107 protein-coding genes, 3 tRNA genes and 1 pseudogene (1 of these 111 only partly in view) are annotated in these 110802 nt (G+C 65.7%); 66 read left to right on the top strand and 45 right to left on the bottom strand.

Going from position 1 to position 110802, the window contains the following annotated elements; translation table 11 throughout:
* Window positions 1–97: 97 nt before the first annotated feature.
* Entirely contained in the window at window positions 98–796 is a 699-nt protein-coding gene (locus BMY30_RS10720; RefSeq protein ID WP_089713469.1) for a type 1 glutamine amidotransferase, read from the bottom strand.
* 59 nt (window positions 797–855) lie between these two features.
* Between BMY30_RS10720 and BMY30_RS10725 the strand changes: the two genes are divergently transcribed.
* Together BMY30_RS10725 and BMY30_RS10730 are read left to right on the top strand one after the other, a co-directional pair.
* Window positions 856–1149 carry an MGMT family protein gene (locus BMY30_RS10725; RefSeq protein WP_089713471.1) on the top strand — a complete coding sequence of 98 codons (294 nt, stop codon included), beginning with the start codon at window positions 856–858 and terminating at the stop codon, window positions 1147–1149.
* A 26-nt stretch (window positions 1150–1175) separates the two neighbouring features.
* The gene (locus tag BMY30_RS10730) at window positions 1176–1757 is read left to right on the top strand and encodes a YjaG family protein (RefSeq protein WP_089713473.1); all 582 of its coding nucleotides are present in this window, start codon (window positions 1176–1178) and stop codon (window positions 1755–1757) included.
* A 22-nt stretch (window positions 1758–1779) separates the two neighbouring features.
* Here BMY30_RS10730 and hisF read toward each other — a convergent pair whose 3' ends face one another.
* The 4 genes from hisF to hisB all read right to left on the bottom strand — a co-directional run bounded on the left by hisF (window position 1780) and on the right by hisB (window position 4652).
* Window positions 1780–2553, bottom strand: a complete 774-nt coding sequence (gene hisF / locus BMY30_RS10735; protein WP_089713475.1) for an imidazole glycerol phosphate synthase subunit HisF — start codon at window positions 2551–2553, stop codon at window positions 1780–1782.
* 3 nt (window positions 2554–2556) lie between these two features.
* Complete coding sequence (gene hisA / locus BMY30_RS10740; RefSeq protein ID WP_089713477.1) at window positions 2557–3303, bottom strand: 1-(5-phosphoribosyl)-5-[(5-phosphoribosylamino)methylideneamino]imidazole-4-carboxamide isomerase; 747 nt, start codon at window positions 3301–3303, stop codon at window positions 2557–2559.
* A gap of 82 nt (window positions 3304–3385) precedes the next feature.
* Entirely contained in the window at window positions 3386–4027 is a 642-nt protein-coding gene (hisH, locus tag BMY30_RS10745; protein ID WP_089713479.1) for an imidazole glycerol phosphate synthase subunit HisH, read from the bottom strand.
* 31 nt (window positions 4028–4058) lie between these two features.
* Window positions 4059–4652, bottom strand: coding sequence for an imidazoleglycerol-phosphate dehydratase HisB (gene hisB / locus BMY30_RS10750; RefSeq protein ID WP_089713481.1), 594 nt, complete (start codon window positions 4650–4652; stop codon window positions 4059–4061).
* A 194-nt stretch (window positions 4653–4846) separates the two neighbouring features.
* Between hisB and BMY30_RS10755 the strand changes: the two genes are divergently transcribed.
* From BMY30_RS10755 to BMY30_RS10790, 8 genes are all read left to right on the top strand, one after another.
* Complete coding sequence (locus BMY30_RS10755) at window positions 4847–5299, top strand: acetyl-CoA sensor PanZ family protein (RefSeq protein ID WP_089713483.1); 453 nt, start codon at window positions 4847–4849, stop codon at window positions 5297–5299.
* Window positions 5296–7644 (top strand): AsmA family protein, encoded by a 2349-nt coding sequence (locus BMY30_RS10760; RefSeq protein ID WP_089713485.1) that lies wholly within the window; start codon window positions 5296–5298, stop codon window positions 7642–7644. The genes BMY30_RS10755 and BMY30_RS10760 overlap by 4 nt, the downstream gene beginning before the upstream one ends.
* A gap of 69 nt (window positions 7645–7713) precedes the next feature.
* The gene (mutY, locus tag BMY30_RS10765; RefSeq protein WP_089713488.1) at window positions 7714–8805 is read left to right on the top strand and encodes an A/G-specific adenine glycosylase; all 1092 of its coding nucleotides are present in this window, start codon (window positions 7714–7716) and stop codon (window positions 8803–8805) included.
* Window positions 8806–8828: 23 nt separating this feature from the next.
* Window positions 8829–9101, top strand: coding sequence for an oxidative damage protection protein (locus tag BMY30_RS10770; protein ID WP_089713489.1), 273 nt, complete (start codon window positions 8829–8831; stop codon window positions 9099–9101).
* 92 nt (window positions 9102–9193) lie between these two features.
* Window positions 9194–9269: transfer RNA gene (locus BMY30_RS10775), tRNA-Phe, on the top strand.
* A gap of 6 nt (window positions 9270–9275) precedes the next feature.
* Window positions 9276–9350, top strand: a tRNA-Gln gene (locus BMY30_RS10780).
* Window positions 9351–9393: 43 nt separating this feature from the next.
* Window positions 9394–9469, top strand: a tRNA-Thr gene (locus BMY30_RS10785).
* A 246-nt stretch (window positions 9470–9715) separates the two neighbouring features.
* Entirely contained in the window at window positions 9716–10381 is a 666-nt protein-coding gene (locus tag BMY30_RS10790) for a fumarylacetoacetate hydrolase family protein (RefSeq protein ID WP_089713491.1), read from the top strand.
* Between the two features lie 77 nt (window positions 10382–10458).
* Here BMY30_RS10790 and speA read toward each other — a convergent pair whose 3' ends face one another.
* The 3 genes from speA to BMY30_RS10805 form a co-directional block, all read right to left on the bottom strand.
* Window positions 10459–12381: a biosynthetic arginine decarboxylase gene (gene speA / locus BMY30_RS10795; RefSeq protein WP_089713493.1), complete on the bottom strand. Its 1923-nt coding sequence runs from the start codon at window positions 12379–12381 to the stop codon at window positions 10459–10461.
* Entirely contained in the window at window positions 12378–13337 is a 960-nt protein-coding gene (locus BMY30_RS10800) for a homoserine kinase (RefSeq protein ID WP_089713495.1), read from the bottom strand. The genes speA and BMY30_RS10800 overlap by 4 nt, the downstream gene beginning before the upstream one ends.
* A gap of 120 nt (window positions 13338–13457) precedes the next feature.
* Entirely contained in the window at window positions 13458–13757 is a 300-nt protein-coding gene (locus tag BMY30_RS10805; RefSeq protein WP_089713497.1) for a DUF2782 domain-containing protein, read from the bottom strand.
* A gap of 155 nt (window positions 13758–13912) precedes the next feature.
* Between BMY30_RS10805 and polA the strand changes: the two genes are divergently transcribed.
* Complete coding sequence (gene polA / locus BMY30_RS10810; protein ID WP_089713679.1) at window positions 13913–16681, top strand: DNA polymerase I; 2769 nt, start codon at window positions 13913–13915, stop codon at window positions 16679–16681.
* An 87-nt stretch (window positions 16682–16768) separates the two neighbouring features.
* On the opposite strand, the gene BMY30_RS10815 is transcribed toward polA, so the two are convergent.
* The gene (locus BMY30_RS10815; RefSeq protein ID WP_089713500.1) at window positions 16769–17797 is read right to left on the bottom strand and encodes a Fe(3+) ABC transporter substrate-binding protein; all 1029 of its coding nucleotides are present in this window, start codon (window positions 17795–17797) and stop codon (window positions 16769–16771) included.
* 315 nt (window positions 17798–18112) lie between these two features.
* On the opposite strand from BMY30_RS10815, the gene BMY30_RS10820 reads away from it, so the two are divergent.
* A complete protein-coding gene (locus BMY30_RS10820) occupies window positions 18113–19240 on the top strand; it encodes an ABC transporter ATP-binding protein (RefSeq protein WP_089713502.1) in 1128 nt (375 codons plus the stop codon).
* Here BMY30_RS10820 and BMY30_RS10825 read toward each other — a convergent pair.
* The 4 genes from BMY30_RS10825 to dctP all read right to left on the bottom strand — a co-directional run bounded on the left by BMY30_RS10825 (window position 19151) and on the right by dctP (window position 24032).
* The gene (locus tag BMY30_RS10825; RefSeq protein WP_089713504.1) at window positions 19151–20827 is read right to left on the bottom strand and encodes an ABC transporter permease; all 1677 of its coding nucleotides are present in this window, start codon (window positions 20825–20827) and stop codon (window positions 19151–19153) included. The two genes, BMY30_RS10820 and BMY30_RS10825, sit on opposite strands and share 90 nt — an antisense overlap.
* Before the next feature lie 184 nt (window positions 20828–21011).
* Window positions 21012–22337: a TRAP transporter large permease gene (locus BMY30_RS10830; protein ID WP_089713506.1), complete on the bottom strand. Its 1326-nt coding sequence runs from the start codon at window positions 22335–22337 to the stop codon at window positions 21012–21014.
* The gene (locus BMY30_RS10835; protein ID WP_089713508.1) at window positions 22334–22837 is read right to left on the bottom strand and encodes a TRAP transporter small permease subunit; all 504 of its coding nucleotides are present in this window, start codon (window positions 22835–22837) and stop codon (window positions 22334–22336) included. The genes BMY30_RS10830 and BMY30_RS10835 overlap by 4 nt, the downstream gene beginning before the upstream one ends.
* A gap of 91 nt (window positions 22838–22928) precedes the next feature.
* Window positions 22929–24032 carry a TRAP transporter substrate-binding protein DctP gene (gene dctP, locus BMY30_RS10840; protein WP_089713511.1) on the bottom strand — a complete coding sequence of 368 codons (1104 nt, stop codon included), beginning with the start codon at window positions 24030–24032 and terminating at the stop codon, window positions 22929–22931.
* Window positions 24033–24373: 341 nt separating this feature from the next.
* Between dctP and BMY30_RS10845 the strand changes: the two genes are divergently transcribed.
* Genes BMY30_RS10845 through BMY30_RS10855 form a run of 3 tightly spaced genes read left to right on the top strand, consistent with a single transcriptional unit; the run spans window position 24374 to window position 29527 of the window.
* A complete protein-coding gene (locus tag BMY30_RS10845) occupies window positions 24374–26557 on the top strand; it encodes a tRNA(Met) cytidine acetyltransferase TmcA (protein ID WP_089713514.1) in 2184 nt (727 codons plus the stop codon).
* A 32-nt stretch (window positions 26558–26589) separates the two neighbouring features.
* Complete coding sequence (locus BMY30_RS10850) at window positions 26590–28053, top strand: aminoacyl-histidine dipeptidase (RefSeq protein WP_089713516.1); 1464 nt, start codon at window positions 26590–26592, stop codon at window positions 28051–28053.
* 58 nt (window positions 28054–28111) lie between these two features.
* The gene (locus BMY30_RS10855; protein ID WP_089713518.1) at window positions 28112–29527 is read left to right on the top strand and encodes a DNA recombination protein RmuC; all 1416 of its coding nucleotides are present in this window, start codon (window positions 28112–28114) and stop codon (window positions 29525–29527) included.
* An 87-nt stretch (window positions 29528–29614) separates the two neighbouring features.
* Here the strand turns inward: BMY30_RS10855 and BMY30_RS10860 are convergent, their stop codons facing one another.
* Both BMY30_RS10860 and BMY30_RS10865 read right to left on the bottom strand, forming a co-directional pair.
* Entirely contained in the window at window positions 29615–30088 is a 474-nt protein-coding gene (locus tag BMY30_RS10860) for a Dps family protein (protein WP_089713521.1), read from the bottom strand.
* A 119-nt stretch (window positions 30089–30207) separates the two neighbouring features.
* A complete protein-coding gene (locus BMY30_RS10865) occupies window positions 30208–31353 on the bottom strand; it encodes a glycerate kinase (RefSeq protein ID WP_089713523.1) in 1146 nt (381 codons plus the stop codon).
* A 127-nt stretch (window positions 31354–31480) separates the two neighbouring features.
* Here BMY30_RS10865 and BMY30_RS10870 point away from each other — a divergent pair, with 127 nt between their 5' ends.
* Genes BMY30_RS10870 through BMY30_RS10885 form a run of 4 tightly spaced genes read left to right on the top strand, consistent with a single transcriptional unit; the run spans window position 31481 to window position 34107 of the window.
* Window positions 31481–32032 (top strand): hypothetical protein, encoded by a 552-nt coding sequence (locus tag BMY30_RS10870; RefSeq protein WP_139195514.1) that lies wholly within the window; start codon window positions 31481–31483, stop codon window positions 32030–32032.
* Window positions 32029–32385: a ferredoxin reductase domain-containing protein gene (locus tag BMY30_RS10875; protein WP_244516187.1), complete on the top strand. Its 357-nt coding sequence runs from the start codon at window positions 32029–32031 to the stop codon at window positions 32383–32385. The genes BMY30_RS10870 and BMY30_RS10875 overlap by 4 nt, the downstream gene beginning before the upstream one ends.
* A gap of 49 nt (window positions 32386–32434) precedes the next feature.
* Window positions 32435–33103 carry a DUF1007 family protein gene (locus BMY30_RS10880; RefSeq protein WP_170840121.1) on the top strand — a complete coding sequence of 223 codons (669 nt, stop codon included), beginning with the start codon at window positions 32435–32437 and terminating at the stop codon, window positions 33101–33103.
* Entirely contained in the window at window positions 33094–34107 is a 1014-nt protein-coding gene (locus tag BMY30_RS10885) for a nickel/cobalt transporter (protein ID WP_089713529.1), read from the top strand. The genes BMY30_RS10880 and BMY30_RS10885 overlap by 10 nt, the downstream gene beginning before the upstream one ends.
* On the opposite strand, the gene BMY30_RS10890 is transcribed toward BMY30_RS10885, so the two are convergent.
* Window positions 34104–34538: an HIT domain-containing protein gene (locus BMY30_RS10890; RefSeq protein ID WP_089713531.1), complete on the bottom strand. Its 435-nt coding sequence runs from the start codon at window positions 34536–34538 to the stop codon at window positions 34104–34106. The genes BMY30_RS10885 and BMY30_RS10890 overlap by 4 nt on opposite strands.
* A 139-nt stretch (window positions 34539–34677) precedes the next feature.
* Here BMY30_RS10890 and BMY30_RS10895 point away from each other — a divergent pair, with 139 nt between their 5' ends.
* From BMY30_RS10895 to BMY30_RS10905, 3 genes are all read left to right on the top strand, one after another.
* Entirely contained in the window at window positions 34678–35424 is a 747-nt protein-coding gene (locus tag BMY30_RS10895) for a sulfite exporter TauE/SafE family protein (protein ID WP_089713533.1), read from the top strand.
* 84 nt (window positions 35425–35508) lie between these two features.
* Window positions 35509–35640 (top strand): entericidin A/B family lipoprotein, encoded by a 132-nt coding sequence (locus BMY30_RS10900; protein WP_089713684.1) that lies wholly within the window; start codon window positions 35509–35511, stop codon window positions 35638–35640.
* 102 nt (window positions 35641–35742) lie between these two features.
* Window positions 35743–36075, top strand: a complete 333-nt coding sequence (locus BMY30_RS10905) for an I78 family peptidase inhibitor (protein ID WP_244516188.1) — start codon at window positions 35743–35745, stop codon at window positions 36073–36075.
* Window positions 36076–36088: 13 nt separating this feature from the next.
* Here BMY30_RS10905 and BMY30_RS10910 read toward each other — a convergent pair whose 3' ends face one another.
* The 4 genes and pseudogenes from BMY30_RS10910 to BMY30_RS10925 form a co-directional block, all read right to left on the bottom strand.
* Window positions 36089–36592, bottom strand: a complete 504-nt coding sequence (locus BMY30_RS10910; RefSeq protein ID WP_089713536.1) for an acyl-CoA thioesterase — start codon at window positions 36590–36592, stop codon at window positions 36089–36091.
* 89 nt (window positions 36593–36681) lie between these two features.
* Window positions 36682–37992 (bottom strand): short-chain fatty acid transporter, encoded by a 1311-nt coding sequence (locus BMY30_RS10915; RefSeq protein WP_089713538.1) that lies wholly within the window; start codon window positions 37990–37992, stop codon window positions 36682–36684.
* A 72-nt stretch (window positions 37993–38064) separates the two neighbouring features.
* A pseudogene (locus tag BMY30_RS10920) lies at window positions 38065–39437 on the bottom strand (MATE family efflux transporter).
* 102 nt (window positions 39438–39539) lie between these two features.
* Window positions 39540–40151, bottom strand: coding sequence for an outer membrane beta-barrel protein (locus BMY30_RS10925; RefSeq protein WP_170840122.1), 612 nt, complete (start codon window positions 40149–40151; stop codon window positions 39540–39542).
* 211 nt (window positions 40152–40362) lie between these two features.
* Between BMY30_RS10925 and BMY30_RS10930 the strand changes: the two genes are divergently transcribed.
* On the top strand, window positions 40363–40677 hold the full coding sequence (locus BMY30_RS10930) for a hypothetical protein (RefSeq protein WP_089713543.1): 315 nt from the start codon (window positions 40363–40365) through the stop codon (window positions 40675–40677).
* 126 nt (window positions 40678–40803) lie between these two features.
* Here BMY30_RS10930 and BMY30_RS10935 read toward each other — a convergent pair whose 3' ends face one another.
* The 3 genes from BMY30_RS10935 to BMY30_RS10945 all read right to left on the bottom strand — a co-directional run bounded on the left by BMY30_RS10935 (window position 40804) and on the right by BMY30_RS10945 (window position 43487).
* Window positions 40804–41052 carry a YfhL family 4Fe-4S dicluster ferredoxin gene (locus BMY30_RS10935; protein WP_089713546.1) on the bottom strand — a complete coding sequence of 83 codons (249 nt, stop codon included), beginning with the start codon at window positions 41050–41052 and terminating at the stop codon, window positions 40804–40806.
* Between the two features lie 66 nt (window positions 41053–41118).
* Window positions 41119–41598, bottom strand: coding sequence for a pantetheine-phosphate adenylyltransferase (gene coaD, locus BMY30_RS10940; RefSeq protein WP_089713548.1), 480 nt, complete (start codon window positions 41596–41598; stop codon window positions 41119–41121).
* Window positions 41598–43487 (bottom strand): beta-ketoacyl synthase, encoded by a 1890-nt coding sequence (locus tag BMY30_RS10945; protein ID WP_089713550.1) that lies wholly within the window; start codon window positions 43485–43487, stop codon window positions 41598–41600. Before BMY30_RS10945 ends, coaD begins: the two co-directional genes overlap by 1 nt.
* Before the next feature lie 193 nt (window positions 43488–43680).
* On the opposite strand from BMY30_RS10945, the gene trmB reads away from it, so the two are divergent.
* The 13 genes from trmB to BMY30_RS11010 all read left to right on the top strand — a co-directional run bounded on the left by trmB (window position 43681) and on the right by BMY30_RS11010 (window position 56003).
* A complete protein-coding gene (trmB, locus tag BMY30_RS10950) occupies window positions 43681–44397 on the top strand; it encodes a tRNA (guanine(46)-N(7))-methyltransferase TrmB (RefSeq protein WP_089713689.1) in 717 nt (238 codons plus the stop codon).
* Window positions 44394–44726, top strand: a complete 333-nt coding sequence (locus BMY30_RS10955) for a DMT family transporter (RefSeq protein ID WP_170840123.1) — start codon at window positions 44394–44396, stop codon at window positions 44724–44726. Before trmB ends, BMY30_RS10955 begins: the two co-directional genes overlap by 4 nt.
* Window positions 44727–44758: 32 nt before the next feature.
* On the top strand, window positions 44759–46192 hold the full coding sequence (gene dacB / locus BMY30_RS10960; protein WP_089713554.1) for a D-alanyl-D-alanine carboxypeptidase/D-alanyl-D-alanine endopeptidase: 1434 nt from the start codon (window positions 44759–44761) through the stop codon (window positions 46190–46192).
* Window positions 46193–46210: 18 nt separating this feature from the next.
* Complete coding sequence (locus tag BMY30_RS10965) at window positions 46211–46582, top strand: diacylglycerol kinase (protein ID WP_089713556.1); 372 nt, start codon at window positions 46211–46213, stop codon at window positions 46580–46582.
* Window positions 46583–46648: 66 nt separating this feature from the next.
* Window positions 46649–49636, top strand: a complete 2988-nt coding sequence (gene glnE / locus BMY30_RS10970; protein WP_089713691.1) for a bifunctional [glutamate--ammonia ligase]-adenylyl-L-tyrosine phosphorylase/[glutamate--ammonia-ligase] adenylyltransferase — start codon at window positions 46649–46651, stop codon at window positions 49634–49636.
* 62 nt (window positions 49637–49698) lie between these two features.
* Window positions 49699–50622 (top strand): branched-chain amino acid transaminase, encoded by a 924-nt coding sequence (locus tag BMY30_RS10975; RefSeq protein WP_089713559.1) that lies wholly within the window; start codon window positions 49699–49701, stop codon window positions 50620–50622.
* 119 nt (window positions 50623–50741) lie between these two features.
* The gene (gene aroQ / locus BMY30_RS10980; RefSeq protein ID WP_089713561.1) at window positions 50742–51188 is read left to right on the top strand and encodes a type II 3-dehydroquinate dehydratase; all 447 of its coding nucleotides are present in this window, start codon (window positions 50742–50744) and stop codon (window positions 51186–51188) included.
* A 197-nt stretch (window positions 51189–51385) separates the two neighbouring features.
* The gene (locus tag BMY30_RS10985; protein ID WP_089713564.1) at window positions 51386–51559 is read left to right on the top strand and encodes a periplasmic nitrate reductase, NapE protein; all 174 of its coding nucleotides are present in this window, start codon (window positions 51386–51388) and stop codon (window positions 51557–51559) included.
* Between the two features lie 11 nt (window positions 51560–51570).
* Window positions 51571–52077: a ferredoxin-type protein NapF gene (napF, locus tag BMY30_RS10990; RefSeq protein WP_089713566.1), complete on the top strand. Its 507-nt coding sequence runs from the start codon at window positions 51571–51573 to the stop codon at window positions 52075–52077.
* Window positions 52067–52351, top strand: a complete 285-nt coding sequence (locus BMY30_RS10995; RefSeq protein ID WP_089713568.1) for a chaperone NapD — start codon at window positions 52067–52069, stop codon at window positions 52349–52351. The genes napF and BMY30_RS10995 overlap by 11 nt, the downstream gene beginning before the upstream one ends.
* Window positions 52348–54852 (top strand): nitrate reductase catalytic subunit NapA, encoded by a 2505-nt coding sequence (napA, locus tag BMY30_RS11000; RefSeq protein WP_089713571.1) that lies wholly within the window; start codon window positions 52348–52350, stop codon window positions 54850–54852. The genes BMY30_RS10995 and napA overlap by 4 nt, the downstream gene beginning before the upstream one ends.
* Window positions 54853–54879: 27 nt before the next feature.
* Complete coding sequence (locus tag BMY30_RS11005) at window positions 54880–55365, top strand: nitrate reductase cytochrome c-type subunit (protein ID WP_089713572.1); 486 nt, start codon at window positions 54880–54882, stop codon at window positions 55363–55365.
* Window positions 55362–56003 carry a NapC/NirT family cytochrome c gene (locus BMY30_RS11010; RefSeq protein ID WP_089713575.1) on the top strand — a complete coding sequence of 214 codons (642 nt, stop codon included), beginning with the start codon at window positions 55362–55364 and terminating at the stop codon, window positions 56001–56003. Before BMY30_RS11005 ends, BMY30_RS11010 begins: the two co-directional genes overlap by 4 nt.
* Window positions 56004–56069: 66 nt before the next feature.
* On the opposite strand, the gene BMY30_RS11015 is transcribed toward BMY30_RS11010, so the two are convergent.
* The 4 genes from BMY30_RS11015 to BMY30_RS11030 form a co-directional block, all read right to left on the bottom strand.
* On the bottom strand, window positions 56070–56474 hold the full coding sequence (locus BMY30_RS11015) for a hypothetical protein (RefSeq protein ID WP_089713577.1): 405 nt from the start codon (window positions 56472–56474) through the stop codon (window positions 56070–56072).
* A gap of 98 nt (window positions 56475–56572) precedes the next feature.
* Entirely contained in the window at window positions 56573–56887 is a 315-nt protein-coding gene (locus BMY30_RS11020) for an AzlD family protein (RefSeq protein ID WP_089713581.1), read from the bottom strand.
* Window positions 56884–57597: an AzlC family ABC transporter permease gene (locus BMY30_RS11025; protein WP_089713583.1), complete on the bottom strand. Its 714-nt coding sequence runs from the start codon at window positions 57595–57597 to the stop codon at window positions 56884–56886. The genes BMY30_RS11020 and BMY30_RS11025 overlap by 4 nt, the downstream gene beginning before the upstream one ends.
* Entirely contained in the window at window positions 57594–58589 is a 996-nt protein-coding gene (locus BMY30_RS11030; RefSeq protein WP_089713585.1) for an LLM class flavin-dependent oxidoreductase, read from the bottom strand. Before BMY30_RS11030 ends, BMY30_RS11025 begins: the two co-directional genes overlap by 4 nt.
* A gap of 164 nt (window positions 58590–58753) precedes the next feature.
* Here BMY30_RS11030 and BMY30_RS17860 point away from each other — a divergent pair, with 164 nt between their 5' ends.
* The 11 genes from BMY30_RS17860 (at window position 58754) to BMY30_RS11080 (ending at window position 72894) form a co-directional block, all read left to right on the top strand.
* Window positions 58754–58930, top strand: coding sequence for a hypothetical protein (locus BMY30_RS17860; protein ID WP_170840124.1), 177 nt, complete (start codon window positions 58754–58756; stop codon window positions 58928–58930).
* Between the two features lie 43 nt (window positions 58931–58973).
* Window positions 58974–59918 (top strand): cobyrinic acid a,c-diamide synthase, encoded by a 945-nt coding sequence (locus BMY30_RS11035; RefSeq protein ID WP_089713587.1) that lies wholly within the window; start codon window positions 58974–58976, stop codon window positions 59916–59918.
* Window positions 59919–59963: 45 nt separating this feature from the next.
* On the top strand, window positions 59964–61148 hold the full coding sequence (locus BMY30_RS11040; RefSeq protein WP_089713589.1) for a toxic anion resistance protein: 1185 nt from the start codon (window positions 59964–59966) through the stop codon (window positions 61146–61148).
* A gap of 70 nt (window positions 61149–61218) precedes the next feature.
* On the top strand, window positions 61219–62523 hold the full coding sequence (locus BMY30_RS11045) for an ATP-grasp domain-containing protein (RefSeq protein WP_089713591.1): 1305 nt from the start codon (window positions 61219–61221) through the stop codon (window positions 62521–62523).
* A 42-nt stretch (window positions 62524–62565) separates the two neighbouring features.
* Window positions 62566–64593, top strand: coding sequence for a CocE/NonD family hydrolase (locus BMY30_RS11050; RefSeq protein WP_089713593.1), 2028 nt, complete (start codon window positions 62566–62568; stop codon window positions 64591–64593).
* Window positions 64594–64798: 205 nt separating this feature from the next.
* Complete coding sequence (locus BMY30_RS11055) at window positions 64799–66151, top strand: MFS transporter (RefSeq protein WP_089713596.1); 1353 nt, start codon at window positions 64799–64801, stop codon at window positions 66149–66151.
* Between the two features lie 73 nt (window positions 66152–66224).
* Window positions 66225–66749, top strand: a complete 525-nt coding sequence (locus tag BMY30_RS11060) for a retropepsin-like aspartic protease family protein (RefSeq protein ID WP_089713597.1) — start codon at window positions 66225–66227, stop codon at window positions 66747–66749.
* A gap of 7 nt (window positions 66750–66756) precedes the next feature.
* A complete protein-coding gene (locus BMY30_RS11065) occupies window positions 66757–67776 on the top strand; it encodes a YihY/virulence factor BrkB family protein (RefSeq protein WP_089713599.1) in 1020 nt (339 codons plus the stop codon).
* The gene (locus tag BMY30_RS11070) at window positions 67773–68816 is read left to right on the top strand and encodes an NAD(P)H-dependent flavin oxidoreductase (RefSeq protein WP_211607307.1); all 1044 of its coding nucleotides are present in this window, start codon (window positions 67773–67775) and stop codon (window positions 68814–68816) included. Before BMY30_RS11065 ends, BMY30_RS11070 begins: the two co-directional genes overlap by 4 nt.
* A gap of 32 nt (window positions 68817–68848) precedes the next feature.
* A complete protein-coding gene (locus BMY30_RS11075; protein WP_089713601.1) occupies window positions 68849–70579 on the top strand; it encodes a VRR-NUC domain-containing protein in 1731 nt (576 codons plus the stop codon).
* Window positions 70576–72894: an ATP-dependent DNA helicase gene (locus BMY30_RS11080; protein WP_089713604.1), complete on the top strand. Its 2319-nt coding sequence runs from the start codon at window positions 70576–70578 to the stop codon at window positions 72892–72894. The genes BMY30_RS11075 and BMY30_RS11080 overlap by 4 nt, the downstream gene beginning before the upstream one ends.
* Window positions 72895–72901: 7 nt before the next feature.
* On the opposite strand, the gene BMY30_RS11085 is transcribed toward BMY30_RS11080, so the two are convergent.
* A complete protein-coding gene (locus BMY30_RS11085) occupies window positions 72902–74719 on the bottom strand; it encodes a monovalent cation:proton antiporter-2 (CPA2) family protein (RefSeq protein ID WP_089713606.1) in 1818 nt (605 codons plus the stop codon).
* A 235-nt stretch (window positions 74720–74954) separates the two neighbouring features.
* Between BMY30_RS11085 and BMY30_RS11090 the strand changes: the two genes are divergently transcribed.
* Window positions 74955–75134 (top strand): PLDc N-terminal domain-containing protein, encoded by a 180-nt coding sequence (locus tag BMY30_RS11090; RefSeq protein WP_089713609.1) that lies wholly within the window; start codon window positions 74955–74957, stop codon window positions 75132–75134.
* Window positions 75135–75245: 111 nt separating this feature from the next.
* On the opposite strand, the gene BMY30_RS11095 is transcribed toward BMY30_RS11090, so the two are convergent.
* From BMY30_RS11095 to BMY30_RS11110, 5 genes are all read right to left on the bottom strand, one after another.
* Window positions 75246–75452, bottom strand: coding sequence for a DUF3565 domain-containing protein (locus tag BMY30_RS11095; RefSeq protein WP_089713612.1), 207 nt, complete (start codon window positions 75450–75452; stop codon window positions 75246–75248).
* A gap of 15 nt (window positions 75453–75467) precedes the next feature.
* Entirely contained in the window at window positions 75468–75593 is a 126-nt protein-coding gene (locus BMY30_RS18295; protein ID WP_280140891.1) for a hypothetical protein, read from the bottom strand.
* A 63-nt stretch (window positions 75594–75656) separates the two neighbouring features.
* Entirely contained in the window at window positions 75657–75965 is a 309-nt protein-coding gene (locus tag BMY30_RS11100; RefSeq protein WP_089713614.1) for a hypothetical protein, read from the bottom strand.
* 117 nt (window positions 75966–76082) lie between these two features.
* On the bottom strand, window positions 76083–77330 hold the full coding sequence (locus BMY30_RS11105) for a ribonucleotide-diphosphate reductase subunit beta (protein ID WP_089713617.1): 1248 nt from the start codon (window positions 77328–77330) through the stop codon (window positions 76083–76085).
* 259 nt (window positions 77331–77589) lie between these two features.
* The gene (locus BMY30_RS11110) at window positions 77590–80496 is read right to left on the bottom strand and encodes a ribonucleoside-diphosphate reductase subunit alpha (protein ID WP_089713619.1); all 2907 of its coding nucleotides are present in this window, start codon (window positions 80494–80496) and stop codon (window positions 77590–77592) included.
* A gap of 359 nt (window positions 80497–80855) precedes the next feature.
* On the opposite strand from BMY30_RS11110, the gene BMY30_RS11115 reads away from it, so the two are divergent.
* Entirely contained in the window at window positions 80856–81569 is a 714-nt protein-coding gene (locus BMY30_RS11115) for a winged helix-turn-helix domain-containing protein (RefSeq protein ID WP_089713621.1), read from the top strand.
* 3 nt (window positions 81570–81572) lie between these two features.
* Window positions 81573–83189, top strand: coding sequence for an ATP-binding protein (locus BMY30_RS11120; protein ID WP_089713622.1), 1617 nt, complete (start codon window positions 81573–81575; stop codon window positions 83187–83189).
* Here BMY30_RS11120 and BMY30_RS11125 read toward each other — a convergent pair.
* Window positions 83176–84090, bottom strand: coding sequence for a LysR family transcriptional regulator (locus BMY30_RS11125; RefSeq protein WP_089713624.1), 915 nt, complete (start codon window positions 84088–84090; stop codon window positions 83176–83178). The genes BMY30_RS11120 and BMY30_RS11125 overlap by 14 nt on opposite strands.
* Before the next feature lie 103 nt (window positions 84091–84193).
* On the opposite strand from BMY30_RS11125, the gene metE reads away from it, so the two are divergent.
* The 3 genes from metE (at window position 84194) to BMY30_RS11140 (ending at window position 88548) form a co-directional block, all read left to right on the top strand.
* The gene (metE, locus tag BMY30_RS11130) at window positions 84194–86500 is read left to right on the top strand and encodes a 5-methyltetrahydropteroyltriglutamate--homocysteine S-methyltransferase (protein WP_089713625.1); all 2307 of its coding nucleotides are present in this window, start codon (window positions 84194–84196) and stop codon (window positions 86498–86500) included.
* An 88-nt stretch (window positions 86501–86588) separates the two neighbouring features.
* On the top strand, window positions 86589–87371 hold the full coding sequence (locus BMY30_RS11135) for a COG3650 family protein (RefSeq protein ID WP_089713628.1): 783 nt from the start codon (window positions 86589–86591) through the stop codon (window positions 87369–87371).
* A gap of 52 nt (window positions 87372–87423) precedes the next feature.
* Window positions 87424–88548, top strand: a complete 1125-nt coding sequence (locus BMY30_RS11140; RefSeq protein WP_089713630.1) for a mechanosensitive ion channel family protein — start codon at window positions 87424–87426, stop codon at window positions 88546–88548.
* Between the two features lie 30 nt (window positions 88549–88578).
* Here the strand turns inward: BMY30_RS11140 and BMY30_RS11145 are convergent, their stop codons facing one another.
* Window positions 88579–89646 (bottom strand): metal-dependent hydrolase, encoded by a 1068-nt coding sequence (locus BMY30_RS11145; protein WP_089713632.1) that lies wholly within the window; start codon window positions 89644–89646, stop codon window positions 88579–88581.
* A 342-nt stretch (window positions 89647–89988) separates the two neighbouring features.
* Window positions 89989–90525: a DNA-3-methyladenine glycosylase I gene (locus BMY30_RS11150; RefSeq protein ID WP_089713634.1), complete on the bottom strand. Its 537-nt coding sequence runs from the start codon at window positions 90523–90525 to the stop codon at window positions 89989–89991.
* A gap of 78 nt (window positions 90526–90603) precedes the next feature.
* Between BMY30_RS11150 and BMY30_RS11155 the strand changes: the two genes are divergently transcribed.
* On the top strand, window positions 90604–91053 hold the full coding sequence (locus BMY30_RS11155) for a DUF411 domain-containing protein (protein WP_089713636.1): 450 nt from the start codon (window positions 90604–90606) through the stop codon (window positions 91051–91053).
* Between the two features lie 176 nt (window positions 91054–91229).
* Window positions 91230–91670 (top strand): VOC family protein, encoded by a 441-nt coding sequence (locus BMY30_RS11160; RefSeq protein WP_089713638.1) that lies wholly within the window; start codon window positions 91230–91232, stop codon window positions 91668–91670.
* 30 nt (window positions 91671–91700) lie between these two features.
* Here BMY30_RS11160 and BMY30_RS11165 read toward each other — a convergent pair whose 3' ends face one another.
* Window positions 91701–92105 carry a DoxX family protein gene (locus BMY30_RS11165; protein WP_089713640.1) on the bottom strand — a complete coding sequence of 135 codons (405 nt, stop codon included), beginning with the start codon at window positions 92103–92105 and terminating at the stop codon, window positions 91701–91703.
* A 112-nt stretch (window positions 92106–92217) separates the two neighbouring features.
* Here BMY30_RS11165 and BMY30_RS11170 point away from each other — a divergent pair, with 112 nt between their 5' ends.
* Window positions 92218–92667: an META domain-containing protein gene (locus BMY30_RS11170; protein ID WP_089713695.1), complete on the top strand. Its 450-nt coding sequence runs from the start codon at window positions 92218–92220 to the stop codon at window positions 92665–92667.
* Between the two features lie 283 nt (window positions 92668–92950).
* On the opposite strand, the gene BMY30_RS11175 is transcribed toward BMY30_RS11170, so the two are convergent.
* From BMY30_RS11175 to BMY30_RS11185, 3 genes are all read right to left on the bottom strand, one after another.
* Complete coding sequence (locus tag BMY30_RS11175; RefSeq protein WP_089713642.1) at window positions 92951–95797, bottom strand: valine--tRNA ligase; 2847 nt, start codon at window positions 95795–95797, stop codon at window positions 92951–92953.
* A gap of 97 nt (window positions 95798–95894) precedes the next feature.
* The gene (locus BMY30_RS11180) at window positions 95895–96341 is read right to left on the bottom strand and encodes a DNA polymerase III subunit chi (protein ID WP_089713645.1); all 447 of its coding nucleotides are present in this window, start codon (window positions 96339–96341) and stop codon (window positions 95895–95897) included.
* Window positions 96342–97868, bottom strand: a complete 1527-nt coding sequence (locus BMY30_RS11185; RefSeq protein ID WP_089713647.1) for a leucyl aminopeptidase — start codon at window positions 97866–97868, stop codon at window positions 96342–96344.
* Window positions 97869–98004: 136 nt separating this feature from the next.
* On the opposite strand from BMY30_RS11185, the gene lptF reads away from it, so the two are divergent.
* The 5 genes from lptF (at window position 98005) to bfr (ending at window position 101595) form a co-directional block, all read left to right on the top strand.
* Window positions 98005–99087: an LPS export ABC transporter permease LptF gene (gene lptF, locus BMY30_RS11190; protein ID WP_170840125.1), complete on the top strand. Its 1083-nt coding sequence runs from the start codon at window positions 98005–98007 to the stop codon at window positions 99085–99087.
* Window positions 99084–100148 (top strand): LPS export ABC transporter permease LptG, encoded by a 1065-nt coding sequence (gene lptG, locus BMY30_RS11195; RefSeq protein ID WP_089713651.1) that lies wholly within the window; start codon window positions 99084–99086, stop codon window positions 100146–100148. Before lptF ends, lptG begins: the two co-directional genes overlap by 4 nt.
* A 12-nt stretch (window positions 100149–100160) precedes the next feature.
* A complete protein-coding gene (locus tag BMY30_RS11200) occupies window positions 100161–100634 on the top strand; it encodes an RDD family protein (protein ID WP_089713652.1) in 474 nt (157 codons plus the stop codon).
* Between the two features lie 114 nt (window positions 100635–100748).
* The gene (locus BMY30_RS11205; RefSeq protein ID WP_089713654.1) at window positions 100749–100955 is read left to right on the top strand and encodes a (2Fe-2S)-binding protein; all 207 of its coding nucleotides are present in this window, start codon (window positions 100749–100751) and stop codon (window positions 100953–100955) included.
* A gap of 157 nt (window positions 100956–101112) precedes the next feature.
* On the top strand, window positions 101113–101595 hold the full coding sequence (gene bfr / locus BMY30_RS11210; RefSeq protein WP_089713657.1) for a bacterioferritin: 483 nt from the start codon (window positions 101113–101115) through the stop codon (window positions 101593–101595).
* 72 nt (window positions 101596–101667) lie between these two features.
* On the opposite strand, the gene BMY30_RS11215 is transcribed toward bfr, so the two are convergent.
* The 3 genes from BMY30_RS11215 to BMY30_RS11225 all read right to left on the bottom strand — a co-directional run bounded on the left by BMY30_RS11215 (window position 101668) and on the right by BMY30_RS11225 (window position 103555).
* The gene (locus BMY30_RS11215) at window positions 101668–101895 is read right to left on the bottom strand and encodes a DUF1653 domain-containing protein (protein WP_089713659.1); all 228 of its coding nucleotides are present in this window, start codon (window positions 101893–101895) and stop codon (window positions 101668–101670) included.
* Between the two features lie 72 nt (window positions 101896–101967).
* On the bottom strand, window positions 101968–102798 hold the full coding sequence (gene tcdA / locus BMY30_RS11220) for a tRNA cyclic N6-threonylcarbamoyladenosine(37) synthase TcdA (RefSeq protein WP_089713661.1): 831 nt from the start codon (window positions 102796–102798) through the stop codon (window positions 101968–101970).
* A gap of 4 nt (window positions 102799–102802) precedes the next feature.
* Window positions 102803–103555 (bottom strand): pseudouridine synthase, encoded by a 753-nt coding sequence (locus BMY30_RS11225; protein WP_089713663.1) that lies wholly within the window; start codon window positions 103553–103555, stop codon window positions 102803–102805.
* 128 nt (window positions 103556–103683) lie between these two features.
* Here BMY30_RS11225 and BMY30_RS11230 point away from each other — a divergent pair, with 128 nt between their 5' ends.
* The 5 genes from BMY30_RS11230 (at window position 103684) to BMY30_RS11250 (ending at window position 108906) form a co-directional block, all read left to right on the top strand.
* Window positions 103684–104829 (top strand): hypothetical protein, encoded by a 1146-nt coding sequence (locus BMY30_RS11230; protein WP_139195515.1) that lies wholly within the window; start codon window positions 103684–103686, stop codon window positions 104827–104829.
* Window positions 104830–104923: 94 nt separating this feature from the next.
* On the top strand, window positions 104924–106669 hold the full coding sequence (gene aceK, locus BMY30_RS11235; RefSeq protein WP_089713669.1) for a bifunctional isocitrate dehydrogenase kinase/phosphatase: 1746 nt from the start codon (window positions 104924–104926) through the stop codon (window positions 106667–106669).
* A gap of 153 nt (window positions 106670–106822) precedes the next feature.
* Window positions 106823–107242, top strand: a complete 420-nt coding sequence (locus BMY30_RS11240) for a SpoIIAA family protein (RefSeq protein WP_089713671.1) — start codon at window positions 106823–106825, stop codon at window positions 107240–107242.
* Window positions 107243–107310: 68 nt separating this feature from the next.
* Entirely contained in the window at window positions 107311–108048 is a 738-nt protein-coding gene (locus tag BMY30_RS11245) for an SIR2 family NAD-dependent protein deacylase (RefSeq protein WP_089713672.1), read from the top strand.
* A 54-nt stretch (window positions 108049–108102) separates the two neighbouring features.
* Window positions 108103–108906 carry a tRNA-uridine aminocarboxypropyltransferase gene (locus tag BMY30_RS11250; protein WP_089713697.1) on the top strand — a complete coding sequence of 268 codons (804 nt, stop codon included), beginning with the start codon at window positions 108103–108105 and terminating at the stop codon, window positions 108904–108906.
* A gap of 10 nt (window positions 108907–108916) precedes the next feature.
* On the opposite strand, the gene BMY30_RS11255 is transcribed toward BMY30_RS11250, so the two are convergent.
* Together BMY30_RS11255 and BMY30_RS11260 are read right to left on the bottom strand one after the other, a co-directional pair.
* Window positions 108917–110152 carry a TraB/GumN family protein gene (locus BMY30_RS11255; RefSeq protein WP_089713674.1) on the bottom strand — a complete coding sequence of 412 codons (1236 nt, stop codon included), beginning with the start codon at window positions 110150–110152 and terminating at the stop codon, window positions 108917–108919.
* Window positions 110153–110243: 91 nt separating this feature from the next.
* Window positions 110244–110802 carry the final stretch of a TrkH family potassium uptake protein gene (locus tag BMY30_RS11260; protein ID WP_089713677.1) on the bottom strand. Its footprint extends 890 nt past the window's final position, so 559 of the gene's 1449 nt are visible here — the last part of the coding sequence; its start codon lies beyond the right edge, outside the window — the gene reads right to left on this strand; the stop codon is at window positions 110244–110246.

Consider the following 110802-nt stretch of genomic DNA (forward strand, 5'->3'; position numbering starts at 1 on the left):
GTCTTTCCAGCCGCATGACCAATTACCCTGCGGAAAAACCAACGAGGGGACGCTGCATCTGCGGTTCGAGCCCCTTAACCCGACAGCCTGCTAGCCGTCACGCCGCTGCCGTGCTGCCGAGCCACTGGCTGAGCAGGCGGTCGAGCAGCGGGGCCAGCCGGTCGAAGCGCCTGGGGTCGTCGAGCATCTCTGCCCGGTTCTGGGCGTGTGGGCTCGTCTCGCTGCCAACCGGTGCCGGCTGGTGGTCGAGCAGCGCTCGGACGCTGGCGGCGGTGGCTTCCAGGTGGCAGAGCACGCCGACCACCCGGCCACCGTCCCAGGTGAAGCCCTGTAGAGGGCTGGCCTCGCTGCGGCCCAGCGCCAGGGCATAGTCGGGGAGGGAGAAGACCTCGCGGTGCCACATGAAGGCCTCAAAGGTGTCGGGCAGGTCGACAGGGCTCAGCGGGGCGAGGACCACGCGGTGCCAACCGGTCTCGGCCACTGTGCCGCGGGCCACCACCGCCCCCAGAGACTCGGCGATCAGTCTGGCGCCGAAGCCGATCCCCAGCAGCGGCTTGTTGCCGTTCAGCGCCTGAAGGATCAGCTTGCGCTCGCCCCTGAGCCAGGGGCACTGGGCGTCATCGATGTTGCCTTCGGGGCCGTCGAGCACGATCAGCGCATCGCCATCGGCCAGCCGCGGTGGCAACTCTCCCGCATCGAGGTGGAAGACGGTGTAGCTGTGGCCCATGCTGGCGAGCCAGTCGGCGATGCGAGCCGGCCCCTGGTGAGGGCTGTGCTGGAGAAGGTGAACGTGCATACAAGCCTCGCCTTGATGGAAATGCCAGGGATGACGGACGGGACGGAGCGCAAGGGTACATGAAGCCTGACCTGCGGGAACAGATATTGACCATCCTGGCCGAGATCCCGCCCGGCCGGGTGACCACCTACGGGCGCATCGCCGCGATGACTGACGGCGCCACCCCGCGCCTGGTGGCTCGGGCCCTGCGCGATTTGCCTACCGGCCATGAGCTGCCCTGGTTCCGGGTCATCACCGCCTCCCGCAAGCTGGCCGATCATCCCGGCGCCACCGAGCAGCGCGAACGTCTCATCGCCGAGGGTGTGCTGTTCGATCACCGTGGGCGTGTAGCGAAAGATAGACTCTGGCCCTGAGACACCCCCAACGCCAAGGAGACTCCATGAGCGGCTTTTTCCAGCGCCTGCAGCAGCTCGACCCACGCCGCCAGCAGGCCTTCATGGCGGCGCTGTGCGAGCGCCTGCTGCCCAACTATCGTCTCTATGCCGAGACCTCAGGGTGCGGCGACGTCCATGGGCTCAGGGTGATCCTGGACCTGGTCTGGGAGCAGCTGGCGGTAAGGGAGGCGCGGATCGACTTCGATCGCCAGGCCGAGAAGCTCGCCGACCTGGAGCCCCCCGCCGAGGACGACAGCTTCGGTGCACGTCGTGCCCTGGAGGCGGTGGTGGCGCTCTCGGCACTGCTCGACACCCTGCGCGGCGAGGCCCCCGAGGCGGTGCTGGAGGTCAGCAGGGCGTCCCGCAGCGGGGTGCGCGCCTATATCGAGCTCACTGAGGGGGAGGAAGACGCCGCGCGACTGGGCGAACTGGTTCGCGGTCACCCGCTGATGGCCGATGAGAACGACTTCCAGGACGCAGTACTCGAGGCCGTGGAGACGGGGCCGCTGGATCGCGAGGCGCTCAAGGCGCTGCGTCGATTGGGGCGCAACGAGGGCGTCAGCAACCTGGGCCTCTCCGCCGACTGAGACGGTGGTGCAGGCTCGGGGGCTAGAGCCGCATCTCGATGCCCCACTCGGCCATGTAACGCTTGGCCTCGGGAATGGTGTACTCGCCGAAGTGGAAGATGCTGGCCGCCAGCACAGCATCGGCCCCGCCCTTGATGACGCCCTCGACCAGGTGTTTGAGGTTGCCGACGCCCCCGGAGGCGATCACCGGCACGCTCACTGCTTCACTGATGGCGCGGGTCACACCCAGGTCGAAGCCGATCTTGGTGCCGTCGCGGTCCATGCTGGTGAGCAGCAGCTCACCGGCACCGTAGGCCACCATCTTCTTGGCCCACTCCACGGCATCCAGCCCGGTGGGGCGGCGTCCACCATGGGTGAAGATCTCCCAGCGGTCTGCTTTGCCTTCCTCGGAGACCTTCTTGGCGTCGATGGCTACCACGATGCATTGGCTGCCGAAGCGTTCGGAGGCCTCGTACACGAAGTCTGGGTTGGTCACCGCGGCAGTGTTGATGGACACCTTGTCGGCACCGGCGTTGAGCATGGTGCGTATGTCGTCGCAGCTGCGGATGCCGCCGCCCACGGTCAGTGGGATGAACACCTCGCCGGCAATGCGCTCGACCATTTCCACCGTGGTGTCGCGATTCTCGTGGCTCGCGGTGATGTCGAGGAAGGTGATCTCGTCGGCGCCCTGCTGGTTGTAGCGCTGGGCGATTTCCACCGGGTCACCGGCGTCGCGGATGCCGATGAAGTTAACGCCCTTGACCACGCGGCCGGCGTCGACGTCCAGGCATGGAATGATGCGCTTGGCGAGTCCCATCGATCAGTTCCCCTTCTGGCTGAGTTGGTCACAGAGCCGCTGGGCTTCGGCCACGTCGAGGCTGCCCTCGTAGATGGCTCGCCCGGTGATGGCACCCAGAATTCCGGGCTCACCGGCGGCGACCAGCGCACGCAGATCCTTGAGGTTGGTCACTCCGCCGGAGGCGATCACCGGCAGGCCGCCCTCGCGGGCCAGGGCCGCGGTGGCCTCGACATTGACGCCGGACATCATGCCGTCGCGGGAGATGTCGGTATAGACGATGCTGCAGACGCCGTCGTCGGCAAAGCGCTTGGCTAGCTCGGTGGCCCTGATCGTTGAGATCTCGGCCCAGCCATCGGTGGCCACGAAGCCATCCCGGGCGTCCAGGCCGACGATCACGTGGCCGGGGAAGGCCCGGCACATCTCGCCGACGAAGGCCGGTTCCTTGACCGCCTTGGTGCCGATGATCACGTAGGAGACTCCAGACTCGAGGTAGTGCTCGATGGTCTCGGCGCTACGGATGCCGCCGCCGATCTGGATCGGCAGGTCGGGCCAGGCGCGGGCGATGGCGGTGACCGCCTCACCGTTGACCGGTGTACCCTCGAAGGCGCCGTTGAGGTCGACCAGATGCAGGCGCCGGGCGCCGGCCTCGACCCAGCGGGCGGCCATGGCCACCGGGTCGTCGCCGTAGGTAGTGGCGTCGTCCATGCGGCCCTGCTTGAGACGGACGCACTGACCGTCCTTTAGGTCGATGGCGGGAATTACCAGCATGTCAGTATCCTTGGTTGGCGCAGCGTCGGGCGCCTGTAATCGGTTGGCGCGGCGTCGGGCGCCTGTAGAAAAATAGCGCCGCTCAAGGCATCCATTGAACGAAGTTTTCCAGCAGCCTGAGACCGGCCCGCGAGCTCTTCTCCGGGTGGAACTGCACGGCGAAGGTGGCATCGCGGCCGATGGCCACGTGGGCAGTCAATCGACCGTAGTCGGTAGTGCCGAACACCGTGGCGTCATCGGTGGCGTCGACATAGTAGCTATGCACGAAGTAGAAGTGCTCGTCCTGGTCGATGCCTGCCCACAGGGGATGGTCGTGGTGCTGGTGCACCAGATTCCAGCCCATGTGGGGCACCTTGAGGCGGTTGTCCCGGTCATCGCGCATGTCAGTCGGGAACTTCCTTACCTCGCCGCGCAGGAAACCCAGGCAGCCGATGCCGCCGTTCTCCTCGCTGTGATCGAGCAGCATCTGCTGGCCGACGCAGATGCCCAGCAGCGGCTTGGACTGGCTGGCGAGAAGCTCCTCGACCAGGCCGCGAAGCTCGGTCTTCTCGAGTTCGCCCATGCAGTCGCGGATAGCGCCCTGGCCGGGCAGCACCAGGCGGGTGGCGCCGCGGATACGACGGGGATCCCGCGTCACGATCACGTTCTCGTGGGTGACGTGTTCCAGTGCCTTGGCGACGGAATGGAGGTTGCCCATTCCGTAGTCGATGACGGCAATGGTCATGGAGCGCTCCTCTTGTGATCGTTCGGCGGCTTCAGAGGCTGCCCTTGGTGGACGGCATCTGGCCGGCCATGCGCGGGTCCTGCTCCACGGCCATGCGCAGCGCGCGGCCGAAGGCCTTGAAGATGGTTTCCGCCTGATGGTGGGCGTTGAAGCCCTTCAGGTTGTCGATGTGCAGGGTCACCCGGGCGTGGTTGACGAATCCCTGGAAGAACTCCCAGAACAGCTGGGTATCCAGGCGGCCGATGCTGGCGCGGGTGAACTCGACGTCCATGAACAGCCCCGGCCGACCGGAGAAGTCTACCACCACCCGTGACAGGGCCTCGTCCAGGGGCACGTAGGCGTGGCCGTAGCGGTGGATGCCGCGCTTGTCGCCTATTGCCTGGTGAAAGGCCTGGCCCAGGGTGATGCCGAGATCTTCGACGGTATGGTGGTCGTCGATGTGCAGGTCGCCCACCGCCTCGATGTCGAGGTCTATCAGGCCATGGCGGGCGACCTGGTCGAGCATGTGGTCGAGGAAGGGTACGCCGGTCTCGCAGGCCAGGCGTCCCTCGCCGTCGAGGTTGATGGTCACCGTGATCTGGGTTTCCCGGGTATTCCGGGTGACCGTGGCGATACGCTCGGACATGTCGAATCTCCAGCGCCGGGGGGGCGTGTCGAGAGTGGCCGGTGGCCTCCACCGGCCGGCAAGGCAAAAGGGCGCCGGGTGCTGTGCCTGACGCCGCGAGCCTGCCATTATAGTGAATCGCCTGCCCCATCCGCTACAATGCAGACCATGACAGTGGTGGCGACTCCGCTGCCCCGGCTCAAGGAGAATCACGCATGCCGGTGACCCTTCAACAGGTCGATCTGGCCGCCTGGGAAGCGGATGCCCAGGTACGCCTCGATCTCGCGCGTATCTATGCCGACGCTCCCGCCGAGCGTCTGCCCCTGCCCGTGGACAACTTCATCCGAGACCACCTCAAGAACGGCCACCTGTTCAGCTGCGCCCGCTTCAATGACAGGCTGCTGGGTGCCGTGGCAGTCATACCCGATCAGCACGCCTGGTGGCTGTCGAATCTGTGCGTGCGCAAGACGGCCCGGCGTCGCGGCGTCGGGTCACGGCTACTGATGCTGGTCAGCGAGGCCGCCCATGTCCAGGGTCGTCGCCTCTATGCCGACTCCTCCGATCTGCCGGTGGCCGACCAGATGCTGCTCTCCCGGCTCGGCTATCGGCTCACCAAGGACGGCGACTACTTCGAGCTTGACCTGTCACCAAAGGGAGGTCAGCAATGAGGCGCCTGTTGCGGACCCTGCTCGCCGCCATCGGCGTGCTCGGCCTGGTGATGGTCGGCGCCGTGGTCTACGTCACCACCTTCTTCGATCCCAATGACCTCAAGCCGCGGCTGGTCGAGGTGGTGCGCGAACACAGTGGGCTGGAACTGAGCCTGGATGGCCCCCTCTCCTGGTCCTTCTACCCTCGTCTGGGGGTCGGCGTGGAGAAGGCCGAGGCCCGCCTGCCGGATCAGGCCGACGACTCGACGCCCTTCGCGGCCTTCTCCCACGCCGAGGTCAGCCTCGCTTTCACACCGCTGCTGCGCGGCGAGATCGCCATCGACGGCCTAACCCTCCAGGGCCTCTATCTCGACCTGCAGCGCGACGCTCAGGGAGAGGGCAACTGGGAGGTGCTGCTCGAGCGGTTGGGCGAGAGCAGTGAAGAGGCTGAGGCCGCCCTGGCACCGGCCAGCGCCGGACCCGACCCGGACTTCGACACCGGCCTTTCGGTAGCGCTCAATGTCGCCAGCGTGCAGGTTCAGGACGGTGAGGTGCGTTTCCGCGATGCCTTGAGCGACCGCGAGCTGCTCTTCGAGAACGTCCAGGTCAGCGGCAGCAACGTCAATCCCCGGCGGGCCTTCCCGGTCGCATCCTCCTTCCGGCTGACGGCCCACGAAGGTCTCGACTGGCGTGAGCAGGAGCGTGAGCCGCGCCTGGTCAGCGAGAGTTCCCTGGAGGTCCGCGTGGCCCTAGGCCTGGCGGAGGGCCGGCACCAGCTCGAGGGGCTGAGCCTGGAGACGGTCAACCGCTTGGCTGGACTCGACAGCGAACAGCAGGCCAACCTGACGGGCGCCGAACTGGTCGTGAACTTCGGCGAAGGCAGCCTCCAGTTGGAGGAGGGACAGCTCGACGCCAGCCTGACGCATCCGAGCCTGGGCGAGAAGGCGTTGCCCCTTTCGCTGGCCTTCAACCTGGATGCCGACCTCGACGAGCAGAGTGCCAGCCTGCGCGACCTGTCGCTCACTGGTCCCGACGCCCTGACGCTCAGCGGCAACCTCAACCTCAGCAACCTCGCCGAGGCGCCGGCCTACACCGGCCAGCTACGCCTGGCGCCACTGTCGCTGCGGCCCTGGCTGGCGCGGCTCGACATGATGCCCTCCATGGCTAATGGCGAGGCGCTCTCCGATGTGGCTCTGACCAGCCCGGTCAGCGGCGATCTCGAGCGCTTCGAGCTCGCCGGCCTGACCCTGGTGCTGGATGGCAGCACCTTTACCGGCCGCCTGGCGGGACAGTACGATGGTGAACGGCTCGCCGCAGATCTGCAGGGTGACCGGCTCGACGTAGACAGCTACCTGCCGCCACCCGGGGCGGAGAACGACGGTGCCTCGCTGTGGCGCCTGCCGGGCATCCGCCGCGTCCATGCCGCCGAGGCGGACGACGCCCTGGTGCCCACACAGTGGTTGTCCGCGCTCACGCTCGATGCCCATCTGACCCTGAGCGAGTTGCGCCTGGCGGGGTTGGACTTCCAGGACGTCGACCTGACCCTCGAAGGCCGCGATGGGCGCCAGCGTCTGGTCGCCTTCGAGTCCCGCTTCCACGATGGACGCCTGGCCGCCAGCGGTACCCTCGACCTGCGCGAGACGCCGGCTCACTGGCAGCTGGCGCCGACGGTCGAGCGGGTGCGCCTGGAGTCATTGCTCGAGACCCTCGAGAACGCCCCCGCTCCCCTGAACGGCCGCTTCAGCGGTGAGGGCGAGCTCGCCACCCGAGGGAATACCCTGATGGAGCTCAGGCGCCATCTGGGGGGCAACCTCGACACTCGCATCGAGGAGGGCGCGATTCCCGGTATCAACATCGCTCGGGAGCTATGTACCACGGCCGCCGCCCTGGAAGGCGAGAAGCTCGACCGAGAATGGCGCGACGAGACTCGCTTCGAACGAATCCGTGCCACCCTTCGGCTGGATGAGGGCACCGCCAGGAGTGACGACCTGCTGGTCACGTTGCCGGGCATGGAGGTGGATGGCAAGGGCGAGCTGGATCTGGTCAGCGAGCAGTTCGACCTGCGTGCTTCGTTGCGCCTGGTCGATGCCCAGAACGCCCCTTGTGAGGTCAACCCCCGCCTCGAGCGGGTGCCGCTGCCGGTGCGCTGCGAGGGACAATTGGGCGGCGATAGTGCCGAATGGTGTCGCTTTGACCGTCAGGCCTTTCAGGGCACTCTGGCCGAGCTGCTACGTAACGAACTCTCGCAGCGAGCCGGTGAGGAGGTCGAGAAGCGCCTCGAGGATGCAGCCGGAAAGATCGATGAGCGCATCGGCGAGGAGGCCGGCAAGGAACTTCGCGACACCTTGAAGGGTCTATTCAATTGAGCAACACGTACGACCAGTCCCTGCGCCGACTTCCCCAGTCGGTGCTTTTTTGCGCCCAGTGAGAGCCCGATGACGGACATGCCGCCAGCCATCCTGCCGCCGGGCAGCTTCCAGCAGCGCCTGCTCGGCTGGTTCGACGAGCACGGCCGCCATGACCTGCCCTGGCAGCACGAGCGTAGCCCCTACCGGGTCTGGGTCTCGGAGGTCATGCTGCAACAGACTCAGGTGACCACGGTGATTCTCTACTTCGAGCGCTTCATGGCGCGCTTTCCCGATGTGGCGTCGCTGGCGGCGGCCGATCAGGACGAGGTGCTGCACCTGTGGACCGGGCTCGGCTACTACGCCCGGGGGCGTAATCTCCACAAGGCCGCCCGGGTAGTAATCGAGGCGCATGGTGGAGAATTTCCCGTCCACAGCCTCGACGAGATGGCGGCCCTACCCGGCATCGGCCGCTCCACGGCCGGGGCGATCATCGCCCAGAGCACCGGGTGGCGCGCGGTGATCCTCGACGGCAACGTCAAGCGGGTCCTCACGCGCCTTCACGCCGTGGAGGGCTGGCCGGGGCGACCGGCAGTGGAGCGCCGGCTGTGGACACTGGCCGAGTATTACACCCCCGACGAGCGGCTGGTCGATTTCACCCAGGCGATGATGGACTTGGGCGCGACCCTCTGCCGGCGTGGCACGCCTGACTGTGGGCGCTGCCCCTTCGAGGATGTCTGCGTGGCCCATGCACGCGGCGAGGAGAAGCGCTTTCCCGAGTCCAAGCCGAAGAAGGCCCTGCCCTCGCGTACCACCATCATGCTGCTCCTGCGGGACCGGGAGGGGCGCGTGCTGCTCGAGCAGCGCCCCTCCCATGGCCTGTGGGGCGGGCTCTGGAGCTTGCCCCAGTTCGATGATATCCAGGCGCTGCAGGCCTGGCTGGACGCCCGAGCGCCGGGCAGCGAGCTCGAGCCCGCCTGGACAGCCTTCACGCATGTCTTCAGCCACTTCCGCCTGGAGATCACTCCGCAGCCGGCACGCATCTGTCGGCTGGACTCGGTAGGCGAGGCGCGCTACTGGTACGATCCCTCTGATCCCGCCAGCATCGGCTTGGCAGCACCGGTCAAGGCACTGCTGGCGTCGCTGACGCCCTTCGCGCTGACCACCACCGCCGAGCCCTGACCCCCGCACGAGGAGAGACCCCGATGAGCCAGACCGTCTTCTGTCGCAAGTACCAGAAGGAAATGGAAGCCCTGCCGTTCCCCCCGCTGCCCGGCAAGAAGGGTCAAGAAATCCAGGCTAGCGTCTCCCGCCAGGCCTGGGAGGAGTGGCAGGCGCTGCAGACCCGCCTGATCAACGAGAAGCATCTCAACATGCTCGACGCGGCCTCGCGGGAGTACCTGATGGAGCAGATGGAGCGCTTCCTCGACAACCGTGAGACCGACCAGGCCGAGGGCTATGTGCCACCCGGTGAATAGCTCTCCTGAGTCGCCGATCCCCGGCCATCTTTCTGAAACGGAAGGGGTTGACCGAAACGGCCCGCTGGGGTTTAATACGCCCCGTTGGCAGCGGCCAGATAGCTCAGTCGGTAGAGCAGGGGATTGAAAATCCCCGTGTCGGCGGTTCGATTCCGTCTCTGGCCACCAATATGCTGGGGTATAGCCAAGTGGTAAGGCACCGGTTTTTGGTATCGGCATTCCCAGGTTCGAATCCTGGTACCCCAGCCACGCCAACCCTGTTTCCGATTCTGTGACTCGATTCGGTTCCCGAGCCGGCATAGCTCAGTTGGTAGAGCAACTGACTTGTAATCAGTAGGTCGCGGGTTCGACTCCTGCTGCCGGCACCAACGAAACATCGGGATTATCAACACGTTGCAGATATTAGAAACCGCCCATTGAGGCGGTTTTTTCGTGTGTGCGTAAAATTCGTCGTGTATTCCTCGCCTTTACTTGGCAAACGCCTGTCAGTCTTCCCAGACGTCCGGGTTGCGAATCAGCGTGAGCGACCGGCTACGACGATACGCGTCGCTGGGGTAGACTGAGATGCTTGTCGCCTGATCGCGGCGGCGACCACCAGAAGGAGAACAACCGCCATGCGCTTCGTGCCCCGTTTCACCGATGGCCAGCCGTTCCCCGAACCACTGGGCAAGATCGTCTGCGTTGGCCGCAACTATGCTGACCATGCCCGGGAGCTGGACAATCCGGTGCCCAGCGAACCCCTGCTGTTCATCAAGCCGTCAACCGCGGCCGTCCCGCTGGAGCAACCGGTCGACGCGCCCTTCTCGCGGGGCGAGGTGCACTACGAGACGGAGCTGGCGCTACTGATCGGTGAGGAGCTCTCCCATGCTACGGCCGACGAGGCCGAACGGGGCATCGTCGGCATCGGATTGGCCCTGGACCTGACCCTGCGCGACGTCCAATCACGCCTCAAGGAGAAGGGGCATCCCTGGGAGATCGCCAAGGCCTTCGACGGTGCCTGCCCGATCTCGTCCTTCCTGCCCCTCTCGCAGGCGCCCAACTGGAGCGGGCTGGCCTTCACCCTGGAAGTGGATGGCGAGCCACGCCAGCAAGGCGAAGGCGCCGACATGCTCTTCCCGGTGCCGACCCTGGTGGCCGACATGAGCCGCCACTTCACCCTTCAGCCGGGCGACGTGGTGCTTACCGGCACGCCGGCCGGGGTGGGCCCGCTGGAGCGAGGCGCCGAGCTGCGCTTCACCCTCACCGGCGGCCTGGAGGTCGCTACCCGCGTGGTTGAATAGGCGTTCTCGGGGCCAAACGAATACGCCCCGCTGCCTCTGAACGGCGGGGCGTATTCGCATTCCGGGCGCTGTGGGGTTCACTCCAGGTAGGTATAGCCGTCCAGACCATCCGAGAGGTCATCAAGGAAGGCCTGCTGTTCGCCTGGCTCAAGGCCGCTGCGTGCTAGCTGCTCGGCCAGTCGCTCGCGCAGGGCGGCGACGTCGAAGTTCACGTAGCCGAGCACGTCGGCGACCCGGTCGCCCTGCTGGATCTGACTGATGGCCCAGCGACCATTGCTGTCCAGGGCGGCGTCCGCCGAATCGGTGTCGCCAAACAGGTTATGCAGGTCGCCGAGAATCTCCTGGTAAGCACCCACCATGAAGAAGCCGAGCAGCTTCTCGTCGCCCTCCTGCCACTCCGGCAGCGGCAGGGTGGTTTCCACGCCCTGGCCATCCACGTAGCCGTCGATGCGCCCATCCGAGTCGCAGGTGATGTCCTGGATCACGCCACGGCGTACCGGCTCGTGGTCCAAACCGGTGAGCGGCAGCACCGGGAAGATCTGCTGAATGCCCCAGACGTCGGGCACTGACTGGAACAGCGAGAAGTTGACGAACAGTTTGTCGGCGAGCTTCTCGGCCAGCTCGTCGTCGATCTCACGATGGGCGCGGTTGCGGGTATCCAACCGAGCACGCAGCCGGGCGCAGGCAGCGAAGTAGACGCCCTCGCCCTCGGCCCGGGCGGTGATGTTGGTGAGGCCCATCACGAAGCGCTCGTGGAGCTCGCCCATGGCCTGCACCAGGTCGTGCCAGGCCTCCACCAGGCCGCGCGGCTCCGCCTGTTCGTTCATCAGATCGTGGACGCGCCATAGCTCATCGACCTGGGGGTCGCCTTCAACCCGGCGCGGGGGCGCCTCGTCGCCGATACGCTCCTCACCGATCACGTTGGTGATCAGCACCGCATGGTGGGCGGTGAGCGCCCGGCCCGACTCGCTGATCAGATGGGGTTGGGGCAGGCTGTGCTCGTGACAGGCGAGGCGGAAGGCATAGACCACGTTGCGCGCGTACTCCAGCATGGAGTAGTTGGCCGAGCAGAAGCTGCGTGAGCGGGTGCCCTCGTAGTCGACGCCGAGGCCGCCGCCCACGTCCACGGTATCCACCGGGGCGCCCAGCTCCACCAGGCTCTGGTAGAATCGCGCGCACTCGCGCAGGCCGCGCTGGATGTCACGGATATTGGCAATCTGCGAGCCCAGGTGGAAGTGCACCAGCTGCAGGCTGGAAAGAGCGTTTGCCTCACGAAGCTGCTCCACCACGGCCAGCACCTGGCTGGCAGTAAGGCCAAACTTGGACTTCTCGCCACCGGTGTTCTGCCAGCGGCCGCGCCCTACGGTGGCCAGGCGGGCGCGCAGGCCGATGCGTGGCGTGACGCCGATACGCTGGGCCTCTTCGAGGATCAGTGGCAGTTCGGAGAGCTTCTCCACCACCAGATAAACCCGATGACCGAGCTTTTCGCCCATCAGCGCCAGGCGCACGTATTCACGATCCTTGTAACCGTTGCAGACGATCAGCGAGGAGCCATCGCCGGAGAGCGCGAGCACGGCGAGTAGCTCCGGCTTGCTGCCGGCCTCGAGCCCCACCCGGCCATGACCGCGCTCCTGGGTGCCGAGGATTTCCTCCACCACCCGGCGCTGCTGGTTGACCTTGATCGGGTAGACCGCGGTGTAGCCGCCTCTGAACTCTTCTTCCTGCATGGCAGTATCGAAGGCGGCGCACAGTTGCTCGACCCGGTCGTGAAGAATGTCGGTGAAGCGCACCAGCACCGGCAGGCGTAGTCCGGCCTCCTTGAGCTCGGCTACCAGGTCGTCCAGCGGCAGGGCCGGACCCTCGGCCTCGCTGCCCAACGGGCGCACCAGGGCATGACCGCTGTCGTCGACGTCGAAGTAGCCACTGCCCCACTGATCGATGTTCCAGGTGCGTCGCGCACGCTGTGCCGGACCGGCGGCACTGCTCTTGGACGGGCTCATTCGTTCACCTCGGGCAGCGGAAGGGCGCCATCTGCCAGGCGCGCCTTGAGAATGGTACGGAACTGCTCTGGGTCATGGGGCGTTAGATCGTGGGCCGGAGGGTCCACGTAGACCACCAGCAGCCTCGAGAGCCAGTAGCGCAGCGCGGTCAGGCGGAGCATCATCGGCCAGGCATCGCGCTCGGCATCGGTCAGTGGCCGGCGTGCCTGGTAGGCGGCGAGGATGGCATCGTGGCGCGCGGCATCCAGGCGGCCGTCGGTATCGGTGGCCCAATCGTTGATGACGATGGCCAGGTCGAACAGCAGGTCACCGGTGCAGCCGTTGTAGAAGTCGATCAGCCCGCCCAGTCGGTCGCCGTCGAAGAGGGTGTTGTCGCGGAAAAGGTCACCGTGAAGCGCGCCCTGGGGCAGATCGGGAGCGTTGCCGAAGAACCCCTGATAGATCTCCACCTCGTCCTTCATCAGCGTCTGGTCCTGCGGCGAGAGATAGACCAGCACCTTGTGATGCATGGGCAGAAGCCAGTGCAGGTCCCGCGGGTTGGGGCGGTGGCCGGGGAAGTGCCGGGAGACCACATGCATGCGTCCCAGGGTGTCGCCGAGCTCGCGGCATTGCGTCAGATTCGGCTCTTTCGGATGCTGGCCTGGGAGTTTCGGAAACAGCAGCGCCGGCTTGCCGGCCAGGGCGTGCAAGGCGACGCCGTCGCGGTCGTGCAGTGGACCTGGCACTGGCAGGCGGTGCTCGTCCAGGTAGTCGAGCAGCTCGACAAAGAACGGCAGTTCCTCGTGTTCGCCCTGCTCGAAAAGAGTCAGTACCAGCTCGCGTCGATCGGTGGTGACGAAGAAGGTGGTGTTCTCGGTGCCGGCGGGCACCCCCTCGAGGGAGACCAGCGAGCCGGCATCGAAGCGGCTGAGGAACTCGACGACCTGAGGATCGGTAAGCGGTGTGAATACGGCCATGTGTCTCTCACCCGGAATGCCAAGCCGCCTATTGTAGCGACTTGGCACACCGATGCACGTGCCCCGACCCCGGCGGTTGCCCTGCCGAGGCCTGAAGTCGAAAGCGGGATGGCAGCAGGCTCAGAAGGTCTTCAGCACCCACTGGGGAACGGCGATGCGGTCACCCTCCTGGCGCTCGAAGTCGCCGTCGCCGTCATGATCGACGAGATAGTAGGAGGGACCGGAGGACGGACGAATCTCGATGGCATAGAGTTCGCCGTTGACGCGGTACTCACGGATGGTGCGCTCTTCCTCCTGGCGGATGGTGATGTCCGGTTCGAGGTCGGCGGAGGATTGCGCAAGGGCGCTGCCACCGGTGGCCAGCGTCAGGGCGACGCTCAGCAGCAGGACAGTGATCGAGCGTCTCGGGATCTTGTTCATGATGACCTCCATGGCCGCACGGGGCGGGGAAGCAGTGACACCCTCAGTGTAGGGGCTTGCCGCCGCGCGGCCTACCACCCGCGGCAAATGGCGGCGGCAATGCGTATCATGGATGATCAGGATCACCTCACGCCACGCTTCAATGGATGCCCTACATGGCCGATACGCCCATCGTTCTCGTCGACGGTTCCTCCTATCTGTACCGCGCCTTCCACGCTCTGCCACCGCTGACCACCGCCGACGGCCAGCCTACCGGGGCGATCAAGGGCGTGCTCAATATGCTCAAGCGGCTGATCAAGGACTACCCCGACAGCCCCATGGCGGTGGTCTTCGACGCCCCGGGCAAGACCTTTCGCGACGAGCTGTTCGAGCAGTACAAGGCCCATCGCCCGCCGATGCCCGATGACCTGCGCTCCCAGGTGCAGCCGCTGCATGACTGCGTGGAGGCGCTGGGCCTGCCGCTGCTGTGCATCGAGGGCGTGGAGGCCGATGACGTCATCGGCACCCTGGCACATCAGGCCACCGAGGCCGGCCGCGATGCAGTGATCTCCACCGGCGACAAGGACATGGCCCAACTGGTCAACGCGCATATTACCCTCGTCAACACCATGAAGGACGAGACGCTGGACGTCGAAGGCGTAAAAAAGAAGTTCGGCCTGCCGCCGGAACGGATCATCGATTTCCTGGCGCTGATGGGCGACAAGGTCGATAACATCCCCGGCGTGCCGGGGGTCGGCGAGAAAACTGCGCTGGGCCTGCTGCAGGGCATCGGCGGTGGGCTCGAGACCCTCTATGACGACCTTGATAAGGTCAAGACGCTGGACTTTCGCGGCGCCAAGACGCTGCCCAAGAAGCTCGAGGAGCACCGCGACCAGGCCTTCCTCTCGTACCAATTGGCGACCATCAAGACCGACTGTGAGCTGCCGGTGGGGCTCGACGACCTGGACATTGCCCACCCCGACCGTGAGGCGCTGCTCGAACTCTATCGTGAACTGGAGTTCAAGCAGTGGCTCGCCGAGCTGCTCGAGGGCAAGGACGAAGGGGTCGACGATGCGACCGGCGGCACACCGCTGCCGGATGAGGGCGACGTGGCGACCGGCTCGGACAGCCGCGCTGCCCGCGAGGACCATGTTATTCTCGCCCAGGCCGATTTCGACGCCTGGATCGAGCGGCTCAAAGCCAGCGATACCTTCTGCTTCGACCTGGAGACCACCAGCCTGAACTACATGGAGGCACAGGTGGTCGGCGTAGGGCTGGCGCTGGAAGCGGGCGAGGCGGCCTATATTCCGCTGGCCCATGACTATCTCGATGCACCCGAGCAGCTCGACCGCAATGCCGTACTTGAGGCCTTGCGTCCGCTATGGGAGGACGATAGTCGGACCAAGGTCGGCCAGAACCTCAAGTATGACATCTCGGTGCTGGCCAACTACGACATCGAGGTGGTCGGGCCCCTGGAGGACACCATGCTGGAGTCCTACGTGCTCGACTCCACGGCCACTCGCCACGACATGGATTCCCTGGCGCTCAAGTACTTGGGCGAGAAGACCATCTCCTTCGAGGAGATTGCCGGCAAGGGCGCCAAGCAGCTCACCTTCAACCAGGTGGCCCTGGAGCAGGCCGCACCCTATGCCTGCGAGGACGTCGATATCACCTTGCGCCTGCATCGAGAGCTGCGACCCCGCGTCATGGCCGAGGGGCAGCTGGCCGAGGTGTTGGAGGGGATCGAGTTGCCTCTGATCCCGGTGCTCTCGCGTATGGAGCGCACCGGGGTGGCGCTGGACCCCGAGCGCCTCCACGCCCAGAGCCGGGAGCTCGAGACGCGTATCCGCGAGCTGGAAGCCAGGGCGTTCGAGCTCGCCGGACGCGAGTTCAACCTCGGCTCACCCAAGCAGCTCGGCCAGATCCTCTTCGAGGAGCAGAAGATCCCGGTAATCAAGAAAACCCCCAAGGGGGCGCCCTCCACCGCCGAGGCAGTGCTCGAGGAACTGGCGCTGGACTACCCGCTGCCCAAGGTGATCATGGAGCACCGTGGCCTGGCCAAGCTGAAGTCCACCTATACCGACAAGCTGCCTCGGCTGGTCAACAAGAGCACCGGGCGGCTGCACACCAGCTATCATCAGGCGGTCACCGCCACCGGCCGGCTGTCGTCGTCGGACCCCAACCTGCAGAACATCCCCATCAGGACTGAAGAAGGAAGAAAAATCAGGCAGGCCTTTATCGCCCGGCCCGGCTACCGGATCGTCGCTGCCGACTACTCGCAGATTGAGCTGCGCATCATGGCCCACCTCTCCGAGGACAATGGATTGCTCGAGGCCTTTGCCGAGGGCCGCGACATCCATGCCGCCACTGCCGCGGAGGTGTTCGGGGTAGCACTGTCCAAGGTCTCGCCCGACCAGCGGCGCAGCGCCAAGGCGATCAACTTCGGGCTGATCTACGGGATGAGTGCCTGGGGCCTGGGACGACAGTTGCACATCGAGCGCGGCCAGGCGCAGACCTACATCGACCGCTACTTCGACCGCTATCCCGGCGTGGCCCGCTACATGGAGCGCATCCGTGCCCAGGCGGCCGACGATGGCTATGTGGAAACGGTCTTCGGCCGGCGCCTCTACCTGCCGGAGATCCGTTCCCAGAACCGCGCCCGCCGCCAGGGCGCCGAGCGCACCGCCATCAATGCGCCCATGCAGGGCACTGCGGCGGATATCATCAAGCGAGCGATGATCGACGTCGATGCCTGGCTCTCGGGCGAAGATTTCGATGCGGTGATGGTGATGCAGGTCCATGACGAACTGGTCTTCGAGGTCAAGAAGGGCCAGGTCGAGGCCTTCATCGAAGAGGTGAAGGGACGCATGGAAGGGGCTGCCAAGCTGGATGTGACACTGACCGTAGAGGCCGAGAGCGGCGCCAACTGGGACGAGGCCCACTGACCATGAAATACGCCACCGCGGCTGCGGTGGCGTATTTTGTTTACTTGGAGGAGCCGAAAGCTCTACACAAGCTTCTCAGACGATGGCTTACCGCCAGCCGACGCGATCGAAGATACGCACCGCTTCGGGGTTGTTCTCACCCAACTCGCTGATGTTGAGATCGTCCTTCTTGAACTCGCCCCAGGATTCGAGCACCGGGTCCTTCTTGATGCCCTCGACGACCGGGAACTCATAGTTGCCGGAAGCGAAGATCTCCTGAGCTTCATCGGAAGCGAGAAACTCCAGGAAGCGGATGGCGTTGTCACGGTTGGGGGCATCGGCCACCACGCCGGCACCGCCCACGTTGACGTGAGTGCCTCGACCGTCCTGGTTGGGGAACAGGATGCCTACCTGGCGTGCCACTTCACGATCTGCCTCGTCGTCGGAGTGCAGCAGGCGTACATAGTAGTAGTGGTTGGCCACGGCCAGATCACACTCGCCGCTGGCGACGCCGCGGATCTGGTCGGTATCACCGCCTTCGGGATCGCGTGCCATGTTGTCGACTACGCCCTGGGCCCAGGCTTCGGCCTCTTCCGCGCCATGGTGAGCGATCAGCGAGGCGAGCAGTGACTGGTTGTAGATGTTGTTCGAGGAGCGGATGCACACCTTGCCTTCCCATTCAGGGTTGGTCAGCTCCTCGTAGCTGCTGATCTGGCTGGGGTCGACGGCGTCGCGATTGTAGAAGATGGCACGGGCGCGCTGGCTGAAGCCGAACCACTTGCCTTCCGGGTGGCGCATGGCGTCGGGCAGGCGCTCGGCCAGCACGTCGGACTCGATGCCCTGGAAGATGCCATCCTGCTCGGCACGCCACAGGCGCCCTGCATCCACGGTAATCATCACGTCAGCGGGGCTGGCCACGCCTTCGCGCTGGATGCGCTCGATCAACTGATCGGAGTCGCCTTCCAGCACATTGACCTCGATACCGGTCTCCTCAGTGAAGGCCTGATAGAGGGCGTCATCGGAGTCGTAGTGGCGAGCGGAATAGAGGTTGACCTCATCGGCGGCGACGCTGGAAGCCAGCGCCGAGCCGGCCAGTGCCACGGCGAGGGGAAGGGCAAGACGCGCGTGCTTGATCATCGGATACCTCGTAGCAGTTAAAGTTAATGATAATACGTTGCATTATTGACACCGCTATTGAAGCTTGTCTCTCTCAGGCCGTCAAGCCTTCTTCTCATTGACCTGGACCACATAAGTGGTTGATCAGGCGTGATTGTAGATTCTGGTGGGAAGAATGAAAGGTAATGCGAGTAAATTGCAAACGCATTTACCATACATCTCAGGTATGCTAGGAAGACCGATTTCTTCCGATCCAACCGTCGTGATCCTATGACTCACAAACGCAACCCAACGCCAGTCGCTGCCTCTACATCGCGTGTCGCCAAGGTGCTGTCGATGCAGGAGGTCTACCATGCCTTCGGCAAGCTCGACGTGGTAAAAGGTGTCGATCTGGACGTGGCTCCCGGCGAGGTGGTGTGCCTGCTCGGCCCCTCCGGTTGTGGCAAGACGACCCTGCTGCGCATTGCCGCCGGGCTCGAGGTTCTTCAGCAGGGGCGCGTCAGCCTCAACGGCGGCGAGACTGCCGTTCCTCGGGGCCGGCATGTGCCGCCGGAAAAGCGCAATGTGGGGCTGGCCTTTCAGGATTCAGCGCTCTTTCCCCACCTCTCGGTGCTCGAGAACGTCACCTTCGGCCTCAAGAGTGAGCCGCCGCTTCAGCGCCGTCAGCGAGCGCTGGCTCTCCTCGAGCAGCTGGGTATGGCCGGATACGCCGACACCTACCCACACATGCTGTCGGGTGGCCAGCAGCAGCGGGTGGCCCTGGCTCGGGCGCTGGCGCCGGAGCCGCGGCTGATGTTGCTCGATGAGCCTTTCTCCAGCCTCGACGCACGCCTGCGTGACCGCATTCGCGATGACACCCTGCACGTGCTTAAGAAAGTGGGGGCGGCGACCCTGCTGGTCACACACGACCCCGAAGAGGCCATGTTCATGGCCGATCGTATCGCCCTGATGCGCGACGGGTGCATCGTGCAGACAGGCACGCCCCGCGAACTCTACTGCACGCCCTGCGACCCCTTCGTGGTGAGCTTCTTCGGCGAGGTGAACGAGCTGACTGGCGAGGTGCGTGATGGCCGGGTTCATACGCCGGTCGGAGCGGTGAACGCCGGATGGCTGGCCGAGGGGACCCAGGCACTAGTGATGATTCGCCCCGAGGCGTTGCGCATCACCGAGCGCGAAGCCCCCGTGGAAGCGCATAACTACAGTCATGTGATCATGGCCAAGTTGCTCGGGCGCAGCAGCCTGCTGCACCTCTGTGCCCATGGTGAGGACGGTCGAGAAGCCCACCTTCACGCTCGTGTGCCCGGCGTCTTTCTGCCTGCCGAGGGACAGGCAGTGGACATCCACCTGGACCTCTCCCAGGTGTTCGTCTTTCCTTCAGGAGTTGCCGGAGCCGGGTCGGGAGCGGCGCATGGCGATGCTGAGCAGGATCACCGGGATTATGCCCACTGCCACGATAGCCAGTGAGGCCGTGGAGGCCTCGGCGAGTCGTTCGTCCGAGGCCAGGCTGTGCGCTCTCACCGCCAGGGTATCGAAGTTGAAGGGGCGCAGGATGATGGTGGCCGGTAGCTCCTTCATGACATCAACGAACACCAGAATGCCCGCCGCGAACAGGCTGCCGCGCATGATCGGCGTGTGAACGCGGCGAAGCGTCCCACCAGCCGTCTGGCCGAGGGTTCTCGCCGCAGCATCCATGCTCGGTGTCACCTTGCCGAGGCTGGCTTCCACGGCATTGAACGATACCGCCAGGAAGCGCACCACATAGGCGTAGATGAGAATGAACGCCGAGCCGCTGAAGATCAGTCCGACGATCACGCCATGGTGCTCGTGTAGCCAGCTGTTGACGGTGTTGTCCAGCCAGGCGAAGGGAATCAGGATGCCTACCGCGACCACCGACCCCGGAATGGCATAGCCCATGGCGGCGATCCGTGTGGCGAGCCGGGTCAGGGGACGGTCGTCTATGCGCGCCCCGTAGCTCAGGATCATTGCCAGGCCCACGGCGATCACCGCCGCAACGGCAGAGAGCAGCAGGCTGTTTCCAGCGAAGCCGAGAAAGCGAGTGCCAAGGAGGTTATCGCCCTGCTGGATGGCGAGCTGACCGAGAATGCCGCTGGGAATCAAGAAGCCGATCAGCACCGGCAGGGCACAGGCCATGAAGGCGCCGGCAGCCCGCCAGCCGTGCAGCGCATATTCGGGAAGCTGCTGGTAGCGGTTGGTGGTGTGAAAATAACGGCGCTTGCCGCGCGACCAGCGCTCTAGCAGCACCAGCGCGATGACGAACGCCAACAGGCAGGCGGCGAGCTGGGCCGCGGCCACCTGTTCGCCGAGACCGAACCAGGTGCGATAGATGCCGGTGGTGAATGTATCGACGCCGAAGAATTGCACCGCACCGAACTCGTTCAGCGTCTCCATGAGCACCAGCGACACCCCGCCGACCAGAGCGGGACGCGCCAGCGGCACGGCAACGCTGGCAAACAATCGCCAGGGGCCGCGCCCCAGGGTGCGTCCCACGTCCAGTACACATACCGATTGCTCAAGGAAGGCGGCGCGGGCCAGCAGGTAGACATAGGGGTAGAGCACGAGGGTGATCAGCGTGGCCGCGCCACCCAGGGAACGGATATCGGGGAAGTAGTAGTCGCCGTAGCTCCAGCCGAATAGCTCGCGCAGCCAGGACTGAAAGGGGCCTGCCACCTGCAGGAAATCCGTGTAGGCATAGGCGATCACATAGGTGGGAACCGCCAGCGGCAGCAGCAGCGCCCATTCGAAGAGGCGCTTGCCAGGAAAGCGGCACATCACCACCAGCCACGCAGTGCCGGTACCGATCACCATAGTGCCGATCCCCACCGTGACGACCAGAAACAGCGTATTGCTCAAGTAACGCGGCAGCACCGTACTGGCCAGGTGCTGCCATACGCCGCCGGTGGGCATGACGATATGAGCCAGGATGGCGAGTACCGGCAGTGCAACGACCAACGCCACGGCAAGGATCAGGACGGTCCAGGGGCTCAGGCGACGCGAAATGGCAGAAAGCCCGCTGCTGGCGGATAGGGACAAGCGAGGACTCCTTGCGATGGCAAGGTCTCGGGCGAGCGAGAATGCGAGACCATAACGGATGCAAATGTTATCAGTTACCGTGGTCGCGTGCAGCCCGCCGGAGCGGCGCCACGTCAATATAAACACCCGCCGCTCGATGAGCGGCGGGCGTCAGGTGTTGCCTTGGGACAGGCGCTTTGCGTTACTACCTCAGCAGCATCGACGGCAGGCCTAGGATCAGCGATGGGAAGAACGCCATCAGCACACAGGCCAGCACGATAATGGCCACGAATGGGATCACCGCCTTGTAGAGGTCGACGATCTCCACTCCTGCTGGCGCTACCCCCTTGAGGTAGAAGAGCGCGTAGCCGAAGGGCGGGGTGAGAAAGGAGGTCTGCAGCACCACGGCGATCATCACCACGAACCACAGCACGTCGACGCCCATGCTTTCGACGATGGGCAGCATGATCGGGAAGCTCAACAGCACGATGCCGGTCCAGTCCAGGAACATCCCCAGGATGAACACCAGGAAGAGCATCAGAATCAGCGCTCCGGTGGTGCCGCCCGGCATCGCCATGACCAGCTCGTGGATCACCTGCATGCCACCGCCGATCGAGAAGACCCCGGTGAAGGCGGTGGCACCCACCAGTACCAGCATCACCATGGTGGTGGTCTTGCTGGCATCGATCAGGGTGTGGTAGCAGGTCGAGACCTTGCGATCGCCGAAGATCAGGAACAGCAGGAAGGCGATGATCACGCCGATGGCCGAGGCCTCGGTCGCGGTGGCGAGTCCGGTGAACAGCGAACCCAATACCCCTAGGATCAGCGACATGGGCGGCAGCACATACTTGGCCAGCATAACCATCAGTTCGCCGGTGCTGGTCTCGGCGCGCTCCGCCGCCGGCACTTTCGGACCATAGGTGGGCTTGATGTGGCAGATGATCAGCACATAAAGCGCATACATTATGCCGAGTAGCAGGCCCGGCACTAGGGCGCCGGCAAACAGCGCGCCCACCGAGACTGGCGAGTAGCTGGCCATCAGGATCAGCATGATGCTCGGCGGGATCAGGATGCCCAGGCAGCCGCTGGCCATGATGACCCCGGTGCTGAGCTCCTTGTTGTAGCCGTACTTGAGCATCGGCACCAGGGCGATCATGCCCATCACCGCGATCGAGGCGCCGACGATGCCAGTGGTGGCGGCCAGCAGCACCGAGACCACCACCACGGTGAGCGCCAGGCCGCCACGCAGGTTAGCTAGCAGCAGGCGCATGGTATCGAACATCTTCTCGGTGACGCCCGAGTCGTTGAGGAAGCGTGCCATCAGGACGAACAGCGGGATGGCCACCAGGACATAGTTATCCATGGCGTTGCCATAGATGTTGTTGATGAGTATGCCCAGGGTATTGGCACCGGGGCCGAGCCAGGCGCCGAGCACGGCGATGCCGCCGAGCACGAAGGCCAGCGGATGACCCATGAACAGGCCGACTAGCAGGCCGCCGAACATGAACAGAGTGAGCATTTCGGGGCTCATGCGGTCTCCTCCTCGCGCAGCTGCTGGATGGCGCGGATGACGATGGCGACGGCCTGCAGCAGGATCAGGAAGGCAGCGATGACGATCACTGCCTTAACGGGGTAGACGGGGATGGCGACCATGCCGTAGGTGGTCTCGCCGCGGCTGAAGGAGCGTTCGAAGAAGGCCCAGCCGAGAGTCAGCAGCATCCAGATGAAGGGCACGAAGAAGACCAGGTAGCCGACGATATCCAGAATGGCCTGTTTACGGCGCGAGAGCAGCCGCTTGAGCACGTCGACCTCCACATGGGCGTGGTGGCGCAGCCCGTAGGCGGCCATCAGCATGAAGTGGACGCCGAACAGCATCTTGGTGACATCGAAGGCCCAGTCACTAGGGCGGCCGATGAAGAAGCGCATGGCGATGTCGTAGATCACGATCAGCGTGATTACGGCGAGCAGCGGGGCAATCAGGCGACCGAATGCCTCGTTGAGAGTATCGATGGCCTTGGCAATGGCGTTCATGAGGGGGATCTCGTGAATCAGTGGGAACGCAACATCAAGCCGGCCGGCGACGATCAGTCACCGGCCGGCAGGTGCTCCAGTTGGTGAGGCCTTACATGCAGGCCTCGATTTCCTCGAGCGAAGGCAGGTTCTCGGTGACGCGGCTCATGTTGTAGGGCACCGAGATGTCACGCCAGTTGGCGTAGTGTTGCATGTAGCTGATCATGGAATGATAGATCTTGGCGTGCATCGGGTCCTCGCAGGCGCCCTGCACGATCACCTGGTTGGTGATTTCCTGAATCTCGGCGAGGTCATCCTCGGAGAGCTGATTGATCTCGGTGCCGTCCTCGAGGAACTTTACCGTGCCTTCGGTGGACTCGCGCTCTGACCAGGCAAGTGACCAGGCCATGGTGGCTTCGGCGGCGATCTTCAGTGTCTCCTGGGTCTCCGCGGAGAGAGCATCCCAGGCGTCCTGGTTGATCATCACGCCGAACACGCTGGCGGACTGGTGCCAGCCCGGTACCGACCAGTAGTCGGCCACCTCGGAGAAGCCGGCCTTGTAGTCCACGCCGGGGGTAGAGAACTCGGCGCCGTCGACCACACCACGCTCGATGGCCTGGTAGATCTCGCCGCCCGCGAGGGTGACCTGGGAGCCGCCGAGCTGCTCGAGCACGCGGCCCTGGTCGCGACCGGAGAGGCGCAGGCGCTTGCCCTCCAGGTCGGCGATGCTCTCGATGGGCGTGTTGCCGCGGAAGCCGGACTCGTTGTTGGTGATGCCGTAGGGGAGGTAGACCATGTTGTAGTCGCCGTAGACCTCCTGATAGAGCTCCCAGCCGCCCCACTCCATGATCCAGTTGAGGTAGTCCACGCCGTTGAACAGGCTGGTGGTGGTGGCCAGTGGCGAGAAGGCCGGGCTGTAACCGGCCCAGTAGCCGGGCCAGTCGCCGGCGGCCTCGATGCTGCCGGTCTGGGTGGCATCGAAGACCTCGGTGCCGGGCATCAGGGTGCCACCGGCGCGGAACTCGATCGTGAGCTCGTCACCGACCAGGTGGTTGACCAGCTCGACCCAGTGGCGGTCGATCTGGATCAGGTCCAGGTTGTCCGGCCAGGTGGTGGTCATGGTCCACTGTTCCTGAGCCTGGGCGGTGGAGCTCATGGCGGCGAGGGCGACGCCCGCTGCCAGACCGGTGAGTGCGAACTTGGACATCTTCTTCATTTAGGTGCTCCCTTGAGGGTTGTTCTGCTTGTCGAGACGTCGATGGCAGACGACCATCGGGGCCGGGAAGGGCCGCCTGCGGTGCGGGCGGGCCTGACCGTCCGGGCAACTCGGCAACAGAAAACAAGCTAGCATGGGACAGCGGATATGTTCGACCGGCGGCCTGGCTTCCCTGGTGCCCCGGGCGGGCCGCGCATGGCCTCGCCAAGGCGTGGGGAAACTCTTTTCAATCAATGGGTTGAAACGATCGTATGACAATCATATTGCAATGCCGAAATGCCCGGCAACGTTGAAAGGCCGCGCACCCTTAGACCAAAGTTGAAACCCTGAAGGAACTCCGGATGACCCGCGACCGCCTCGTCCCTCTGCAGGAGACCCGACGCCGGCTGGGCCAGCGCCGCTGGCGAGGCCTGGTCTGGCTGACCGGTGCGGCCGATGTTTGCTGCCGGGAGGCCCTGACTCTGTGGCAGGAGAATGCCTGGTCATCGCCGCTGTGGATCTCTGCCGAACCGGTCGACGGCATCGAGGTATCGAACTGGTTACTGGCGTCCAAGGCCCGTACGCGTTTGGGGGACGAAGGGGACTTGGTGGTGCTCGATGCCGTTTCTGCCGAGAACGGCTTCGACCCCGATGCCTTCGGCGCGCTTGCCGGTACCCTGCGGGCCGGTGGCCTGCTGGTGCTGATGACACCGCCCGATTGGGGGGTGCGCCCCGATGCCGACTATCGCCGCCTGGCCGATTACCCTTGGCGAGTCGAGCAGCTCAGCGCTCGCTATCTGGCCCGGCTGGCCCGGCTGCTGGCTGCCGACGAGCGAGTGATCCACTGGACGGCAGGCGAGTCACCATCACGCCTGTGCCTTCCCGAGACGCCGCCGGCCGCCGCGTCGTCGAGCGTCGGCGACGTAGACTGCCTGACTCGCGATCAGGCCGAGGCGGTGGCACGGCTCACGCGGCTGCGTCGCCGGCGACCGCTGGTGCTGACCGCCGACCGTGGCCGCGGCAAGACGGCGGCAATGGGCATCGCCTGTGCGCGGCTGCTGGCGGCGGGGGAAACGGAGATCCTGGTCACGGCACCGCGGCCATCGGCGGTGGCTGGCCTCTTCGAGCGCCTGGAGGCTCTCTGCCCCGAGGGGCAGCGGCGTGCAAACACCTTCGAGGTGGGTCGTGGGCGGGTCGCCTTCCTGCCTCCCGACGCGCTGGTCCGCCTTACCGAGCAGGGCGAGGTGGGTGGCCCCGGCAGGCTGCTGCTGGTCGACGAGGCGGCAGCCATTCCCGCGCCGCTGTTGGGGCGATGGCTCGACGTCTTCCCGCGTATCGCCTTCGCCACCACGCTGCACGGTTACGAGGGGTCGGGGCGGGGCTTCGCGCTGAGGTTCTGCGAACGGCTCGAGCGCCAGACTCCGGATTGGCGAGCGTGCCACCTGGCCGAGCCGATCCGCTGGGCCGAGGGCGACCCGCTGGAGGCACTGACCTCGCGTCTCTTGCTGCTGGATGCCGAGCCCGCAGCGTGTCCGGAGGCAGGAGAGTCCCCGATCCTCCGGCGCCTGGATCGCGATGCGCTGGCCCGTCACGAGTCTCGTCTGCGCACGCTGTTCGGCCTGCTGGTACAGGCCCACTATCGCACCACGCCCGCTGACCTGCGTCGCCTGCTGGATGGGCCGGGGGTCGCCATTACCGTCCTCGAAACCGGGACAGCTCTGCAGGGGGTGGTGGTGAGCGGCGACGAGGGAGGCTTCGAAGCCGATCTCGCCGAGCAGGTGGCGAGGGGCGAGCGGCGTCCCCGGGGCCACTTGTTGGCCCAGTCACTGGCCGCCCATGCCGGTGAGCGTGAGGCGCTGACCGCTCGCGTGCGACGGGTGCTGCGCATCGCCGCGCCGGCCGACCTGCGCCGACTCGGGACGGGACGGCAGCTGATCGAGGCCGAGGTCGTGCGGGCCCGTCGCGACGGCATCGACCTGCTGGGGGCGAGCTTTGGCGCCGAGGCGGGACTACAGATATTCTGGCAGGTGATGGGCTTTCGGGCGGTGCGCCTGGGGCTGACCCGGGAGACGGCCACCGGCGAGCATGCGCTGATGGTGGTCCGGCCCACCAGCTCGGCGGGAGAGCGACTCGCCGAGCGCCTCCAGGCCCGCTTCCACCGGCAGTTGCCGGGGTTGCTGGCCTTCGAGCTGGCCGAGCTGGAGCCGGCGGTGGTGGTGGCCCTGCTCGCCGAGTCGCTCGCCCCGTCGCTTGGTGAAGAGGACCACCGCGACCTCGACGACGTGGCCTTCGGCCATCGCGAGCCTGCCCTGGCCCGTCCGGCGATGCAGGCCCTGGTGAGGCGCCGTGCGGCGGTCCAGGCGAGCCTCCAGGACGAGGGGCTGGCATTGCTCGCTGCCTGGGCCTTCCAGGGGCGGGAGGCGGCCTGGCTGGCGGCGCGTCTCGGGATGACGGGAAAGCGAGGCGTGCTGGCCTGGCTACGTGAGGTTGTGGCCCGGCTCCACGACGACGACCCTGGGGTTTCCCCCGGCGAAACCGGCCGGTAGAGTTCCCGGGTCAATCGCGAGACACAATCGACATGAATGCACATCTCGAGCAGCTCTCCCCCCACTCCCTGTGGCACCACTTTCGCACCTTGTGCAATACGCCGCGCCCCTCCGGCCACGAGGCCGCCCTGGTAGCGATCCTCGAGCGCTGGGCCGATGGCCTGGGGCTGGCCCATGACCGCGACGCCTTCGGCAACCTGCGCATCCGCAAGGCCGCCACGCCCGGTTTCGAGTCGGCGCCGGGGGTGATCCTGCAGGGCCACCTGGACATAGTGGCCCAGGCCAATGCCGACCATCCCCACGACTTCACTCGGGACCCTATCGAGACTCGGGTGGGCGACGACGGTTGGCTGCACGCCCGCCATACCACCCTGGGGGCGGACAATGGCCTCGGGGTGGCGGCGGCACTGGCGATCCTCGAGGACGAGACACTGGTGCATGGCCCGTTGGAGACGCTCTTCACCTTGGAGGAGGAGTCCTCCATGGGCGGGGCCCTCCACCTGGCCGAGAGCTGGCTCGAAGGACGCCTGCTGCTCAACCTGGATTCCGAGGACCGCGGCGAGGTGTTCATCGGCTGCGCCGGCGGGGCCGACGTGATCGTCGAGGCCCAGCTGCCCACTGCGCCGCTGTCAGAGGGAGAGCGGGCGCTGCGACTGTCGCTGACCGGGCTCTCGGGGGGCCACTCGGGTATCGACATCCACAAGGGTCGCGGCAATGCCAACCGGCTGCTGGTGCGGGTGTTGCGTGCCCTCGAGCCCTTCGGCGCCCGACTGGTCGACTACCAGGGTGGCACCCTGCGCAATGCCCTGCCGCGGGAGGCCTTTGCCACCCTGGTTCTGGCTGACGACGAGCAGGCGCCTGCCCGGGAGCGGGTCGCGGCATTGCAGGACGAGCTGCGCAGCGAACTGGCCGGGATCGACGAGGGCCTCACCCTGACGCTGGCGCCACTGGACGCGTGGCCCGACGAGGCGTTGACCGGGCAAGCCAGTCGGCTGCTGGTAAGTGCCCTGCACGTCGCTCCCTGTGGCGTCGAGCGAATGAGCATCGCAGTGCCCGGAGTGGTGGAGACCTCCAACAACCTGGGCGTGGTCAGCCTGGAAGGGGGACGCTTCCACCTCTGCGCCCTGGTGCGTTCGTTGCACGATAGTGCCACCCTGGACCTCGCCGACCGCTTCCGGGCACTGTTCGAGCTGATCGGGGCTCGCACTCGAGTCGAGAACGCCTATCCGGGCTGGACACCCAATCCGGACAGCCCGCTCCTGACGCGCTTCTGCCGCCTGCACCGCGAACTGCTGGGCAGCGAACCCGAGGTCAAGGTGATCCACGCCGGCCTCGAGTGCGGCATCATTGGTGGCAAGTATCCACAGATGGACATGATCTCCTTCGGCCCGTTGATCCGCGGCGCCCACTCCCCGGACGAGCGGGTGGAGCTGGACTCCGTGGCGGAGTTCTGGGACCTGCTGCGTACCCTGATCGAGGACCTGGCCGAAGGCTAGCGGCGTGCCCGCGCCAGCCGCGGTCGTCACCAAGGTGCATGGGTCGGGAGTGGCCGAGATGAATGAATTGCTGCAGGAGGTCGTGCCGGCCTGGGTAGCCGCGGGGCTGGGGGGAGTGCTGCTGGTGATGGCCTGGCTGGGGCTGGCCTGGCGCAGTCGCCTGGTCGCCGCCGAGGCGCGGCTCCTCCACCGCGAGCAGGAGTGCACCGAGAGCGAGGCCAGCGTGCGGCGGCTGGAACAAGAGCTGGCCCACAGCGATGCGCAACTGGATGGTAGCCGCGAGCGCCTGGTCGCCGTGGAGGCAGAATTGGCCGGGATGCGCGACCGGCTGGCCGAGCGGCGCGAGCATGCCGCCCGGTTGGAGACCGAGCACGAGCAGATGGCCCTGCGTCACCGTGAGCAGTTGGCCCTGCTGGAAGAGGCCCGGGAGCGGCTCAAGGAGGAGTTTCAACAGCTTGCCGGGCGCATCTTCGAGGAGCGTCAGCAGGCCTTCTCGGTGCAGAGTCGCGACAGCCTGGAGACCCTGCTGCGCCCCTTCCGTGAGCAGGTCGACCAGTTCCGTCGCCGGGTCGAGGAGCTGCATGGCCAGCAGAGCCGAGACAGTGGCTCCCTCAAGGCCCATCTCGAGCAGCTCGCCGGGCTCAATGCCCGCCTCGGCGAGGAAGCCGCGGGCCTCGCCCGGGCCCTCAAGGGCGACCAGAAAGCGCAGGGCCACTGGGGCGAGCTGATGCTCGAGACCGTGCTGGAGCGAAGTGGTCTGCGCCAGGATATCGAGTATCGTCGCGAGGTCTCGCTGCAGGGAGACCAGGGGCGCCAGCGCCCCGATGCGGTGATCTACCTGCCCGACGACCGCCACCTGATCGTCGATGCCAAGGTGTCGCTGGTGGCCTGGACGCGGGTGGTCAACGCCGAGGACGAGGCCGAGCGCGACGCGGCCATGAAGGCCCACCTGCAGTCGCTGCGCAGCCACGTAGCCGGGCTCTCGGGAAAGGACTATCCCGCGCTTCCGGGCCTCAACTCGCCTGACTTCGTATTCCTCTTCGTGCCGGTGGAGCCGGCCTTCGCCGCCGCCTTCGAGCGCGATCCCACGCTTTTCCAGGAGGCCTTCGACCGTCAGGTGGTGGTGGTCACCCCCACCACCCTGCTGGCCAGCCTGCGTACCGTGGCCGGTCTGTGGAACCTGGAGCGCCAGAACGAGAACGCGCGCCTGATCGGTGACCGGGCCGAGAAGCTGCTGACCAAGTTCTCCGGCTTCGTCGAGAGCCTCGAGGAGGTCGGCCGAAATCTGGACCGGGCGGGCGAGAGCCAGCGCCGGGCCATGGCGCGGCTTTCCAGCGGGCAGGGAAGCCTGGTGGCCCAGGCCACCGAGCTGCAGCGTTTGGGGGTGCGCATGAAGAAGCCGTTGTCGACAGAACTGGTGCGCGCCGCCGAGGGAGAGGGGGCTTCGGAAGGCGAAGCGGCGGATCGCCGTTAAGCTCCGCCCGATCGATCGACTGGTCATGCAACAACGACGGCGCCCCTCGGGGCGCCGTCGTGAACTGCGGTGCTGCAAAGCCGGTGATCAGCCGAGGTAGGCGCCCAGCATCCACACGGTCTTCTCCTGCTCGCGGATGTAGTCGCCGGCCTGGGCCGCGGTGCCCTCGTCGTCGGCATCCGAGGCCAGGGAGAGCAGCTCGCGCTGCAGCTCGATCAGGGTCTGGTAGCCCTGGAGCACGCCGCGCACGCAGGCTTCGCCGTCCTGAACGTCCTTGTCTTCCTGTATCTTGGCGATCTTCACGTAGTCGCTGTAGGCGTGTACCGGCTGGTGGCCCAGGGTGAGAATGCGCTCGGCGACTTCGTCGACCTTCGTCAGCAGGTCGGTGTAGAACTCCTCGAACTTCTCGTGGAGCTGGAAGAACTGACGGCCCTTCACGTTCCAGTGGTAGCCGCGCACGTTCATGTAGAAGATCTGGTAGTTGGCCAGTAGCTCGTTGAGCTTCTCGGCGAGTTGGCTGGCGCTGGCCTCGTGCAGGCCGATGGTATTGGTGTCGCTCATGCAATGCCTCCTTGATCGCGATAGAGTCAGGGTAATGGGTTGGCCGGCGGTGGATAAGTCAATTTTCGCCATGGCTGCCATAGCCGATGCCCATGACGTGCGGGTGTCGTGCGCGTTCTTCAAGCCCGATGGTCGGCCGTGGCGACCCAGAGTCGCAGCAGGCTCTCGGTGCGGTCGGCCAGCAGCTCGGCACAGCGCTCGAGAGCCTCGTCGAGTGTCATGGGGCCATCGGCCAGGGCGAAGGCCGTGGTGACGCCCTCGTCGAAGCCGGCCTGCCAGCCCGGGGCCAGGCGCCCGGCCAGCACCACCACCGGCACCCCGTATCGCCGGGCCAGCCGTGCCACGCCGATTGGGGTCTTGCCGGCCAGGCTCTGGCCGTCGAGCTGTCCTTCGCCGGTGATCACCAGATCGGCGTCCGCCATCAGCGCCTCGACGCCGGCCTGCGCCATCACCAGCTCGATGCCTGGGCGCAGCTCGGCGCCGAGGAAGGCCTTGGCGGCGAAGCCCATGCCCCCGGCGGCGCCGGCCCCGGGTAGGTCGCGGTGATCCTCGCCGAGCTGCGTGGCGGCAAGATCGGCGAGGCGGGCCAGGGCGGCATCCAGTCGCGAGACGTCGTCTGCCGTGGCGCCCTTCTGGGGGCCGAAGACCGCACTGGCGCCGCGCTCACCCAGCAGCGGGTTGTCCACGTCCACCGCGGTCTCGACTCGTAGGCCGGCCAGGCGCGGGTCGAGGTCTTTCAGGTCGAGCTCGGCCAGGTCGATCAGGGCGGCGCCGCCCGGGGTCAGATCATGGCCCTCGGCGTCACGCAATCGCGCCCCCAGGGCGGCCAGCATCCCCGCCCCACCGTCGTTGGTGGCACTGCCCCCCAGGGTGAGCAGCAGACGCTCGGCACCGCTGTCCAGCGCTTCACGGATCAGCTCGCCGACGCCGAAGGTGGTGCTGTGTAGGGCGGTGCGTTCGTCGGGCGTCAGCTGCTGCAGGCCGCTCGCCTCGGCCAGCTCCACGTAGGCGGTGCGGCTCTCCGCATGCCAGCCCCAGTCGGCCCGGGTCGGACGGCCTAGGGCATCATGGACATGAGCCGAGCGGCGCTCGGCCCCGGTGGCGGCCAGCAGGGCATCGAGGCTGCCCTCGCCGCCATCGGCCAGCGGGCATTCCAGGGCCTCGATGTCGCCGCCGGTGCGCCGTGCGCCTCGGGCGATGGCACGCGCGGCATCGGCGGCGGGCAGGGCGTCCTTGAAGCTGTCCGGGCAGATCAGGATCTTCATGGCCGTTCTCATCATTTGGAAGAGGTTTCCAGCTTACTGTCAGGTGGCGCGGGACAGAACCCCAATGCGCTTCATCCTCGCCTGCTACCGGCGTAGACTGCTTTTGACCTTTCGCGGAGATCATGCGATGCGTGCATGGCTGTTGTTGCTGCTGTCGGCGGCACTGGCCGGTTGCCAGGTGACCCCGACGACCCTGCCCGTGGCCGAGCCAGCTCCGGCTGCCGAATGTCGCTGGCCGGTCGGCGATCTGGCGCCGCAGACCCGGATGCGGCGCATCGTCGATGCACTGGAGGCCCAGGATTTCCTGATCCGCCATACTGACCTGTCGCTAGGACTGGTGAGCGCCGAGCGTACCAGTATCCTGCCTGGCTACGGCGATCGCCATGACAGATGGGAGTCTCGCGGCATGACGGGCAGCGTGGGCATCGGCGGCGGTCGCGGGGGTGTGGTCAGCGGCGTGATGATCGGCTTCGGCGGGGTGGGCAGCCTGACTCGCGACGCTACCGAACTGGAGCGCGTCTCGGTGCTGGCCGGTGCCGAAAAGGTACTGGTGAGTCGCGATCTTCAGGTGATCGACTGGCGCGGCGAGCTGGTCGAGGCGCGCAGCGCCAGCGATGCCGACTTCTGCCGTGAGCTGCGCGATGCCATCGAGGCTGTCCCGCCACAGGAGGCCTCATGATGCGCCCCTCCATCTTCCTGCTGCTGGTCACATGGCTTGCCGGCTGTGCCACGCCGGTGTCTGTCTCACCCAGCGAGCTGGACCTCGGGGTGTCGCCCCGGAAGGCGCTCGCGGCCTCCGCCGAGATGCTGATGGCGCGCGGCTACGTGATCCGCCATGCCGATGATGACCTGGGCCGTCTCGAGGCGGTGCTGTCGCGCTGGCCTGGCTACCGGGTACACGTTCGGATCACCGGCGAAGACGATGCCAGCCGGGTCAGCCTGGTGGCCTTCAGGGGCGGCCGCCCCCTGCCGCCTCGGACACTCGACGCTCTGGTGGCCGACCTGCGCGACTATCCAGCGCTGGGGCGATAACTTCTCTCCTTACACTTCCCGACGCTGACTGATGATGGCAGGAGCCTCGATGACACGAACAGTACGACGTGGATTGGCCATGGCGGCCATAATGGCCCTCGGCCTGACGGCCGCTGGTATGGTTCAGGCCCATCCCCACGGCTGGATCGATCTGCGCATGCGTCTGGTTTTCGACGGCGATGGCAGACTGGAAGCCCTGCAGCAGTCCTGGCGCCTAGACCCCTTCTACAGCTTGGTGGTACTCGAAGAGCTCGAACAGGAACAGGGAGACGGCGGCTTGGAGGCCGCCCTCGATCAATTGGGAAGCGAGATGCGCGACACGCTGTCACCACAGGGCTATTTCACGGAATTGCAGCTGGGGGAGGGGAGGCTCGGGCTCGGTGAGGTCGACGACTACACTGTGCTCGCACGGGACGGACGGATCGAGTTCGTTTTTCTGCTGCCTCTCACCGAACCAAGAGCCATTGAAGGGGAGACCCTGAGTTATCGAGTGTTCGATCCCACCTACTATATCGAGGTGGTCCATGAAGCGGAGGATGAGGCGCCACTCGACGATGCTCTGGTGGTGGGCAGCGAGCTCGATTGCGAGACGCGCATCCTCGCAGCCGAGCCGGATGCCGAGCGGATCATGGAGGCTGCTATGCTGGATGTCGATGATACCGCAGCGGCGGGGCTGGGACGCCACTTCGCAGAGACCGGGGAGGTAGTATGCCGCTGACAGTGACTCGGCTGGTGTGGCTCGCTGGTGGCCTGCTGATCACCCTGCTGGTCTGGCAGCTGGCGTTTCAGGGCGGCCTTCAAGGGATCAGCCTGCAGCTGATGGCCTGGCAACGCGACTTCCATCGTGCCCTGACCATGGCCATCACGGGGCTCTCCGGAACACCTTCGCCGGCCACCTGGACGACCCTCTTGGGTATCAGCTTCGGCTATGGTGTCTTCCATGCCGCGGGCCCCGGCCATGGCAAGGCGGTATTGACCACCTACTTGGTCTCCCAGGGTGGGGCACGACGGCGAGCGTTGGCGCTCTCTTGTGCCGCTTCCCTGCTGCAGGGGCTGGTGGCTATCGGCCTGGTGGTGGTACTGGTGCATGGCTTGGGATGGTTTACCCGTCAGGCTATGGGCAGTGTGGCCTGGGTGGAGCAGGCGAGCTTCCTCATGGTGGCGCTGCTCGGCGCCTGGCTCTGTCTGCGGGCGATTCGGCTACTGCGTACCAGTGCAGTCTTGCGGGAGGCTTCCGCCGGGGGGTATCACCATCCCCACGACCATGATCATGCCTGCTGTGGAAGACGCCACGTCGAGCCCCACCAGGCGAGCGACTGGCGCACCGCTCTGGCCACTGTAGTGGCCATCGGTATCCGCCCCTGCAGCGGAGCCGTGCTGCTTCTGGGGGCGGCCACGCTGCTTGGCAACTTCATGGTCGGGGTGGCGGCGGTGGTGGTGATGTCACTGGGCACCGCGCTGACAGTCTCGACCTTGGCTCTGGCCAGCGTATTCGCGCGGGGATGGGCCGAACGGCGACTCGCTGCTCGGGTCACTTCCCATGGGGTCGCCAGGCTTTTGGGTTGGGGCTCACTGACGGGCGGACTCGCCATCCTGACATTGGGGATCTCGCTTAGCGTGACTGGCGTCGGCCAGCCTGCCAGCGCGCCGCTGCTGGGTGAGCCGCCGTCGCGCAGCGCGACGGCATCGCTAGATACTTCGCCCCGCCCCTTCGGCAACTAACCTGCAGGCGGCGTCAGTTCCAGCCCTTCGACCTCGGCCAGGATGCGGGCGCGCATGTCGGCCAGACGGTCCAGGTTGTAGGCTTCGGCCTGGCCATGGCCCCAGACCGGCGCCGGCCAGGCGGCGTCCTGGCGATGCCGTACGATGACATGCACATGTAGTTGGGCGACGACATTGCCGAGGCTGGCAATGTTGAGTTTGTCGCCGCTCAAGGCGTTGAGCATGGCCTTGCCGACCGCGGTGGCTTCACGCCATAGCTGCTGTTGCGCCGAGGTTTCGAGCTCGAACACCTCGCTGACATTGAGGCGGCGTGGTATCAGCACCAGCCAGGGGAAGCGGGCGTCGTCCATCAGTCGCAACTGGCACAGTGGCAGTTCGGTGACCGGGTAGCTGTCATTCACCAGACGGGTATCGGGTTCGAAATCCGACATTTCGGGTCTCCTCGCGGGTCTGCTGTCCCAGTGCCCGTCATCATGCCACACCCGCCCGATATCCGGTCAGATTCCACTGGTGGGGCTGCCCCGGTATGCTGGTCAGCCTATCTGTTACCCGCAAACAACGGACGCTGCCATGACGCTGCTCGAGGCGCTCGCCCTACTGGCCATCGGGACCCTGGCCGGCTTCATCAACGTGCTCTCCGCGGGTGGCTCGATGCTGACCCTGCCACTGCTGATGTTCCTGGGGCTGCCACCCCAGGCAGCCAATGGCACCAACCGGGTCTCGATCGCGCTGCAGAGCGTCTCCGCGGTGACCAGCTTCTTCCGGGCCGGTGCTCGTTACGTGGGCCTCTCGCTGCGGCTCTCGGTGCCGGCAGTCGTCGGTTCGCTGCTCGGTGCCTGGCTGGCCCTTCAGACCGGGGATGCGCTCTTCGAGGCAATCCTGATCACGGTGATGGCGTGCTCGGCAGTGCTGATGCTGCTACCCCAGCCGCGCCTGGATACCCGGCCGTTGACCCCGGAGCGCCTCACTCCGTCGGTCTACCTGGCCATGTTCGCGATCGGCCTCTACGGCGGCTTCATCCAGGTCGGGGTGGGAATCCTGTTCATCGTGGTGCTCTACCGAATGCTGAAGATCGATCTAGCCCAGGTGAACGTCTTCAAGGTACTGATCGTGCTGGTCTATACGCTGCCGGCCCTGGCCATCTTCCTGGCCAACGATCAGGTGCGCTGGGGCTACGGCCTGGTGCTTGCGGCAGGCAGCATGCTGGGGGCCTGGCTGGCGGTGAAGGTCAACATGAGCACGCGCGGGGCCTTCGTCGTCAAGTGGCTGACCGTCGTCGTGATCGTCGCAATCATCCTGCGGCTGCTGCTGGGGTAAGGCCATTGGGCACTTTCGCCGAACCTGCTAGATTGAAGAGACACATTTGTGTTCCGAACCCGGAACGGCAACGAGGACGCCATCATGAAGCGCACATCATCACTGATACTCATCTCACTGTTCACCCTCTCCCTACTCAGCGGCTGCAACACCATTCGCGGTGCCGGCCAGGATATCGAGCAGGGGGGTGAAGCCGTGCAGGATGCCACCACCTGAATTATCTTCTGACCGGTTGATCCGTGTACGGGCATGCCCTCCGGCATGCCCGTTGGATTGCTGTCCGAAGAGACAATCGCTCGATACGCTGGAAATATCCCCATGTTTAGCGTCTGGAAGTCTTCGCTGACCGTCGTTGGCTTTTTGCTGATGACAGCCTGCAGTGCCGCCAACGAGTCCGCCGCTCCCCGTGCTTCGGCGCCTGAGCCCCCTCACGTCAACGAAGGCGATGACGCCTGTGGTGCAGCGCGGGTCCAGGACCGGGTGGGGCGCGACTTTGACGCGGCGATGGGAATGGCCCTGCGTGAAGAGAGCGGTGCCAAGACATTGCGGGTGATGCGTCCCGGCGAAGCTCATACCCTCGATTACCGGACCGAACGCCTCAATGTGCGCCTCGATGACCGGGATCGGATTTCCGCCCTGGAATGCGGCTGACGCCCTGCGTTTCTCAGGGGTCACCGTGTTCGGCCTGGGTACGACGCTCTTCTTCCTCGGCCTGCTTGCGCAGCTTCTTGCGTAGTGCCGCCTTCTCGAAACGCAGCTTCTGGACCCGGGTCTCCAGCTTCAGTGGCGGCACCCGCGCCGGCTTGCCGTTGCCGTCCACGGCCACCATGGTCAGGTAGCAGCTGTTGGTGTGGCGGATCATCTTCCGGCGGATGTCCTCGGCCACGACCTTGACGCCGATCTCCAGGGAAGAGCTGCCCACATGGTTCACGCAGGCCAGGAAGGTGACCAGCTCGCCGACATGGATCGGCTGCTTGAACAGCACCTGGTCGACGGAAAGGGTCACCACGTAATGGCCGGCATAGCGGCTGGCACAGGCATAGGCCACCTCATCGAGCTTCTTGAGGATGGCGCCGCCATGCACCTTGCCACTGAAGTTGGCCATGTCCGGGGTCATCAGGACGGTCATCGAGAGCTCGTGCTGGCCGCTCAGCGGTTGGTCATCCATCGTCTTGCTCCTTTGAGGTTTCCTACAGCATAACGCCTTGCCCCCGCGAGGGGAGCAAGGCGTATATTGCCGCAGAGGCCGTTACGGATTCAGAACCAGGTCAGGCCCACCGCGATGATGATGCCGGTGATGAACAGCTGGATCAGGCAGAAGCCCATGATGTCCTTGGCCTTGAGGCCGGCGATACCCAGCACCGGCAGGGCCCAGAAGGGTTGCAGCAGGTTGGTCCAGGCGTCACCCCAGGCCACGGCCATGGCCACCCGGGGAATGTCCACGCCCAGGGCCTGGGCGGCGGGCAGCATCACCGGCGCCTGCACGGCCCACTGGCCGCCACCGGAGGGCACGAAGATGTTGACGATGCCGGCGCTGATGAAGGACCAGAAGGGCAGGGTGGTCTCGGTGGCAAAGGAGATGAGCGCCTCCGACATGCTCTCGGCCAGGCCCGACTGCACCATGATCGCCATGATGCCGGCATAGAAGGGGAACTGGATGACGATGCCGGCACCGCCCTTGATCGCCTCCTGGAGGCTCTCGAGCAGGCTGCGGGGGGTTCGGTGCAGGACGATGGCCAGCGACAGGAACAGGAAGTTGACCACGTTCAGATTCAGGCCGCCGTCGCGGAAGATGAAGTGGTCGAGCAGGAATAGCACTCCGGGGATGCCCACCAGCCAGGCCAGGGTCGTGCTGTTCTCCAGGCGCTCGGCGGGACGGGTGATGCGTACGCGTGTTTCCTCGTCATCACCCAGCAGTGCGGGGTCGATGTAGACGCTTTCCTTCTCGTCGGGGAGCATCAGCCGGTTGACCAGCGGCACGGCGATGAACAGGCAGGCCACGATGGCCAGGTTGAACAGCGAGAAGATGGTGTCGCCGGTGCCGATCACGCCGATCTGCTCGGCGGTGAAATGGCCGTCGGTGGCGATGGTCAGCGGGATCGAGCCGGCCAGGCCGCCGTGCCAGACGATGAAACCGGAGTAGGCGCTGGCCACCAGCAATCGGTAGTCCACGCGTATCAGACGGGCCAGTTCCTTGGCGAACAGCGCCCCGACCACCAGGCCGAAGCCCCAGTTGATCCAGCTGGCGACCAGCGATACCAGGGTGACCAGGATGATGGCGCTGCCGGCATTCTTCGCCAGGCCGGCAAGCCTCTGCAGCAGCCGCTTGACGGGGGGAGAGCTGGCCAGCATGTAGCCGGTGACCAGCACCAGCAACATCTGCATCGAGAAGGTCAGCAGCCCCCAGAAGCCGTCGCCCCAGAAACGCATCACTGCCAGCGGGGTCTGGCGCTCCACGGCGATGGCCGCGGCGGCAGCGATGATTGTCAACAGCAGCACGAAGATGTAGGGGTCGGGCAGGTAGCGTTCGACCAGCTTGACGGCCGGTCTCGATAGGGCCTTGAGCATTGAGGGTTCCCTTCTTGCGTTATCGAGTTGAAGCGTGCCTGACGGAAAGTAACGCAACCCCAGAGGGTTGCGCTACTCGGCGCCGGAGATTCCTTCAACGCCGTCGGTGGCGGGGTAGCGCCAGCGGGTGCGGCGATGGTGCCGATAGTAGGCCGCTAGCACGACCGAGCGCACCACGGCAAAGGCCAGGAAGGACAACCACAGGCCATGGTTGCCCAGGGGTATGGTCAGCCACCAGAGCGGCAGGTAGACGGCGAGACCCGCATAGATGCTGTTGCGCATCTCGCGGATCGCCGTGGCCCCGATGAAGACACCGTCGAACAGGTAGCTCCACACCGCTACCAGCGGCATGACGACCATCCAGGGCAAGTAGTCGCCGGCAGTGGCTCGCACCTCCGGCAGGCCCGTCAACAGCGCGATCAACCACTCGCCCCCCAGGGCGAAAGCCAGTGAGGCGAGCCCCGCGGTGACCAGTGAGAAGCGGGCGGCGCTCGCCACGACCCGGCCGAACTCGTCGAAGCGCCGGCGGCCCACGGCGCGGCCGGCCAGCGCCTCGGCGGCATGAGCGAACCCATCCAAGGCATAGCTGGTCAGCATGATGAACTGCAGCAGCACGGCGTTGGCCGCCAGTACGGTATCGCCCTGGGCGGCGCCGCGGGAAGTAAAGAAGGCCATGGCGAACAGCAGGCCCAGGGTGCGCACAAAGAGGTTGGCATTGACGCGGAAGAGCTCGCCATAGGCGGCCAGGCGCAGCAGCCGTTCGCGCAGGAAGCGCCCCGAAAGCCACCTGAGCTGGCGCGATACCAGCCAGAGGCCGAAGGCCAGCGCCGTGTAGTCGGCGATGACAGTGGCCCAGGCCACGCCGTCGCTGGTCATCCCCAGGCCCACCACGAACAGCAGGTCGAGCGCGATGTTGACGCCGTTGGTCAGCACCAGGATGGCCAGGGTGACTCGCGAGTTCTGCTGGCCGAGGAACCAGCCCAGGATGGCGTAATTGGCCAGTACCGCCGGGGCCGAGAGCAGGCGGATCCGTGCGTACTCTGCGGCCAGTTCCGTGGCGACCTCGCTGCCGTCGAGCAGCCATAGACCCAGCGTCACCAGCGGGCCGCCGACGAGGATCAGCCCCATGCCGATCATCAGGGCGAGCAGCAGCGACTGGCCGAGCAGGTTGCGCACTTCACTATCCGCCTCGCGTCCCGCCGCCTGGGAGGTGAGGCCGGTGGTGCCCATCCGCGCAGGAAGCCGAAGCCCCAGTAGAGGAAGCTGAACAGGGTTGCGCCCAGGGTCACCCCGGCGAGATAGCGCGAGTCCGGCAGGTGGCCAACCACGGCGGTATCCACCAGCCCTAGCAGCGGCACGGTGATATTGGAAAGGATGATCGGCCAGGCCAGCGAGAGGATGCGTTGTCGCGTGCCAGCGTGGGGAGCGGTCGTGGGCGACGTCACGGCGGACTCCTTGGCGGTGAAACGGGGCAGAGTGGCGGGTCCCGCCCCCGAACGCAACGGCCCCGCCAGTTGGCGGGGCCGTCGAAGGGCATGCGTGAGGATCTAGAAACGGTAGCCCAGGCTGGTGGAGAAGAGGTCGATCTCGAAGTCCTCGCCGCTCTCGCTGATATCGTAGCGCTCATACTCGGTGCGCACCACGATCCGGTCGATCTCGTATTCGGCGCCAATACCGTAGAAGGGATCGGTGCCGTCTTCGCTGGCAGACTCACGATAAACGTCCCCGTTGATAGTGGCATCCAGGTCGAGGTCAGCATCCCATGCCACCATGCCCAGCTTGCCGAAGACGCTGAAACCGTTCTGAATTGGTAAATTGCCGACTAGGGCGGCGGTAAACCCTTCTACACCGAGCTTCAGACGCGCACTATTAGCTCCATCGGCTCCACTGGCTTCGAAGTCACCAAAGTCCGCATAACCAGCTTCCACGGCAAAGTTGGGGTTGAACTGGTAGCCGGCAAATAGCTTGTATGCGGTATCGCTGTCATCGGTGCTGGCACCAAGGTCACCCAGCCAGTCGAGAGTATCGTTATCCAGCTTCGAATACCCCAGGCCGGCCCCCAGATAGGGTCCCTCGGCGGGGTTGTACTGATAGCTCTGAGCGAAGGCGGGGCTGGCGACAAGAGTGGCCAGGGCGGCGGTGGCGATCAGGCGTTTCATCATGCGCTCCTTTGCATGGTAGTGGGGCAGGCGAGGCCTGTTATTGGCAGGCGGCGAAAGCCGGCTACGCTGATGTAAGATCCCGTGAAAGGATGTAATCTCGGAATTCTAGAACTTCATAATGGTTAGCGCCATACTCGATTCGCCGAGGGCGAGTCTCGAATAGCGATAACCGCAGCACAGATGGCAGGGAGCAGGGGGAGTGAAACCGATGGACAAGCGCAGCTTATTCTTTTTCGCACTGGCACTGGTGGCGCTGCTGGGTACTACCCCGTCGATGGCCCAGGGAGAGCGCATGGAGGTCCAGCCCAGCGGTGGGGCGATGATCGTCGATGCGGTCGTCGCTCGGCCGCTGTTGGCTGCGGCCACGGTGGGTGGCACGGCGATCTTCCTGGTGTCGCTGCCGTTCACCGCCCTGGGGGGCAACGTGGACGGGGCGGCGGAGACGCTGATCAAGACCCCGGCCGAAGCGGCCTTCCGCCGCTGCCTGGGATGCACGGTGAGCCGGCGCGCCGACGAGATGTAGGGAAAACCGGCTGTTGGCGACGGTAAGTTTCTCGATCAGCTGACCGGGTCTTCTAGGCGAGGTATCAGACAACGGCGCCCCGCTCATCGAGCGGGGCGCCGTTGGTCATGCTGGCGTCGAACGGGATCAGGCGGCAGTGATGAGGTGGTATTTCTCCATCAGGGCGTCACGGCTTTCCTTGTGCTCCGGGTCCAGCGGAATGCAATCCACCGGACAGACCTGCTGGCATTGGGGTTCGTCGTAGTGACCGACGCACTCGGTACACAGCCCGGGGTCGATGACATAGATCTCTTCCCCCGGCGAGATGGCGCCGTTGGGGCATTCGGGTTCGCAGACGTCGCAGTTGATGCACTCGTCGGTGATCATCAGGGCCATGGGGTACCTCACGGATGTCGCTGGCCGGCAAGCGGTCTCGGGCGTGGCTAATTCCGAGTTTCCTGGTCAGGTATTGTAATGGCTCTTCAGCGTCTCGGCGACCCTGGAATGCACGTGCTTGGAGATGTCGCCGCCGAGCCGGGCGATCTCGCGCACCAGGGTGGAGGAGATGTAGGAGTTCTCCACCTCCGGGGTCAGGAAGACCGTTTCCAGCTCTGGCATCTGGGCGCGGTTCATGTTGGCCAGCTGCAGCTCATACTCGAAGTCGGACACCGCCCTCAGGCCGCGCAGCAACACGCGTGCCTTTTGCTGGATCATGAACTCGGTCATCAGTCCCGAGAAGCCGACCACCTCGACGTTGTCGAGGCCTGCGACCACCTCCCGGGTCAGGGCGATGCGGGTATCGATGTCCAGGACAGGCCCCTTGCCCGGGCTCGTGGCAATGGCCACCACCACCTTGTCGAACAGTCGGGCGGCGCGCTCGATCAGGTCAAGATGGCCGTTGGTGACGGGGTCGAAGGTGCCGGGATAGACGGCGATATTCATCATGTTTCTCCTTCGTCGAGTCGTCCGAAGGGGTTGTCCACGGCAAGTGAAACTTCCCTGGCGTAGCCGGGAATGCGGATGGCCTCGCGGCCGACATCGAGCTCGGGGCCTTCCAGCACGCCCTCGCCGAAGCGATAGCGAGCCTCGAAGTGGCCACGGTCGGCGGCCCGATGATAGGCCGCTGCGGCCTCCCGGGTGGCCTCGCGGCGCGTCTGCCAGGCGGTCACGGCGGTCTCGCCATGGCGCTGTACCATCAATCGCTCGGTCACCGCAGGGGATAGCACCACGCCGGTAGCGTTGTTGCCACCGAAGCCCTTGGCGTTGATGAAGGCCGCATCTGCCGTGAAGGGCAGCGGGTCGCGGAACAGCTTCAGGCGTTCGGCGTGGACGTCGTCGGCCACTGCATCCAGGGTGAAGATACCCGGCAGCAGCCCGTGGGCGAAGCTGCCCAGGGCGCTGGTGAGCTGGTCACCGGCGGCACTGCCTTGGGAGTGACCGACGTAGGCCTTCACCGCCACCACCGGCCACGCCCTGATGTCGTGGGCACGGGCAACCTGGTCGAAGACATGGGATTCGGTAATGCGGTTCTTGGGCGTACTGGTGCCATGGGCGTGGAGGAAGGTTCGCTCGCGCAGGGCCTTCTCGCCGAGCATGTCGCGCACCAGCGCGGCTGCCTTGGCCAGGGTGATGTAATTGCCGATGCCGGGGGCAGAGATCGAGCGCTTCCAGCCGTCGGCATTGACGAAGACACCCGGAACGCTGCCGAGGATCTCGGCACCGATCTCCAGGGCCAGGGCGTCGTCCATCAGCATGATGAACTGGCTGGACTCGCCCATGGTGAAGCCGCAGTTGCGGGCGAAGGGGCGGCAGGCACGCTGATAGTCGGCGTCGGTGAGCAGCTCCAGGGCATCCAGGGCCTTGAGGCTGTCGTCATCGGCCAGCGCTCCCATGGTGCGGAAGCCCTCGATGACCTCGGGCGTGATCGGGGCGTCGGCGGTGCCCACCAGCACCACCCGGCTGCGACCGGCACGGATGTCGTCCACGCCCAGGCGCAAGTTGTAGAGAAAGCTTGCGCAGGCGCCCAGGGCCGCCCCGGTGCCGCCCACGCTGCCCAGCACATAGGCATTGATGAAGTCGGCAGGCATCTGGCCATAGCCCAGCGGCATCTGCTTGGAAGTGGCACGCTTGCCGGAGACAAAGCTCTTGAGCAGGCCGCCCCAGCCCTCATCATCGAGCTGACCGATGGAGTTGCCGGCGTAGACGGCGACCTCATCGGGGTCGAGGCGGTCGCGCAGCCCGTCCCACTCGAGGCCGCTGTCGCCCAGGCAGTCGCTGGAGGCGAAGACGGTCATGGAGAGCCCGCGCGGGTGGTGCACGCTACGGTAGAGGCGGTTGGGCTCGAACCCTGAGGGCAGTTGGCCGGCGGCGCGCACCTGGGCTGGGCGCGTCTCGGGCAGCATCACCTCCATGGTGCCGGTGGGTACGGTGACCTCGACGCTCTGGCGGTCCAGCTCCCGGACCTGCCAGGTGGGGGGCAGGTCGTCGGGTAGCTGCCGGCGACGGATGCGGAAGGTCAGCGGCGTATCCAGTGCGAGGCTCGCCTTGCGGTTGGCCGGCAGGCCTTCCGCGTTGAAGCGGGGATCCTCGATACGCCGAACCAGGGTGTGGTCGAGCACCTGCTGGTGGGTCTGTTCGACGATCCCGGCGGCGTCCAGAGGCCGGCCCTCGGCGTCATGCCAGGCATCATCTTCCTGGCAAACGGCCAGGCGCATCATCGCCGCCAGGCCCAGCAAGGTGCGGGCCTGGTCGTCGTCGGGCAGGGCGTCAAGCACGGTACGGCGAAACGCCTGGTGGCCCGAGGTTCGGCCGGCGGGATTAACGCCGCCCATGCCGACGATCACCGGTAAGTGTGGCAAGCCGGGTTCCTCGTTGTGCGGTTGATATCGGGGCTGCATCAATTAGTTGCTGTCTGGCCATGGATCATAGCACCCGGCTCGTGGCGGCGTCATGCCGGCGACCCTGCGCGAAGGGCTTGCAGCTGGTAGAATGCCTGCCCTGCCCGTTTCCGCCGAGCCTGCCGCCATGACTGCCCGTTCGCGATCCATCGTCAGCCGCCAGACCGGCCCCCACGAGGACCTCTCCCGACGCGTGGTGCGGGCCCTGACGAATCCGCTGCGCAAGCCAATCGCCGAGCACACCCGCGAGGCCTTTGCCTGGGCTCGGGATTGGCTCGATAACCGTGACGGTGCGCCATTGATCCTGGATGCCGGATGCGGCGTGGGGCTCTCGACGCGCCGCCTGGCCGAGCAGCACCCGGCCACCGCGGTGATCGGCGTCGATCGCAGCGCCGATCGCCTCGCGCGCGATCATGGCCGGCTGCCGGACAATGCCCTGCTGGTGCGTGCCGACCTGATCGACTTCTGGCGCCTGGCCTTGGCCGAAGGCTGGCGACCGGCGCGTCACTTCCTGCTCTATCCCAATCCCTACCCCAAGACCGCCCATCTGAAGATGCGCTGGCAGGGCCACCCGGTGCTGCCGGTGATCTTGGCGCTGGGTGGCCGGCTGGAGCTGCGCTCCAACTGGCGGCTCTACGTGGAGGAGTTTGCCCTGGCGGTGACCCAGGCCACTGGAGTGGCGGCCGCGGCGGCGCCCTTCACTCCGGGCGAAGCCTGCCTGACGCCCTTCGAGCAGAAGTACCATGCTAGCGGGCAGGCACTCTGGCGGCTGGTGGTCGAGCTCCCTCACGATCCAGGATTGGTGCCCGGCGACCCGCAGCCTGGTGTCGGGGAGGGAAAGTGATGGTGTATCTGTTCCTGGCCCTGGCGATCGTTGCCGAGGTGATCGGCACCAGCGCGCTGAAGGCCTCGGAGGGCTTTACGCGACTGTGGCCCAGCGTCACGGTGGTGATCGGCTATGGCTTGGCCTTCTACCTCCTCGCCCTGGTGCTGCGCAGCATGCCGGTGGGCATCGCCTATGCCTTCTGGGCGGGGCTGGGTATCGTGCTGGTGACCCTGGTGGGCATCCTGGTCTATGGCGAGAGGCCGGACCTTCCGGCGCTGTTGGGCCTCGCCATGATCGTTGGTGGTGTGGTGGTGATCCAGGCGTTCTCTTCCGTTTCCTCCCATTAAGCTGAGGGCCTTTTATGTTTCCTCGAGGCGCCATGTGTCATCGCCCGCTGCTCTGCGTCCTGCTGACGCTGCTGCCGTTATTAGCCCAGGCGAGCGGCTTCACTCGCTTGGCCGAGATGGCTGACAAGGGCTTCCTGATCGGTGCCGAGGCGCGTCTGCTGAGTAGCGGCGAGACACTGGGCGCCATCGAGCCCGAGCGCCAGCTGTCGCCTGCCTCCGTGTCCAAGATCTACCTGGCGGCGGCGGCGCTGGAGCGCTGGGGCCCCCAGCATCGGTTCACTACACGACTGGTGAGCCTGGCCGAACCCGATGTGGACGGAACGCTGAAAGGCGACCTGGTGCTCGACGGCGGCGGCGATCCGATGCTGACCAGCGAGGACCTTTGGCGGCTCACGCAGCGGCTTCACCAGGCCGGTGTGCGCCGTATCGAGGGGCGCCTGGTGGTCAGCCAGTGGCGCTATGGCCCGGTGGAATGCATCACTACCGACCGCTGCCAGGCCCGTTCCCGGGTGGCCAATGCCTACAGTGCGCTGCTCTCCTCGGCCGGGGTGAACCATGGCAGCTGGTGCGTCAGCGTGGCCCCTGCTGCCGTGGCCGGGAAGCCCGCCCGCATCACTAGCTGCGACAGCCAGACGCCGATCGTCGATATCGATAACAGCGTCGAGACCAAGCCCGATGACAGCGGCACCCGGCTCAACGCCGAGCGCGTGCTTCGCGACAGCGGCGACGTCATGGTGGTGAGCGGGCAGATATCCACCAATGCCCGACCCCGCTCCATCTATCGGGCTAGTTCCGACCCTGCGCGCCAGAGTGCCGCCACCCTGCAGGCGATGCTGGAACAGGCCGGGATAGGCGTGCGCGATGGTGCCAGCGTGGTCGCCACCCAGCCGCCGGCCGAAGCCCGTACCCTGGCCTACGTGGAGAGCGAGCCGCTGCAGGAGCTGCTGCTGCGTACCCTCAATCACTCCAACAACTTCATGGCCGACCAGCTGGCGTTGAACCTGGTGGAACTCCCTCACGCCGGCCTTGAACAGGCCGGCGGGGCACTGGAGGCCTTCGTGGCCGGGCTTCCCGATCACGGCCCCGTGACCCTGCGCAGCGGTAGCGGCCTGACCCCGGAGAATCGCACCTCGGCGGCGGGCATCACCTCCCTGCTGGAGAGCATGTATCGCCGGCCGGCGCTCTTCCCCAGCTTCGTCGCGGCTCTGCAGTCACCGTCCAACGGCGTGATGCGTTTCCTGCGTCGTGGCTCGGCGACCTTCCAGCGGCATGTCATGCTCAAGACCGGCACCCTCAACCAGCCGGTGGCGGTGCGCTCCGTGGGTGGCTATTTTCGCACCCGGAGCGGGCAGTGGGGGGTGTTCGCGGCGCTCGTCAACGGCACATCGAACACTCCCTGGCTCAATTGGCAGCAGGTGCTCGACCCGCTGGCCGCCGATCTCGAAGAGATGATCGATGCCCATTGATATTCCGGATATCGCGACATGAAGCCAGGACACACCGGCTGGCAGCATCTGGTGCACTCCACCCGCTACTCCCTGAGGGGGCTCAGCGCAGCCTTTCGCAACGAGGCGGCCTTCCGCCAGGAGCTCGGACTCTGTGTGGTCCTGCTGCCGTTGGCCTGGTGGATCGGCCAGGGGCCGGTGGAGTGGATCCTTCTGGTGGGCAGCTGCCTGCTGGTACTGATCGTGGAACTGCTCAACAGTGCCATCGAGAACGTGGTGGATCGCATCGGCAGTGAACGCCACGAGCTTTCGGGTCGCGCCAAGGACATCGGCTCGGCGGCCGTGATGCTTTCGATGTGCTTCGCCGGCCTGACCTGGGGACTGCTGGCCTGGGAGAAATTCCTCGCCTAGCCCGGGTTATGGGGCGGGGCAGGCTTCGCTATGCTGGAAGCATTCGAGAACCGATGCGAGATACCCATGGCCCTGCCCGATGACTTCCTGCCCCTGGATGACATTCCCGAGCCCCTGAGGGCTCCACTGGCACATGCCCATGATCGGCTGGCGAGCTCACTGGAGCAGGCCGACAACCTGGCCGACTTGAATGGCAGCGATTCCCCCCTGGAGGACTGGCTGGCATTGTCGGACGAGCGGCGCCGTCAGCTGGCCCATGTGCTGGCCGTCTCGACCTTCGCCGGCGAGACCCTGATGCGCTATCCGGAGTGGCTGTTGCACCTCGACGCCACCGGTGAGCTGGATTCGACGCCCTCAGCCGAGACCCTGCGCGACTGGCTCGACGAGCGGCTGGAGGCCGCCGAGGACGAGGAGGCCCTGCATGGCGCCATCCGTCGCTTTCGTCGCGCACGGATGCTGGGCATCGTCTGGCGTGACCTGACCCGCCCCCCGGGCATCGACATGTGGCAGACCAGTGGCGCCGTGTCGCGGCTCGCCGAGACCTGCCTGGAGGGGGCACTGACCTGGCTCGAGGCTCACTTTGCGCCGCGCTGGGGGCGGCCCGCCCTGCGTCGCGACGGCAGCGAGCAGCGGCTGGTGGTGCTGGGCATGGGCAAGCTCGGCGCCGGTGAACTGAACCTCTCCTCCGACATCGACCTGATCTTCGGCTATCCCGAGAAGGCCGAGACCGAGGGTGGGCGCAAGTCCCTGGAGCACCAGGAGTATTTCACCAAGATCGGCCAGAAGCTGATCACCGCCCTGGACGCGGTGACCGCCGACGGCTTCGCCTTCCGCGTCGACATGCGCCTACGCCCGCTGGGCGATGGTGGTCCTCTGGTGGGGAACTTCTCCTCGCTGGCCAGCTACTACCAGGACCAGGGGCGCGAGTGGGAACGCTACGCCATGCTCAAGGCCAGGCCCGTCGCCGGCGACCGGGATGCCGGTGCCGAGCTGCTCTCGAGCCTGCGCCCCTTCGTCTATCGCAAGTACCTGGATTTCGGTGCCATCGAATCGCTGCGCGAGCTCAAGTCGATGATCAACCGCGAGGTCCGGCGCAAGGGCATGCAGGGCAACATCAAACTGGGCCCCGGCGGCATCCGCGAAGTGGAGTTTGTGGTCCAGGCCTTCCAGCTGATCCGCGGCGGCCGCGACACCGAACTGCAGGTCACCTCGCTGAAGTCCGCCCTGGAGCGCCTACCCGAGCTTGGCCTGTTGCCCCAGGAGGTGGTTGACGAGCTGATGCCCGACTACGTCTTCCTGCGCGATCTGGAGCATGTGCTGCAGGCCCTGGAGGATCGCCAGACCCAGACCCTACCCGAGGATGACATTGACCGCGAGCGGGTGGCGTTGGCATTCGAGATGGAGGACTGGCCGGCGGTGATGGCACGCCTCGATGAGGTGCGCGAGCGGGTGCGTCGGCATTTCGACGCGGTGATCGCCGAGCCCGAGGAGGAGGTGGAGGAGACCGATGACGCCGACCAGGCCTCCGGTGCCGTCGGCTTGGAGGAGTGGCGCGCGCTGTGGCGCGGCGAGCTGGAGGAGGACGAGGCCCGGGAGCTCGTGGAGGAGGCCGGCCTGACGGAGCCGGATGAGGCCCTGCGCCGGCTGCGTGCGCTGCGCCAGTCCCGCCAGGTACAGGCAATGCAGCGTGTCGGCTTCGAGCGACTCGAGGCCCTGATGCCGCTGCTGCTCGATGCCGTGACCGCGAGCGAGACGCCGGATATCGCCTTGGAGCGCGTGCTGCCGCTGGTCGAGGCGGTGTTACGGCGCACCGCCTACCTGGCACTACTGCGCGAGAACCCGGATGCCCTGGGGCACCTGATGAAGCTGTGCAGTGCCAGCCCCTGGATCGCCGCCCAGCTGGCCCGCCATCCCATTCTGCTCGACGAGCTGCTGACTCCCGAGACCCTCTACACCCCGGCCGACAAGGAGCGCCTGGCCGACGAGCTGCGACAGGCCCTGGGGCGGCTTCCCGAGGATGACGAGGAGGCCCAGCTCGAGGCCCTGCGGGTCTTCAAGCATGCCCAGGTGCTGCATGTGGCGGCCTCCGACATCGCCGGTACCCGTCACCTGATGAAGGTCAGCGACTATCTCACCTACATCGCCGAGGTGGTCCTTGAGGAGGTGCTGGCTATGGCCTGGAAGCACCTGACTCGCAAGCACGGCTTCCCGGAGCGCCGTGAGGAGGGGCGCTGTGGCGGCGAGCCCGAATTCCTGGTGGTCGGCTACGGCAAGCTCGGCGGCATCGAGCTGGGCTACAGTTCCGACCTGGACCTGGTGTTCCTCCACGACGGTGCCAACCAGGGGACCACCGACGGCCAGCGGCCCATCGACAACGCGGTCTTCTTCACCCGCCTGGGCCAGCGCATCATCCACCTGCTCACCGCGGTGACCCCGGCGGGCAGCCTCTACGAGGTGGACATGCGCCTGCGTCCCTCGGGCAACTCGGGGCTGCTGGTATCGACGCTCTCGGCCTTCGCCGATTACCAGCGCGAGCAGGCCTGGACCTGGGAGCACCAGGCGCTTGTGCGTGCCCGGGTGGTGGCCGGCCATCCACGCCTCGCCGAACGTTTCGACGCAATTCGTGGCGAGATCCTCGGCCGTGAGCGGGACCTCGAGGCGCTGCGCGAGGAGGTGGTGAAGATGCGCCACAAGATGCGCGACCACCTGGGCAGCAAGAGCCAGGGCGACGACTTCGATCTCAAGCACGATCCCGGCGGCATGGTCGACATCGAGTTCCTCTGCCAGTTCGCGGTGCTCTCCATGGCCCACGATTCCCCCGAGCTATTGGCGTACAGCGACAATATTCGTATTCTGGAGACTCTCGAAGCGACCGATCGCCTGCCGAGCCGGGATTGCCAGCGTCTGCGCGAAGCCTATCTCGCCTGTCGCACTGCCGCCCACCGGGCGGCCCTGACCGGCGGGGCCGGGCGCGGTCACAATGACGACTTCCAGGCGCATCGCGAAGCCGTCATCGAGCTCTGGCAACGCCTGCTCGCACCGCAAGGTCACTGAGCGCGGACTGGTTCCCGCGTGTTTCCTATTTCCATTATTTAGAAGATGAAAGGACGTAGATTATGTCGATGGCTGACCGAGACGGTCTCATCTGGTTCGACGGCGAACTGGTTCCCTGGCGCGATGCCCAGGTGCACGTACTGACGCATACCCTGCACTACGGCATGGGCTGTTTCGAAGGCGTGCGCGCCTACGCGACCGACCAGGGCGCGGCCATCTTCCGGCTCAAGGAGCACACCGACCGCCTGTTCGATTCGGCCAAGATCCTCGGCATGCACATGCCCTTCAGCAAGGAGCAGATCAACGAGGCTTGCCGCGCCGCAGTGCGTGAGAACGGCCTCGACGAGGCCTACCTGCGCCCCATGGTGTTCTTCGGCAGCGAGGGAATGGGTCTGCGCGCCGACAACCTCAAGACCCACGCGATCGTGGCCGCCTGGGAGTGGCCCTCCTACATGTCGCCCGAGGCCCGCGAACTCGGCATCAAGGTGCAGACCTCCTCGTTCACCCGGCACCACGTCAATATCGCCATGACCCGTGCCAAGGCCAACGGCCAGTACATCAACTCGATGATGGCCTTGGCCGAGGCCCAGCGCGGCGGTTATGACGAGGCGCTGCTGCTCGACCCCCAGGGCTATGCTGCCGAGGGTTCCGGCGAGAACCTCTTCATGGTCAAGAACGGTGTCATCTACACGCCGATGCTGACCTCCTGCCTCAACGGCATCACGCGTAATACCGTACTGCACATGGCCGAGCACCTGGGCTTTGAGCTGCGCGAAAAGCTGATCACTCGCGACGAGATCTACATCGCCGACGAGGCCTTCTTCACCGGCACCGCCGCCGAGGTGTTGCCGATTCGTGAACTCGACGGCCGTACCATCGGAGAGGGCCGCCGTGGACCGATCACCGAGAAGATTCAATCGCTCTATTTCGATGTAGTGCGCGGCAAGCAGGCCATCGATGCCAGTTGGCTGACCCCGGTGGCCTGACCCTCGGTTCCCGACTCCCGGCTCTTCCGGGAGTGAAAGCCGGCACCCCGTCTTACGATGCCGGTGGGGCGCCGGCACTCCCTTGAACCCTCCGGACACACGATGCGGGAGACAGCCAGATGAGTCAGCGCAAGGTGCTGGTGCTCCACGGGCCCAACCTCAACCTGCTTGGTACCCGGCAGCCCGAGATCTATGGTCACGAGACGCTGGAGGACATCAACAACCAGTTGTATCGGGTGGCGGAACGGGGGAACTGGGAGCTTACCTGCCGCCAGAGCAACCACGAGGGTGAGCTGATCGACCTCATCCAGGCGGCTCGTCTGGATGGCACAGCGGCGATCATCATCAACCCGGCGGCCTATACCCACACCTCTGTGGCGATCCTGGATGCGCTCAATGCCTTCGAAGGCACGGTGATCGAGGTCCACCTCTCCAACGTCCACAAGCGCGAGAGCTTCCGGCACCACTCCTACGTCTCGCTGCGTGCCGACGGTGTCGTCGCCGGTCTCGGTAAACAGGGCTACCACGCCGCTCTGGATGCCCTGATCGAAGCCGCCAAGGGCTGAGCGATTCCGTCGATCCCTTCCCGCTTCACCCGCCCTTTGCCAAGCCTTCCCATGGGCGGGCCCGTGACGATTCAACAGCTTGCATTGCGCACGGCCAGGAAATCGACTTTCATTACGTGACAAAGTGTCGCAATCTTCTAGTCTGAGTTGATAGTCGCACGCTATTTCCTATTTTTTCGGCGCATCGGGAGACGCTCATGCCGGATGCTGACAAGAACCAGGCAACCTCTCACAAGAATGAGGAACTCAAGTTGTTCCTGTTCATCGTTCTTCTGCTGTTTCCGCTCCTGGCGATCGCTGTGGTGGGGGGCTATGGCTTCGCGGTGTGGATGTTGCAGATCTTCACCGGTCACCCTGGACCGCCAAGCTGAAGGGGAATGCCATGACGCCTTCAGCCAACAATCCTCAGGATCGTCGTCGCTTCTTCCGCTCCCTGGGTGGCTACGGCCCTGTCCGGCGCCCTCCCTGGACCGGCGACGACCTGATCGATCGCTGCACGCGCTGCGATGCCTGCATCGAAGCCTGCCCTGAGGGGGTGCTGCATCGCGGTAGCGGTGGCTTTCCGGAGATTCGCTTCGATCAGGAAGGCTGCACGCTGTGCGGCGACTGCGTCGAGAGTTGCGAGGCCGATGTCTTCGATATCCGACGCGAGGCCTTTCCGTGGCATGCCCGGGTTCAGCCCTCGTGTCTGGCGCTGTCGAGGATTCACTGCCAGAGCTGCCAGGACGCCTGTGATTGGGGCGCCATCCGCTTCCCGCCGGAGTTTGGCCGCCCACCGCGGCCACGAATCGACATCGACGCCTGCACGGGGTGCGGTGCCTGCCAGGCGCAATGTCCCAACGACTCCATCCTGATGGCGACCGACCAGGAGGCGCTCGATGCCGTCTGATGTCTTGCATGTCACCAGTTTCCTGGTCCATGTCCAACCGGCGAATCTACGAGATATCGCCGATTGGCTGGCCGCTCAGACCGATTGCGATGTGAGTGCCGAGGACCCCTCCGGCAAGCTCGTGGTGGTGGTCGAAAGCCCGCTAGAGAGCCGGGTTCTTGATCTCATCGACTCGGTCCAGTCGCTCTCCGGCGTGCTCGGTGCGGCACTCGTCTACCATGAACTGCTTGACCCGGATACCGCCGACGAACCACAACAAGAGGCCCCGTCATGAAACTGACTCGCCGTGAATTTGCCAAGGCCAACGCCGCCGCCGTTGCTGCGGCCACCGCGGGCATTGCCATGCCCGCCGGTGCCAGCAACCTGATTACCAATACAGAGCTGACACGGCCTAGCTGGAACAAGGCCCCCTGTCGCTTCTGCGGCGTGGGCTGCAGCGTGATGGTGGCGACCCAGAACGATCGCATCGTCGCCACCCATGGTGACACGGAGTCCGAGGTCAACCGCGGGCTGAACTGCGTCAAGGGCTACTTTCTCTCGAAGATCCTTTACGGCGAGGATCGCCTGCGCAAACCGCTGCTGCGCAAGCGCAACGGTGTCTACGACAAGCAGGGGGAGTTCGAGGAGGTCTCCTGGGACGAGGCGCTGGACCTGATGGCCGACAGGTTCAAGACGGCCATTCGCGAGCATGGCCCGGAAAGTGTGGCGATGTTCGGCTCCGGCCAGTGGACGATCTGGGAGGGCTATGCGGCGAGCAAGCTGTTCAAGGCCGGTTTCCGCTCCAACAACATCGATCCCAACGCTCGCCACTGCATGGCCTCGGCGGTCTTCGGCTTCGTGCGAACTTTCGGCTCAGACGAGCCGATGGGGGTCTACGACGATATCGAGCATGCCGATGCCTTCGTGCTCTGGGGATCGAACATGGCAGAGATGCACCCCGTGCTCTGGACCCGGGTCACCAACCGGCGGCTCTCCTTCCCCGAGACTCGAGTGGCGGTACTTTCCACCTTCGAGCATCGCAGCTTTGACCTCGCCGACATCCCCATGGTGATGACCCCCAATGCCGACATCGTCATCCTCAACTACATCGCCAACCACATCATCCAGACCGGGCGGGTCAACGAGGCGTTCGTGGAGAACCATGTCGGCTTCGCCCGGGCGGTGGATGACATCGGCTACGGGCTTCGCGATGAGCATCCGCTGCAGCAGGCTGCCGCCAATGCCGGCAATGCCAACGACTGGTCGGACATGACCTTCGAGGAATTCGCCGACTATGTCGCGCCCTTCACCCTGGAGCGTGCGGCGCGCGAATCGGGGGTCTCGGCGAGCCGTCTCGAGGAGATGGCGGAACTATATGCCGATCCCGACACCAAGGTGATGACCTTCTGGACCATGGGTGTCAATCAGCACACCCGGGGCGTCTGGGTGAATAACCTGATCTATAACCTGCACCTGCTGACCGGCAAGATCTCCGAGCCGGGCAACAGCCCCTTCTCGCTGACCGGTCAGCCTTCTGCCTGCGGCACGGCGCGAGAGGTAGGGACCTTCGCCCATCGCCTGCCCGCGGACATGGTGGTCATGAACCCCGAACATCGCAAGACGGCGGAGAAGATCTGGAAGCTGCCCGAAGGCACTGTGCCCGAGAAGGTCGGCTTCCATGCCGTGGAGCAGAGTCGCCGGCTCAAGGACGGCGATATCAAGGTCTACTGGACCCAGGTCTGTAACAACGTCCAGGCCGGCCCCAATACCATGCAGGAGACCTATCCCGGCTGGCGCAATCCCGAGGCCTTCGTCATCGTCTCCGATATCTACCCCACGGTGTCGGCCCAGGCTGCTGACCTCATCCTTCCAGCGGCCGGCTGGGTGGAGAAGGAGGGGGCCTTCGGCAACTCCGAGCGGCGCACCCAGTTCTTCCACCAGCTGGTCAGTGCTCCCGGGGAGGCACGCTCCGATCTCTGGCAGACCGTGGAGCTCGCCAAGCGGATCAGGGTCGACGAGGTGTGGCCCCAGGAACTCCTCGACAAGGCACCGGAACTTCGCGACAAGACCCTCTTCGAGTTGCTCTATGCCAATGGCCAGGTGGATCAGTATCCCCTGTCGGACATCGAGGAGGGCTTTGCCAATCAGGAGGCCGAGGCCCTGGGCTTCTATATACAGAAAGGACTCTTCGAGGAGTACGCCCGTTTCGGTCGTGGCAAGGGCAAGGACCTGGACCATTTTGACGTCTATCACCAGGTGCGCGGCAAGCGCTGGCCGGTAGTCGATGGTAAGGAGACCCTTTGGCGCTATCGAGAGGGCTATGATCCTTACGTGGAAGAGGGCAAGGGGGTACAGTTCTATGCCAAGCCCGACGATCGCGCCCTGATCTTTGCTGCTCCCTTTGACCCGCCCGCCGAGTCTCCAGACGAGACCTACCCCTTCTGGCTGTGTACCGGCCGTGTGCTGGAGCACTGGCACACCGGTTCCATGACGCGACGTGTGCCGGAGCTTCACAAGGCCGTGCCCGCGGCGCTGCTCTACATGCATGCGGAAGATGCCCGCGAACAGGGCATGCGACGCGGTAGCGAGGTAAAGGTGATCAGCCGGCGTGGTGAGGCGCGCCTGCGGGTCGAGACCCGGGGTCGAGTCAGGCCACCCCGGGGACTGGTCTACGTGCCCTTCTTCGATGCCAACCGATTGATCAACAAGGTGGTGCTGGATGCCACGGACCCCATCTCCAAGCAGACGGACTTCAAGAAGTGTGCGGTACGTCTGGAACTGATCAGTCTGGCCTGAGTGGCTACCAATACAAGGAGAGACATCATGAAATGGTTTGCAATCTCCAGCTTGGTGACTGCCCTGGCCCTTTTCGGGGTGGTGGTGGCCGATGAACTAAGCGATCCTCCTGCGCCTGATGGCCTGCGTCCCGGGGGGACCATCAGCGAGATACAGCCGGCCCCCGAAATTGCCGGTGAGACCACATTGCAAGGCCGAATGGAACGCAACTGGCCCGAGCAACCGCCGGTGATCCCCCACAACATCCGCGACTACCAGGTCGATGCACGCTTCAATCGCTGCCTGACCTGTCACAGCCGCGGCGAGGCGGTGGAGGCCGGTGCTCCCATGGTCAGCGTGTCCCACTTTAGGGGTCGCAATGATCAGGTGCTGCTGGCGGTATCCCCGGACCGCTACTTCTGCGTCCAGTGCCATGTTCCCCAGACCGATGCCGAGCCGCTCGTGGGCAATAGTTTCCGTACGGCGGAACAGGTGCTGACCGAGATGCTCAAGCGTCAGGAGGAGGGGCAATGAAAGATTGGCTGGCACGCTACTGGCGGATTCTCACTCGACCCAGTGTCCACTTCAGCCTGGGGTTCCTGACTCTCGGCGGCTTCATTGCCGGGGTGCTGTTCTGGGGTGGCTTCAATACGGCGCTGGAAGCCACCAATACCCAACAGTTCTGTACCTCCTGCCATGAGATGCAGCGCCCCCTGCAAGAGATGCAGGACACCATCCACTACACCAACCGTTCGGGAGTGCGGGCACAGTGTGCCGACTGCCACGTGCCCCATGACTGGACAGACAAGATGGCACGCAAGATGGAGGCCTCCAAGGAGGTATGGGGCTGGGTCTTCGGCACCATCGACACCGAGGAGGAGTTCGAGGCCAAGCGCCGCGTACTGGCCGAGCGGGAGTGGGCGCGCCTCGAGGCCAACGACTCCCTGGAGTGTCGCAACTGTCACGAATTCGACTACATGGACTTCACCAGGCAGAGCCCGCGAGCGACAGATGCTCACTCCACCTCCCTCGCCTCGGGTGAGGCGACCTGTATCGACTGCCACAAGGGCATTGCCCACGAGCTACCCGATATGGGGGAGGACTTCCAGACAGGAGCGACAGGATCGCCGGGATTCGACTCCTGGGTGGCCCACCTCGAGAGGGATGGATGATCCACCAGACCCGCCTCCCCGGCGGGTCTTGTCCATAACGTCAACCGCCAACGTCAGCTGTCGGCATCAGGTGCGATCGGTATCCTTGCGAGTCTCATCCTTGATTTCATAGTCGCCTTCCAGCACCTGCTGCTCCCGGTCGCCGGTATTGCGCCCCGCGTAATAGCGGGTCTCGCGATAGTGGACAGAGCCCTCCACGTCCTCGGCCTGTTCGGCGCGCATCTGTTCCATGCGCTTCTTCATGCGATGGCGCAGGAAGGGCATCATCGCCCAGCCGATGAGCAGGAAGAACAGCCCCAGCACCATGGCGACGATCATCATGACGCCAAATAGTAGCCAGGTGAGCAGCAGCTTCAGGCCGCCCAGCGGGCCACTGGCATGGGTCTGGCGGGCGCGCTCCTGCCACTGCTGGGCGGCTCGCCAGGCGGCATTCTGGTGTGAGTCGCGGCGCGGGTCATGGGGATCGGGCATGAAAAACTCCAGTGTCTTGGAAGGGGCGTCGGCCAGCCGGCGCCCCGTGAATGATTGCCCCTTGGAAAGCGGGTGAAGTGCTTGGTTCCGAGGATGGGTCAGGATGCGACCAGGCGCCACAGCGCGGCGGTCAGGATCCCGGCCGCAATCGCCGGCAACGGTTTGCGCAGCACCAGCATCACCCCCGCCGTGGCGACCAGGGCCATCCGCGCCCCACCGTCGCCGTTCACGGCCATGGGGGTGATCACCGCCACCAGCACCGAGCCGGCCATGGCGTTGATGAAGCGCTCGACACGTGGGCCGATGGGCAGACGTGCCATCACGAAGACCCCGCCGGCGCGGGTCAGGTAGGTGACCAGCGCCATGATCAGGATGGCCAGCAGCACGCCACCGTTCGCGGCCGTCAGGGTCATGCCGTCGTCTCCCTGCGCGCGGATGGCAGGAGGAGGCCCACCAAGCCGCCCGCCAGCGCCCCCACGATCACGTGGGCATGGGGCGGCAGCCAGGCCATCGCTGCCAGGGCGGCCAGGGCCGCGGCGCCCCAGGGCAGCAGCACGCTGAGGTCGCGCTTGTCGCCTATCACCATGGCCAGCAGGAAGCAGCCCATGATGGCGTCCAGCCCGAAGCGCTCGGGCTCATTGATGCCACTGCCGAAGACTACGCCGAGGCCGGTGCCGATCATCCAGGAGGTCCACAGCGCGAGGCCGCCACCGACCAGGATGCCCAATCGCGAGGCCGTGGTTCCCCCGGTCATGGCCATGGCCCAGTTGGCATCGCTGAGCAGCAGCAGGCTAGCGTAGCGGCGCCCGCTGGGCAGATCACGCAGATGCGGATAGAAGGCGGCGCCCATCAGCAGGTGGCGGGCATTGATCGCCAGGGTGATGGCGACCAGCGGCAGCAGCGGGATGGTATCGCCCCATAGGTCCAGGGTCGCGAACTGGGCAGCCCCCGCAAACACCAGACCGCTCATCAGGAGCGTCTCGAGCTCGGAGAGTCCTTGCTGCAGGGCCGCCACCCCGAAGGCCAGCCCGAAGACGATGACGAACAGCGATATTGGTGCCATGCGCCGGAAGCCCTCGACGAGATGGCCAAGGGTCGGTCGCGAGCTGTCGGGTTGGCTCATGAGCGCCACATCTCGGTGACGATCTCGTAGCTTCTAAGCCGGTCCTCGGCGGCGTAGACATCGGTATTGAGCATCAGCTCATCGGCACCGGTCAGCTCCAGGAAGCGCTCCAGGCCCATGCGCACTGTCTCGGGGCCGCCGATTACCGCGGCGCCCAGGAACTGCTCCACCTGGGCCTGCTCCCTGGGCGACCAGTCCAGCGCTTCTACCGGCGGCAGGGCCTTGATGCGCTGGCCGCGTATCATGCCCAGGAACTTTCGGCGTGCCGTGGAGGCCAGGTAGTCCGCCTGGAGGTCGTTCTCGGCGGCAATCACCGGCAGGCCGACCATGGCATGGGGCGCCTCGAGGAACGCCGAGGGCCGGAAATTGTCGCGGTAGAGCTTGAGCGCCTCGAACAGCTGGGCGGGCGCGAACTGGGCGGCGAAGGCGAAGGGCAGCCCCTCGCGGGCCGCCAGGCGAGCGCTGAAGTCGCTGGAGCCGAGCAGCCAAAGCGGTACCTTTGTGCCCTGGCCGGGGACCGCCCGCACCCGCTGGCCCGGCCGCTCGTCGTTGAGGAAGCCCTTGAGCTCGGCCAGTCGCTGGGGGAAGTCATCGACGCCGGCATAAGGGTCGCGGCGCATGGCGGCCATGGTGGGGCCGTCGGATCCCGGCGCGCGACCCAGTCCCAGGTCGATGCGTCCGGGATAGAGGGTCTCCAGGGTGCCGAACTGCTCGGCCACCACCAGCGGCGGGTGATTGGGCAGCATGATGCCGCCGCTGCCTACCCGGATTCGCTCGGTGGCGCCGGCGATATGCCCGATCAGCACCGCGGTGGCGGCGCTGGCGATGCCTTCGATGCTGTGGTGCTCGGCCAGCCAGTAGCGCGTAAAGCCGAGTCGCTCGGTGAGCCGGGCCAGCGCCACGCTTTCTCTGAAGCTGTCGGCAGCGCTGCCGCCCTCGCGGATCGGGGCCAGGTCGAGCACGGAAAGGGGCGTGTCAGCGAGTCGGGACATATCGTGGGGAACTCCGGAAACAATTAGCCTGCTGAGTTTCTCCTAGCATCGGGGCGCTCGGGATGGAATGCAATGCCCCCGCTGGCGATCACAGTCGATGGTGGTGGCCAGCCGCCTCGGCAGGCCGTAAGCTCTGAGAACAATGGTGAAATCGGACTTCGACCATGACCCTCATCCGCGCCGACCATGGCGAACCCCGTCGCGGTGCCACCCGACGGCGCCGTCGACGGCGTCTCGACTGGGCCCGCTTCGATCGCTGGCTCGACCTCGTGGTGGTCGTGGCAGTGAGCATCGCCGTGCTGGTAGGCATCGTGGCCCTGGTGCTCACCCTGCTTTTCTAGCAGCCTGCAATGCTATTTTTCACGGATAAAGGATGGTCAGCCCATGCTGGGATTCCTGCAGGGATTTTCGTACGGCCTCTTCATGACATGCTTACCGTGGCTGCTGGTGGGTCTGGCCAAGCCGCGCCTGGCGGTGCCGGTCGAGCCGCCCAGCCGCTTGCAGGTCATCCTGCGCTACGCCCTGTTGGTGCCCTTCATCAGCATGCTTCTGTGGCTGACCTCGCTGTGGGGCGGCTTCGGACCCACCCTGATGGGATGGCTCGCGGGACTGGTGGCGATTCCGGTGGCCTTGCCGCTGGAACGTCGGCTGCGTGGCTGGTTCGCTCGGCGGCGTGAGAAGCGCCGGCAGGCGAGCCTGGCGGCCGAGGCCGCTCGTCGCCGTGAGCAACAGCAGCGCGACGCCCACGAGGCCGACCTGACGGTGCTCGATCCCGCTCAGCCTCCGGCGGATGCCGACGACCTTGTGCTGGCCCTGTGTCGGGCCAAGCAGGGGTTGGTCGACGCACGGCGGCCCGACCTGGCGGTTCAGGCCGACCGCGTCTACAGTCGCTACCGCCACGTGCTGGGCGTGCTGGGTAGCCGCTTCGATAGCGGTGAGCTGGCCTTCGCCCGCGCCCGTGGGCTGGTGGCCGAGGTCTGCCGCGGCGCGGTGGACACCCTCGATGCCATGGCCTCCCAGGCCCGTGGCGTGGCAAACGTGGACGGTGACTTCGTACGTCGTCGCCTGAGTCGTGAGGGTCGGCAGCTGGGTACAGCGGAACGTGCCGCCCTGATGCGCCGGCTGGAGCTGCTCGAGGAAACCGAGAAGGGGCTGCGCGAGCTGGCAGCGCGCAATGAGTCAGCGTTGACCGTCCTCGACGACACCGCCGTTTCCATGGCGCGCATCGAGACCGGGCGCCCCCAGGCGTCGGTCACCACCGAGCAGGCGCTGGAGGAGCTGCGCCGCTTCGTCTCCCGTGCCGACCGCTACGGGCGTGGCAAGTCCTGAGTCCGGTCCTTCACACGCTCATACCCGATCCTTTCCGAGGTGCCCATGACCCAGCAACCCGAACGCGATTCCCACCTGTCACTGCCCCCGGTGGAGGAGATCGCCAGTCAGCTCGACAGAGACGTGTCTGAGGGTAGCTCAGAGGACGCGTCGCTGACGGCCCAGGCCGATACCTTCGTCGATGAGCTGGTTACCGACGGCGATGCGGACGCCCTGGCGCGCCAGCGACGCGCTATCGATGAGCTGGGGCTGGAGTTGCAGCAGCAGGCTGCCCACCAGAGCGCCATGCTGCAGACCCCGCTGCGCCAGCTGGCCCACCACGGGGATGAGGGCGGCCCCGTGGCCAAGGCCCTGATCGACCTGCGCGGCCGGATGCAGGAGCTGGACCCTTCGAAACACCGGCTATCGCCGGGTCCGCTGGATCGCCTGCTGGCGCGTCTCCCGGGCGCCGGCAGTCGCCTGCAGCGCTACTTCCAGAAATTCGAGACGGCCCAGCAAGCGTTGGATGCGATCATCGCCGACCTGGAGGCAGGGCGTGACATGCTGCATCGCGACAACCTCACCCTGAGCGACGACCAGCAGTCCCTGCGCGAGAGCCTCGCCCAACTGGATCGTCAGGTCGCCCTGGGGCGGCTGATCGACGAGCGGCTGCAGGCCGCTATCGCGCGCCGCGACGAGGACGACTCCCAGCGGCGCTTTCTCGAGGAGGAGCTGCTGTTCCCATTGCGCCAGCGTATCGTCGACCTTCAGCAGCAGCTGGCTGTGAGCCAGCAGGGGGTGTTGGCGCTGGAGGTGATCATTCGCAACAACCGCGAGCTGATGCGTGGCGTCGATCGCGCCATCAACGTCACCGTCTCGGCACTGACCGTGGCGGTCACGGTCGCCCTGGCCCTCGCCAACCAGCGGCTGGTGCTGGATCGCGTCGAGGCGCTCAATACCACGACCTCGGAGATCATCGGCGGCACCGCGCGGGCGCTGCGCCAGCAGGGTGTTGATATCCAGCAGCGAGCTTCGTCGGCGATGCTCGACATGCAGGCCCTGGAGGAGGCCTTCGGCGAGGTGATGGGGGCCATCGACGACCTGTCCCGCTATCGCCGCGAGGCCTTGCCCAAGCTGGACGACCAGATCGACCGTTTGGCGGTTCTGTCCGGCCAGGGCAACGAGGCCATCGGTCGCCTGCAGCGCGGTCGCGAGGGGCAGGACACCGCCGAGCGCGACCGCCATGGGTGATCCTTCAACGCGCGGACTGGGCTATGCTGCTCCAATGCGTCGGGTTCGGCGCGCCACATGAGGCAGGGCAATGGACAAGGTCAAGAACATTTTCGTAGTGGGACTCAACGACTTCAACCGCCAGCGTCTCGAGACGCTGCACGGCGCTGGGCAATGGCGGTTCCACGGGGTAATTGCCCCCGAGGCGGTCTACGATACCGAAGAGTTTGACATCGATGCCATGCTGTCAGAGGCCACGGCGCAGCTCGAGGCTTTCGACGAGCCCATCGACGCCATCGTCGGCTACATGGACTTTCCTGTCTCGACCATGTTGCCGATCCTCTGTGAACGTTTCGGTGTCCGCAGCACTTCGCTGACGAGCCTGCTCAAGTGCGAACACAAGTACTGGAGTCGCCGTGTTCAGCGCGAGGTGATCTCTGACCATATCCCGGGCTTCACCGCCTTCGATCCCTTCGATGACGACGCGATGACGCGCATCGGCGAGGCGGGACTCTATTTCCCCTTCTTCGTCAAGCCGATCAAGTCGTCTGGCTCGCGGCTGGGCTTTCGCATCGAGACGCCCGAGGACTTCTATCACGCTATCGAGCAGCTGCGCGAGTCGATCGGCACCATCGCCGACCCCTTCAATACGGTGCTGGAACAGGCGCAACTGCCCCCGGAAATCGCTGCCGTGGACGGACACTTCTGCATGGCAGAGGAGATCATCGGCGGCTGGCAGTGCACCGTGGAGGGCTACGTCTTCGACGGGAAGGTGGTCAGCTACGGTATCGTCGATTCACTGCGCTATCCGCAGGTACTGAGCTTCTTCCATTACCGTTATCCGTCCGGGCTCCCCGAGGATATACAGGCCATCATGATCGAGCTGACCGATCGCATCATGACCCATATCGGTTACGACAATGCGGCCTTCAACATCGAATACTTCTGGGACGAAGTGCAGGGCCGGGTCTGGCTACTGGAGATCAACACACGTATCTCCCAATCGCATTGCGACCTCTTTGAGAAAGTCGATGGCGTCAGCAACCAGCAGGTGACAATCGACCTGGGGCTGGGGCAGCGGCCCGACATGCCCCATCGCGAGGGCGAATTTCCCATGGCGGCGAAGTTCTTCCACCGGGTATTCTTCACCGATGCGGTGGTGACACGGGTTCCCACCGACGCGGAGCTCGCGGAACTCCATGCCGATTTCCCCGGTTCCCAGATCGCCGTGCAGGTTGAGGAAGGGCAGCAGCTCTCCTCTATGCCCGAGCAGGACGCCTACAGTTTTGCACTGGCGCATGTTTATCTGGGTGCGTCATCGGCCGAGCAGTTGCTCGCGGACTTCGATCGTCTGGTGGCGCGACTGGCGTTCGAGTTCGACGACATCCAGGGCTGAGGTTTCCGGGAGCGGCACGCAAGATCACAAGTAAGGAGACACATGCGCATCGTTACCGATTTTCCTCGCCGGGTGATGGAGGAGGAGACCTGGATCCCGCTGCCCGATGGCAGTCGACTGGCGGCCAGGATCTGGCGTCCGGTAGACGCCGAGATCCATCCCGTGCCGGCGATCCTCGAGTACCTGCCCTACCGCAAGCGTGACCTCACCGCCGAGCGTGACGTCCAGATGCATCCCTATTGGGCGGGCCACGGCTATGCCGGGGTGCGGGTCGACATCCGCGGCACCGGCGAGTCGGACGGCGTGCTCACCGACGAGTATCTGCCCAGCGAGCTCGAGGACGGGCTGGCCGTCCTCGCCTGGCTGGAGGCCCAGCCCTGGTGTACCGGCGATGTCGGCATGATCGGTATCTCCTGGGGCGGCTTCAACGGCCTGCAGATCGCCGCCCTGCGCCCCCCGCAGCTCAAGGCGGTGATCACGTTGTGTTTCACCGACGACCGCTACGCCGACGACATCCACCACATGGGCGGCTGCCTGCTGGCCGACAACCTCTCCTGGGCCTCGACCATGTTCGATGGCAACGCCTGTCCGCCCGACCCCGAACTGGTAGGCGATCGCTGGCGGGAGATGTGGCTCGAACGCCTGGGAGGCAGCGGCATGTGGCTCGGCCAGTGGCTCGAGCACCAGCGACGCGACGCCTACTGGAAGCACGGCTCGGTATGCGAGGACTACTCGAGGATCCAGTGCCCGGTGTATGCCGTCAGTGGCTGGGCCGATGGCTACTGCAACGCCGTCTTCCGGGTGTTGGAGGGGCTCGAGGTGCCGCGCAAGGGGCTGGTCGGCCCCTGGGCCCACAAGTACCCGCACCTGGGCGTGCCGGGGCCGGCCATCGGCTTCCTGCAGGAATCGCTGCGCTGGTGGGACCAGTGGCTCAAGGGCGTCGATACCGGGATCATGGACGAGCCCATGCTGCGGGTCTGGATGCAGGAGTCGGTGCCCCCATCGGCGCGTTACGATGAGCGCCCCGGGCGCTGGATCGCCGAGCCGTCGTGGCCATCGCCGAATATCCTGCCAAGCTCGTTCCGGCTCACCGAGGGCCATGGCCTGTTGCCCGAAGCCGATGGTGAGGATGACGACGCCACCCTGGATATTCGCTCTCCGCTCTCGGTGGGGCTCTATGCCGGCAAGTGGTGCTCCTACAATGCCCCGCCGGACCTTCCCCACGACCAGCGCGATGAGGATGGCGGCTCGCTGATCTTCCAGACCCCCCGGCTCGATGCGCCGCTGGAGATCTGCGGATCGCCAATGGTCGAGCTCGAACTCTCCGCCGACCAGCCGGTGGCGATGGTGGCGTTGCGCCTCTCCGATATCGCCGAGGACGACAAGGCCACTCGGGTCTCCTATGGCCTGCTCAACCTCACCCACCGCGACAGCGACGAGCACCCCGAGCCGCTGGTGCCGGGCCAGCGCTATCGCGTCAGGATTCCGCTCAAGCACATCGCCCAGCAGTTCGCCGAAGGACATGCCATCCGGCTGGCGCTTTCCACCAGCTATTGGCCGCTGGCCTGGCCCGCCCCTCGGCCAGCCAGGCTCACCATCCATCCGAGTCGTTGCCGCCTGATCCTGCCGGTGCGGGCGCCGCGACCCGCCGAGGAAGCCGCGCTGCCGGCCTTCGACGAGCCGGAGGGCGCGCCTGCGCTGGCCAAGACGCTGCTGCAGCCGACCCAGGAGACCTGGCAGGTGATCCGCGACCTGGCCCAGGACCGCACCACCCTGGAAGTGATCAACGACGAGGGACGCTACCGGATCGACGACATCGATCTCGAGATTGCTGCCCGTGTCACGGAGCGTTACCAGTATTCCTACGGCAGCTACGACAGCGTCAGCGGTTGGACGGAGTGGCAGCGCAGCTTCAAGCGCGGTGACTGGGAGGTCAGCACCCTGACTCGCACCCAGTTGACCAGCGACCCGGACAATTTCCGTATCCGTGCCACCCTCGATGCCTGGGAGGGGGAAACCCGAATCTACGCGCAGACCTGGGATGAGACCATCCCGCGCGATCTCGTCTAGGGAAACACTGATTTATTGCTGCACTCGATATCTTGGCCGCCGGCGGTGCTCAACATCCTCACCTAGTAACGCATAGGCTCCGGTTTCTGCGCTCCGGCGGCGACCAACCTATCTTCGCTCGCGACATAAATCAGCAGTTCCCTAAGTCGTTCAGGTAGGCGGGGGCTGCTATGGTGACGTGCTTATCCTCTCAGGGACGTTTTCCATGAGCCTGACCGCCGCCGTGCCGACGACACCCCGCGCCTCGCGCAAGGAGATCCTCGGCTGGGCGATGTTCGACTTCGCCAACCAGGCCTATACTCTGCTGATAATCACCGTGGTGTTCGGCGAACTCTTCACCACGGTGATCGTCGGCGACCGCGGCGACAACTACCGGCTGGCCAACTTCCTTTGGAGCCTGGCGCTGGCGGTGAGTTATCTGCTGGTGGTGATCACCGGCCCGCTGTGTGGGGCAGTGATGGATTACCAGGCGTCCAAGAAGCGCTTCCTGTTCGTCAGCTACCTGGCCACCGTGGCGGCCACCGCCATGCTCTACTTCGTGGCGCCGGGTTATGTGATGCTGGGCCTGCTGCTGATCATGGTCTCCAACTATGCCTACTCCATGGGCGAGTCCTTCATTGCCGCCTTCCTGCCGGATCTCGGCCCGCCGCAGGACCTGGGCAAGATCTCCGGCTTCGGCTGGGCGCTGGGCTATGTGGGCGGGCTCTTCGCCGCGGGCTTCACGCTGGTGGTTCTAGGCGAGGCCACGGCCGAGAATTTCGAGCGTATTCGCTGGGTGGGGCCCTTCGCGGCGGGCTTTTTCCTGGTCACCGCCATCCCCACCTTCCTGTGGGTGAAGGAACGTGGTACGCCCCAGCCGCCCGGTAAGCCCTATCGCGAGATCGCCCTGGAGCGCGTCGCGACGACGCTGCACGAGCTGCGACGCTTCAGCGACCTGGGCATCTTTCTGGTCTCGCTGCTCTTTTCCATGGCCGGCGTCTACATCATCATCGCCTTCGCCTTCATCTACGGCGCCCAGGTGATCGGCTGGGACGAATCGGTCCGCAATATCATGTTCATCATCGTGCAGATCACCGCCGCCGTCGGGGCGCTGGGCTTCGGCTTCCTCCAGGATCGCATCGGCACCAAGGTCACCTACCTGATGACCCTGACCCTCTGGGTGGCGGCGATACTCGCCATCTGGGCCACACCGGAGGTCACCGCCCTTCTGCATGACCGGCTGGGACTCGACTGGGAGGCCCAGCATCTCTTCCTGGTGGTGGGGTGCCTGGCCGGTCTCTCCCTGGGTTCCAGCCAATCTGCCAGCCGCGCTCTGGTGGGGCTCTTCTCGCCGAGCCGCAAGGCCGCCGAATTCTTCGGCTTCTGGGGCCTGGCCAACAAGCTTGCCGGAGTGATCGGCATCATTGGCCTGGGATTGCTGCAGTCGCTGGTGGGGCTCAAGGCCTCGATCCTGCTCTGCGTGGTGCTCTTCGTCATCGCCATCCTGGTCTGCCTGTTCGTCGATCAGGCACGCGGCCAACAGGCAGCCCGCGATTGGGAAGCACGCATCGGACGCTAGGATGTCGGTGACCCGTCGCGGAATGCCCTTATGGCATCATGGTCTCAAAGGAGAGTCGTCGGGAGGGAAGATCATGAGTGACGAACGCGCCACACGCCGGGCCGGCCTGGGCATGATGCTGCTGTTCTGGGTGCTCTTCCTGGGGGGCGGGGCCTGGTGGTTCCACGGTTACCTGGAGGCGCAGCGCAACCCCAATGCCCACCTTGCCAATGTCGTGGTGGGAGAAGGCGAGCCGGTGGTGCTGGAGCGCAACCGCGCCGGTCACTTCGTGGCCACCGGGCGCATCAACGACCAGCCGGTGGAGTTCCTGGTGGACACCGGTGCCACCTATGTCGCGGTCCCGGCGGAGATGGCCGAGCAGCTGGGGCTCGAGAGCATCGGCAGCGCCTGGTTCAATACCGCCAACGGTCGGGTGCGCGGCGAGCTGACGCGACTCGACGAGGTGAGCCTGGGTGGCTTCTCCGCGCGGGAGGTCCGCGGCTCCATCAGTCCGGGCCTAAGCGGCGAGACGGCCCTGCTAGGGATGAGCTTCCTCGGCCGCTTCGATATCGAGATCCGTGACTCGCGTATGGTCCTGCACCCTCCGCAAAACAACTGAGGTACGTATGGCGAAGCCGAAACGGGGCCGCTGCGCCGAGCAGCCCAAACAGATTCCTGCGACCGGGTGGTTGGACATCGTATGGCGCGTCAAGCAGCAGGTTACTCAGGATCTCCTCGCCATGATGTCCGCCGGTATCGCCTTCAATGCCATGCTGGCGCTCTTCCCGACGATCGCCGCGATCATCTCGATCTGGGCGCTGGTGATGGACCCCCAGGACCTGGCGAGTCGGATCGTGGAGCTCAGCCGCTATCTGCCGCCCGATGCCTCCAGCCTGATCAACGACCAGGCACGCCAGATAGGCGAGACGACCAGCACCGGCCTCAGTCTGACGGCCCTGGGGAGTGTGGTGCTGGCAATGTTCATCGCCTCCAAGGGGGTACTATGGATGGTGATAGGACTGAATGTGGTATACGGCGAGGTGGATAGCCGAGGAGCGTTGCAGCGTGGCTGGATCGTCGCGACGCTGACGCTCGGGTTGATCCTGGTCCTGTTGACCACCATCGCCTTCATCGCCTTCTTTCCATTGGCCATCGGCATGCTGAATCTCGATACCCTGATGGTCACGATCATCGTGTGGCTGCGCTGGCCGGTGCTCCTGCTGGTGATGATGCTGGTCATCGCCGTCTTCTATCGTTTCGGACCCGATCGGCGGCCGCCGCGCTGGAAGTGGATCAGCGCCGGTTCCGTCGTCGCAACGCTACTGTGGATGATCGGTTCCGCCGGGCTATCGTTCTATTTCAGTAGCGTGATCAACCCGAGTGATATCTATGGTTCCCTGGGGGCGGTGGTGGTACTGATGCTATGGTTCTGGCTCTCGGCGTTCATCGTCTTGCTGGGCGCGGAGCTCAACGTGGAGATGGAGCGCCAGACCTATCGCGATACCACCGTCGGCGCCTCCCGACCCCCGGGGGAGCGAGACGCTTACGCTGCCGACACCTTGGGCCGTGAGTGGCCATTGCGACGTTTCGGCCGGAGGCGCCGCGCCGCCGATCACGACGCTACCAATCAAGGAGATGCCCCGTGACACTGACCGAGCAGCTGGGCATCGGCGTGCCGATCCTCCAGGCCCCCATGGCGGGCGCTCAGGGCAGCGAGCTGGCCATTGCCGTCTCCCGTGCCGGCGGCCTCGGTGCGCTGCCCTGCGCGATGCTCTCACCCGAGGCCATGGCGGAAGAGTTCCAGGCCATCCGCAACGCGATCTCGGGCCCGGTCAACGTCAATTTCTTCTGTCACACGCAGCCCTCGCCCGATCCCGAGCGGCAGGCGCGCTGGCACGAGTCGCTGGCGCCCTGGTATGCCGAATTCGGCCTCGATATCGAAGCAGTGCCGGCCGGGGCTGGGCGGCGTCCCTTCGATCATGCGGCCTGCGACGCCCTCGAACCCTTCCGCCCGGAGGTGGTGAGCTTCCATTTCGGCCTGCCGGCGCCGGAACTGCTGGCGCGGGTGAAGGCCTGGGGCGCTTTGGTGTTCTCCACGGCCACCACGGTGGAGGAGGCGCGCTGGCTCGAGGCCCGCGGCGCCGATGCAGTGATCGCCCAGGGGCTCGAGGCCGGTGGCCATCGGGGTCTCTTCCTGACCGAGGACCTGACTACCCAGATGGGCACCTTGGCGTTGCTGCCCCAGATCCGGGAGGCGGTGGACGTGCCAGTGATCGCCGCCGGTGGCATTGCCGAGGCACGGGGCATGACGGCGGCGCTGGCCCTGGGCGCCGAGGCCGTCCAGGTCGGCACCGCCTTCCTCTGCTGTCCGGAATCCCGTGTCTCGGCCATCCATCGCCGGGCGCTGATGAGCGAGGCCGCGCGCCATACGGCCCTGACCAACCTCTACAGCGGCCGTCCGGCCCGGGGCATCGTCACCCGGCTGATGCGCGAGCTGGGGCCGATCAGCGAGGCAGCGCCGTCCTTCCCGTTGGCCACTGCGGCCATCGCCCCGCTGCGCGCCGCCGCCGAGGCCCGTGGCCTTGGCGACTTCTCCCCGCTGTGGGCCGGGCAGAACGCCAGCCACTGCCGCGAGGTGCCCGCCGGCGAGGTGATTGCCGAGTTGGCTCGAGGCCTGCCCCGCTGACGGTGCCATGTCGGTGCTGATATCATGGATGCATGAACAGTATCCCTGCCGCTGCGCCTGTCACCGCCTCCCTGGAGGACCCGCGCTACTACCTGACGAACTTTCGCTTCTTGCTGGCATGGGTGGCCGAGCGCCACGCTGACCTGCTGGACGCGGCTGAGCACGGGTTCCTGACGGACTTCGACGCCCTGCCCGAGGCCTCGCAGGCGCTGCTGGTGCGCATGGTGATGCGCAAGGGCGAGCACTTTCGCACCTCGCGCTTGAGCTATCCCGAGATCGGCGACACCGAGACTGCGCTGGCCCCCCTGATCGAGGCGGGCCTGGTCGAAGCCATTCCCGAGCTTTGCCTGGGGGAACTCTTCCGCCAGTTGCGCCTTCCCGAGCTGCGCCGTGCCCTGGCCACGGAGATCGCCGCCATGGGGCTACCCGCCGCCACCGGCAAGGCTGCGCTGCTCGAGGCCCTGGCACCGCGGCTCGACGAGCCTCGCCTGCTTCCCGACTGGTGGCCCGAGACGCAGGACCGTGTCGTGCGCCTCGCCGTGATGGCGACCTGCGACCGACTGCGGCTGATGTTCTTCGGCAACCTGCGCCAGGACTGGGCCGAGTTCGTGCTCACCGAGCTCGGCCTGCAACGTTTCGAGCGGGTGGCGATCACGCCGGACTCCCGGGCCTTCCGGCGTCGCGATGAGGTGGATGCCTATTTGACCCTGCACCGCCTGCGCGAACGGCTCGAGGCCGGGGAGGCGGTATCGGTGCTGCAGTCTGAGCTCCCCGCGCCGCTGGCCGACAACGCCTGGCTAGCGGCGCGGCATCGGCGGCTCTGCGTGGTGCTGGGTCGCCAGGCAGAGCGGGAAGGTGAGGGCGAATCGGCCCTCACCCTCTATGCCGGGGCCGGCTGGCCGGACGCGGTCCCGGTCGGCAGCGTCGAGGCGCGCATCCGCCACCTGCGCCTGCTGGAACGTCGCGGGGAGCATGCCGCAGCCCTGGCCCTGGCCGAGCCTCTGCTAGAGGCCCCGGCAAACGAGGAGGAAGCCCAGGCGCTGGGACGGCTGGTGCCACGGCTGCGTCGTCGGGTGGGGCTTTCCCCGCGGGCGAACCGGCGCGAGCCGACCCATCAGCAGTCGACCCTGACCCTGCCGCCCGGCCCGGTGGAGGCCGCGGTGCGGGACCATCTGCATCATGATGGGGCGCCGGTCCACTACGTGGAGAACAGCCTGCTCACCGGGCTCTTCGGGCTGCTCTGCTGGGAGGCGCTCTTCGCGCCGCTTCCGGGTGCCTTCTTCCACCCCTTTCATCACGGTCCGGCGGATCTCTTCCGCGAGGACTTCGTGGCACGTCGCCGTGCCCTGTTCGATGCCTGCCTGGCCCGGCTCGATGATGGCAGGTATCGCGAGGCGATCCGTGCCACCTGGCGAGAAAAGCACGGGCTGGCCTCGTCTTTCGTGCACTGGGGCTTGCTCGACGAAGAACTGCTCGAGCGGGCGCTGGCCTGCTTTCCGGCCGCTGATCTGCGCGCTTGTTTCGAGCGGCTGCTCGTTGATCTCAAGGCCAACCGGGCCGGCCTGCCGGACCTGATTCAGTTCCTTCCCGAGGCTCCCGAAGGCGAACCGCAATACCGGTTGATCGAGGTGAAGGGGCCGGGCGACCGATTGCAGGACAATCAGCGGCGTTGGCTGGCCTTCTTCCATGCCCGAGGCATACCCGCCTTGGTCTGCCATGTGCGTTGGGGGATGGACGGAGAGCGAGCGATGGACGACGAATGAGCGAGGTGGCGCGCTATCGCGTAGCGGTGCGCACGCTGTGCGACTTCACCGCTCGCGAGGGAGACCTGGACCACCGCTTCACCCCCGCCCCCAGCGCCCGGGAAGGCATCGAGGGGCATGCCCGGGTGGCAAAGCGGCGTGGCGAGGGCTACGAGGCCGAGCTGCCGCTCTCCGCTACCTTCGAGGGGCTAAGTGTGAGTGGCCGTGCCGATGGCTTCGACCCGGCAGCCAACCGCCTGGAGGAGGTCAAGACCCATCGTGGTCATCTGGAGCGCATGGCCGACAACCAGCGTGCCCTTCACTGGGCCCAGGTCTCCGTCTACGGTGCGCTGCTGTGTGCCGAGCGTCGCCTCGATTCGCTGACCCTGGCGCTGGTCTACCTGGACATCACCACCGGTCGGGAAACCGTGTTGACCAAGGAGGCCAGCGCCATCGAGCTGCAGGCCTTCTTCGAGACCCAATGCCGTCGCTTCCTGGCCTGGGCGGAACAGGAAGCCCGGCATCGCGAGCGTCGTGATACCGCACTCGGCGAGCTCGCCTTTCCCCACGATAGCTTCCGTCCCGGCCAGCGCGACCTGGCGGAGAGTGTCTACAAGGCGGCGAGCACCGGCCGCTGCTTGCTGGTCCAGGCCCCCACCGGCATCGGCAAGACCCTTGGCACCCTCTTCCCGCTGCTCAAGGCCATGCCCCGCCAGGGACTCGACCGCGTGGCCTTCCTGACCATGAAGACGCCGGGGCGCCGGCTGGCGCTGGATGCCCTGGCCATCCTCGGTGCCGCGGAGAGAGCAGGGAGCCCGGACGCCGGAAGCCCGGACTCCACGTTCCGGCCGCTGCGGGTGCTGGAACTCACCGCTCGGGACAAGGCCTGCGAGTATCCTGACCGGGCCTGCCACGGCGAAGCCTGCCCGCTGGCGGCGGGTTTCTACGACCGGCTGCCGGCGGCGCGCCAGGCCGCCGTGGCACATGGCTGGCTGGACCGCGAGGCGCTGCGCGGGGTGGCCCTTGACCACGGTGTCTGTCCCTACTACCTGGGCCAGGAGCTGGCGCGCTGGTGCGACCTGATCGTTGGTGACGTCAACCACTGGTTCGATGCCAATGCCCTGTTGCATGGCCTCGCCCGGGCCAACGGCTGGCGCCTGGGGCTGCTGGTGGACGAGGCCCACAACCTGGTGGAACGGGCCCGGGGCATGTACAGCGCCGAGCTTGACCAGCGTCGCCTTGCCCGTCTGCGCCGTGAGGCCCCCGCAGCCCTGAAGCGTCCCCTGGGGCGCCTGGCCGGGCAGTGGCAGTCGCTGGTCAAAGAGGCGGGGATGAGCGAGGTCGGCGAGCCGGGGCGGCCGGCCTACCGGGTGCTCGACGGTCTGCCCGGCGGGATGGTCGCGGCCCTGCAGGGAGTCGCCAGCGCCATCACCGAGTACCTTGGCGAGCACCCTGGCCAGGCCTCCCTTGCGCTCCAAGAGCTGCTCTTCGAGGCGCTGGCCTTCACCCGCCTGGCGGAGTCCTTCGGCGACCACTCGCTGTGCGACCTGGCCCGCCACGGACGCGGCCAGGCTGTGCTGGGACTGCGCAACCTGGTGCCGGCGGATTTTCTGGCGCCGCGCTTCGCGGCGGCTCAGTCGGCGGTGCTCTTCTCGGCGACCCTGAGTCCCGCCCACTACCATCGGGACCTGCTGGGCCTGCCGGCCGCCACGGTATGGCGGGAAGTCGCCACGCCGTTTGCCGCCGAGCAGCTCGAGGTGCGCATCCGTGCCGACATCTCCACCCGGTTACGTGACCGAGAGGCATCCCTTGCGCCCATCGTCGACGAACTGGCCGGCCAGTACCGTCGCCGCCCGGGCCACTATCTCGCTTTCTTCAGCAGCTTCGCCTACCTGGAGGCGGCCCTGGCACGGCTGCAGGAGGCCCATCCACAGATTCCCGTGCGTGCCCAGACCCGCGGCATGCGCGAGGAGGCACGCGACGCCTTCCTGGCTGGTTTCGCGCCGGGCGGGCAGGGGATCGGCTTCGCGGTACTGGGCGGGGCCTTCGCCGAGGGCATCGACCTGCCCGGCGAGCGACTGATCGGCGCCTTCATCGCCACCCTGGGGCTGCCGCCCTTCGACGACTTCAACGAAGCGCTCAAGGGGCGGCTGGCGGCGCGTTTCGGCCGCGGCGACGACTACGCCTACCGCATCCCCGGCCTGATCAAGGTGGTGCAGGCGGCGGGCCGGGTGATCCGCGGCCCCGACGACGAGGGCACGGTGGTGCTGATGGACGACCGCTTCGCCCGGCGCGAGGTGCGGGCCCGGCTGCCGGGGTGGTGGGCGGTCGACTAAAGGCGCCTCAGCGCTGCCAGCGCGGAATCTCCTCCACCCGGGTGGCGATGTCCTCGTCCGCCTCGTAGAGCGCCTCGAGCTCCTGGGCGGCTTCGTGGATGGTCTGGATCTGCTTCTTCTCGTTGCCGAATACCTCGAGCTGGCGCAGCAGCGCCTGCTCGTCATGGGGGCGGAAGGTATCAATGGTGTGCTGGGCCTGCTCCCGGGGGATGCCCAGGCCGATCAGGGCATCGCGGGTCAGCTCGAGACTGGCGGGCAGCAGTTCACGCACGATATGGGTAATCCCGGCGCGCATCAGCAGGTGGGCGTGGTGGCGGTTGCGCGCGCGGGCATACAGCTTGAGGTGGGGAAACTGCCGGCGGACCTGGCCGACGATGCGCATCGAGGCCTCGGGGTCGCTCACCGCCACTACCAGCACCCTGGCCCGGTCGGCGCCGGCGGACTTGAGCAGGTCGATGCGCGAGGCATCGCCGTAGTAGACCTTGTTGCCGTAGCGGCGCACCACCTCGACCTGGTCGGCGTTGATGTCGAGCACCGTGTAGGGAATCTTCAGCCCCTGCAGGGCACGCCCCATGATCTGCCCGAAGCGACCGAATCCGGCGATGATGATCTGTGGGGCGTCGTCGGGGAGGGTGTCGTAGGCACGCTTCGGCCGGCGGCGAGTGAAGAGCCGGCGCAGGCCATGTACATGCAGTTGGAAGAGCAGTGGCGTGGTCGCCATGGAAAGCGAGATCGCCAGGATCAGCAGGCTGACCAGTGACTGATCGAGCAAGGCGGCGGTAGCCGCCGCGGAGAGCAGCACGAAGCCGAACTCGCCGCCCTGGGACAGCAGCACTCCCAAGTTGATCCCGTCCTTCCAGCCAGTGCCATGTACTCGGGCGGCAATCAGCACGGCCAGCGCCTTGAGCAGCACCAGCCCCAGGGTCAGGCCGAGCACGACCAGCGGCATCTCGCCGATCAAGCGGATATCGGCCGTCATGCCCACCGCCATGAAGAACAACCCCAGCAGCAGCCCGCGGAACGGCTCGATGTCGGCCTCGATGTTGTGGCGGTACTTCGAGTCGGCGAGCAGCACCCCGGCGATGAAGGCCCCCAAGGCCATGGAGAGCCCGGCCAGCTCCATCAGCAGGGCGGCGCCGATCACCACCAGCAGCACGGTACCGGCAAACACCTCGCGGCTGCGGGTGGCCGCGGCATAGTGAAACAGCGGCCGCAGCAGGTAGCGGCCACCGATGATCAGGCCGAGGAAGGCACCGACGGCAATCAGCACGCCCTCGAGCAGGGGCATGAAGCCATCGGCCAGCAGGGCGTCGGCGGCCAGCATGGGAATGATGGCCAGCACCGGAATCGCTGCCAGGTCCTGGAACAGCAGCAGGGCGAAGGCATTGCGGCCGTGGCGGGTCTGCAGCTCCTTGCGTTCACCGAGCAGTTGCAGTACCAGGGGCGTGGAGCAGAGCCCCAGGCTGAAGCCCACGACCAGTGCCGCAGCTGGGGGGAGTCCCAGCCACCAGGCGGCCAGTGAGAGCGTGGCCGTGGTGATGGCCACCTGCAGGCTGCCGAAGCCGAACACCGCCTTGCGCATCACCCGCAGGCGCGAGGGCTTGAGCTCCAGGCCGATCACGAACAGCAAGAACACGATACCCACCTGGGAGAACTGCAGGACCGCCTCGGTGTCGGCTACCAGGGCCAGAGCCGAGGGGCCGATGACCACGCCCGCGGCCAGATAGCCCAGCACCTCGCCCAGTCCCAGGCGCTTGAAGATCGGCACGATCAGCACCGCCGCTGCGAGGAAAATCAGCGTATTGAGCAGCAGGTCGATGGCCAAGGGGCCTCCTTGCGAATGACGATGGCGAGCCCATTCTACCCGATGGGGATCATGCCATGGTCACGCAAGCTGCGGGCCAGGTCCTTGGACTTGACATGTGGCGCTGGTGTTCTGGGTGGGGGAACCATGTCCTGAGCTGACAAGTCGCTACCGGCAACGATTGTGCATCTTGTGGCTGCTGTGCTACCTCTAAGAGCGGCACTTCACCGAATGGAAACGGACAAGGAGACGTCGCATGGGTATCGAAGTAGGCGGCCTCTTGGGCCTGATCTGGCTGATCATCGTTATCTGGGCCATCGTCAAGGTGGCCAAGAGCTCTGCCGGCGGGCTGGCCAAGTTGATCTGGATCCTGGTGCTGCTGTTCTTCCCGTTGATAGGGTTGATCATCTGGTTCCTGTTCGGGCCCAAGGGGTAGCGGTCTTCCAGGGGAAGTCGTTCCTGTGAATGGGCTGCCTTCGGGCGGCCCGTTCACATTGATCGAGTCGGATGCCCAACCTGAATCTGGCCGATCCCCGGTTGTAGAGCGTCAGGGGTTGTCCCCAGGCTCGCCCCGATCACACTTGACGCACTCGAGCATGAGGCCGAGTCGCGAGCGACGCCCGGCCTCGGTGGTCACCCAGGGCCGCTCGGTCCAGGGCGGTTGATGGCGCACATGCTGGTTGTGGCCGCAGGCGAGCTCCGCTACCCAGTGGTGCTCCTCGTCGAGGTGATAGTCGATGATGGGCTGCTGCATGGCAGAGGCGACCGGCTATCGCCGGGGCGGAGGGGCCTTGTAATGGCCCGGTACCGTCACCCGCTCGCCGTTGGGCAGATCACGGACGTGGGCGGGCACGAAGACCCGCGTGATCACGCTTCTTGTGTGGTGCTCGGTCATGGCTGAATCTCCGTGTCATCCCCTGGACGCCACCTCCACGTTAGCGCTCGCGGCCATCGTGAATCAATGCTCGCTCGCCGCCTGGTGCAGTCGGGTGAAGCGGACCGGCGGGCTGTACTTATCGCCGGACGGGGCGCGTTCGGGGGCCGGCTGGACGCGCCAGCCCCGCGAGGTCGCCCACGCCTTGAGTTCGCGGTAGTCGAGCAGCGGATAGTCTTGCGAGTAGAGGTTGGGGGATGTCGACGGGAAGGCGAAGGCCACATGGGGATAGCGGGCCAGGGCGTCTTCGCTGTCATGGGCGCTGAGCGCCCTGTCCAAGGCGGACTGCCACGCCCGGGAGTCGCGACCTGCTACGGCTTGGGTTGCATGCATCGGATTGCCCTCGGTTGTTGTGCCTGTTGACGGGCCATGAAAGACGCACCGCCGGGCGTGGCCGTACCGGGCGTCATCATCGGGATGGCCGAAGCTGCACCCCGGCCGGATACGTGTTCAATCCCAGCTCAGTGCGCCGCCCACCTGGTACTCAGTGACGCGGGTCTCGAAGAAGTTCTTCTCCTTGCGCAGGTCGATGATCTCGCTCATCCACGGGAAGGGGTTCTGCGCACCGGGGAACTGCTCCTTGAGGCCGATCTGGGCCAGGCGGCGGTTGCAGATGAAATGCAGGTACTCCTCCATGATCGCCGCGTTCATGCCCAGCACGCCGCGGGGCATGGTGTCCCGGGCATAGGCGATCTCGAGCTCGGTGCCCTCGAGGATCATCTGGGTGACTTCGTCCTGGAATTCGGGCGTCCACAGCTGCGGGTTCTCGATCTTGATCTGGTTGATCATGTCCACGCCGAAGTTCAGGTGCATTGACTCGTCGCGCAGGATGTACTGGAACTGCTCGGCCACGCCGGTCATCTTGTTGCGCCGGCCCATGGAGAGGATCTGGCTGAAGCCGCAGTAGAAGAAGATGCCCTCGGTGACGCAGTAGAAGGCGATCAGGTTGCGCAGCAGTTCCTGGTCGGTCTCGGTGGTGCCGGTGTTGAAGTCCGGACGCGCCAGCGACTGGGTGTGCTTGAGGCTCCAGGCGGACTTGGCGGCCACCGAGGGCACTTCGCGGTACATGTTGAAGACTTCACCTTCGTCCATGCCCAGCGACTCCACGCAGTACTGGTAGGCGTGGGTATGGATCGCTTCCTCGAAGGCCTGGCGCAGCAGGTACTGGCGGCACTCGGGGTTGGTGATCAGGCGATAGAGCGCCAGCACCAGGTTGTTGGCCACCAGCGAGTCCGCCGTGGAAAAGTAGCCCAGGCTGCGCTCGACGATCCGCCGTTCATCTGCGGTGAGCCCCTCGGCGCTCTTCCACAGGGCGATGTCGGCGTTCATGTTCACTTCCTGGGGCATCCAGTGGTTGGCGCTGCCGTCCAGGTACTTCTGCCAGGCCCACTCGTACTTGAAGGGCACCAGCTGGTTGAGGTCGGCGCGGGCATTGATCATCTGCTTGTCGTCGACCTCGATGCGTGCCGCGCCCATCTCCAGCTCCTCAAGGCCGGCCGCCACGTCGAGCTCCTCCAGCGAGCGGCGCGCACGGGCCAGTCGGTCCTCGTCGACCGCGGCGTAGCGACCGGCGCTCTCTTTTACGGTTTCATCTTCCACGGCCTTTTCGCGCAGGGCGCCGGGCTTTGGCTTGGTCGCCGGGGCCGGCTGTTCGGCTACGCTGGCCTCGTCTTCGTGGAATTCGTCCCAGTTCAGCATTTCCATTTCCCTCTGATTCGTTAGATTGCTATCGCAGATGAATCCATCTCTCGAGGCTGATTCGGCGACAAGCCTGCGAGGAGGCGCTGTGAACCCATCCCTGGGCGCTACCGACGGCCTGCTTCGCTCTCGCGTCCTGCTCCGCTTGCAGGACCGGTGCAGGCCATCCATGGCCAGCCCGTTCGAAGCAGTGCTTCTCACCCCTGGCGTAGGACCTCCTCTTCGGTTTGCCCCCGACGCCTCTCGCTTCCTGGGAGGCTTACTGACACGCCTCACAGCCCAGCTCGTCTATGTCGGAGGCGCTCGGGGCACGCGAACCGCTGCCACCCTTGCCCTGCAGGAAGTCCTCGACACCGCGCGGCTCCCGAGTGGTGGGCTCAGCGGCCGGTGCATGGCTGGCCGAGGGGGCCGGGGCGCCATTGCTCACGGCATTGAGAGTGCCGCGGTCGACGGTGGACTTCTCCACCGAGGTGGCGCCCAGGGCGCGCAGGTAGTAGGTGGTCTTGAGGCCGCGAAACCAGGCCATGCGGTAGGTCACGTCGAGCTTCTTGCCGGAGACCCCCTTGATGTAGAGGTTCAGCGACTGGGCCTGGTCGATCCACTTCTGGCGGCGTGCAGCGGCCTCCACCAGCCACTTGGGCTCCACCTCGAAGGCGGTGGCGTACTTGGCCTTGAGGTCGTCCGGGATGCGGTCGATGGGCTGGGCCGAGCCGTCGTAGTACTTGAGGTCGTTGATCATTACCTCGTCCCAGAGTCCGCGTGCCTTAAGGTCATTGACCATGGGCGCGTTGACCACCGTGAACTCGCCGGAGAGGTTCGATTTCACGTAGAGGTTCTGGTAGGTCGGCTCGATGGACTGGGTCACGCCGCAGATGTTGGAAATAGTGGCGGTGGGGGCAATGGCCATCACGTTGGAGTTGCGCATGCCCTGGCCGGCGATCTTGTCGCGCAGCTGGCCCCAGTCCTGGGTAGCGCTCTCGTCTACCTCGATGTACTTCTCGCCGCGCTCGGTCTTGAGCTTCTGGATGGAGTCGATGGGCAGGATGCCCTGGCTCCACAGCGAGCCCTCGAAGCTCCGATAGGAGCCACGTTCTGCGGCCAGGTCGCTGGAGGCCTCGATGGCGTGGTAGCTGACCAGCTCCATGGAGCGGTCGGCGAACTCGACGGCTGCGTCACTGGCGTAGGCGATGTCCTGGGCGTAGAGCGCATCCTGGAAGCCCATGATGCCGAGCCCTACCGGGCGGTGCTTGACGTTCGAGTTCTTGGCCTGGGGCACCGCGTAGTAGTTGATGTCGATGACGTTGTCGAGCATGCGCAAGGCGGTTCGCACGGTCTTCTTCAGCTTCTCGCCATCGAGCCTGCCGTCGACCACATGCTGGGCTAGGTTGACCGAGCCCAGGTTGCATACCGCGATCTCGTCGGCGCTGGTGTTCAGCGTGATCTCGGTGCACAGGTTGGAGCTGTGCACCACGCCGGCGTGCTGCTGCGGGCTTCTCAGGTTGCACGGGTCCTTGAAGGTGATCCAGGGGTGGCCGGTCTCGAACAGCATCGAGAGCATCTTGCGCCACATGTCCTTGGCGCGGACGCGCTTGTAGAGCTTGAGTTCCCCCGTGCGGGTCATCGCCTCGTACTCCGCGTAGCGGGCCTCGAAGGCCGCGCCATAGAGGTCGTGGAGGTCCGGGCAGGTGGAGGGGGAGAAGAGCGTCCACTCGCCGTCATCGAAGACCCGCTTCATGAACAGATCCGGCACCCAGTTGGCAGTGTTCATGTCGTGGGTGCGGCGGCGGTCGTCGCCGGTGTTCTTGCGCAGCTCCAGGAATTCCTCGATATCGAGGTGCCAGGTCTCGAGGTAGGCGCAGACCGCCCCCTTGCGCTTGCCGCCCTGGTTGACCGCCACGGCGGTATCGTTGACCACCTTGAGGAAGGGGACGACGCCCTGGGACTTGCCGTTGGTGCCCTTGATCCAGGAGCCGAGCGCACGGACGGGGGTCCAGTCGTTGCCCAGGCCACCCGCCCACTTGGAAAGCAGGGCATTGTCGCGGATAGCGCTGTAGATGCCGTCGAGTTCGTCGGGCACGCTGGTCAGGTAGCAGCTGGAAAGCTGGCTGCGCACCGTGCCGGCGTTGAACAGGGTCGGGGTGGAGGCCATATAGTCGAAGCTCGAAAGCAGGTCGTAGAACTCGATGGCCCGTGCCTCGCGGTCATCCTCGTTGAGTGCCAGGCCCATGGCGACCCGCATGAACATCACCTGGGGCAACTCGTAGCGCACCTCGTCGCGGTGGATGAAGTAGCGATCGTAGAGGGTCTGCAGGCCCAGGTAGGTGAAGGCATTGTCGCGATGGTGGTCCAGCGCCTCGCCCAGGCGGTCGAGGTCGAACTCGGCCAGCGTGGGATCGAGCTGATCGAACTCGATGCCCTTGGCGATATAGGCCTTGAAGGCCGGCGCGTAGAGGTCGGCCATCTCCCCGTAGGTGGCCTCGTCGGCGATGCCCAGGAAGGAGAGCGCCTCGCGACGCAGGTTATCCTGCAGCAGCCGTGCAGTGACGTAGGTGTAGGCGGGGTCCTTCTCCACCAGGGTGCGGGCGGTCATCATTAGCGCCTGGGAAACGCCGTCCACGGTCACGCCGTCATAGAGGTTCTTTAACGAGTCATCAACGATCTTCTGGGCATCGACGTTGGTGAGCTCCTCGCAGGCATCCGATACCAGGGTCTCGATGCGACCCAGATCCAGTGGCCGAGTGGTGCCGTCGGTGAGGGTCACGTTGAGGCTGGGGTGCGGCTTGGCGATGTCACCGCCTGCCGCGGCGCGCGCCCGGGCGTGCTCTTCGCGATAGAGCACGTAAGCGCGGGCGACCCGCTGCTCACCAGCGCGCATCAGCGCCAGCTCGACCTGATCCTGGATGTCCTCGATGTGCAGGGTGCCGCCGTCGGGCATGCGGCGCAGGAAGGCCTGCTCGATGCTCTCTGTGGACTGGCGGACGAAGTCGCGCACTCGCGAGGAAGCGGCGGCGTTGTCGCCCTCCACGGCGATGAAGGCCTTGCTCATGGCGATGGCGATCTTGTCGGCATCGAAGGGCACGACATCGCCGTTGCGCTTGATGATGCGCAGAGCCTTGGGTGCGGTGACGGAAACGGACGGCTCATCCGTTGTGATGATGGTATCCATGGCGCCGGAATCCCTGGCTGGTGAGACGAAAGGTCAAAGGCCGCCATTCGGGCGACAGTTGACAGGCATGGTGTCGATTGCTAAGGCACATGATGTGGTGTTCGTGCCGAATTGAAATACAAGATAGTGTGCTTTTCGGACCCTATCAAGTGGATAACCTGTGGGTCGCCTGTGGCCATCCGTTGGGCAGAATTGGCTCCAGCGTCAGGTCCCGTCGTCAGGCCTCGGAGCGCTATCTGTCGCTAAATAGCGACGGGAAGGCGGAATGCCGGATTTCGGGTATCCTTTAGCCATTGGCGGTGGCTCCCGACAGCGAGAGCCCCGTAACCACTTACCTGCCCGTCAGGATGGAATAGAGGATGGACGACAGCTTGCAAACCCAGGAACAGGATCATGTGCTGATCATCGAGGATGACGAGCGGCTGGCCGGCCTGACCCGTGACTACCTGGAGGCGAACGGCTTCCGGGTCACGGTAGAGGCCGACGGTGGCCGTGGGGTGGAGCGGATTCTTTCCCTGCAACCGGACCTGGTGATACTCGATCTGATGCTGCCTGGCGAGGATGGCCTGTCGATCTGCCGCCGGGTGCGCAGCGATTACCCCGGCCCGATCATGATGCTCACTGCCCGTACCGACGACATGGACCAGGTGCTTGGCCTGGAAATGGGCGCCGACGACTACGTGCCCAAGCCGGTACAACCTCGCGTGCTGCTGGCGCGCATGCGCGCCCTGTTGCGACGTGCCGAGCCGGCCGAGGTCGGCGAGGAGACCCGACTGACCTTCGCCGACCTGGTGATCGACAACGCCACCCGCGAGGCCTGGCTGGATGGCGAGCGCATCGATCTCACCAGTGCCGAGTTCGACCTGCTCTGGCTGCTGGCCAGCAATGCCGGCCGCGTGCTGACCCGTGAAGAGATCTTCGACCGCCTGCGTGGTATCAAGTATGACGGCCAGGATCGCTCCATCGACGTGCGTGTCTCGCGCATTCGACCCAAGATCGGCGACGATCCCAATCAGCCGCACCGCATCAAGACGGTACGCAGCAAGGGCTACCTCTTCGTCAGGGATGGCTGAGCCATGCGTCGGACCCTGGCCGACAGCACCTTCCTGCGCGTCTATGTCCTGCTGGCGCTGGCGCTGCTACTGACCTTCGGCCTGGCCCTGCTGGGGCTGGCCATGGTCGATCAGGTGCGCCGCGAACACTATCGTGAGCAACTGGTCGAGCCCCCCATGCGGGTACTGACCGCCTGGGTCGATTCGCTTCCCGAGCCCGGGCGCGAAGCCTGGCTGGCGAGTCGCGCCGAACAGCTCGACATGACCCTCCGGCTGGTGTCCGTCGATGATCTCTCCCTGAACTACTTCTCGCGCTCGCGTCTCGAGCGTGGCCGCGTGCTGGTCATGCCCCGGGGCGAGCATGGCTGGCGCCTGCAGCGCCTGTTGCCCGGTGGCGAGCAACTGTTGGAAGTCGACGTGGCGAGCCTCAGCGAGCAGCAGCTGCGCGGGCTCACCGAGCTGCTTGCCGAGTGGCTCGCCCAGGTATCGGGTGACGACCGACAGGCCCAGTTGGACCGGGTCGCCGGTGACGGCATTCCCTTGCAGCTGAGCGATAGCCCACCCGAGGGGCTGGATACCCGTCAGCTGGCGCGCCTGGCCGAGGGGGAGGTGGTGATCCGGCTGCTGCCCGGGCGTTGGTCCATGGCGATGTACCGCCTGCTGCCCGGAAGCAACCCGCAGACTCGCTGGCTGGCCATCGGACCGGTGAAGGCCTTCGAGCCGATGCCGGTCTCGCTGCAGCTGCTGCTACTGGTGCTGCTTCTCGGTGTGCTGGCGGCGATCATCTACCTGATCGTGCGTGGCGTGGAGGCGCGCATGGCGCGGCTGGAGCTGGCGGCGACCCGCATCGCCAGCGGGCGCCTGGATACTCGCGTCAAGGTCGAGAGCGGCGACTTCCTGGGGCGCCTGGGGATGGCCTTCAACGGCATGGCTACCCAGGTGCAGTCGCTGCTGCGCGCCCAGCAGGACATGATCCGCGCCGTCTCCCACGAGCTGCGCACCCCGGTGGCACGCATCCGTTTCGCGGTGCAGATGGTGGAGGACATGACCGACGACCCTGCGATCTGTCGGCAACTGGAAGGCGTCGATGGCGACATCACCGAGCTCGACGATCTGATCGACGAGATCCTCACCTATGCCCGATTGGGCAGCGAGACGGCCAACAGCGCGGAGCTCGAGACCTCGCTGGTCGACTGTCGCGCCATGGCCGAGCGGGTCATCGAGGCGCTGCAGCCCCTGCATCGTGAGATTCGCATCGAACTGGACGAGGGGCCGGAAGTGGAGGTCCAGGCGGAGCCGCGCTACCTGCAACGGGCGCTGCAGAACCTGGTGGCCAACGCCAGTCGCCATGCCCGCACCCGGGTCATGATTCGCCTGCGGAGCGAACCCCGGCTGGTGCGCCTGGATGTGGAGGACGATGGGCCCGGCGTTCCCGCTGCGGCGCGCAGTGAGGTCTTCAAACCCTTTGCGCGCCTGGACGACAGCCGCACCCGACGCTCCGGCGGCTATGGTCTGGGGCTTTCCATCGTGCAGAAGGTCATGGCCTGGCATGGCGGCAGCGTGATGGTGGATGCCAGCGCGTCACTGGGCGGGGCGCGCTTCACGCTGTTGCTGCCGCGCCGCAACACTACGCCGGCCTGATTCCCTCCAGTACCGCAAAGGAGGTCTCCCGGGCGGTGCGCAGGAAGTCTTCCATCCAGGGTGCGCCGCGGGTCTCCTCGCGGATTGCCGCGAATAGGGTGCTCCACACTCCCTTCTCGCCCAGGGCCACGGCCTTGACGTAGTCGCGCTCCAGGTACTCGGTGAGGGCCCAGTTGGGCAGGGCGCAGACACCGCGTCCACTGGCTACCAATTGCATCATCATGATCGTCAGTTCGGCGGTGCGAACTTCCCTGGGGTGCACTCCGGCGGGGTCGAGGAACTGCGTGAAGACGTCCAACCGGGAATGTTCCACCGGATAGGTGATCAGGGTCTCCTCGGCCAGTTCTTCCGGGGTGACGAAGGTGTGGCCTGCCAGAGGGTGCTGACGGGCCACTGCCAGGAGGCCCTCATAGCGGAACAGCGGCTCATAGTGGATGCCGGGCAGCGGCTGGGGATCGGCGGTGATCACCAGGTCGAGCTGTTCGCGGACCAGCGCCGGTAAGGGATCGAAGTGGTGGCCGCCGGGGATGTCGATCTCCACCTCCGGCCAATGGTCTCGGAAGTGGTCGACGGTGGGCATCAGCCACTGGAAGCAGCTGTGGCACTCGATGGCCATGTGCAATCGCCCCTGTTCGTTGCCGGCCAGACGCGCCAGGTCGCGCTCGGCCATGCGCACCTGCGGCAGGACCTGCTCGGCCAGCGTCAGCAGGCGCGTCCCGGCCCGGGTGAATTCCACCGGCTTGGACTTGCGCAGGAACAGCGGGCTTCCCAGGCGTTCCTCCAGATCCTTGATCTGGTGGGAGAGGGCTGACTGGGTCAGGTGCACGCGTTCTGCGGCTTCCACCAGGGAGCCGGCATCGCGCAGAGCGATCAGGGTGCGCAGATGGCGGAGTTCGAGCATTAGAGTGAGCCTGATTCATCTTGAAGATTAGAAAGTTTAGTTTGATTCACACTTTCTGGCCAGCGAGACTCAACTGCATCATTCATTCAGAAAGGACGTCATCATGTCGCTGGCTCATGTCATCGGCTATCCGCGCATCGGCGCGGATCGCCAACTGAAGCGCGCCACCGAAGCCTACTGGCAGGACGAAATCGACCGGGAAGCCCTGGAAGCCTCCGGGCGCGCCCTACGCCTGGCGAACTGGGCGGCCCAGCATGAGGCGGGACTCGACCTGGTGACGGTAGGGGACTTCGCCTTCTACGATCAGGTGCTTGACGTCTCGGTGCTGCTGGGGGCGGTGCCGCCCCGTTTCGGTGCTGAGGATGAGGTACAACGCGGTGAGGTATCGCTTGATACCACCTTTCGCATGGCCCGCGGACGGGCGCCCAGCGGTGAGCCGGCCGCTGCCTGCGAGATGACCAAGTACTTCGATACCAACTATCACTATCTGGTCCCGGAACTGCACCCTGACCAGCGCTTTCGACTGGCCAGTACCCGCCTCTTCGACCAGGTGGACGAGGCCCGAATGGCCGGCTACCCGGTCAAGGTAGTCCTGACCGGTCCGCTCACCTGGTTGTGGCTGGGTAAGGGGCGCGGCGATGTCCACGAGGACTTCGACCGGCTCGCGCTGCTCGACGGTGTCCTCGATGTCTATGCCGAGGTGCTGGAACGGCTGGCCGGGCAGGGCGTCGAGTGGGTCCAGCTCGACGAGCCGGTGCTGGTGCAGGACCTGCCCCTGGCCTGGCGACAGGCCTTCGAGCGCGCCTACCACCGCCTGCAGGCCGCTCCGGTCAAGCTGTTGCTGGCCAGCTACTTCGGTGGCCTGGGCGACAACCTCTCCCTGGCGGTGGGCCTGCCGGTGGATGGCCTGCACATCGACGCGGTGCGTGCCCCGGCACAGCTTGAGGCGGTGGTGGATCGCCTGCTGCCCCACAAGGTGCTCTCGGTGGGGGCCATCGACGGACGCAATGTCTGGCGGGCCGATCTGGCCCTGTGGCGTGAGCGCCTGGCCACGGCGCGCATGCGCCTGGGCGAACGGCTATGGATCGCGACAAGCTGCTCGCTGCTGCATGTGCCGGTGGACCTGGCCGCGGAAACCACCCTGGATGCCGAGCTCAGGAGCTGGCTGGCCTTCGCCCGGCAGAAGCTTGATGAGACGTCGACCCTGGCGCGCCTGCTGGACGGCCGTGCCAGTGCGGCAGACCATGACCGCGTGGAGGCCGCCGGCCGGGCCCTGCAGTCGCGTCGCGAGGCACCTCGACTGCATCGCTCCGAGGTGGCCGAGCGGCTGGCCGGCGTCACGGCGGCCGATACGCGGCGCGGGCGGCCCTTCGCTGAGCGTGCCGTGACCCAGCAGCGCCAGCTCGCACTGCCGCTGTTCCCCACCACGACGATCGGCTCCTTCCCACAAACCTCGGAGATCCGTGCCGACCGGCGCGCCCTGAAGGCCGGCGATCTTTCGCGTGAGGCCTATGAGACCCGGATGCGCGAGGAGATCGCCCGGGTGGTGGCCCGGCAGGAGGCGCTGGGAATCGACATGCTGGTGCACGGTGAGCCCGAGCGCAACGATATGGTCGAATACTTCGGCGAGCAGCTCGACGGCTATGCCTTCACGCGCTTCGGCTGGGTGCAGAGCTATGGCTCGCGCTGCGTCAAGCCGCCGATCCTCTTCGGTGACGTAGTGCGTCCGGCGTCGATGACGGTGCGTTGGAGTGAATACGCCCAGTCGCTGACCGCCAGGCCGATGAAGGGCATGCTCACCGGGCCGGTCACCCTGCTGCAGTGGTCCTTCGTGCGCGACGACCAGCCCCGGGAGGCCACCTGCCGGCAGCTCGCTCTGGCGCTTCGCGACGAGGTGGTCGATCTCGAGGCGGCGGGCATCCGCGCCATCCAGATCGACGAGCCGGCATTGCGTGAAGGGCTGCCGCTGCGTCGCGCCGAGTGGCAGGACTACCTCGACTGGGCGGTAGCCTGCTTCCGTCTGGCGTCGTCAGGCGTGCGCGACGAGACCCAGATCCACACCCACATGTGTTATTCGGAGTTCAATGACATCATCGCCGCCATCGCGGCGCTGGATGCCGATGTCATCACCATCGAGACCTCGCGCTCGGACATGGAACTGCTCGATGCCTTCCAGGACTTCGCCTACCCCAACGCAATCGGGCCGGGAGTCTACGATATCCACTCGCCCAATATCCCCGAGGTGACCTGGATGGTAGCGCTGATGGAGAAGGCCGCGGAGCGCATCCCGGTCGAGCGGCTGTGGGTGAACCCGGACTGCGGTCTCAAGACTCGCGGCTGGGCCGAGGTGGAGCCGGCCCTGGCCAACATGGTCGAGGCAGCGCGGGAGTTGAGGCGTCGCCATGGCTGATGCCCGGTGTTGAGCCGGGAGTCGACGCGTCGGGGCGGTACTGCTGGTATGCTCCCCCGGGAACGTCGCCGACTCGCAAGGAGCCACCATGTCTCGTCACACCCCTTCCGTCGCCCGCTCCCTGGTCATGCTGGGGGCGGTACTGCTGTTGACCGGCTGTGCCACCACCCCTGACGGGGTGTCGACACGCCCCGAGGTCGCCGATCGCGGAGCGTCCCGCGATGATGGGGCTCCCGAGACCCGCCCCGTCGCGCCGTTGATGCCCTCGCTCTTCTTTCCCGGCGACGCCGAGGCATTCACTGCCTGGCGCTGCACGCCAGCCCAGGACCTGATCACCGCGACCACCGAGGAGGAACTACGACTCTGGTCCGCCCATGGCGCCTATCGACTGCCGCCGGCGGTGGTGGCCAGCGGTACTCGCTACCAGCAGGGCGAGCTCAGCTTCTGGCATAAGGGAGACGAAGCGGTGGTGGAGAGCGCCACCGGACGGCTCGATTGCAACCGCGACTTGTCCCAGGACGTGCTCACCCGTCGCCAGCGGCCGGGCACCATGTTCCACGCCCGCGGCAACGAGCCGGGCTGGGTGGTCAACCTGGGCAGCGACCGGCCCGAGGTGAGCCTGTTGCTGGACTATGGCGAGCGCGAGCTGACCCTGCCCTACCGGGTGACCACCCTGGACAACGACGAGGGGCGCATGATCCTTGCCAGTGGCCGGGCCGATACGCCCTTCGAGCTGCGCCTCGAGGCCCGGGCCTGCTTCGACAGCATGAGTGGTCAGCCCTTCCCGGCGCGGGTCACCCTGACTATCGATGGCGAGCAGTACCGGGGCTGTGGCCAAGGCATCGCTCCCGCAACGCAGACCGATGACTAAGACGGCGCCAACGACGCATTCAGAAGCAATAGGGTGACAGGGAGCCACGCCGATGAATCCCGACAGAGAGTCCAGCCTCGCCGAGGCACCGGCCTGGCTGCCCCCGCAGCTGGTGGGTTACTGGGAGTTCCTGATCTTCCATCCTTTCGTGTTGGCGGCGCTGATCGTCGTGCTCGGCATTGGACTTGCGGTAATAGGCCGGGCGCTGGTCATGCACTGGGGTGACAAGCTGATCTCCCGCATCAGCAGGAACCTGGGCAGTCGGCTGCTGCGCATCTGCGCCAATACTGCCGCCTGGTTTCTCGCCTATCTCGCCCTGGTGCTGGCCGTTCAGGTGATCGGCTTCACCGAGCGGGCCGAGCAGATCACGATCCGCGTCTTGACGAGCCTGCTGGTCCTGCGTCTGGTCAAGGAGGCACTGAGCGCGAGTCACCTCGGCCTGGAGATACTCAGCCGAGTACGCGACCGCTACGCCATCATCGAAGAGCGCACCATCCCGCTCTTTGACCTGATGTTTACCGTGGTCATCATCGGAGCGGCCGCCTATCTCCTGCTCCAGATATGGAATATCGACCCTGCTGCCTGGCTCGCCTCCGCCGGGGTGGTGGGCATCGCCGTGGGCTTCGCCGCCCGGGATACCCTGGCCAACCTCTTCGCCGGCTTCTTCATTATCGCCGATGGGCCCTACAAGCTCGGCGACTATATCGTGCTGGACAGCGGCGATCGCGGCGAGGTGACAAAGGTGGGGATCCGCTCGACGCGCCTGCTCACCCGGGACGACGTGGAGATCACCGTGCCCAACGCGGAGATGGCCAATGCCAAGATCTACAACGAGTCGGGCGGGCGCTGGGTAAAATTTCGCATCCGTCTCGAGGTGGGGGTGGCCTACGGCTCGGACGTGGACGAGGTGGTGGAGCTTCTCGAGGGGATTGCCACCGAGCATGACAACGTCTGTAACCATCCCGCCCCGCGGGTGCGCATGCGCGGCTTCGGCAACTCGAGCCTGGATTTCGAACTGCTGTGCTGGGTCAATCATCCTTCCCAGCGGGGTCTGGTGGCCCACCAGCTCTACATGCACATCTACAAGGCGCTGGGGAGTGCCGGTATCGAGATTCCCTTTCCCCAGCGCGACATCTGGTTGCGCGATTCGGGTAAGCCGTCGTCAGAAGAGACGTGACCCTTTGCCCTGCTCAGTCTTTTACACCGCTCAGCAGGGCTCGTCGGTATCGAGTACCCAGTCGTCGCCGACGAAGTCGCTGGTGCACAGCGCGGGTTCCGGGCTGAGGATGCGGGAACCCAGCCGAGCAAGGGCGTCACGGTTGTTGCGGGAAGAAGAGGAAAGCTGCTCGGAGGCCTTTACCGGCTGCCAGTCACCGTCATGGCGGGTGGCGAGGGTGAAGGCGAACGGATGGAAGCCCGGGAAGCCGAGTCGCAGGTCAGTGGCCACCAGGGTCTCGCGGCCGTCGAGCTCGCGGGTCTCATAGCGCAGGAAGGGCCCGGCGAACCAGTCGAGCCGCCGACCGCGCGCGCTGTCGAGCGCCGTTGCTTGCAGTTCGGCGCCGCGGGTATAGGTCTCCAGCACCGGGGGATGGTCACCGTCGAAGACGCCCACCAAGGCCTCGTGGAGAAGCGCGCCTTCAGCCACCGTGACCCGCCACAGCAGGGTGTTGAAGGGAGTCGGCTGCACCAGCCGCGGTGCCTGCTGCAGGCCCTGCGCGGCGAGTACCGGTTCGATGCGCGCCTCGACCAGTTGCTTGGCCCCGACGGCAAATACCAGGTAGGCACAGGAGAGCGCCAGCCCCCAGCTGGAGGCCCGGTGCGCCCTGCCGGTGGCCAGCGCCATTCCCGTAGCCACCAGCAGCGGCAGGCTGTAGAGCGGGTCGATGATGAACACGATAGGCCAGGCCGCAGGACGCACGTCCAGCGGCCACAGGAGCTGGGTACCGTAGGTCGTCAGGGCGTCGAGCAGCGGGTGGGTCAGCAGGATGAGCCCGAAGAAGAGCCCCCAGCGGCGCAGTGAAATGTCCCGCGCCGGGGCAAGCCGCGTCGAGAGCAGCGCCAGGGCGATGGCCAGTCCTGCCAGCACGAACATCGAGTGGGAAAAGCCGCGGTGCTCGGTGAAATTGGCCACTGCATCGCCGTAATCGATGACCACGTCCAGGTCGGGTAGGGTACCGAGGGCCGTGCCGATAAGCACCGCTTTGCGGCCCAGCCGCCGGCCGAGCACGGTGCCGCCGATCGCCGCGCCCAGGGCGGCCTGGGTGACCGAGTCCATCGAGAGGTGTTCCTTGTAGCCGGAGTGCCCGACTATGATGCCACGGCCGGGATCTGGGTTCTCCTACGCTCCCCATAGACAGGATCTATCCCGACTCATAGCGAGGGGCACCGGGGATAATCCGTAGGGGAGGTCCTACGCCAGGGGTGAGAAGCACTGCTTCGAACGGGCTGGCCATGGATGGCCAGCACCGGTCCTGCAAGCGGAGCAGGACGCGAGAGCGAAGCAGGGCGTCGGTAGCTTACAGGGAGGTATTCACAGCGCCTCCCCGATGGTCCGACACGTCGGGGATTATCGACGGAACAGCCCCGAGCGACCTTGCTATATGTGATAGCTCTATTCTCAGGTCTGAACCCAGGGCGGCCTGGCTAAGAGAATTCGCGCCTGCACCGGGCAGTCTTCGCGGTGGGCACCTGGGAGGTAACCGGTACTCATCAGGAATTCACCGGTGATCTCGGGCCCGGTGAAGCGAAAGGTCCGTTTGAAGCGCTTGATCCAGTCGGCGTGGGGGAGTGGATGGTGGTGGTCGAGCCAAGCGCGCAGGCTGCCGTGTTCGGCCTGCAGCGCCTGCACCACCCCGGCATTGTGGATGGCGGCATCGACCTTGAGACGGTTGCGGATGATACCGGCATCCGCCAGTAGCCTCGCCCGCTCGGCCTCGCCGTAGCCGGCGACACGATCGATGTCGAAGTCCTCGAAGGCGGCCCGAAATGCCTCGCGCTTCTTCAACACGGTGAGCCAGGAGAGCCCCGCCTGGTTGATCTCCAGCACCAGGCGCTCGAAGAGGGTGCGGTCGTCCGTCACCGGGAAACCGTATTCGTGGTCGTGATAGGGCCCGTGGAACGGATGCCCGGGGGCCAGGTCGCAGTAATGGCTCATGCTGTCGCTCCGGGGTGGCAGTAGGGCCGGCAGATGGCCGACAATCGTGCCGACACCTTATATCGGGGAGTGCCCGTCATGACATCACCTCTACGCCTGACCCTCGCCGGCACCCTGCTGGCCGTCGCTGCCATTCCTGCCTGGGCCGAGACGCCCGTGGTGGAGGTGCACAAGGATCCGAACTGCGGCTGCTGCACCGCCTGGGCCGAGCACCTGGAGGCCGAGGGCTTCGAGGTCAGGCAGCACGAGACCCGCGACATGCGTGCAGTGAAGATCGAGCACGGTGTCTCGCCCGGGCTCGCCTCCTGCCACACTGCGGTGGTGGACGGCTACGTGATCGAGGGCCATGTTCCTGCGGCGGACATCCACCGCCTGCTGGAGGAGCGGCCCGATCTGGCGGGCCTGGCGGTGCCGGGCATGCCTCATGGCTCCCCCGGCATGGAAACGGGGCGCCAGGACGACTACTCGGTGCTGGGCTGGCGCCATGATGATCGCACGCCGGCGATCTTCAGCGAGTACACTCACTGATCTGAACTGACCCAGCGATAGAGAGGGGCTCTGGGGACAAGCCTTGGAGGAGGTCCTACGCCAGGGATGGCGTCGGTAGCTTACAGGGAGGTATTCACAGCGCCTCCGGAAAGGCTTGTCGCCAGTAAAGCCCCGTTCCACTAGATAGTTTTGCTGTAAACGACAAGGAGTTGGCCATGCAGTACCTGCACACCATGGTCCGCGTCAGCGACCTCGACGCCTCGCTGCACTTCTATTGTGACCTGCTCGGCCTGACCGAGGTGCGTCGCAAGGAGAACGAGAAGGGCCGTTTCACCCTGGTCTTCCTGGCTGCCCCGGAAGACGAGGCGCGCTCCGCCGAGCTCAAGGCGCCGGAGCTTGAGTTGACGTACAACTGGGATCCCGAGGAGTACACCGGCGGGCGTAATTTCGGCCATCTGGCCTATCGGGTCGACGACATCTATGCCCTCTGCGAGCACCTGCAGGCAAACGGCGTGACCATCAACCGCCCGCCCCGGGATGGCCACATGGCCTTCGTCAGGAGCCCCGACAATATCTCCGTCGAGTTGCTCCAGAAGGGCGAACCCCAAGAACCTAAAGAACCTTGGGCTTCCATGGAAAATACGGGTACCTGGTAATCGCCCGGGCTCGGCGTCCGGGTGGCAGACTCAATCCGGGCGCCAGGCCATCCGTCCGCTGCCCAGGAAGACGATGGCGACGGCGCCGAACAGGAAGAAGCCCTGCAGTTCCAGGGCCCAGCCGCCGTTTCCCTTGAAGGCCGTGAGCTCACCCATGTGCACCAGGAAGATGGCCACCACCATGTTGGCTGCCATCAGCAGTCCCGCCACGCGGCTGCGCCAGCCGATCAGCGCCATCAGCGGCGCCACCACCTCGCCGATCAGTACGCCGTAGGCGAGCACGGTCGGCAGGCCCTGACCGGCCAGGGTGTTGCCGATCCAGGTCAGGCTGCCCGGGTTGAGCAACTTGGTCAGTCCGTGCGGCAGCAGCAAGCCGGCCACGGTCAGTCGCAGGATCAGCTTGCCGAGGGCATCGTTGTGGAGCGCTTGGAGCATGCAGGGCCTCATGAAGGAGTAAAGAATGGGGGCGGGGAAATTGTCTCGATGCACTGGCTGGGGCAAGCTTGGCGTCCGGGAAATCGCCTCGTGTTCCAAGGAAGATATCATGATGATCAAATCGTTACGCAACACTCTGCTGCTGGTGGCCTGTGCCCTCTTGCTCGCCGCCTGCGGTGGTGGCCCGGCTCCCCGGATCGCCGACGAGCCCGTGGCTCCGCTCGAGGGCCCTGTGGTCGACAAGCGCTGGAACCTGCTGCTGATGGGCACCAACGAGCGCCTCGAGATGCCGGAGCGCCCCCACTTCGTGATCGACAGCAATGGCCGGGTGAGCGGCAGCGACGGCTGCAACCGGCTGACCGGCCGGGCCGCGCTGGGCGAGAACAACCGTATCGCGTTCTCGGACCTGGCCACTACCCGGCGCGCCTGCCCCCAGGCGGACGATGCGCAGCGCGTCACGGGAATGATGGAGAGGGCCTACCGCTACCTGATCGACCATGATCGGCTGGTGTTCTTCGGCCCCGACCAGCGGGTGCTGGGCGGCTGGCAACGCGCCAACTAGTCAAGACTGCGGGCTGCAGTGAAAACGACGACGGCCCGCTTCGGCGGGCCGCCTGTATTCACGGGGAGGGAGGCGTCACAGCGCGGCGATCTTGTCATGCTGTTCGACCAGCACCCTGCGAGTGGCCTGGCCGGCTAGGGAGCGCCAGCTTGCCGCGAGTTTCTTCGAGGCAAGCATCGTCACAGCGCGGCGATCTTGTCACGCTGCTCGACCAGCAGCCGGCGCGAGGCCTGGCCGGCTAGGGAGCGCCAGCTTGCCGCGGGTTTCTTCGAGGCAAGCATCGTCACAGCGCGGCGATCTTGTCACGCTGCTCGACCAGCAGCCGGCGCGAGGCCTGGAAGTCCGCCAGCTTGCCGCGCTCCTTCTCGACCACCGGCTCCGGGGCCTTGGCGACGAAGCTCTCGTTGCCGAGCTTCTTCTCGATACCGCCGATCAGCTTGTCCTGCTTGTCGATCTCCTTGGCCAGGCGGGCGAGCTCGGCTTCCTTGTCGATCAGGTCGGCCATGGGCACCAGCACTTCCATCTCGCCGACCAGTTGGGTGGCCGAGAGCGGCGCCTGCTCGGGGTCGTCGAGCCACTCGGCGCGCTCGAGCTTGGCCAGCTTGGCGAGGAACGGCCGGTTGGCTTCCAGGCGCCTGGCGTCTTCCTGGCTGCCCTTGGTGAGCAGTGCCTCCAGTGGCTTGCCCGGCGCGATGTTCATCTCGGCGCGGATATTGCGCACCGCGATAATTACGCCCTTGAGCCACTCGATATCGCGCGTCGCCGATTCGTCGACCAGGGTAGAGTCGCTCTCGGGCCAGGGCTGGACCATGAGGGAGTCCCTCTCACCCTGCCAGGTGCCGGCCAGTGGGGCCACGCGCTGCCAGATCTCCTCGGAAATGAAGGGCATCATGGGGTGGGCCAGGCGCAGGATCGCTTCCAGCACACGGACCAGGGTGCGGCGCGTGCCGCGCTTGGATTCGGCGCTGGCGGCTTCGTCCCACAGTACCGGCTTTGAGAGCTCCAGGTACCAGTCGCAGTACTCGTTCCAGACGAACTCGTAGAGTGCCTGGGAAGCGTGGTCGAAGCGGAATTCCTCCAGGGCCTTCGTCACCTGGGCCTCGGTCTGCTGCAGACGCGAGACGATCCAGCGATCGGCCAGCGACAGCTCGACCGGATCCTCCCCCAGGCCAGTGTCCTCGCCCTCGGCATTTATCAGCACGTAGCGTGAGGCGTTCCACAGCTTGTTGCAGAAGTTACGGTAACCGTCCAGGCGGCCCATATCGAACTTGATGTCACGACCGGTGGTGGCCTGTGAGAGGAAGGTGAAGCGCAGGGCGTCGGTGCCGTGGGGCTCGATGCCCTCGGGGAACTCGTCGCGTGTCGCCTTGGCGATCGCCTTGGCCTTCTGCGGCTGCATCAGGCTGCCCGTGCGCTTCTCCACCAGGCTTTCCAGGTCGATGCCGTCGATGAGGTCGATGGGGTCCAGCACGTTGCCCTTGGACTTGGACATCTTCTGGCCCTGGCCGTCGCGCACCAGGCCGTGCACGTAGACCTGCCTGAAGGGTACCTCGCCCATGAACTTGCCGGTCAGCATGATCATCCGCGCGACCCAGAAGAAGATGATGTCGAAGCCGGTGACCAGCACGCTGGAGGGGTGGAAGGTGGCCAGTTCCTCGGTCTGCTCCGGCCAGCCCAGGGTGCCGAAGGTCCACAGGCCCGAGCTGAACCAGGTGTCCAGCACGTCTTCGTCCTGGGTGAGCGCCAGGTCGGCGGAGAGGTCATGCTTCTGCCTGGCCTCCGCCTCGCTGCGTGCCACATAGACGTTGCCGTTCTCGTCGTACCAGGCGGGAATGCGATGCCCCCACCACAGCTGGCGGGAGATGCACCAGTCCTGGAGGTCGCGCATCCAGGCGAAATACATGTTCTCGTAGTTCTTCGGTACGAACTGGATGTCGCCCTTCTCCACCGCCTCGATGGCCGGTTTGGCCAGGCTCTCCACGGCCACGAACCATTGGTCTGTCAGCAGCGGCTCGATGACGTCGCCGGAGCGGTCGCCATAGGGCAGGGTGTTGCTGATCGTCTCGATCTGCTCGAGCAGGCCGGCGGCCTCCATGTCGGCGACGATACGCTTTCGCGCCTCGAAGCGGTCCAGCCCGGCGTAAGCCTCGGGCAGGCTAGGGTCGATATCGGGCAGCGGGCGGCCCTGGATGTCGAAGGCTTCGGCTCGGGTGAGGATAGCGGCGCTCTGGGAGAAGACATTTATCAGCGGCAGGTCCTGGCGGCGGCCCACTTCGTAGTCATTGAAGTCGTGGGCCGGGGTGATCTTCACGCAGCCCGAGCCCTTGTCCATATCGGCGTGCTCGTCGGCGACAATCGGAATGCGCCGACCCACCAGCGGAAGCTCCACGAACTTGCCCACCAGCGACGCGTAGCGGGGATCTTCCGGGTTGACCGCCACCCCGGTATCGCCGAGCAGGGTCTCGGGACGGGTGGTGGCGACGACCAGATGATCGAGGCCTGCATCGGTGGTCATGCCATCGGCCAGCGGGTAGCGGAAGTGCCAGAAGCTGCCCTGCTGGTCGCGGTTCTCCACCTCGAGATCCGAGATGGCGGTGTGCAGGGTAGGGTCCCAGTTGACCAGCCGCTTGCCGCGGTAAATGAGCTTTTCTTGATGGAGGCGCACGAAGACTTCCTGTACCGCCTTGTAGAAACCGTCGTCCATGGTGAAGCGCTCGCGCGACCAGTCGACGCTGGCGCCCATGCGGCGAAGCTGGCGGGTGATATGGCCGCCGGATTCGTGCTTCCACTCCCAGACCTTGTCGATGAAGGCCTCGCGCCCCAGATCGAAGCGGGTCTTGCCCTCCTCGGCGGCGATCTTGCGCTCCACCAGCATCTGGGTGGCGATGCCGGCGTGGTCGGTGCCCACCTGCCAGAGGGTATTGTGCCCCTGCATCCGCCGCCAGCGGATCAGGGTATCCATGATGGTGTCCTGGAAGGCGTGGCCCATGTGCAGGCTGCCGGTCACGTTGGGCGGCGGGATCATGATGGAGTAGGGCGCACCCTCGCCTGACGGGGCGAAATGGCCGTCGGCTTCCCAGCGCTCGTACCAGCGGGATTCGATCTGCTCGGGTTGGTAGGTCTTGTCCATGGGCGTTCCGGATCCAGAAATGATCACCGCCGGCCATGAGGGCAGGAGATGGTGGTGAAAAAATGGGGCTGATTATAGCGTGACGCCGGGTGAGGCGTCAGCCCGCCTGGCCCTTCAAGTGGTGGGGGGTGACCGGATAGCCGCGCTGCTTGTAGGTCTTCCAGCACTCGCGCTTGGCGGTGAGCACGTCCTGGTGCTGGTTGATGATCTCGGCGACCCGCTCGAAGCGCGAGAACCACTCGGGGATACCCGGGTGCAGGTTGAGCAGTGCCTGGGGCGGCTCGCCGACCATCGGCAGGTCCTGCCAGCCGATGGTCACCGGGACGCTGGCTTCCGCTTCGCTCCCCGACAGGGCGTGGGGCACATAGGCGTCGGCGCGGAAGGTCCAGAGCCGGTCATCCAGCTCCCTGGCCATGGCCTCGTCCTCGGCATGCAGGTGCAGCCGATAGCCCTTGCGATAGATGGTCTCGGCCAGCCGGCAGGCAAAGTCGAGACGCGCCTCCAGGGTGGTGTCAGGGAGGATGTAGAAGTCGACCTGGGTCATCTAGAGTTCGTTGCCGTTCTCCACGCTGCGTGTTTCCTCCTCACGGTCCAGCAGGTACTGGGTCAGCAGTCCCACCGGGCGGCCGCTGGCGCCCTTCTCCTTGCCGGAGGACCAGGCCGTGCCGGCGATGTCCAGGTGGGCCCAGGGGAACTGGTCGGCGAAGCGCGAGAGGAAGCAGGCGGCGGTGATGGTGCCCGCCGGACGGCCTCCGATATTGGCCAGGTCGGCGAAGTTGGAGTCCAATTGCTCCTGGTACTCGTCCCACAGCGGCAGATGCCAGGCGCGGTCCCAGGCGGTCTCGCCGGCATCAAGCAGGTCCAGCGCCAGGTCATCGTCGTTGGCGAGCAGGCCTGTGGCATGGTGGCCCAGGGCGATGATGGCAGCACCGGTGAGGGTAGCGATATCGACCACGCTGGCCGGCTCGAAGCGCTCGGCATAGGTCAGGGCATCGCACAGCACCAGGCGACCTTCGGCGTCGGTGTTGAGCACCTCCACGGAAAGTCCCTTGAGGGTCTTGATGATGTCGCCGGGCTTGGTGGCGCGGCCGTCGGGCATGTTCTCGGCGGCGGCGACGATGGCCACCAGGTTGATCTTCGGCCTGATGGCCAGGATCGCCTTGACGGTGCCGAACACGCTGGCGGCCCCGCACATGTCGAACTTCATCTCGTCCATGGCCTCGCCAGGCTTGAGCGAGATGCCGCCGGTGTCGAAGGTGATGCCCTTGCCGACCAGCACATGGGGCGCCTCATCGGGGCTCTCGGCGCCCTGGTACTTCATGACGATCAGCCGCGAGGGCTGCTCACTGCCGCGGCCTACGGAGAGCAGGCTGTGGGCGCCGAGGCGCTCCAGGGCCTCCTCGTCGAGGATCTCCACGGACAACGCTCCGTCGGCGGCATGGCCCAGCGCTTCGGCCTGCTCGGCCAGGTAGCTAGGGGTGCAGACGTTGCCCGGCAGGTTGCCAAGCGTGCGGGTGGTGGCCACCCCCTGGCCGATGGCGTCCCCGATGCGCCCGCCCTGGCGGGCCGCCTCGGCATCGCCCTGCTCGCTGACCAGCAGGGTGATGCGGGAGAGCTGCGGCACGGGCGCCTTCTCGGACTTGAACTCGTCGAAGCGGTAGACGGCGCGATGGGCCGCCTCGGCCACCATGCGGGCCTTCCAGTCGCAGGCGCGCTCAGGCACCGGTACGTCGGTGAAGGCCACGGCAACGTCCTCGACGGGCAGTGCCGCCAGGGCCGTGAAGGCGGCATCGAGCGCCTTGCGGAAGGCCCCTTCCCGGCACTTGTCGCGCTCGCCGAGGCCCACCAGCATCAGGCGGTCGCCATTGAGTCCCGGGGCGAAGGGGACCATCAGCACATTGCCCAGTCTGGCGTCAAAATCACCGCGCTCGATCAACTGGCCGATCAGCCGCTCGCTGACATCGTCGAGCTTGGCGGCAGCGGGCAACAGTTCGCCGTCCTTGAACACCGGTACCACGAGACAGGCCGTCTCGGCCTTGGCGGGATTGGCCGTCTGGACAGGGAATTCCATGGTGACTCCACAAGACAAGCGATGGGGGATTCTGGATAATGCCGGCACGTTGCCGAGTGATGCCAGTGTACCCAAGGCAAGGCGTCATTGCATGGAAGATGGCCGGCCCCCTGGGGTGCCGGACCGGGAGACAGCGTTGATCATATTCCGTTATCTGACCCGCGAGATCCTGCTGACCATGGCCGCCGTGGCGGGTGTCCTGTTGCTGGTGATCATGGGTAGCCGCTTCATCCGCTACTTCTCCAATGCCGCCGAGGGTGATATCCCGGTGAGCATCCTCGGCACCCTGATGCTCTTCCACCTGCCGGGGTTCCTCGAGCTGATCCTGCCGCTGGCGTTCTTCCTGGGCATCCTGCTGGCCTATGGCCAGCTCTACCTCAACAGCGAGATCACCGTCCTGGTGGCCTGCGGCACCAGCCCCAACCGCCTGCTGCAGGTCAGCCTGGTGCCCGCAACCCTGGTGGCGATCCTGGTGGGGCTGTGCAGCCTCTGGCTGACGCCGGCCGGGGCCCTGCAAAACGAGGTGCTCCTCGAAGAGCAGCGCAGCCAGATCGACTTCTCCGCCCTGACACCGGGACGCTTCCAGGACTTCGGCGGCGGGCGCACGGCTTACACCGAGGCCATGAACGAGGACCAGAGTCGGATGCAGGAGATCTTCATCAGCGAGCGGCAGTCGCGTGGCGACGAAACCCCGGAGAGCGTGGTGACCCGGGCCGAAACCGGCTACCAGACCGTCGATCCGGAGACCGGCAGCCGCTTCCTGGTACTCGCTGACGGCAAGCGCTACAGCGTCGACCCCGGCCGGGCCGAAGCCGAACGGCTGGCGTTCGGCACCTATGCGGTGCGCCTCTCGGGGGCGGCCGAGAGTCCCGACCTCGATGTGCCCGAGTACGCCACCACATCGGCGCTGTTCAGCGATGACGCCCTGCCGGCGCGGGCCCACCTGCAGTGGCGGCTGGGCCTGCCGCTGATGGTCTTCATCCTGACCCTGCTGGCCATGCCGCTCTCCCGGGTCAATCCGCGCCAGGGGCGCTTCGCCAAGCTGTTGCCGGCCATCTTCCTCTATGTGGCCTATCTCAGTCTGCTGCTGGCGGCGCTGGACGCCATCGGTCGCGGCAACTGGCCGGTGGCGGTGGGGATGTGGCCGATTCATGGTGGCTTCCTGGCCATCGGCCTGGCGATGATGGTCCGGGCTCAGCACAAGGGAATGAGCGGATGATCAACGACCGGCTCGATCGCTATATCGCCCGCAACGTGCTGGGAGCCATTATCGTGGTGCAGGTGCTGCTGCTGGGCCTGGACCTGGTGATCACCTACATCAACGACCTCGGCGACGTGGAGGGCGACTATGGTGCCTTCCAGGTACTGCTCTACCTGCTGATGCGCCTGCCCTGGCGCTTCTATCAGTACGCGCCCGTGGGGGTACTGATCGGGGCGCTGATCGGCCTGGGCAGCATGGCCTCGAGCAATGAATTGACGGTGATGCGAGCCGCTGGACGCTCGCTGGTACGGATCCTCTGGAGCGTGATGAAGCCGATCATCCTGGTGATTCTGATCGTGCTCGTCATCGCCGAGTTCGTCAGCCCGCGTACCGAGCAGTTCGCCAGCGCCTGGCGCCTCCAGCAGATGCAGGGCGAGGGGGCGGTACTCACCGAGCGCGGCGGTTGGCAGCGTGAGGGCGACAGCTTCTATCGCTTCGGTGCCATCCGCGCCGATGACACCGTGCTCGACCTGACCCGCTATCGCTTCGAGGACAAAACCCTGCGCGAGGCGACGAGCGCCCGGCGGGCGGTGTGGCGCGAGGATCGCTGGGAACTGGAGGATGTGGCGGTGACCCGCTTCCATGAGTCGCGCACCGAGGTTGAGCGCCATGACACCCGTGTCTGGGAGACCGCCATGACGCCGGACCAGCTCAGTCGGTTGCTTCGTGACGTGGAGAGCCAGGCACCCAGCGAGCTATGGGCCTATGCTCGTTACCTGCGCGATCAGGGCCAGCAGGCGACCCAGCCGCTGCTGTATTTCTGGCAGAAAATGCTGATGCCGCTGACCATGGCGTCGCTGGTGCTGGTGGCCGCTTCCTTCGTGTTCGGTCCCCTGCGGACCGTGGCCGCCGGCACCCGGGTCTTCTACGGGGTGATTACCGGCCTGATCTTCAAGTACGTGCAGGACTTGCTGGGTCCGGCCTCCACGGTATTCGGCTTCTCGCCGGTCTGGGCAGTACTGGCCCCGACGCTGCTGTGTGCCGGGCTGGGGTTCTATCTATTGCGCCGTACAGGCTGAACAGAGGGATTCATGCAACGCCGCTTCGACCAACTCGACGATATCTGGCCGGCCGGCCTCGGTCGGCGGCTGGGCGCCATGTTCTACGATGGCCTGCTGGTGCTGGCGATCTGGATTGTCATGGTCTCGGCCCACCTGGCCGTGGTCCGGCTGGTGCTGGAGGTGCCGGCTGAGCAGGTGGGCACGGGGCTCGCCCAGGTGCTTTCGCTGCGCCTGCTGCTGGCGGTCAGCGCCTTCGCCTTCTTTGCCTTCTTCTGGACCCGCGGCGGCATGACGCTGGGCATGCAGGCCTGGCGGTTGCGAGTTCAGACTCGAGATGGCTGCTCGATCACCGCTCTGCAGGCGCTGCAGCGTTACCTAGTGGCCGCCATTTCGCTGGCTGCCTTCGGCCTGGGGTATCTGTGGATTCTCGTCGACGGCGAGAAACGCAGTTGGCCGGATATCGCCTCGGGTACTCGGGTGGTGGTCCTTCCCAAGCGCCGTTGAGTTGAGTGTCGCGGTTTGCCAGAGCTGAGCTCGGACATTTTTTTGCGGGAAACTGCTTGCGATCATCCATGCGAATCATTTACATTTAGTTCATGATCAGCGTGAGGTGATGTTATGTACGTCTGTCTCTGCAAGAACGTGACCGACCACCGGATCCGAGGGGCCGTGGAGAGCGGTGCGCGCAGCTGGCGTGAGGTCCAGCAGGCAACGGGGTGCGGGACTCAGTGCGGCAAATGTGCCTGCACCGGCAAGGACATCACCCGCGAAGCGATCCGGGATGAGCTCAGGGCTTCGGCCGAAGGACTCGCCTACGCTGTCTGATGATAATCACTATCGTTCGCTTTTGTTTTAACAAGCCCATGATTTTATTGAGTTTCGCATGACATTGCCTAGACTGTTCGGGTACGGGCTGGCCAGGCTCTGATGGCCGTGCCAAGCTAGTAGTCAGCCCCCTGACAATCATGATCGAGGTAATGAGATGAAAGGCGACAGCAAGGTTATCGAACATCTGAACACTGCACTCGGCAACGAGCTGGTAGCCATCAACCAGTATTTTCTGCATGCCAAGATGTACAAGGACTGGGGCCTGAAGGCGCTAGCCAAGTGGGAGTACGATGAGTCCATCGAGGAGATGCAGCACGCCGACAAGCTGATCGAGCGTATCCTTTTCCTTGAAGGCGTGCCCAACCTCCAGGACCTCGGCAAGCTGCACATCGGCGAGAACGTTCGCGAGATGCTTGAGAGCGACCTGAAGATCGAGCACGAAGGCCGCAACGACTACATCGAAGCCATCACCTACTGTGAGCAGGTCAAGGACTACGTCACCCGCGACCTCTTCCGGGACATCCTTGCCGACGAGGAAGGCCATATCGATCACATCGAGACCGAACTCGGCCTTATCGACAAGGTGGGCATCGAGAACTATATGCAGCGTCAGATGCAGGAGGCCGGCGAGGAGTAACGTTCAACCTCGATCGATTCCCGGTCCCCGACGAGAAGCGCCCCGTGGCCTTGGCCGCGGGGCGCTTCTGCGTCAGGTGAAAGCCTTCTCCAGGGCAAAGCGCGGCACGGGCTCGCCCTGGACCTCGACGGTTTCCAGGAACATGTCCAGGGGGCGGACCCAGAGGCCGTAATCGCCGTAGAGGGCGCGATAGGCCACCAGTTTCTCCTCGGTCTCGCTGTGCCGGGCAACGCCGAGCACCTCGTAGAGCGGGCCCTTGTAATGACGATAGATCCCGGGGCGGGGGAGATTGTGTTCCATGGGAGTACTCCTCTGGTCTCAAGGGCATGGTCGCAAGGGCGTGATCTCAACGGCATGATCTGACGCGTGGGCTCAGGGCGTGGTGTGAGTCTGTTTCGCCAGCCGGGCCAGCACCCGGGCGGCGGCCGCGAAGCCGAAGCTGCCGGTGACGAAGGTCGCCGCCCCGAAGCCCGAGGCGCAGTCGAGCCGGGTGGCCTCCCCCTCGGCGGGCCTCTGGAAGCACACTTCGCCGTCGCTGCCCGGGTAGACCAGCTGCTCGTCCGAATAGATGCACTCCACGGAGAAGCGCCGCTTCGGATTACGCGAGAAGCCGAAGTCGCGACGCAACCGGGCACGCACCTTGGCGAGCAGCGGGTCGTGCTCGGTGCGGGTCAAGTCAGCCACCCGGATGCGGGTCGGGTCGGTCTGGCCGCCCGCGGCACCGGTCACAGTGATCGCCAGCTTGCGACGCTTGCACCAGGCGATCAGCGCCGCCTTGGCGACCACGCTGTCGATGGCGTCCACCACATGGTCGGCATCGTCGGGGATGCGCTCGGCGAGGTTCGTGGGGGTCACGAAGGCGGTGTCGGCCACCACCTCGATGCCCGGCTGGATGGCCCGGCAGCGCTCGGCCAGCACCTCCACCTTGGGGCGGCCGATGGTGCCATCCAGGGCGTGCAGCTGGCGGTTGACGTTGCTGACGCAGACGTCGTCGAGATCGATCAGCGTTAGCTTGCCGATGCCGGAACGCGCCAGCGCCTCCACCGTCCAGCTGCCCACGCCGCCCACGCCCACCACCACCACATGAGCGCGGCGGAAACGCTCGGCGGCGCGCTGGCCGTAGAGCCGGCGGATACCGCCGAAGCGGGCGTCGTGGTCGTCCAGGGCAGCGGCGGGGGAGGTAAAGGTGGCGGAGTCGGTCATGGCATCATGCTCGAGCGGTCGAGTGTCGGGTCGGCGCCGGCAAGTGGCCCGTCCAGCCGAAGCGCTCGAAGAGCCTCGTCATGCAGGCATCCAGGGGGCAGCAGAGGTCGAGGCGCTGGCCACTCACCGGGTGGTCTAAGGCCAGGCCCACCGCTGCCAGCAGCAGGCGCGGGCATTCCAGACGTTCGGCGAAGAAGCGGTTATGGTTGCCCTTGCCGTGCTTGGCATCGCCGATGATCGGATAGCCACGCCGGGAAAGATGGCGGCGGATCTGATGGCGGCGTCCGGTCTGTGGCCTTGCCTCGATCAGCGAGTAGCGGCTCTGGGGATAGCGATCCACCCGGACCGGCAGCTCGACGCTGTCGAGCCGGCGGACCTCGGTCACCGCCTCCATGGCCGGCATCTCGGCCTTGGGGCGTCGGCCATCCTCCTCCCGCAGCGGGTAGTCCAGCCGTTCCTGTTGCGGGCCGATGCCCCGCACTACCGCCAGGTAGCGTTTCTCCACCTGGCGCGCTGTGAAAGCCTTTTGCAGGCCTGCGGCGGTCTCGGGGTCGAGCGCGAAGACGATCACCCCGGACGTGGGGCGATCCAGGCGGTGGACCGGGTAGACCCGTTGGCCGAGCTGGTCGCGCAGCTGTTGCACCAGAAACTCGCGCTCACCGCGGGCAAGCGCGCTGCGATGCACCAGCAGGCCGGCCGGCTTGTGCACGGCGACCAGGTGGTCATCCTGATGGAGAAGACTCAGTGCGGGTGTCATCGGAGCATCGTCACGGGATCGAGGGGGCGCCATTGTCGCTGTCCGACGCCCTGCTGTCATCCCGCCCGTGCCTTGTGGTAACCGCGAAAGTCCGGCGAGAGATCAGCATGGCCGCTAGGCTGTTTGACATGAGAGTTCGTCTACGTCTGGGGACCCTGCTGATGGCGCTGGGCCTGCTCCCTGCGCTGCTGTCGGGATGTGCCAGCCTGGCTCGCCACCACGAAGCCATGCTGGTGCTGGGCGACCTGTCAGCGGGCAGCGAGGAGAGCCGGCTTAAGCGTCGTACCGAGGCGCCCCGCCGGGAAGGGGTTGAGTACGTACGGCGGGGTCGCGCCTACCGGGCGGATGTCTACCATCCGCTTGAGCCACGACGGGGGTCGCTGATCCTGGTGCATGGCTTCACCGAGCAGGGCCGTCGCGACCCGCGCCTGGTGGCACTGGCGAGGACCCTCGGCCGGGTGGGGTTCAGGGTGATGGTGCCGGAACTCGACGGCTTGCGGGACTACTCCATCAGTACTCGCGAGGTGCAGGCAATCGTCGATGCCGTCCACTATGCCACCCGAACGGGATCCCAGGCGCCGTCGCACACGGCGCTGGCTGCGGTCAGCTTCGCGGTGGGGCCGACGTTGATCGCTGCCATGGATCAGGAGGTGGCCTCGGCGGTGAGCTTCGTGGTTGCCGTGGGCGGCTACTACGACATGACGGACCTGCTGCGCTATGTCACCACCGGTGAAGACCGTGGCGGGAGCGCACGGGAGGCACCTCCGCCGCAGCGGGAGGCGCGCTGGGCCGTGTTGATGAGCCAGCTTCACTGGCTGGAAGATGCCCAGGACCGGGCACTGCTGGAGAGCATCGCTCGGCGCCGGCTGACGGATCCCGAGTCCTCGGTTCGCGACGAGGCCCGCCGGCTGGGGCCATCGGGGAGCGCGCTCTATGAACTGGTGACCAATGAGGATCCGGGCCGCATTGAGGCGCTGATCGACAAGTTGCCGCCAGCGCTGGTGAAGGAGCTCGAAGCGCTGGACCCCTCGCGGCAGCCGCTCGACAGGTTGCACGCCAGACTGGTACTGATCCACGGCCCGCAGGATCGAGTGATTCCGATCAGCCACAGCCGGCGCCTGCGCGATGCGCTGCCGCAGGGTCAGGCTCGCCTCTTCGAGACCCAGGCGTTGCAGCACGTGGCGGTGTCGCCGGACTGGCGGGACGGCTGGGGCCTGTGGCGCGCGCTGGTGCATGTACTGGCCCTGGGCGAGGACAAGGGCGAGGACGAGTGACGCTGCTGGTGTTCCCGGCGGGCGCCACCATGGTCGGCTCGCCTTGCGCTGCACAAGTCGTCATGCTGGAGGGACTTCTGCCTGGAGCCCGACCATGAAGCATTCGCCCCCCTACCATCTCGCCGCCACCGTGCTGCATGGCTTCGACGAGTACCGCTCGCGCTTCAAGCAGATTACCGCGGATGCCAGCCGCCGCTTCCGGGATGCCGCCTGGCGCGAGGCCCAGAAAGCCTCAGCGGAGCGCATCGACCTCTATGACGAGAAGGTACAGGAAACGCTGGCCAGGCTGAGACGTACCTTCGATGCTGAACTGCTGACCAGCTTCGATTGCTGGCGGGAGGCCCGGCAGCATTACGCCGAGCTGATCGACCAGCGGTTGGACTACGAGCTGGCCGAGACCTTCTTCAACTCGATATTCTGCTCGCTCTTCCATCATCGGCATATCCACAACGACTGGATGTTCGTCTACAGCTCCCGTGAGCGGGCGGCTCACCACTCTGGTCTTGAGCTGTGCCGGCGCCAGCGGGTGGGTGGTGATTGGGCCGCGGGCTTGCGCTGGGCCCTGGGCGAGGCGCGTTTCGAGACACCCTTCGTCGATCTGGAGCACGATGCGGCCCTGGGCAGCGAGATGCTCCATCGACTGCTGCCCAGCACCATCCTCGAGGACCCCGATGCCGAGATCGAACTGATCAAGAGTGTCTTCTACCGCAACAAGGGTGCCTACCTGGTCGGTCGAGTGCTGGGCGATGGCCAGCAGGTGCCGCTGGTGCTGCCGGTGCTGCACGAGGAGGGCGAGGGGCTGCACCTGGATACCGTGCTGATCGAGCAGGATGAGGTCTCGATCATCTTCTCTTTCACCCGCGCCTACTTCCAGGTCAAGGTAGTGGTTCCCAGCGAGTTCGTGCACTACCTCCAGGAGCTGATGCCCGACAAGCCCCAGGGCGAAATGTATGCCGCCATCGGCTTCTTCAAGCACGGCAAGACCGAGTTCTTCCGGGCCCTCAACCGGCAGGTGGCTCGGCGCGAGGACAAGTTCATCATTGCCCCTGGGGTGCGTGGCATGGTCATGGCGGTCTTCGTGCTGCCGTCTTTCCGGACCGTGTTCAAGATCATCAAGGACCGCTTCGACCCGAGCAAGGACATGAGCCGCGAGAACGTCCGCGAGAAGTATCGTATGGTCAAGCGCCATGACCGCGTGGGTCGCATGGCCGATACCCAGGAGTTCTCCAACTTCATCGCCCGCCAGGATCACTTCGACCCCGAGTGCTTGGCGCACCTGCTGGAGGTGGCTCCCTCGACCGTCTATCTGCGTGGCGACAAGGTGATCATCAAGCACTGCTATACCGAGCGCATGATGATCCCGCTCAACCTCTATCTCGAGCAGTGCGACGAGGCCGAGACCCGGGCGGTACTGAAGGATTACGGCAACGCCATCAAGCAGATGGCCGCCGCCAACATCTTTCCCGGCGACATGCTGCTCAAGAACTTCGGCGTGACACGCCACGGCCGGGTGGTCTTCTACGACTACGACGAGGTGTGCTATCTCACCGAGTGCAACTTCCGGCACATTCCCGAGCCGATGTACCCGGAGCAGGAGCTGGCCGACGAGCCCTGGTACTCGGTGGGTCCCCATGATGTCTTTCCCGAGGAGTTTGGTCCTTTCCTGTTCGCCGACGTCAGGTTGCGCAAGCTCTTCTACCAGCTCCACCCGGAACTGTTCGACGCCGACTACTGGAAGGGGCTACAGCAGGCAATCATCGACGGACGGGTGATCGACGTCTATCCCTATCGCAACAAGCAGCGCTTCGCCGGGGATGACGACAACGGCCTGGTTCACTAGGCTTTGGTATTCGGGCTTTTACGCTTGCGTGCGACAAGGCCGTTTTTGTGATTCTCATGCAGTGCCCTGTGGGCACCGCAAGGTTGTCACGGCGCGCTATGCTGAAAGCGACCGAGGTGGTTTGCTTCGCTCTCAACCCCAAGGAGAACGCCCATGTTGGACCTCATCTCCCACCCGGCGGACCATGTCGTGGCGATGAAGGCGAGTGGTGTCGTAACAGCCGAAGAGCTTCAGCGCGCCATCGATGCCATCGAGGCCGCCAAGCGGGCCCATCCCAAGATTAGCCTGATGGCCGAGCTCGACGGCCTGCGCTGGATGACGCTGCCGGCGCTGATGAAGGATATCGGCTATGGCCTGACCCAACTCGGCGACCTCGATCATTATCACCGAGCCGCCGTGGTCACCGACCAGTCGTGGGTGAAGCATATCGCCCACCTGGAAGAGCGATTGTTCAAGGTCGTGGAGATCGGCACCTTTGCCAAGAGTGATCATGCCGCCGCCATGGCCTGGGTCGGTGAACTGCCCAAGGACGACCATGAGGATCCCGAAGAGGAGGGCTATCACGGGGCGTAAGATGGCGTTGTTGAACAGTAATGGCTATCAGGCGCTCGAGTAGTAGCCTTAGGAGAGGGAGGTGAACAATGGCGGAGCATCGTGTGCCGCATCTGGTGGTGTTCACCGGGGCGGGCATCAGTGCCGAGAGCGGCATCCAGACCTTTCGGGCCAGTGATGGCCTCTGGGCCGATCATGCCATCGAGGATGTCGCCACGCCCGATGCCTGGCGACGCGATCCCGAGCGGGTGCTGCGCTTCTACGACATGCGCCGCGACCAGGTGCGCCGGGCCAATCCCAATGCTGCCCACGAGGCCCTGGCAGCACTGGAGAAGCAGGGCTTTCGGGTCAGCATCATCACCCAGAACATCGATGATCTGCACGAGCGGGCCGGCTCCCGCCATGTCCTCCATCTGCACGGCGAGATCGTCAAGGCGCGCTCTTCGGTCGATCCGCGCATGCATTACCCGCTGCCCTGCGGCGGCATAGCCCTCGGCGATCTGTGCGACAAGGGCAGTCAACTGCGCCCGGACGTGGTGTGGTTCGGCGAGAGCGTGCCACACTTCGGTGCGGCCTGCGAGATCGCCGGGCAGGCCGACCTGCTGCTGGTGGTCGGTACCTCGCTCGCCGTGATGCCCGCGGCCTCTTTGCTCGAACATGCTCCCCTAGACGCCCCCTGCGTGCTGGTCGATCCCGAGGCGAATGCCCTGGTCCCTCCTGGTGTTACGGCGATCAGCCAGCCTGCCGGCAAGGGGGTTCCGGCGCTGGTGCGACACTGGCAAAGCGAGGGGCGTCTATGGCTGCCGGAGGCGGTGTTGGAGGAGTGAAGTGGTGAGCCATGCTAGAATGCCGGCCCTTTCAGTTCCGGGACCATGCGCTACATGCAGGACGACACCTTCCACGACGCCGGCATCGATCGCGACCCGGCCACCGGACTTTCCAGTGACCCCGCAACCGGTCTTTCCAGTGACCCCGCAACCGGTCATCCACGGCCGCCGCGCCGAGAGTTCAAGGCCCGGGGCAGCTTTGTCAGCCGCTGCAAGGGCTGCAACCTGCCGGTGCTCAACTGCCTCTGCCCCTATGCGGTCGGCGCCGAGAGCGAGGCGAGGGTGTGGCTGCTGACGCACTCCATGGAGCACAACAAGCCCACCAACACCGGGCGCTTGATCCGCGACGTGCTGCCCGATACCGAGGTATTCACCTGGTATCGCACGGTGCCCGACGAGCGCCTGCTGGCACTGCTCGAGGATAGGCGCTACGCGCCCTTCGTGATCTTTCCCGATGACCAGCCCGACTACGCCGAGCGGGTGGTGGGCATCGACGCCGTGGCCGAGGCCAAGGCGGCGGGCCATACCCCGGTCTATCTCCTGCTCGATGGCACCTGGCGCCAGGCGCGGCGTATCTTCCGCAAGAGCCCCTACCTGGATGCCTTGCCGGTGCTGCCGTTATACACCCAGCGGCTGACCCGCTATCGACTGCGCAAGCCGGCTTCCGTCGAGCACCTGTGTACCGCGGAAGTGGCCGCTGAGCTGCTGCGGCAGGGCGGCGACGAGGATGCCGCCGAGGCCCTGGACGACTACTTCGATGCCTTCAATGACAGCTACGCCGCCAGCCGGCGCCACGAGAAGCTCGAGGCGCCGACGGCGGCGATGCGGCGCCTGCTGGTGCGCCGGGATGAGGGATAGAGAGGCCTGATCAGCCGAACAGTGCCCCGGCGATGCGGAAGCCGGCGATCCAGGTGCCGGCGGCGGAGCCGATGGTGGCGGTCAGGAACACCAGCAGGGTGCGCGAGACCCGGTTGCGCCACCAGCCCTTGAGCTCGGTGACGTCGTGGCGCAGGGTCGAGAAGTCCCGCACCTTGGGCTTGCGCATCCACAGCTCCACCCCGGCAGCGACGAAGCCGGCGCCGATGGTGGGATTGAGCGAGGTCAGCGGGGCGGCGAAGAAGGTCGCCACCACCGTGACCGGGTGGGCTAGGGCCACCAGGGTGGCCGCACCGGAGAGTACACCGTTGATCAGGAACCACTCCGCCACCAGCTGCCAGCCCAGCTCGGTGTTGCGTGAGAAGCCGATGGCAAAGCCGGTCAGCACCAGGGCGGTGATCGCCCAGGGTAGCGCCCGCCAGATCCGCGATGGCGGCGGGGTGGCATCGAGAGCCTCGCGCTCCGCGGCGGGGTCGGCGGGCAGAGGTTGCTCCAGCTGTTCGGCGATGCCTTTCATGTGGCCGGCGCCGATCACCACCAGCACGTGCCGATAGCGCCCCGGGCCGGCGTCCTCGGCCAGCCGCAGCACCATGTAGCGGTCCCGTTCGGTGATCAGCGGCGTGTAGAGAGACGCCGACTCGGCGGCGAACTCGCTGAAGGTGGACTCAAGGACGTCACCCTCCTTGAGTCGTTCGATCTCCTCGGCGGAGACCTGCTGGCGCGACAGCACGCTGCCGAGCAGCCCCGAGAACAGCGAGAAGCGCTGCCACCAGGGCACATTGTGGTAGATGCGCTTGAGGGTGACGCCCACATCTCGGTCGATCAACAGCAGTGGCAGGCTGGCGTCACGGCTCTCCTCCAAGGCAGCGCGCATTTCGGCACCGGGCTCGATGCCCGACTGCTCGGCCACCCGCTGCTGGAAGGCCCCTAGCGCCAGGCTGGCTGCCACCATGCCGGCCTTGCCTTGGCGAAAGATCTGGAACAGGTCCTGTTCGCCCATGGCATCGGGATGGGTGAGGCTGTGGTGGCGCGAGTCACACAGCTCGATGGCCACGGCGTCGAATTCGCCCGAACGGATCAGCTCACGCACGTCTGTGGCACTCTCGGCGGAGACATGGGCGGTGCCCAGCAGGGTGTAGCGGGTCTCGCCCACCTGCACGACCCGGCGCGGGCCGCTGGTGGTGTCGTCCTGGCGGGCGGTGATCACGGAGTCCTGGGAGTCGGTCATGGACGCTCGGGCAGTAGGAATGAGAGGGCGATTATCCACGAAGCCTGCCGGCGGGCCAATCCGCACGAAGCTCCGCGTGGCGTTTGATCGCTCATCTGCGCCAGAAGGCCGGGGTAAAGAGCACCAGCACGGTGAATATCTCCAGGCGACCGAGCAGCATGGCCACCACCAGGATCCACTTGGCCAGGTCCGGCAGGTCACCGTAGTGGGCGGACGCCTCGCCCAGCGCCGGGCCCAGGTTGTTGAGCGCCGAGCCCACGGTGGACCAGGCGGTGACCTGGTCGACCCCGGTGGCCATCACGCCCACCAGCATCAGGAAGAACAGCATCACGTAGGCCGAGAAGAAGCCCCACACCGCTTGGGCGATGCCGTCCGGCACGCTGACCTTGCCGATCTTCACCGTGATCACCGCATTGGGATGTATCAGGCGCATCACCTCGCGCATGCCCTGCTTGAGGATCAGGATGATGCGGATCACCTTCATGCCGCCGCCGGTGGAGCCCGAGCAGCCGCCGACGAAGGCCGCAACGAACAGCAGGAAGGGCAGGGCGCCGGGCCAGGTGGAGAAATCCGCTACGGCGAAGCCGGCGGTGGTGGCCACCGAGACCACCTCGAACAGCGCATGACGCAGCCCTTCGGTGGTCGAATAG

Origin of the sequence: Halomonas daqiaonensis (genome assembly GCF_900109725.1) — a bacterium.
Classification (GTDB): Bacteria; Pseudomonadota; Gammaproteobacteria; order Pseudomonadales; family Halomonadaceae; genus Halomonas; species Halomonas daqiaonensis.

What these genes read in the sequence shown, in the direction of transcription:
- trmB (WP_089713689.1), top strand. Translation starts at nt 43,681, where the DNA reads ATGACTGCCCGTTCGCGATCCATCGTCAGCCGCCAGACCGGCCCCCAC.
- BMY30_RS10870 (WP_139195514.1), top strand. Translation starts at nt 31,481, where the DNA reads ATGCGTGCATGGCTGTTGTTGCTGCTGTCGGCGGCACTGGCCGGTTGC.
- aceK (WP_089713669.1), top strand. Translation starts at nt 104,924, where the DNA reads ATGAAGCATTCGCCCCCCTACCATCTCGCCGCCACCGTGCTGCATGGC.
- BMY30_RS11165 (WP_089713640.1), bottom strand. Translation starts at nt 92,105, where the DNA reads ATGCTCCAAGCGCTCCACAACGATGCCCTCGGCAAGCTGATCCTGCGA.
- BMY30_RS10895 (WP_089713533.1), top strand. Translation starts at nt 34,678, where the DNA reads ATGACGCTGCTCGAGGCGCTCGCCCTACTGGCCATCGGGACCCTGGCC.
- BMY30_RS10730 (WP_089713473.1), top strand. Translation starts at nt 1,176, where the DNA reads ATGAGCGGCTTTTTCCAGCGCCTGCAGCAGCTCGACCCACGCCGCCAG.
- BMY30_RS11080 (WP_089713604.1), top strand. Translation starts at nt 70,576, where the DNA reads ATGAGCGAGGTGGCGCGCTATCGCGTAGCGGTGCGCACGCTGTGCGAC.
- BMY30_RS11255 (WP_089713674.1), bottom strand. Translation starts at nt 110,152, where the DNA reads ATGACCGACTCCCAGGACTCCGTGATCACCGCCCGCCAGGACGACACC.
- BMY30_RS10935 (WP_089713546.1), bottom strand. Translation starts at nt 41,052, where the DNA reads ATGGCCCTGATGATCACCGACGAGTGCATCAACTGCGACGTCTGCGAA.
- BMY30_RS11045 (WP_089713591.1), top strand. Translation starts at nt 61,219, where the DNA reads ATGGACAAGGTCAAGAACATTTTCGTAGTGGGACTCAACGACTTCAAC.
- hisA (WP_089713477.1), bottom strand. Translation starts at nt 3,303, where the DNA reads ATGCTGGTAATTCCCGCCATCGACCTAAAGGACGGTCAGTGCGTCCGT.
- BMY30_RS10975 (WP_089713559.1), top strand. Translation starts at nt 49,699, where the DNA reads ATGTCGATGGCTGACCGAGACGGTCTCATCTGGTTCGACGGCGAACTG.
- napA (WP_089713571.1), top strand. Translation starts at nt 52,348, where the DNA reads ATGAAACTGACTCGCCGTGAATTTGCCAAGGCCAACGCCGCCGCCGTT.
- dctP (WP_089713511.1), bottom strand. Translation starts at nt 24,032, where the DNA reads ATGAAGAAGATGTCCAAGTTCGCACTCACCGGTCTGGCAGCGGGCGTC.
- BMY30_RS11030 (WP_089713585.1), bottom strand. Translation starts at nt 58,589, where the DNA reads ATGTCCCGACTCGCTGACACGCCCCTTTCCGTGCTCGACCTGGCCCCG.
- BMY30_RS10995 (WP_089713568.1), top strand. Translation starts at nt 52,067, where the DNA reads ATGCCGTCTGATGTCTTGCATGTCACCAGTTTCCTGGTCCATGTCCAA.
- BMY30_RS10885 (WP_089713529.1), top strand. Translation starts at nt 33,094, where the DNA reads ATGCCGCTGACAGTGACTCGGCTGGTGTGGCTCGCTGGTGGCCTGCTG.
- BMY30_RS10900 (WP_089713684.1), top strand. Translation starts at nt 35,509, where the DNA reads ATGAAGCGCACATCATCACTGATACTCATCTCACTGTTCACCCTCTCC.
- BMY30_RS11215 (WP_089713659.1), bottom strand. Translation starts at nt 101,895, where the DNA reads ATGGAACACAATCTCCCCCGCCCCGGGATCTATCGTCATTACAAGGGC.
- BMY30_RS11005 (WP_089713572.1), top strand. Translation starts at nt 54,880, where the DNA reads ATGAAATGGTTTGCAATCTCCAGCTTGGTGACTGCCCTGGCCCTTTTC.
- metE (WP_089713625.1), top strand. Translation starts at nt 84,194, where the DNA reads ATGTCGCTGGCTCATGTCATCGGCTATCCGCGCATCGGCGCGGATCGC.
- BMY30_RS11060 (WP_089713597.1), top strand. Translation starts at nt 66,225, where the DNA reads ATGAGTGACGAACGCGCCACACGCCGGGCCGGCCTGGGCATGATGCTG.
- BMY30_RS10725 (WP_089713471.1), top strand. Translation starts at nt 856, where the DNA reads ATGAAGCCTGACCTGCGGGAACAGATATTGACCATCCTGGCCGAGATC.
- BMY30_RS10875 (WP_244516187.1), top strand. Translation starts at nt 32,029, where the DNA reads ATGATGCGCCCCTCCATCTTCCTGCTGCTGGTCACATGGCTTGCCGGC.
- BMY30_RS10815 (WP_089713500.1), bottom strand. Translation starts at nt 17,797, where the DNA reads ATGATCAAGCACGCGCGTCTTGCCCTTCCCCTCGCCGTGGCACTGGCC.
- BMY30_RS11185 (WP_089713647.1), bottom strand. Translation starts at nt 97,868, where the DNA reads ATGGAATTCCCTGTCCAGACGGCCAATCCCGCCAAGGCCGAGACGGCC.
- BMY30_RS10790 (WP_089713491.1), top strand. Translation starts at nt 9,716, where the DNA reads ATGCGCTTCGTGCCCCGTTTCACCGATGGCCAGCCGTTCCCCGAACCA.
- BMY30_RS11010 (WP_089713575.1), top strand. Translation starts at nt 55,362, where the DNA reads ATGAAAGATTGGCTGGCACGCTACTGGCGGATTCTCACTCGACCCAGT.
- BMY30_RS10985 (WP_089713564.1), top strand. Translation starts at nt 51,386, where the DNA reads ATGCCGGATGCTGACAAGAACCAGGCAACCTCTCACAAGAATGAGGAA.
- BMY30_RS11250 (WP_089713697.1), top strand. Translation starts at nt 108,103, where the DNA reads ATGCAGGACGACACCTTCCACGACGCCGGCATCGATCGCGACCCGGCC.
- coaD (WP_089713548.1), bottom strand. Translation starts at nt 41,598, where the DNA reads ATGAATATCGCCGTCTATCCCGGCACCTTCGACCCCGTCACCAACGGC.
- BMY30_RS10865 (WP_089713523.1), bottom strand. Translation starts at nt 31,353, where the DNA reads ATGAAGATCCTGATCTGCCCGGACAGCTTCAAGGACGCCCTGCCCGCC.
- BMY30_RS10915 (WP_089713538.1), bottom strand. Translation starts at nt 37,992, where the DNA reads ATGCTCAAGGCCCTATCGAGACCGGCCGTCAAGCTGGTCGAACGCTAC.
- BMY30_RS10805 (WP_089713497.1), bottom strand. Translation starts at nt 13,757, where the DNA reads ATGAACAAGATCCCGAGACGCTCGATCACTGTCCTGCTGCTGAGCGTC.
- bfr (WP_089713657.1), top strand. Translation starts at nt 101,113, where the DNA reads ATGAAAGGCGACAGCAAGGTTATCGAACATCTGAACACTGCACTCGGC.
- BMY30_RS10800 (WP_089713495.1), bottom strand. Translation starts at nt 13,337, where the DNA reads ATGGCCGTATTCACACCGCTTACCGATCCTCAGGTCGTCGAGTTCCTC.
- BMY30_RS10820 (WP_089713502.1), top strand. Translation starts at nt 18,113, where the DNA reads ATGCAGGAGGTCTACCATGCCTTCGGCAAGCTCGACGTGGTAAAAGGT.
- dacB (WP_089713554.1), top strand. Translation starts at nt 44,759, where the DNA reads ATGTGTCATCGCCCGCTGCTCTGCGTCCTGCTGACGCTGCTGCCGTTA.
- BMY30_RS11025 (WP_089713583.1), bottom strand. Translation starts at nt 57,597, where the DNA reads ATGAGCCAACCCGACAGCTCGCGACCGACCCTTGGCCATCTCGTCGAG.
- BMY30_RS10860 (WP_089713521.1), bottom strand. Translation starts at nt 30,088, where the DNA reads ATGAGCGACACCAATACCATCGGCCTGCACGAGGCCAGCGCCAGCCAA.
- BMY30_RS11050 (WP_089713593.1), top strand. Translation starts at nt 62,566, where the DNA reads ATGCGCATCGTTACCGATTTTCCTCGCCGGGTGATGGAGGAGGAGACC.
- BMY30_RS18295 (WP_280140891.1), bottom strand. Translation starts at nt 75,593, where the DNA reads ATGACCGAGCACCACACAAGAAGCGTGATCACGCGGGTCTTCGTGCCC.
- BMY30_RS11225 (WP_089713663.1), bottom strand. Translation starts at nt 103,555, where the DNA reads ATGACACCCGCACTGAGTCTTCTCCATCAGGATGACCACCTGGTCGCC.
- BMY30_RS11090 (WP_089713609.1), top strand. Translation starts at nt 74,955, where the DNA reads ATGGGTATCGAAGTAGGCGGCCTCTTGGGCCTGATCTGGCTGATCATC.
- BMY30_RS10835 (WP_089713508.1), bottom strand. Translation starts at nt 22,837, where the DNA reads ATGAACGCCATTGCCAAGGCCATCGATACTCTCAACGAGGCATTCGGT.
- BMY30_RS11230 (WP_139195515.1), top strand. Translation starts at nt 103,684, where the DNA reads ATGAGAGTTCGTCTACGTCTGGGGACCCTGCTGATGGCGCTGGGCCTG.
- BMY30_RS11055 (WP_089713596.1), top strand. Translation starts at nt 64,799, where the DNA reads ATGAGCCTGACCGCCGCCGTGCCGACGACACCCCGCGCCTCGCGCAAG.
- BMY30_RS11150 (WP_089713634.1), bottom strand. Translation starts at nt 90,525, where the DNA reads ATGAGCCATTACTGCGACCTGGCCCCCGGGCATCCGTTCCACGGGCCC.
- BMY30_RS10850 (WP_089713516.1), top strand. Translation starts at nt 26,590, where the DNA reads ATGAATGCACATCTCGAGCAGCTCTCCCCCCACTCCCTGTGGCACCAC.
- BMY30_RS10880 (WP_170840121.1), top strand. Translation starts at nt 32,435, where the DNA reads ATGACACGAACAGTACGACGTGGATTGGCCATGGCGGCCATAATGGCC.
- BMY30_RS11180 (WP_089713645.1), bottom strand. Translation starts at nt 96,341, where the DNA reads ATGACCCAGGTCGACTTCTACATCCTCCCTGACACCACCCTGGAGGCG.
- BMY30_RS11245 (WP_089713672.1), top strand. Translation starts at nt 107,311, where the DNA reads ATGGCGGAGCATCGTGTGCCGCATCTGGTGGTGTTCACCGGGGCGGGC.
- BMY30_RS11205 (WP_089713654.1), top strand. Translation starts at nt 100,749, where the DNA reads ATGTACGTCTGTCTCTGCAAGAACGTGACCGACCACCGGATCCGAGGG.
- BMY30_RS10965 (WP_089713556.1), top strand. Translation starts at nt 46,211, where the DNA reads ATGAAGCCAGGACACACCGGCTGGCAGCATCTGGTGCACTCCACCCGC.
- BMY30_RS11100 (WP_089713614.1), bottom strand. Translation starts at nt 75,965, where the DNA reads ATGCATGCAACCCAAGCCGTAGCAGGTCGCGACTCCCGGGCGTGGCAG.
- BMY30_RS10910 (WP_089713536.1), bottom strand. Translation starts at nt 36,592, where the DNA reads ATGGATGACCAACCGCTGAGCGGCCAGCACGAGCTCTCGATGACCGTC.
- BMY30_RS11020 (WP_089713581.1), bottom strand. Translation starts at nt 56,887, where the DNA reads ATGACCCTGACGGCCGCGAACGGTGGCGTGCTGCTGGCCATCCTGATC.
- BMY30_RS11175 (WP_089713642.1), bottom strand. Translation starts at nt 95,797, where the DNA reads ATGGACAAGACCTACCAACCCGAGCAGATCGAATCCCGCTGGTACGAG.
- BMY30_RS11115 (WP_089713621.1), top strand. Translation starts at nt 80,856, where the DNA reads ATGGACGACAGCTTGCAAACCCAGGAACAGGATCATGTGCTGATCATC.
- BMY30_RS11140 (WP_089713630.1), top strand. Translation starts at nt 87,424, where the DNA reads ATGAATCCCGACAGAGAGTCCAGCCTCGCCGAGGCACCGGCCTGGCTG.
- BMY30_RS10930 (WP_089713543.1), top strand. Translation starts at nt 40,363, where the DNA reads ATGGACAAGCGCAGCTTATTCTTTTTCGCACTGGCACTGGTGGCGCTG.
- BMY30_RS10845 (WP_089713514.1), top strand. Translation starts at nt 24,374, where the DNA reads ATGACCCGCGACCGCCTCGTCCCTCTGCAGGAGACCCGACGCCGGCTG.
- BMY30_RS10830 (WP_089713506.1), bottom strand. Translation starts at nt 22,337, where the DNA reads ATGAGCCCCGAAATGCTCACTCTGTTCATGTTCGGCGGCCTGCTAGTC.
- BMY30_RS11135 (WP_089713628.1), top strand. Translation starts at nt 86,589, where the DNA reads ATGTCTCGTCACACCCCTTCCGTCGCCCGCTCCCTGGTCATGCTGGGG.
- BMY30_RS10925 (WP_170840122.1), bottom strand. Translation starts at nt 40,151, where the DNA reads ATGAAACGCCTGATCGCCACCGCCGCCCTGGCCACTCTTGTCGCCAGC.
- glnE (WP_089713691.1), top strand. Translation starts at nt 46,649, where the DNA reads ATGGCCCTGCCCGATGACTTCCTGCCCCTGGATGACATTCCCGAGCCC.
- hisB (WP_089713481.1), bottom strand. Translation starts at nt 4,652, where the DNA reads ATGTCCGAGCGTATCGCCACGGTCACCCGGAATACCCGGGAAACCCAG.
- BMY30_RS10760 (WP_089713485.1), top strand. Translation starts at nt 5,296, where the DNA reads ATGAGGCGCCTGTTGCGGACCCTGCTCGCCGCCATCGGCGTGCTCGGC.
- napF (WP_089713566.1), top strand. Translation starts at nt 51,571, where the DNA reads ATGACGCCTTCAGCCAACAATCCTCAGGATCGTCGTCGCTTCTTCCGC.
- mutY (WP_089713488.1), top strand. Translation starts at nt 7,714, where the DNA reads ATGACGGACATGCCGCCAGCCATCCTGCCGCCGGGCAGCTTCCAGCAG.
- BMY30_RS11170 (WP_089713695.1), top strand. Translation starts at nt 92,218, where the DNA reads ATGATCAAATCGTTACGCAACACTCTGCTGCTGGTGGCCTGTGCCCTC.
- BMY30_RS11200 (WP_089713652.1), top strand. Translation starts at nt 100,161, where the DNA reads ATGCAACGCCGCTTCGACCAACTCGACGATATCTGGCCGGCCGGCCTC.
- BMY30_RS11145 (WP_089713632.1), bottom strand. Translation starts at nt 89,646, where the DNA reads ATGGACTCGGTCACCCAGGCCGCCCTGGGCGCGGCGATCGGCGGCACC.
- BMY30_RS11095 (WP_089713612.1), bottom strand. Translation starts at nt 75,452, where the DNA reads ATGCAGCAGCCCATCATCGACTATCACCTCGACGAGGAGCACCACTGG.
- BMY30_RS11075 (WP_089713601.1), top strand. Translation starts at nt 68,849, where the DNA reads ATGAACAGTATCCCTGCCGCTGCGCCTGTCACCGCCTCCCTGGAGGAC.
- BMY30_RS11240 (WP_089713671.1), top strand. Translation starts at nt 106,823, where the DNA reads ATGTTGGACCTCATCTCCCACCCGGCGGACCATGTCGTGGCGATGAAG.
- BMY30_RS10755 (WP_089713483.1), top strand. Translation starts at nt 4,847, where the DNA reads ATGCCGGTGACCCTTCAACAGGTCGATCTGGCCGCCTGGGAAGCGGAT.
- BMY30_RS11015 (WP_089713577.1), bottom strand. Translation starts at nt 56,474, where the DNA reads ATGCCCGATCCCCATGACCCGCGCCGCGACTCACACCAGAATGCCGCC.
- BMY30_RS11035 (WP_089713587.1), top strand. Translation starts at nt 58,974, where the DNA reads ATGCTGGGATTCCTGCAGGGATTTTCGTACGGCCTCTTCATGACATGC.
- BMY30_RS11110 (WP_089713619.1), bottom strand. Translation starts at nt 80,496, where the DNA reads ATGGATACCATCATCACAACGGATGAGCCGTCCGTTTCCGTCACCGCA.
- BMY30_RS10945 (WP_089713550.1), bottom strand. Translation starts at nt 43,487, where the DNA reads ATGGGCGGCGTTAATCCCGCCGGCCGAACCTCGGGCCACCAGGCGTTT.
- polA (WP_089713679.1), top strand. Translation starts at nt 13,913, where the DNA reads ATGGCCGATACGCCCATCGTTCTCGTCGACGGTTCCTCCTATCTGTAC.
- BMY30_RS11155 (WP_089713636.1), top strand. Translation starts at nt 90,604, where the DNA reads ATGACATCACCTCTACGCCTGACCCTCGCCGGCACCCTGCTGGCCGTC.
- BMY30_RS11120 (WP_089713622.1), top strand. Translation starts at nt 81,573, where the DNA reads ATGCGTCGGACCCTGGCCGACAGCACCTTCCTGCGCGTCTATGTCCTG.
- BMY30_RS10905 (WP_244516188.1), top strand. Translation starts at nt 35,743, where the DNA reads ATGTTTAGCGTCTGGAAGTCTTCGCTGACCGTCGTTGGCTTTTTGCTG.
- BMY30_RS10855 (WP_089713518.1), top strand. Translation starts at nt 28,112, where the DNA reads ATGAATGAATTGCTGCAGGAGGTCGTGCCGGCCTGGGTAGCCGCGGGG.
- lptG (WP_089713651.1), top strand. Translation starts at nt 99,084, where the DNA reads ATGATCAACGACCGGCTCGATCGCTATATCGCCCGCAACGTGCTGGGA.
- BMY30_RS10890 (WP_089713531.1), bottom strand. Translation starts at nt 34,538, where the DNA reads ATGTCGGATTTCGAACCCGATACCCGTCTGGTGAATGACAGCTACCCG.
- BMY30_RS11160 (WP_089713638.1), top strand. Translation starts at nt 91,230, where the DNA reads ATGCAGTACCTGCACACCATGGTCCGCGTCAGCGACCTCGACGCCTCG.
- speA (WP_089713493.1), bottom strand. Translation starts at nt 12,381, where the DNA reads ATGAGCCCGTCCAAGAGCAGTGCCGCCGGTCCGGCACAGCGTGCGCGA.
- BMY30_RS17860 (WP_170840124.1), top strand. Translation starts at nt 58,754, where the DNA reads ATGACCCTCATCCGCGCCGACCATGGCGAACCCCGTCGCGGTGCCACC.
- BMY30_RS11065 (WP_089713599.1), top strand. Translation starts at nt 66,757, where the DNA reads ATGGCGAAGCCGAAACGGGGCCGCTGCGCCGAGCAGCCCAAACAGATT.
- aroQ (WP_089713561.1), top strand. Translation starts at nt 50,742, where the DNA reads ATGAGTCAGCGCAAGGTGCTGGTGCTCCACGGGCCCAACCTCAACCTG.
- BMY30_RS10770 (WP_089713489.1), top strand. Translation starts at nt 8,829, where the DNA reads ATGAGCCAGACCGTCTTCTGTCGCAAGTACCAGAAGGAAATGGAAGCC.
- BMY30_RS11125 (WP_089713624.1), bottom strand. Translation starts at nt 84,090, where the DNA reads ATGCTCGAACTCCGCCATCTGCGCACCCTGATCGCTCTGCGCGATGCC.
- BMY30_RS11040 (WP_089713589.1), top strand. Translation starts at nt 59,964, where the DNA reads ATGACCCAGCAACCCGAACGCGATTCCCACCTGTCACTGCCCCCGGTG.
- tcdA (WP_089713661.1), bottom strand. Translation starts at nt 102,798, where the DNA reads ATGACCGACTCCGCCACCTTTACCTCCCCCGCCGCTGCCCTGGACGAC.
- hisF (WP_089713475.1), bottom strand. Translation starts at nt 2,553, where the DNA reads ATGGGACTCGCCAAGCGCATCATTCCATGCCTGGACGTCGACGCCGGC.
- BMY30_RS11105 (WP_089713617.1), bottom strand. Translation starts at nt 77,330, where the DNA reads ATGCTGAACTGGGACGAATTCCACGAAGACGAGGCCAGCGTAGCCGAA.
- hisH (WP_089713479.1), bottom strand. Translation starts at nt 4,027, where the DNA reads ATGACCATTGCCGTCATCGACTACGGAATGGGCAACCTCCATTCCGTC.
- BMY30_RS10720 (WP_089713469.1), bottom strand. Translation starts at nt 796, where the DNA reads ATGCACGTTCACCTTCTCCAGCACAGCCCTCACCAGGGGCCGGCTCGC.